The sequence below is a fragment of the Pantoea sp. GABEPS69 genome (assembly GCF_045780835.1).
Lineage (GTDB): Bacteria > Pseudomonadota > Gammaproteobacteria > Enterobacterales > Enterobacteriaceae > Pantoea > Pantoea septica.
The window spans coordinates 2718673-2830964 of record NZ_CP118618.1 but is presented as its reverse complement, the minus strand read 5'-3'; the positions used below and the strand labels follow the sequence as shown (position 1 = coordinate 2830964).

The following is a 112292-nucleotide window of genomic DNA, read 5'->3' as shown; positions in this document are numbered from 1 at the left end:
CCAAAGCGGCTGCCGAGGCGGCGCAAAAGGCGGAAGAACAGGCTAAGCAGGCCGCCGCCGACGCGAAGAAAAAGGCGGAAGAGCAGGCGAAAGCCGCCGCCGCGTCCGCCGCCAAAGAGAAAGCGGTAGCCGACGCGAAAGCGGCAGCCGATGCGAAGGCCAAAGCGGCGGCGGAGGCGAAAGCTAAAGCGGCGCAGGAGGCGAAAGCCAAAGCGGCCGAGGAAGCGAAAGAGAAAGCCGAAGCGGCTAAAGAGAAGGCGGCTCAGGAAGCGAAAGAGAAAGCCGAAGCGGCCAAAGAGAAAGCGGCGCAGGAAGCCAAAGAAAAAGCGGAAGCCGCGAAAGAGAAAGCGGCGGCCGAAGCGAAAGCGAAAGCCGATGCGGCCGCCAAAGCCAAAGCGGACGCCGCGGCGAAAGCCAAGGCCGCCGCCGACGCGAAGAAAAAAGCGGCGGCGGAAGCGGCGAAAAACAGCAGTGACGTCGACGATCTGCTTGGCGGCCTGACCTCTGGTAAGAATGCACCGAAAAGTGGCGCGGCCGGTGGCGGCGGCGCGGCAGGGCAGGGCAACCAGAAAAAAGCCGGCGCATCGGGCGCAGAGATTAACTCTTATCTGGGACAGGTTGTGGGCGCGATTCAGAGCCGCTTCTACGATGCTGATACTTATAAGGGGAAAGAGTGTAACCTGCGTATCAAGCTGGCGCCTGACGGTTTGCTGATTGACGTCAAATCTGAAGGCGGCGACCCGGCGTTATGCCAGGCGGCTATCGCTGCCGCGAAGCAGGCTCGCATTCCTAAGCCGCCATCGCAAGCAGTGTATGAAGTGTTTAAAAACGCGCCAATGCGTTTCAAACCGGAATAATGCAGTAACCCGCGGCAGGTTGGACTAAGGTTAGCTTGCCGTATTAGATGAATACTCGTGTTTTTCAGGAACTGTGCGAATTATCATGAACTCAGGTTCAGGTAAGGGAGAAAAGATGAAGCAGGCACTTCGTGTAACCTTAGGTTTTTTTGTTCTGCTGTGGGCTGCGATGCTCCACGCAGAAGTACGCATTGAAATTACGCAGGGCGTCAACACCGCGCGCCCAATTGGTGTGGTGCCGTTTAAATGGGCTGGCTCAGGCGCCGCGCCTGAAGATGTGGGCGGCATCGTCTCCGCTGACTTACGCAACAGCGGTAAATTCAATCCAATCGATCGTTCACGTCTGCCGCAGCAGCCGACCAGCGCGCAGGAAGTACAGCCTGCCGCCTGGAGCGCGCTGGGTATCGATGCGGTGGTTGTCGGTCAGGTCACCTCTAATCCAGATGGCAGCTATCAGGTTGCGTATCAGCTGGTGGACACCGGCGGCGCGCCGGGCACCGTTCTGGCGCAGAACTCTTACAAAGTCACCAAACAGTGGCTGCGCTATGCTGCGCACACCGCCAGTGACGAGGTGTTCGAGAAGCTGACGGGCGTTAAAGGCGCGTTCCGCACTCGTATCGCCTACGTGGTGCAGACCAACGGCGGCCAGTTCCCGTACGAACTGCGCGTGTCAGACTACGATGGCTTCAACCAGTTTGTCGTGCATCGCTCGCCGCAGCCGCTGATGTCTCCGGCCTGGTCGCCAGACGGCAGCAAAGTGGCCTACGTGACCTTTGAAAGCGGTAAATCGGCGCTGGTGGTACAGACGCTGTCAAACGGCGCGATTCGCCAGGTTGCCTCTTTCCCGCGTCACAACGGCGCGCCGGCCTTCTCGCCGGATGGGACTAAACTCGCTTTCGCCCTGTCGAAAACGGGCAGCCTGAACCTCTACGTGATGGATCTGGCTTCCGGCCAGACGCGTCAAATCACCGACGGTCGCTACAACAGCACTGAACCGAGCTGGTTCCCGGATAGCCAGACGCTGGCTTACACCTCGGATCAGGCTGGAGCGCCGCAAATTTATAAAATTGGTATCAACGGCGGTGCGCCACAGCGTATTACCTGGGAAGGTTCGCAAAACCAGGATGCGGACGTCTCTGCCGATGGTAAAACCATGGTGATGATTAGCAGCGCCGGTGGCGCTCAGCACGTCGCCAAACAGGATCTGGTAACGGGAGCCGTTCAAACGTTAACGAGCACGTTCCTGGATGAATCGCCAAGTCTGGCTCCAAACGGCACGATGGTAATCTATAGCTCTACTCAGGGGATGGGTTCCGTGTTGCAGTTGGTATCAACAGATGGGCGTTTCAAAGCGCGTCTTCCGGCAACTGATGGACAGGTAAAATCACCTGCCTGGTCGCCGTATCTGTAATGCATAGGTCCCCTGCGCAGCAGGGGGTTAAATGTATGATAAACAATATAACAGGATAACAAAATGCAACTGAACAAAGTGCTGAAAGGGTTGATGCTGGCTCTGCCGGTTCTGGCTGTAGCCGCTTGTAGCTCACACAAAAACAACAACAATGACCAGACTGGCATGGGCGCTGACGGCGCTTACGGCAACGGTGCTGGCATGAACGGCAGCGGCAACGGCAACATGTCTTCTGACGAGCAGGCGCGTCTGCAGATGCAGCAGCTGCAGCAGAACAACATCGTCTACTTCGGTCTGGACAAATATGACGTGCAGTCTGACTACGCTCAGATGCTGGACCAGCACGCAGCCTTCCTGCGCAGCAACCCGTCATACAAAGTGACCATCGAAGGTCACGCGGATGAGCGCGGCACGCCGGAATACAACATCGCACTGGGCGAGCGTCGTGCTAACGCCGTGAAGATGTACCTGCAGGGCAAAGGCGTATCGGCTGACCAGATGTCTATCGTTTCTTACGGTAAAGAGAAACCGGCTGTTCTGGGTCATGACGAAGCGGCTTACTCTAAAAACCGTCGTGCCGTTCTGGTCTACTAAGAGAATCACATGATTAGTAACTTCAGACTTCACCTGTTGGGTCTGTCGTTACTGGTTGGCGTAGCGGCCCCCTGGGCCGCTAATGCCCAGGCATCAATCAGTAACGTCGGCTCTGGCTCGGTCGAAGACCGCGTCACCACTCTTGAACGCATTTCCAACGCCCAGGCTCAGCTTCTGCAGCAACTGCAGCAGCAGATGAGCGACAACCAAAGCGATATCGATTCGCTGCGCGGGCAAATCCAGCAAAACAGCTACCAGCTTAATCAGGTCATCGAGCGGCAGAAGCAGCTCTATCAGCAGATCGACAGCCTGAGCAGCAGCGGCGCGAACAGTGCGGCACAAAGCGGCGCTGATGCGCCGGCGGCGAGCGCCGATACGGGCGCAGCGGCCAGCGCAGACGGCGCGGCGGCAGCCTCATCAGGCGCGCCGGTGCAGAGCGGCGACGCCAACAGCGACTATAACGCCGCGGTGGCGCTGATTCTGGAAAAAAAACAGTATGACCAGGCGATCGCTGCGCTGCAGGCGTGGGTCAAGCGCTATCCTGACTCAACCTACCAGCCGAACGCCAATTACTGGCTGGGGCAGTTGAACTACAACAAGGGTAAAAAAGACGACGCGGCCTATTATTATGCCACCGTGGTTAAAAATTACCCGAAGTCGCCGAAGGCTTCTGAAGCGTTGCTAAAGGTTGGCGTTATCATGCAGGAGAAAAAGGATACGGCGAAAGCCAAGGCCGTTTTCCAGCAGGTGATAAAACTTTACCCCAATACCGATTCAGCTAAGCAGGCGCAAAAACGCCTCGACGGGCTGTAATTTGTGCAGCCAGCACCGGATTTTGCCTGATTTCTGGTCTGGCAGCATGAAAGGTAAGCAGTTGACGCCGCTGGTGGAAAATAAGGGTTGCGCTACCTCGGTAAATCAGTAATATATGCCGCCGTTGCCGGGACAGATTGCAAATGTGTCTGGCAAGCCTGAAGATGGGTCGTTAGCTCAGTTGGTAGAGCAGTTGACTTTTAATCAATTGGTCGCAGGTTCGAATCCTGCACGACCCACCATCTTCTCAGCAAACAGGTTTTCTGCTCTGTTGCTGCGAAACTTCAGCATCGCTTCACAACCTAAAGATGGGTCGTTAGCTCAGTTGGTAGAGCAGTTGACTTTTAATCAATTGGTCGCAGGTTCGAATCCTGCACGACCCACCATCTTTTACGCAGGCTTCAGGTTTGCGGGTTGTAAGCCCCAAGCGGGTCGTTAGCTCAGTTGGTAGAGCAGTTGACTTTTAATCAATTGGTCGCAGGTTCGAATCCTGCACGACCCACCAATTCAGGAAAAAGCGCCCAATGGGCGCTTTTTTCGTTCAGGCACGCTGAGATGTCTGACGTGCAGGATGAGAACCTGCGCAGGTTCGACTGAATCGCCGGGAGCGATTCAGGCTGATGCAGCGCATCACCCGAAGGGCGAGGCCCCGGACGGGCCGAGGCAAATCCTGCACGACCCACCAATTCAGAAAGAAGCGCCCAATGGGCGCTTTTTTCGTTTCTGCGCTATGCGGCTATAATCAGCCGTTTCGTAAAGCTAAACCGCAGCCAGACTGGCGCAGGGGTGGCGAGCGCGAAGAGCAAAGCGTTCGAGCCAGGATGGCGAGGCCGACCCACAGGGATGTGGGATTCCTTTGCGATCGCGCTCGCTACCTCTGCGCCGCGCACTATACCTGCAGCTATGGCTATCCCGCGCCTCGTTAAGATTCTTTCTTCGCCTTTGCTACGGTGAGATTCTCCCAGATATGCATCACCGCGTAGCTGCGCCACGGACGCCACTGCTGCGAACGCGCCTCCGCCTCGGCGGGCTTCAGGCCGCCCAGATTATTACGAATGGCGATATCTTCCTTGGGGAACGCGTCCGGCCAGCGCAGGGCGCGCATCGCAATATAGTGCGCCGTCCAGGGGCCAATGCCCGGCAGCGCCACCAGCTGCTTCATCACCGTCTCCGGCGACTGCGTGGCGTTAAAGCGCAGCGAGCCGCCGGCACACGCCTGCGCAAAGGCGATAATGGCGCGCGAGCGCGCGCTCACGATGCCGAGCGGCGCAACGTCGTCCACCGTCAGGCTGGCGACGCGCTCCGGCAGCGCGGCGTAGCGCGTCAGATCGGGAAAAGGGGTCACGCAGGGCTCGCCAAAGGCGGCGGCAAAACGGCTGCTCACGGTGGTCGCGGCCTTCACCGTCACCTGCTGCCCGATAATGGCGCGCACGCCAAGCTCAAAGGCGTCAAATGCGCCCGGCACGCGCAAACCGGGATTGCGCGCCAGGCTCGGCGCCAGCAGCGCATCCTGCGCCAGCCGGTCAGCGATAAGCTGCGGCTGTGCGTTAAGGTCGAAAAGATCGCGCAGGCGGCGCAGCAGTAGCGGCAGCACCGGCGTCAGCGAGGTGGAAAAGGTCAGCTGCAGCGCGCACTTCTGCGGCAGATGCGACACGCTAACCCAGCCGCGACAGCGTCCCAGCGCCACGGTGCGCCGATACGCGCCATCCTGCACCGCCTCGACCTCTTTCATCAGGTGGGTCTGCAAAAAAGCCAGCATCGCCTCCCAGTCGTACGGCGGACGATAGACCATCAGCAGGGTGGTGCTGTCGCCCGGCTGCGCGCGCGTCGAAGCGCTGACGCCCTTGCGCAGCGCGCTCGGCGTCATGCGGTAGCGCGCCTGAAACACATCGTTAAAGCGGCGCAGGCTGCTAAAGCCGCTGGCATAGGCGACATCCGTCACCGGCAGCTGCGTCTCCGTCAGCAGCTGCTTCGCCAGCAGCATGCGCCGCGTCTGCTTCAGCTCCAGCGGCGACACGCCCAGCTCCTGCTGCACGATGCGGCGCAGCTGGCGCAGGCTGACGCCAAACTCGGCGGCGATCGCCTCCAGCCCTTCGCTCTCCTCCAGCATGCCCTCCTCGATGCGCTGAATCAGCCTGTCCGCCATGCGGTGAGGCTGATCGACCGGCGCGTTGCCCGGCGCAAGCTCGGGGCGACAGCGCAGGCAGGGGCGGAAATGGGCCTTCTCCGCCGCTTCGGCGCTGGCGAAAAACAGACAGTTCTTCTGCTGCGGCGCTTTAACCGGGCAGATGGGTCGACAGTAAATGCCGGTCGAGGTGACGCCAACGAAAAACACCCCGTCGAAACGGGTATCGCGCGAGGTGAGCGCCTGATAAGCAATCTCAGGATCGAACATAGTGACTCCTGCAAATAAACAGAGCCTATACCCGCTTTCTGATGCAGACTCGCTGTTTTCGGACAGCAAAGCAGTTTAGTCTGATGGCCGAAAACGGCCAGCGCGCAGTGGCTAAAATGCGACAATAGCGGATGTCTCAAACAGGGAGAACAGCATCATGTATCACTACAAACTTGTCTCCACGCCGGTGGGCGAACTGAAACTGGTGGCGAGCGATCGCGGACTTGCAGGCATACTCTGGAAAAACGACGACCCGCACGGCGCGCGCTTTCTGCCGCAAACGCGCGACGAGTCGCATCCAATCCTGATCGAGGCGGAGCGCCAGCTGCGAGAGTACTTTGCCGGCGAGCGCCGCTGCTTCACGCTGCCGCTCGACTTCGTCGGCACTGAGTTTCAGAAAAAAGTGTGGAACGCGCTGGTGGCGATCCCCTTCGGCGAAACGCGCAGCTACAGCGAAATCGCCCGCCAGATCGGCCATCCGCAGGCGGTGCGCGCGGTCGGCGCGGCGAACGGCAGAAATCCGATCTCTATCGTCGCGCCTTGCCATCGCGTCATCGGCGCCAACGGCAAGCTGACCGGTTTCGCTGGCGGTCTGGAGGTCAAAGCCTTCCTGCTGGATCTGGAAATGCCGCAAAAGGGGGCCGTGCTGCCGCTATTCACCGAGGAGCCTTCGCCGCCGCGCGTCTAAAAAAGAGCACGACACCGCCGCGCGTTTCCGCTATCGTGTTTAGCATATAAAACACGATGGCGGGATGAACGTCAGTTTTCGCCGTCTTAAGCGATTTTCGTTCATTTAATAAAACGAGAGCGGTGTAATGAGTGCTTTATTCGATACAGACAGCGCGGCCTGGCCCTTTCCCGCGAAACCTGCGCGCCTCAGCGGCGACGAAAAAGAATTTTATCTGAGTAAAATCAAACGCCTGCTAAAAGAGCGCGACGCGGTTATCGTGGCGCACTACTACACCGACCCGGAAATCCAGGCGCTGGCGGAAGAGACCGGCGGCTGCGTGGCGGACTCGCTGGAGATGGCGCGCTTCGGCAGCGCGCATCCGGCGTCGACGCTGCTGGTGGCGGGCGTGCGTTTTATGGGCGAAACCGCCAAAATCCTCAGCCCGGAGAAAACCGTGCTGATGCCGACGCTGCAGGCGGAGTGCTCGCTCGACCTCGGCTGCCCCATCGACGAATTCAACGCCTTCTGCGACGCCCATCCCGACCGCACCGTGGTGGTCTACGCCAACACCTCGGCGGCGGTCAAAGCGCGCGCCGACTGGGTGGTCACCTCCAGCATCGCGGTAGAGCTGATCGACCATCTCGACAGCCTGGGCGAAAAAATCATCTGGGCGCCGGATCGCCATCTCGGCCGCTACGTCACGCAGAAAACCGGCGCGGACGTGCTCTGCTGGCAGGGCGCCTGCATCGTGCATGACGAATTTAAAACCCAGGCGCTGCTGCGCATGAAGGCGCTCTATCCCGACGCGGCGGTGCTGGTGCATCCGGAATCGCCGCAGGCGGTGGTCGATCTTGCCGACGCGGTCGGCTCCACCAGCCAGCTGATCCAGGCGGCGCAGCAGCTGCCGCATCCGCAGATGATCGTGGCGACCGATCGCGGCATCTTCTACAAAATGCAGCAGGCGGTGCCGGAAAAAACGCTGCTGGAAGCGCCGACTGCAGGCGAAGGGGCGACCTGCCGCAGCTGCGCGCACTGCCCGTGGATGGCGATGAACGGCCTGAAAGCTATCGCCGAGGGGCTGGAGCAGGGCGGCGCGCAGCATGAAATAGAGGTTGATGCCGCGCTGCGCGAGGCGGCATTATTGCCGCTCAACCGCATGCTCTCTTTCGCTGCGGATCTCAAACTGAAGGTAAAAGGGAACGCCTGAGGAACCGATGATGGATTTTTTCAGCACAAGCAATATCCTGGTTCATATCCCGATCGGCGCGGGCGGCTACGATCTCTCGTGGATTGAAGCCATCGGCACGCTGGCGGGTCTGCTCTGCATCTGGCTCGCCAGCCTGGAAAAAGTGATCAACTATCCGTTCGGCCTGATTAACGTCACGCTGTTCGCCGCCATTTTCTTCCAGATCCAGCTCTACGCCAGCCTGCTGCTGCAGCTCTTCTTTTTCGTCGCCAACGTCTATGGCTGGTACGCCTGGAGCCGGCAGACCGACGATCGCCAGGCGGCGCTAAAAATCCGCTGGCTGTCGCTGCCGAAGGCGCTGGGATGGGGCGCGGTCTGCGTCGTCGCCATTGCGCTGATGACGCGCTATATCGATCCGGTCTTCGCCTTCCTGACGCAGATCGCCGTGTCGCTGATGAACGCGCTCGGCCTGCAAGTGGCGATGCCGACGCTGCAGCCTGATGCCTTTCCGTTCTGGGACGCCAGCATGATGGTGCTCTCCATCGTGGCGATGATCCTGATGACGCGCAAATATGTCGAGAACTGGCTGCTGTGGGTGGTAATCGACGTGATCAGCGTGATGATCTTCGCGCGCCAGGGCGTCTACGCCATGGCGCTGGAATATGTCATCCTGACGCTGATTGCCCTTAACGGCTCGCGCCTGTGGATAGCGAGCGCGCGGCAGCACGGCTCGCGCGCGCTGGCGCGTCAGTGATGGTGCGCCTCTTCACCGTGATGATGATGGTGATGCGCCGTCGCTGAGCCGCCGTCGAAGCCCAGCTCGCAGTCGGGCGTGGCGCACGGCTGATACTCCATCTGCACCGTGGCGTGTCCAATCTGATACTTCTGGTGCAGATAGCGGTGGATACGCTGCAGCAGCGCATCGTGGTCGTAAGGCGGGATCACATGCACATGCAGCGTCACCACCGGCTTCTCGCCGACCTGCCAGACGTGCACATGATGCACGTTGCGCACCTCCGGAATATTCAGCGTCAGGTCGCGCGTCAGCTTCTCTGCATCGATCACCGCCGGCGCGCCCTCCAGCAGCTCGTGCAGGCTCTCGCGCAGCAGCGCCCAGGCGCTGCGCAGCACCAGCAGCGACACCAGCAGCGACAGAATCGGGTCGATGGGCGTCCAGCCGGTATAGAGGATAATCAACGCCGCCACAATCGCGCCCACCGAGCCGAGCAGATCGCCCATAACGTGCAGCGCGGCGGCGCGCACGTTGAGATTCTTCTCTTCGCTGCCGTGATGCAGCAGCCAGAAAGAGAGCATATTGGCCAGCAGGCCCGCGACCGCGATGCCGAGCATCAAACCGCCGGTCACCGGCTGCGGCTGGTAAAAGCGACGCAATGCCTCCCAGACGATCAGCGCGGTAATCACCAGCAGGGCGATGGCGTTAACGAAGGCCGCCAGCGTGGTAAGACGCAGCAGCCCGAAGGTATGACGAGCGTTGGGCTTGCGCTGGGCGAACTGCACCGCCAGCAGCGCCATTAGCAGCGCGGCGGCGTCGGTAAGCATGTGTCCGGCATCGGCCAGCAGCGCCAGCGAGCCGGAAATCCAGCCGCCGACCGCCTCCGCCAGCATAAAGATTGCCGTAACGGCGAAAGCGGCCGCGAGGCGTTTGCGATTGCCCGCCGGCGCGCTGTGAGCGTGGTTATGAGCCATAAGAGTCCAGTTTTATCAGTAACCTGTTGGTGAGTAATAGTAGCAAATCCCATTCATCCGGCGCGTCCTGCTGCGCTTTAGCCCGATCCGCCAGCCGCTGGCTGAGTTCGGCGCCTTGCTCCAGACCGATAAGCAGCCAGCTTCCCTTCATGCGGTGCGCCGCTTCCGCCAGCTGCGGCCAGTCGCCCGCCGCGCGCGCCGCCGTGATGCGCGCCACGTCGTTGTTCAGCGCGTCGCGCAGCGTTCGGCTCAGCCGCGCCAGAAACTTCTCGCTCTGCTGCGCCAGCTGGCGCAGGTTGTCATCCAGCGCCGCCAGCGGATCCCGATCGAAATGCGCCAGCAGCGCGGCGAGATCGCCTAACTGCACCGGCTTAATCAGCACGCGCTCGTTCGCCTGCAGCGGCAGGCTGAGCAGCTGTGCGTCGGCGGAGCAGAGCACACGCATCGCCGCTCGCTGACGCTGACGATCGCGGCGGCGCAGCAGCCGCAGCAGCAGCTGGCCGTCCGGACGCGGCATCATCTGATCGATAAACAGCAGATCGTAGGGCCGTTCGGCATCCGCGCGGAGCAGGGCGCGCCCGTCGGCAAAGCAGTCCGCCTCGACGGCGAAGCGCGCCAGTTGCTGCTGCAGCACCATCAGGTTGGCCGGGTGATCGTCGACGATGGCGCAGCGCAGCGCGGCATAGCGCGGCAGCACGGCGTTCTCCTGCGGCGCGGCCTCGCAGCGCTCCAGCGGCAGCGTCACCCTGACCTCGGTGCCGTGGCCGGGCTGCGAGCGCAGCGCAATATCACCGCCCATGCGCTGCACGATCTCCCGGCAGATAAACAGGCCCAGGCCGCTGCCCTGCACCGATACCTTCTTGCCCGACGGCGCCTGATACCAGGGATCGAACAGCTTCGGCTGCTCTTCCGGCGGAATGCCGCTGCCGCTGTCGCGCAGGGTGAAGATCAGCCGTTCATCGGCGGCGAGCGTCAGGCGTATCTCGCCCTGAGCGGTAAACTTCAGGGCGTTGGTCATCAGGTTATTGATCACCTGCTGCAGCCGATCCGCGTCGATCAGCACGCGCTCCGGCAGCGGCGTCAGCGCCTCGACGATCAGCGTCGGGCCGCCGGCGCGCATCAGCGGATGATAAAAGCGCTGCTGCTGCGCCAGCCACGCCTCCAGCGCCAGCGGACGCGGCGCGAGGGTAAAACTGTTGCTCTCGATGCGCGCGTGATCCTGCAGATCGTTCAGCAGCGTCAGCAGCGAACGGGCGCTGCTGTAGACCAGCGACAGGTTAGCGGAGCGCGCTTTTTCCAGTTCCAGCAGACCGAGGATCGCCTGCATCGGCGTGCGCAGCTCATGGCTGACGGTGGCGAGGAACTGGCTTTTCATCGCGTTGGCGCGCTCGGCCTGCTGGCGCTGAAGACGTTCGCGCCGCTGCTGCCAGTAGCGGCGCGCCAGCAGCAGCAGCAGCACGACGATGGCCGCGCCCGCTGCGGCCAGCACCAGCTGGGGCAGCGCGCGCATCGTCATCGCATTGCCCGGCTGCGGCGGCGTCAGCCAGCCGTCGCGCATCTGCCGCTGCGTATCAACGGGAATCTGCTGCAGCGCGCGGTTGATCAGCGGACGCAGCAGCGGCTGGTCGGCGGCGACGCCCAGCGCCACCGGCCAGGCGATATCGCTGGCGGCGAAGGCGAGACGTAGTCGATCGCCGTAGCGCGCGGCAATGCGCCAGCGCGCCGACAGCACGTTATCCGCCAGCGCGTCGATCTGTCCGTTCGCCAGCGCGTCGTACAGGCTGGCGCGATCGGCAAACACCTGCGGCGTCACCTCGGGCGGCAGCAGCCGCGTCGCGACGTCGTCGCGCAGCATGCCGACCCGCTTGCCCGCCAGATCGTGCCAGCGGCTGAAGCTGGCGTCGCGCCGGCTGTAGATGCCCCACAGGGCGCGCCAGACCGGCAGCGTGGCGTTTTGCGCCGCGTCGCCGCTGAGCGGCAGCGTGAGCCGCAGCATCACCTGACGCTGCGCCAGCAGTTCGTCCGCCTGCTGCGGTCCGGCGACCCAGCGCGGCGCGAAGCGCACGCCGCTGCTCTGCGCGATGGCGTTGAGCAGATCGACGCTGTAGCCGCGCGCCGCGCCGCTGCCGTCACGGTAGCTCCAGGGGGCGTTGTCGCTCTCCGCGGCGTAGTAGATCACCGGATGGGCGCTGAGCCAGGCGCGCTCTGCCGCGCTCAGCATCAGGGTTTGCGTATCCTGATAGCGCGGCAGCGGGGCGCCCCAGCGCGACTGCAGGCTGGTCGCCAGCTCGGCGGGCAGCTGACGCAGACTCTGGTTGATCCAGTCGATCAGCGCGGCGTCGCGGGCGAAGGCGCGCAGCGTCAGTTGGCCGACATCCAGCTGCGAGGCGATCTGGTAGATTTCGCCCTGCTGCAGCTGACTGAGCAGAAAGCTGGCGCTGATCTCATCCGCCACCACATAGTCGTTCTGCTGATTAAGCAGCGTCGAAATCGCCTGCAGGTCGTTGCTGTAGGTGCGCCAGCGATGCTTTTGCGCCACCGTCGCCGGCAGCTGCGCCAGCGTGACCTGGCTGATGGCGAGCTGCGCATTCTCGCTGTTGAACATCACGGCACGCGCGTTGCGCTGGCTGCGATAGATGCGCAGCGGGCTGCTGAACCAGCTTTCGCTGTGCAGCACGCCCGCCGGCAGTGGGTTCGGCAGCGCGCCCAGCGCAAAATCGATCTGGCCGCTCTGCAGCGCCGCCATCAGCTGCGCGCGATCGGCGAACAGCCTGAGCGTAAACCGGGCGCCGGTAAGCTGATGCAGGGCGGCCAGCGCGTCGGCGTCCAGGCCGTAGAGCTCGTCGCCGACGCGCATCGTCCAGGGCGCGTTGCTCTCCTCCAGCAGGCCGACGCGCAGCGTCTTTCCCTGCATCGCGTCGGCGCCGCTGACCGGCATCATCATCGGCAGATCCAGGCTGCTGACCGGCCGCAGTTCGGCCCAGGTCAAAGTGGCCGAGAGAGAGAGCAACAGCAGCAGCAGGAATCGCCTCACTGCTGCGCTTTCCACAGGTCGGCCAGCTCCACCACCGAGCGCGCGCCGGTTTTTTCCAGAATATTCTTTTTATGGGTGCTGACGGTTTTATTGCTGATATGCAGCTGCTCGGCGATTTGTAGATTCGAGAGACCGCTTGCCAGCAGCGCCAGCACCTGCTGCTCTTTGCTGGTGAGCGGCAGGGCGGAAGCGGTCACCTCAGGCGGGAAGGCGAGCTGGCCGCCCAGCACCGCGAGGATCGCGCTCAGCAGCTGCTCCATACGCTGGCTTTTGACCACGTAGCCCGCCGCGCCCAGCGCCTGCGCGCTGCGCACATAGTGGCTGCCCTGCTGCGCCGAATAGATCAGCACGGGGATCTGCGGAAAATGGATCCTAAGGCGACGCAGGATTTCCAGCCCGTCGCCGTCCGGCAGGCCGATATCCAGCACGATAATGTCGGTGGGCTGCGTCAGCAGCTGGCGCGCCTGCTGTTCGCTGGCGGCGGAACGTAAAAGGATGGAGAAGGGGGCCCGATCGAGCGCGGCTTCCAGCGCCACTTCGACCAGCGGATGATCGTCTATTAACAACAGCGAGGCCATGAACGTTTCCTGACAGAATTCATTGCCCCAGCATAGCGGAAGTTAACGCAGAGAAAAATAATGGAGAGCCGAAGCTCTCCAGAAGATATTACTGCGAGGTGCCGTCAGTTTTGCGGTCGACTTTGCCGCCGCCCTCTTTGGTTTGCACTTTGCTGTTAATATCGGGGCATTTGCCGTCTTTACACTGGCTATTCTGGTCCATCTCATTGGCAGACATATTGCTGCCGCTGGTGCTGCCGCCGTTGGCCGCAGGATTGGTATTGGTGCCGGTGTTATTAATGTCGTTGTTATCGACATTATTCGGCGGCAGATTCTGTTTCGCGCCGCCCGCTGCCGCGCCTGCTTCAGCCGCCTGGTTAGCCGTGCCGTTATTGTCGGCCATCGCCGCGCCGCTGCCTAAAGTCATTGCTGCCGTCAGAAAGATAATTGCAAACTTATTCATCATTATGCTCCTGTAATCAATGATAGCTGCTGTTTTGAACCCGATGGTGCAGTTTGACGTAAAGAGGTTCCGGCGAAATTTAATTTCACCCAAAGGTCGTCCGGAAGGGATAAATAATGTAAGCGAAGCGTTCCTCAGTGCTTACATGTAAAAGCCTAGTTGAGAACCCTATAAATGCAAATCTCACGCATGCATTTAAGACGCGCCCTGAATTTACACTCCGGGCGCAACGGGATAAATTGGTCGGGTTGTGCCCGACCCGCGTTGGGCCAGGAATAAATGGAATGATTTATGAATTACCAGAATGATGATTTACGTATTCGGGATATTAAAGAGCTGCTGCCTCCCGTTGCGCTGCTGGAGAAGTTTCCCGCCACCGATAATGCCGCGCGCACCGTTGCCCGCGCGCGTGACGCTATCCATCAGATTTTGCAGGGCGAGGACGATCGCCTGCTGGTGGTAATCGGCCCCTGTTCGATTCACGACCCGCAGGCGGCGAAAGAGTACGCTTCGCGCCTGCTGAAGCTGCGCGACGAGCTGAAAGGCGAGCTGGAAGTGGTGATGCGCGTCTATTTTGAAAAACCGCGCACCACCGTCGGCTGGAAAGGGCTGATCAACGATCCCTATATGGACGGCAGCTTTCAGCTGAACGACGGCCTGCGCCTGGCGCGCCAGCTGCTGCTGGAGATCAACGACAGCGGCCTGCCGGCGGCGGGCGAGTTTCTCGATATGATCACGCCGCAGTACGTGGCGGACCTGATGAGCTGGGGCGCTATCGGCGCGCGCACCACCGAGTCGCAGGTGCATCGCGAGCTGGCGTCAGGGCTCTCCTGTCCGGTCGGCTTTAAGAACGGCACCGATGGCACCATCAAGGTGGCGATCGACGCCATCAACGCCGCGGGTTCGCCGCACTGTTTCCTGTCAGTGACCAAGTATGGTCATTCGGCGATTGTCGAAACCAGCGGCAACGCGGACTGCCATATTATTTTGCGCGGCGGCAAAGAGCCGAACTACAGCGCGCAGCACGTTAGCGCGGTGAAAACCGGGCTGGAGAAGGCGGGTCTGCCGCCGCAGGTGATGATCGACTTCAGCCACGCCAACAGCAGCAAGCAGTATCAGAAGCAGCTGGAAGTCGCGGATGACGTGGCGGCGCAGATTTCTGGCGGCGAGCGCGGCATTATCGGCGTGATGATCGAGAGCCATCTGGTCGAGGGCAACCAGAGCCTGGAGAGCGGCGAGCCGCTGGTCTACGGCAAGAGCATCACCGACGCCTGCATCGGCTGGAGCGACACCGATAAGGTGCTGCGTCAGCTGGCTGCTGCGGTGAAGCAGCGCCGCGGCTGATTAAAAGCGAAGGACAGCAAGGTGCTGACGTGGCAAGCATGGACCGATCGCAAAGTCGCTCAAGGCATCCATGCTCGCTCGGCCCGCGCCATCCCTGGCGCGGGACGCTTTGCTCTTCGGTCCATGCTTGCCGCGTTTTGAATGCCGTGCGCCTTTATAGTGTTCAACATTCAATTCGCAGCCATAAAAAAAGGCCAGACATTGTCTGGCCTTTTTACCTTTCAGCTCACGCTTACTTTGCTTTACCCTGGTTAGCGACGGCGGCGGCTTTCGCGGCAATCTCGTCGGCATCGCCCAGATAGTAGTGTTTGATCGGTTTGAAATTCTCGTCGAACTCATACACCAGCGGCACGCCGGTCGGGATGTTCAGCTCGAGGATCTCATCTTCGCTCATGTTGTCGAGGTATTTCACCAGCGCGCGCAGCGAGTTGCCGTGCGCCGCGATGATCACTTTCTCGCCGCTCTTGATGCGCGGCAGAATGCTCTCGTTCCAGTAAGGGATAACGCGATCGATGGTCAGCGCCAGGCTCTCGGTGGTCGGCAGCTGCTCAGCGCTCAGCTTCGCATAGCGCGGGTCGTGGCCAGGGAAACGCTCGTCGTTGCGATCCAGCTCCGGCGGCGTAACCGCAAAGCCGCGACGCCACTGTTTCACCTGATCGTCGCCATATTTGGCCGCGGTTTCCGCTTTATCCAGACCCTGCAGCGCACCGTAGTGACGCTCGTTCAGACGCCAGGATTTCTCTACCGGCAGCCAGGCCTGATCCAGCTCATCAAGAACATTCCACAGAGTGTGAATGGCGCGTTTCAGTACGGAGGTGTAAGCGAAATCAAAGACGAAACCTTCTTTTTTCAGCAGCTGACCGGCTGCTTTGGCTTCGGTGCGACCTTTATCAGAAAGATCCACGTCATACCATCCGGTGAAGCGGTTTTCCTGGTTCCACTGACTTTCGCCGTGGCGGACCAGAACCAGCTTAGTTACGGCCATAGTTAACTCCTTAACTCTTTGATGTTTCTACGATAATGGAAACCTTGCTGCAACCAACCCGACGCGCGCGCCCGGCGGCACATGGATAGCGCCATACCATAGCGGAAAACGGCGCAGGGTGTAAGCCTGTCGGCAACGCACTGCGCGTTTTTCAGGCGGTTCAGCGCGGCGTGAAGCGGTAGCGCGTCACCGACTCCCAGCGCTCGCCCGGCTGCAGCCAGCATGAGGGCTGGGGCCACTCGGGATGATTCGGCGAATCGGGTAAAAATTCGCTCTCCAGCGCAATGCCCTGGAAAGCAGTATAGCTTTCCTGTTCGCGCGCGCGCGTTCCCGCCAGATAGTTGCCGGTATAGAACTGCAGCGCGGGCGCGGCAGTGGTCACGGTCAGCTGCAGTTCGCCGTCGGCAGACCAGAGGTGCGCGGCTGGCTGGCTGGCGTCGCCGGCGCTGTCGAGCAGAAAGGCGTGATCGTAACCTTTTACCGCCTGCTGATCGGCGTCGGCGAGAAAATCCTGCGCCACAACCTTGCCCGCGCGAAAATCGAAGCTGGTGCCCGCCACCGCTTTCAGCGGCGCATTGGGAATACCGTCGCTGTCGACAGGCAGATACTGTTCGGCCAGCAGTTGTAAGCGATGCTGGCGCGCGTCGCCATGATGCGCATCAAGATTAAAGTAGGCGTGGTTGGTCAGGTTGACCGGGCAGGGCCGATCGACCTCTGCCTGATAGCTGATCGACAGGCAGTTGTCGTCGTCCAGCTCATAGCGCACCTGCGCCAGCAGATTGCCGGGATAGCCCTGGTCGCCGTCCGGCGAGTCCAGACGGTAAACCACGCTGTTCTCGCTCTGGCTGACGATCTGCCAGCGGCGCTTGTCAAAGCCCTGCGGCCCGCCGTGCAGCTGGTGCTCGCCCTGGTTCGCCGCCAGCTGAATAGCCTGCTGCGTCAGCGTCGCCTTGCTGATGCGGTTGGCGTAACGTCCGATGGTGGCGCCGAGATAGGCGTCCTGATGCAGATAATCGGACGGCGTGGCGCAGCCGAGCAGGGTTTCGCGCACGCTGCCGTCGCGCATCGGCACCCGAGCCGACAGCCAGGTGGCGCCCCAGTCCATAAAGGTCGCTACCATGCCGCTGGCGTTGCGCAGCACCGTAATGCGCCACGGCTGGCCGTCCGGGGCGTGTGAATTCACGTCGCTTAGCATTGACCCGCTCCTTCTGAGGCGGTGCAAACGTAAAAGGTCTCTTTGATGCCGGTTTTCGCTTCGTACTGTTCCGCCACCGCCGCTTTCACTCGATCCACCAGATCGAACGGCATCAGCGCCACCACGCAGCCGCCGAAGCCGCCGCCGGTCATGCGCACGCCGCCGCGATCGCCGATCTCCGCCTTAACGATCTCGACCAGCGCATCGATCGGCGGCACGGTGATTTCGAAGTCGTCGCGCATCGAGGCGTGCGATTCCGCCATCAGCTCGCCCATACGTTTCAGGTCTCCCTTGCTCAGCGCGTCGGCCGCCTCCAGGGTACGGGCGTTCTCCGTCAGCACGTGACGCACGCGTTTTGCCACCTGCGGATCCAGCTCATGCTCCACCGCTTTGAACTGATCGATATCCACGTCGCGCAGCGCTGGCTGAGCGAAGAAGCGCGCGCCGGTTTCGCACTGCTCGCGGCGCGTGTTGTATTCGCTGCCCACCAGATTGCGGCGGAAGTTAGAGTTGATGATCACCACCGCGACATCTTTCGGCATTGAAACCGGGCGGGTGCCGAGGGTGCGGCAGTCGAGCAGCATGGCGTGATCTTTTTTGCCCAGCGCGGAGATAAGCTGGTCCATGATGCCGCAGTTGCAGCCCACGAACTGGTTCTCCGCCTCCTGACCGTTGACGGCGATGGCCGCGCCGTCGAGCTTCAGGTGATAGAGCTGCTGAAATACGGTGCCGACCGCCACTTCCAGCGACGCCGACGAGCTGAGGCCCGCGCCCTGCGGCACGTCGCCGGCGATCACCATATCAACGCCGCCGAAGCTGGCGTCGCGCTGCTGCAGGTGTTTCACCACGCCGCGCACATAGTTGGCCCACATTGGCTCTTTCACGCTGAGGATCGGCGCGTCGAGCGAGAAGCTGTCCTGCTGATTATCGTAATCCACCGCCACGACGCGCACCTGACGATCGTCGCGCTTCGCGCAGGCGATAACGGTCTGATAATCGATAGCGCACGGCAGCACGAAGCCGTCGTTGTAGTCAGTATGTTCGCCAATCAGGTTCACGCGTCCCGGTGCCTGAATGGTGTGGGTCGGGGCATAGCCGAAAGTTTCGTTGAAAATCTGCTGCGTGGTGGTTTTTAACATTATTGTGCCTCGCGGAAATGAATATCGCTAACGGCGCGTAGACGTTCTGCCGCCTGTTCCGCCGTTAAATCGCGTTGGGTTTCAGCCAGCATTTCGTAGCCGACCATAAATTTGCGAACCGTAGCCGAGCGCAGCAGCGGCGGGTAAAAGTGCGCGTGCAGCTGCCAGTGATCGTTTTCTTCGCCGTTGAACGGCGCGCCGTGCCAGCCCATGGAGTAGGGGAAAGAGCACTGAAACAGGTTGTCGTAGCGGCTGGTCAGCTGCTTAAGCGCCTTCGCCAGATCTGCGCTCTGTTCCGGCGAGAGATCGTTGAGACGTTTGATATGGGCTTTCGGCAGCAGCAGGGTTTCGAACGGCCAGGCCGCCCACCAGGGCACCACTGCCAGCCAGTGTTCGGTTTCGACCACGGTGCGGCTGCCGTCGCTCAGTTCGCGCGCGGCGTAGTCCACCAGCATCGGCGAGCCGTGCGCAGCATAGTAGGCGCGCTGATGCGCATCTTCGCGCTGCGCTTCGTTAGGCAGAAAACTGTTGGCCCATATCTGGCCGTGCGGATGAGGGTTAGAGCAGCCCATCGCCGCGCCCTTGTTTTCAAAAACCTGCACCCAGGGATAGTGCTGGCCGAGATCGGCGGTCTGCGCCTGCCAGGTTTTAACCACCTCTTCCAGCGCGGGCAGCGACATCTCCGGCAGCGTCTTGCTGTGATCAGGCGAGAAGCAGATCACCCGGCTGGTGCCGCGCGCGCTTTCGCAGCGCATCAGTACGTCGCTGCTCTCCGGCGCTTCCGGCGTATCGGTCATCAGCGCGGCGAAATCGTTAGTGAAAACGTAAGTGCCTTTATAATCAGGGTTTTTGTCGCCGGTGACGCGCGTGTTGCCCGCGCAGAGGAAACAGTCGGGATCGTGCGTCGGCAGCTTCTCTTGCGAAGGGGTTTCCTGCGCGCCCTGCCAGGGACGTTTGGCACGGTGGGGCGAAACGAGGATCCACTGATCGATCAGCGGATTGTAACGGCGATGCGGATGATCGACCGGGTTAAATTTTTCCATGTTGAGTCCTGGTTAACGTCAAAAAGCCAGACAGGCAGGGTTAAAAAGTAGCACATCATCGCGCGGTAAAGCGTGATCAAGTCTGGATAAATGGAATCGTTTACACAAGCTGAAAATTCTTATTCAAAGCCTTTTGCTTGCGATTATAGGGGTGAAAAGGGCAAAGCAATGGTAGCGGTTACATAGATAGGGCCGGAGTAAGTAGGCGAACGCCGCAGAGCGGCGTCGCGGGAGTTATTACAGACTTTCTTGCTGATAAGCGTAGCCATCGGCGGCAGGTACAAAGCTGAGTCGATGGGTGATGCAGCGCGGCGCGTCTTCCGCGTGGTGAGAAACGAACAGCAGCTGGGTGCGGCCTTCGCCGATGAGAATATCGACGAAGCGGCGCACTAGCTGGCGATTGATGGGATCCAGCCCCTGCAGCGGTTCATCAAGGATCAGCAGCGTCGGATGCTTCACCAGCGCGCGGGCGATCAGCACCAGCCGCTGCTGGCCCCAGGAGAGGCTATGGAACGGCGCGTCGGCCAGCGCGTTATCCATGCCGAGCAGCGCCAGCCACTGCCGCGCCAGCGCCTTCTGCCGCTCCGACGCCGCCTGATAGAGGCCGATGGAGTCGAAGAAACCGGAGAGGATCACGGTGCGCACGTTGACGCTGACGCGATACTCCAGATGCAGGCTGCTGCTGACGTAGCCGATATGCTGTTTGATATCCCAGATGGTTTCGCCGCTGCCGCGTTTAATGCCGAACAGCCAGAGATCGTTGCTGTAGCCCTGAGGATGATCGCCGGTCACCAGGCTCAGCAGCGTCGATTTTCCGGCGCCGTTAGGCCCGACGATCTGCCAGTGTTCGCCGACGTTGACCTGCCAGTTCAGCCCGTTGATCACCGCTTTGTCGTTATAGCAGACCATGCCGTTGCGCAGGATGACGCGCGGCGTACCCTGCGCCAAGGGCGGCAGCTGGTCGGGCGCATCCGGCTCCGGCAGGGCCATGCCCTCCAGCCGTTCGCTGTGCGCCAGCTGCGCCACCAGCGCCTCCGCCAGGATCGCATCGCGCGCGCCGACGTGAGTCAGGGTGCACTCCGCCAGCACGCCGACCTGCTGAATAAAATCGGGGATGTCGTCAAAGCGATTGAGCACCAGCACCAGCGCGACGTCGGGCTGCTGCAGGTTCGCCAGCGTCTCCGTCAGGCTGGCGCGCGAGGCGACGTCAAGGCCGTCGAAAGGCTCGTCGAGGATCAGCAGATCGGGCTGTTTCATCAGCGCCTGGCAGAGCAGCACCTTGCGCGTCTCGCCGGTGGAGAGGTATTTAAAGCGCCGATCGAGCAGGTAGCCGATGGCGAACCGCTCCGCCAGCGCCTGCGCGCGCGCCGCCTCCTGTACCTCATCCTGGATAATCTCCAGCGCGGTGCGGCCGGTATCGGTTTCGCCTTCGCTCAGCAGATCGGTGTTGTTGCGTTCCCATTCGTCGGCAACCAGCTTTTGCAGCTGTTCCAGCGACAGGCGCGTCGGGCGCGCGAACCGGCTGGCGAACGTGCCTTTTTCCGGCGCCAGCTCGCCTGCCAGCGCGCGCGCCAGCGACGATTTGCCGCTGCCGTTGGCGCCGACGAAGGCCCAGCTCTGGCCGCCCGTCAGTCGCAGATCGTTCAGGTTCAGTAATCGCGTGTCGCTGAGACGAAACGTGCCTTGCGAAATTTGCAATAATGCCATGATATGTTCCATTTTATGCACTGTAATACCGGGTTGTACCCAGTGCCGCCAGGGAAGTCAAATCATGGCGCGCAGGTCAGAGTAGCGTAGCGATAATCGCGTGTTCGGCATTGAAACTTGCCGTGACGGCGTCGCCCGGCTGCAGATTCTGCTGCTGCACCTGCTGGTTAGAGAGCGTGGCGCAGAGCGATTCGCCGCTCGGCAGCGTCATCAGCACTTCGCTCATCTGCTCGCCGGGTTCAATCTGGCTTACCTGTGCGCTCAGCTGATTATCCGCCTGCGACGCCTCGCGGCTCACCTGGATCCATGGCGCTTTGATCAGCACCAGCACCTCTTTGCCCGCCTCGAGCTGCAGGCGCGCCACGCTGCGCTCGGTCAGCGCCACGTTAAGCAGGGTGGCGCCGTCGGCCAGCCGCACCTGAAGATGCTGCACCACATGCCGATCGTCATGGGCCACCACGGTGCCGAACAGCTGATTGCGCGCGCTGGTCTGCAGAGAAAAACGCGCGATGGTCGCCAGCAGGCTGTCGAGCGGCACCGTGTCGTTATGCAGCGCGTCGAACGCCTTTTGCTGAATCTGCTCCAGCAGCTGGAACAGCTGGATAAGCCGCTCGCCGTAGCGCGTCAGCTGCGCGCCGCCGCCGCCTTTGCCGCCGGTAACGCGCTCTACGAGGGTCTCGTCAGCCAGCTGATTCATCTCATTGATGGCGTCCCAGGCGCTTTTGTAGCTGATGCCCGCCAGCTTCGCGCCCTGGCTGATAGAGCCGGTTTCGCGGATGCGTTTCAGTAGCGCTATACGGCGCGGATCGGCGAACAGCTTCTGCTGCAGCCGGATAGAGAGGGAAAGTTCAGCCTGCATAGTGGCGTCTCCAGAACGTGTGAATGCAACGATCATAGCGGTGAGCGGCGTAAAAAGTAAAAGCACGAAAAGGGCAGTGCGTTTTTTTCCTCAGACGTTACAATCACTTTTTTGCTTTGCTGAGTGAGACTTCCATGCTGGAACTGTTAAAAAGCCTTGCTGTGGCGGTGATTATGGTGCCGGTGGTGATGGCGATTATGCTGGGCCTGATCTATGGTCTGGGCGAGGTGTTCAACGTCATCTCGAAATTCGGCCGCCGCGAGCACGCTTCACGCTCCACCCGCTGATTTTACGACGCCCGCTCAAGCGGGCGTTTTTATTTGCTTTCGCTCAACCTTCCTCTCTTTCTGCCGATAATTTTATCACGCTCCCCCAGGCGGGCGTTGTATCATCGACTATACAACGCAAAACAGGAGAACACCCATGTCATTACCATCAATCCGCTGGGGCATCGCCGCCGCGCTGAGCGTCACGCTGGCCGGTCAGGCGGCCGCCGCTGAGAAAGTTACCGTCTTCGCCGCCGCGTCGCTGACCAACGCGCTGCAGGAGATTGCGACGCAGTATAAAAAGAAAACTGACGTCGAAGTGGTGTCGTCGTTTGCTTCCTCTTCGACGCTGGCGCGTCAGATTGAGCAGGGCGCGCCCGCCGATCTTTTTATCTCAGCGGACCAGCAGTGGATGGATGACGCCGTAGCGAAAAAGAGCATGGAGGACGCCACGCGCGTGACCCTGCTCGGCAATGAACTGGTGCTGGTGGCGCCGCGCGGCGACAGCGCGAAGCCCGTTACGCTGAATCAACAGACCGACTGGAAAAGCCTGTTGAAAGGCGAGCGTCTGGCGGTCGGCGATCCCGATCATGTGCCTGCCGGCATCTATGCGCAGGAAGCGCTGCAAAAGCTGGGCGCCTGGGAGCAGGTTTCTCCGTCGCTGGCGCGCGCCAATAACGTGCGCGCCGCGCTGGCGCTGGTGGAGCGCAACGAAACGCCCTACGGCATCGTCTACGGGTCAGACGCGGTCGCCAGCAAGAAAGTGCAGGTTGTCGGCACTTTTCCGGCCGCCAGCCACAAGCCGGTGGAATATCCGATGGCGATAGTAAAAGCGCATAACAACGCTGCGGTGAAGGCGTTTTATGACTATCTGAAAGGGCCGGAAGCGGCCGCGGTGTTTAAACAGTACGGATTCTCCCCGAAAGCATGATACTCAGCGATCCCGAATGGCAGGCGGTGGTGCTTAGCCTGAAAGTCTCCAGCATCGCAGTGCTGTTCAGCCTGCCGTTTGGCATCCTTACGGCCTGGATTCTGGTGCGCTGCCAGTTTCCAGGCAAATCGCTGCTCGACAGCTTTATTCATCTGCCGCTGGTGTTGCCGCCGGTGGTGGTGGGCTATCTGCTGCTGATCGGCCTGGGCCGACGCGGCGTGATTGGCCAGTATCTCTACGACTGGTTCGGCTTTAGCTTCGCCTTTAGCTGGCGCGGCGCGGCGCTCGCCTCCGCGGTGATCGCCTTTCCGCTGATGGTGCGCGCCATCCGGCTGGCGCTGGAGGCGGTGGATATGCGGCTGGAGCAGGCGGCGCGCACGCTCGGCGCCGGGCGCTGGCGCGTCTTTTTCACCATCACGCTGCCGCTGACGCTGCCCGGCATTATCGTCGGCACCGTGCTGGCCTTTGCCCGCTCACTGGGCGAGTTCGGCGCCACCATTACTTTCGTTTCTAACATTCCGCAAGAGACGCGCACGCTGCCGCTGGCGATGTTTACCCTGATTGAAACGCCAGGCGCAGAGGGCGCGGCGGCGCGATTGTGCGCTATCGCCATCGCGCTGGCGCTGCTGTCGCTGCTCGTCTCCGAATGGCTGGCGCGCTGGGGCCGTAAAAGGATGGGCGCCTGATGCTGACGCTGAACTTTTCGCAGCGGCTGGGCGATCACCAGCTCGATATCGACGCACAGATCCCGGCGAAGGGGATTACCGCAGTATTCGGCGTCTCCGGCGCAGGCAAGACGTCGCTGATCAACGCCATTAGCGGGTTGACGCAGCCGCAGCGCGGTACGATTGCGCTTAACGGCCGTGTGCTGCTCGACGTTGAGAAGGGCGTGATGCTGCCGCCGGAAAAACGCCGCGTCGGCTATGTGTTTCAGGATGCGCGGCTGTTTCCCCACTATCGCGTGCGCGGCAATCTGCACTACGGCATGTCGCCTGCGATGAAAGGGCAGTTCGACGCGCTGGTGGCGCTGCTGGGGCTGGAAAGCCTGCTGGATCGCTTTCCGCTGTCGCTCTCCGGCGGTGAAAAGCAGCGCGTCGCCATTGGCCGCGCGCTGCTGAGCGCGCCCGATATTTTACTGATGGACGAGCCGCTCGCCTCGCTCGATCTGCCGCGCAAGCGCGAACTGATGCCCTATCTGCAGAAGCTGGCGAAACAGGTCGAGATCCCGGTGCTCTACGTCACCCACAGCCTCGATGAAATTTTGCAGCTGGCGGAAAACGTGCTGGTGCTCGATCGCGGCGGCGTCAGGGCGTTCGGACCGCTGGAGAAGGTCTGGAGCAGCAGCGCGATGCGGCCCTGGCTGCCGGTGAGCGAACTGACCAGCGTGCTGCGCGTGCAGGTGCTGGAGCATCATCCCGACTATCCAATGAGCGCGCTGTCGCTCGGCGACCAGCATATCTGGGTGAGCCGGGTTAACTATCCGGTGAAAACCCCGCTGCGCATCCGTATCGCCTCGGCGGACGTCTCGCTGGCGCTGCAGCCGCCGCAGCTCAGCTCGATACGCAATATCCTGCCGGCGCAGGTGGTGGAGCTGCTGGAAGTGGGCGATCAGGTCGAAGTGCGTTTGCGCATCGGCGTCAGCGAACTCTGGGCGCGCATTTCGCCCTGGGCACGGGATGAGCTGGGCATTCGGCCGGATCAGTGGCTCTATGCCCAGATTAAAAGCGTATCGGTCGCCGCCTGATTACAGCAGCTGCTGCGCGATCACCTCGGCGATGCCCGGCTCAAGGTTGGTGCCGATCACCTGCTTCGCGCGCGCCTTGATCGCCTCGTCGGCATTGCCCATCGCCACGCCCAGCCCGACGGCTTCCAGCATGCTGAGATCGTTATAGTTGTCGCCGAAGGCGATGACATCCTGCATAGAGAAGCCCAGCGAGGCGACCCACTCCGCCAGCCGCTTGCCTTTGCTGTTGCCGCGCTGCGCGATATCCACCTGATCGTGCCACGACCATTCGCACGCCAGTCCCAGCTCCGCTTCCACAAGCGTGGCGAACCGCTGCAGTTCGGCAGTGTTTTCATGGGAAAGCGCGAACTTCCAGATCGCCTGCGCGTCGCGCGCCGCCTGCGCCAGGTCCGGCACCTGAACAAACAGCGGACGCTGATGCGGCGGCAGCGATTCCGCCCATTTCAGGGTGCGTATTACGTGGCCGGTCGGCGTCTGATAGAGCATCGCATCGTCGACGTAGAGCAGACCGTGAATGTGGTGCTCATCCAGCATCTCAATCACGCGCAGCGCCTGGTCCTTATCCAGCGGGTCGGCAGCCAGCACCTTTTTTGCCTGATAATCATACAAATAGGTGCCGTTGCAGCAGATTGCGGGTGTATCGAGTTCCAGCCCCTGATAAAAAGGGTGGATGGCGCAGTGGTGACGGCCGGTGACGATAGCCACCTTGACGCCAGCCTGACGGGCGCGCTTCAGCGCCTCGATGGACTGAGGCAGAATGGTTTTCGCGGGCGTCAGCAGGGTGCCGTCAAGGTCGAGGGCGATTACGCGATAGCTCATGGCTTATTCCGAGTGAAAGGATTAAAGAGGCACCGAGTCTACACCCGGGCGCGGGCCTGAGACAAAAAGCAGGGCACAAATGATTCCGGCGCACCGTGGCAAAACAGGCTACAGTGAGCCACAGACACAAACTGACAGGCTGCGAACAAGGAGAATGCATGAAACAAGTCGTTTATACCGCCAGTCCCGAGAGCCAGCAGATCCACGCGTGGCGGTTAGATGAAGAGGGCGCACTTTCGCTGTTGCAGGTGACGGACGTCTCCGGCCAGGTTCAGCCGATGGTGGTCAGCCCGAAGAAAGATTTTCTCTACGTCGGCGTGCGCCCGAACTTCCGCGTGCTGGCGTTCCGCATTGCCGCCGACGGCACCCTGAGCGAAGCGGGCGAAGCGCCGCTGCCGGGCAGTCCGACCCATATTTCCACCGATCGCGCTGGCAACTTTCTGTTTTGCGGCTCCTATAACGACGCCTGCGTCAGCGTCAGCCCGATTGGCGATGACGGCCTGCCGCAGGCGCCGTCTCAGGTGATCCGCGAGCTGGACGGCTGCCACTCCGCCAATATCGACAATGCCAACCAGACGCTGTTCGTTCCGGCGCTGAAGCAGGATCGCATCTGCCTTTACTCCCTGAGCGCCGACGGCACGCTGGCGCCGCGCGAGCAGGCGCAGGTCACCACGGTAGAGGGCGCGGGTCCGCGTCATATGGCGTTTCATCCCAACGGCAGCTACGCCTACTGCGTTAACGAACTCGACAGCACCGTCGACGTCTGGGCGCTGAGCAATGCGCGCGGCGAAGTTGAGCGCGTGCAGTCGCTGGATATGATGCCGCCGGGCTTTAACGAAACGCGCTGGGCGGCGGATATCCATCTGACCCCCAACGGTCGCTTCCTTTACGCCTGCGATCGCACCAGCAGCACCATTACGGTGTTCAGCGTCAGCGAAGATGGTGGCTTGCTCTCTATCGAGGGCTATCAGCCGACGGAAACCCAGCCGCGCGGCTTCAATATCGATCACAGCGGTCGTTATCTGGTGGCGGCGGGTCAGAAATCGCACCATATCGAAGTGTACCGCATCAGCGAGCCGCAGGGATTGCTGACTCCGCTGGCGCGCTATGCGGTGGGCCAGGGACCGATGTGGGTGGTGATCCACCCGCTCGATTAAGAAGAGAACTCCGGCGCAGCGGCCACGCTGCGCCGCCTTCAGGCTCCGTTACGAATAGTTCACCGTAATGCTGGCGCTCGCCAGCGCATGAAAATGCACGTTAAAGCCGACCATCGCGCCGCTCGCCTCGGCGTCCACCTCGATCGTCTCGACATCCAGCGCATGCACGGTAAAAATATAGCGATGGCTTTCGCCCTGCGGCGGCGCCGCGCCGCCGTAGCCGGCTTTGCCGAAATCGGTGCGCGTCTGCAGCGCCCCTGGCGGCAGCATCGCCAGGCCGGAACCGGCGCCTTGCTCCAGCAGCTGGGTGCTGGCGGGAATATTCACCACCACCCAGTGCCACCAGCCGGAACCGGTCGGCGCATCGGGATCGTAACAGGTCACGACGAAGCTTTTGGTGCCTTCCGGCGCATCGTCCCACGCCAGGTGCGGGGAGATATTGTCGCCCTGATAGCCCATGCCGTTAAACACCTGGCGCTCCGGCATCTTGTCGCCGTCGTTAAAATCATTGCTGTAAACGCGCATCTTCTCTCCTCGGTTGGGATAAACCTTCAGTATCAACGTCTTCCATCTTAGCGAAAAAAGGAGGCGGTTCCAGCTGTTAGCGACGATCAGGCGTTAAAGTGCGCCTCACGCGTCAGCGCCTCGGCAATCGCCTCGGTCAGCTGGCGCAGCGCCTGCGGCGTAATGATATAGGGCGGCATCAGGTAGATCAGGCGGCCAAACGGGCGGATCCAGACGCCGCGCTCGACGAAAAAGCGCTGCAGCGCGGCCATATTCACCGGACGGCGCGTCTCAACCACGCCGATAGCGCCCAGCACGCGCACATCCGCCACCTGCGGCGCAGCGCGCAGCGGCATCAGCTCATCGCGCAGCTGCCGTTCAATGCGCGCCACCTGCTGCGGCCAGTGGCCTTCGTTAAGCAGAGAGAGACTCTCTGCGGCCACGGCGCACGCCAGCGGATTGCCCATAAAGGTCGGCCCGTGCATAAAACAGCCCGCCGGACTGTCGCTGATGCCGTCGGCGACGCGGCGCGTGGCGAGGGTCGCCGCCAGCGTCATCATGCCGCCGGTCAGCGCCTTGCCGACGCAGAGAATATCGGGCGTCACCTCTGCATGCTCGCAGGCGAAAAGCTTGCCGCTGCGGCCGAAACCGGTGGCGATCTCGTCGGCGATCAACAGCACATCATAGCGATCGCAGCACTCGCGCACCCGCTGCAGATAGCGCGGATGATAGAAGCGCATGCCGCCCGCGCCCTGGACGATCGGCTCAAGGATGACCGCGGCAAGTTGCGCATGGTGTTGCTCAATTAGACGGACAAAGTCATCCGCGTCGCGCTCGTCCCAGATATCGTCAAAGCGGCACTGCGGCGCGGCGGCGAAGTGGTGCTCCGGCAGATAGCCGCGCCATAGGCTGTGCATCGAGTTATCGGGATCGCATACCGACATCGCCGCAAAGGTGTCGCCGTGATAGCCGCGCTGTAGCGTAAGAAACTGCTGGCGCGTTTCGCCGCGCCCGAGCCAGTACTGCATCGCCATCTTCATCGCCACTTCCACCGCGACCGAGCCGGAATCGGCGAGGAACACGCACTCCAGCGCGGCGGGCGTCATCGCCACCAGCTGGCGGCAGAGCGCGACCGCCGCAGGATGCGTAATACCGCCGAACATCACATGCGACATCTGCGCCATCTGATCCTGCATCGCCCTGTTCAGCCGGGGATGGTTATAGCCGTGGATCGCCGCCCACCAGGAGGACATGCCGTCCACCAGTTCGCGGCCGTCCGCCAGCTGCAGTTGCGTACCCTGCGCCGCCACTATCGGGTAGCAGGGCAGCGGATCGCGCATCGAGGTATAGGGATGCCAGATATGCTGGCGGTCGAATTCAGCGTCCTGAGGGGTAAACATGGTAGTTGTAAACCAAAATAAAAAGATTTAGTTTACAAGTATAACCACGTTAACTGTCGGGATGACACCCTTTTTTTGGAGTAGGCAATGGCACAACACTGGACTCTGGCGCAGGCGCAGGCGCTGTTTGATAAACCTTTTCTTGAGCTGATGTTTGAGGCGCAGCAGGTTCACCGCCAGCATTTCGACCCGCGTCAGGTTCAGGTCAGCACGCTGCTGTCGATCAAAACCGGCGCCTGCCCGGAGGACTGCAAATACTGCCCGCAAAGCGCCCGCTATAAAACCGGCCTGGAATCCGAGCGGCTGATGGAGGTACAGGAGGTGCTGGCGTCGGCGCGCAAAGCGAAAGCGGCAGGCTCGAGCCGCTTCTGCATGGGCGCTGCGTGGAAAAACCCCAACGACCGCGATATGCCTTACCTTGAGCAGATGGTGCAGGGCGTGAAGGCGCTGGGAATGGAAACCTGCATGACGCTCGGCACGCTAAGCGATCGGCAGGCGCAGCGTCTGGCGGGCGCCGGGCTCGATTTTTACAACCACAACCTCGACACCTCGCCGGAATTTTACGGCAGCATCATCACCACGCGCTCCTATCAGGAGCGGCTGGATACGCTCGGCAAAGTGCGCGATGCCGGTATCAAAGTCTGCTCGGGCGGCATCGTCGGGCTGGGCGAAACCGTGAGCGATCGCGCCGGGCTGCTGGTGCAGCTGGCGAACCTGCCGACGCCGCCGGAGAGCGTGCCGATCAATATGCTGGTGAAGGTCAAGGGCACGCCGCTGGCGGACAACGACGACGTCGAGCCGTTCGACTTTATCCGCACTATCGCCGTGGCGCGCATCATGATGCCGACCTCGCACGTGCGTCTCTCGGCGGGCCGCGAGCAGATGAGCGAGCAGACCCAGGCGATGTGCTTTATGGCAGGCGCCAACTCGATTTTCTACGGCTGCAAGCTGCTCACTACGCCGAACCCGGAAGAGGATAAAGACCTGCTGCTGTTCCGCAAGCTGGGCCTTAATCCTGAACATACTCACACCGCGCACGGCGATAACGAACAGCAGCAGCAGCTGAGCGAACAGCTGTTCCACGCCGACACCGACCAGTTCTACAACGCGGCGCTGTAATGAGCTTCTCCACGCGTATGGCGCAGGCGCTGGAGACGCGCCGTACCGCTGACGGCTGGCGTCAGCGTCGGCTGGTGGCGCGCAACGATACCCGCACGCTGCAGGTCGAGGGAAAGCGGTACCGTCACTTCTCCAGCAACGACTATCTCGGCCTGAGCCAGCATCCGGCGGTGATCGCCGGCTGGCGTCAGGGCGCGCCGGGCGCCGGCGCGTCGGGACACGTCACGGGGTATAGCACCCGCCACGCCGAGCTGGAGGCGCAGCTCGCCGACTGGCTCGGCTATTCGCGCGCGCTGCTGTTTATCTCGGGCTTCGCCGCCAATCAGGCGATCGTGCATCTGCTGGCGCAAAAGCAGGATCGCATTATCGCCGATAAGCTGGCGCACGCCTCGCTGCTCGATGCGGCGGGCCATACGCCCGCCACGCTGCGCCGCTTTCACCATAACGATGTCGAGAGCCTGACGCAGCGACTGGCGTCGCCGTGCGATGGCGAAACCCTGGTGATCACCGAAGGGATCTTCAGCATGGACGGCGACAGCGCGCCGCTGGGGGCGCTCGCCGCCGCCGCTCGCCGCGCCGACGGCTGGCTGCTGGTGGATGACGCCCATGGCATCGGCGTGGTGGGCGAGCAGGGGCGCGGCAGTTGCTGGCGGCAGGGCGTGAAGCCGGAGCTGCTGGTGGTGACCTTCGGCAAAGCTTTTGGCGTCAGCGGCGCGGCGCTGCTGTGCGACGACGCGACCGCCGACTATTTCCTGCAGTTTTCTCGCCACCTCATCTACTCGACGGCGATGCCGCCCGCCCAGGCGAGCGCGCTGCTGGCGGCGCTGCATGAGATTCAGGGCGGGGACGCGCTGCGTCAGCGGCTCAGCGACAATATTCAGCGCTTTCGCCGCGGCGCGGCGGGCTTACCCTGGGCGCTGATGCCCTCAGAAAGCGCAATCCAGCCGCTGATCGTCGGCGAAAACGGCGCCGCGCTGGCGCTGTCGCAGCGGCTGATGCAGGCGGGCTGCTGGGTCAGCGCCATCCGGCCGCCGACGGTGCCGCCCGGCACCGCGCGGCTGCGCATCACCCTGACCGCCGCCCACCGGGCGGATGATATCGACGCACTGCTGGAGGCGCTGCATGACGCTGCGGGTTAACAAAGCGGCGGTGGCGCGCGCGTTCGGCCGTGCGGCGGGCCACTATGAACAGCACGCCGAGCTGCAGCGTCGCTGCGGCGACGCGCTGCTGGCGCTGGCGCCGCCTCTGGCCGATGGGGATCTGCTTGACGCAGGCTGTGGCACCGGCTGGTACAGCCGCCTCTGGCAACAGCGCGGGCAGCGTGTCGTGGCGCTCGATCTCTCGCCGCAAATGCTGCGGCAGGCGCGCGGCCTCGACGCGGCGAGCAGCTATCTGGCGGGCGACATTGACGCCTTGCCGCTGGCGAGCCAGAGCGTCGATTGCGTCTGGAGCAATCTGGCGGTGCAGTGGAGCAGCGACTTGCGCACCGCGCTGCACCAGTTCGCCCGCGTGCTGCGGCCCGATGGCGTCATGCTCTTCTCGACGCTGCTGGCCGGCTCGCTGCAGGAGGTGCACGACGCCTGGCGGCCGCTGGGCCTCGGCGAGCATGCCAATCGCTTTCTGACCGAGGAGCAGGTGCGCGCGGCGGGCGCCGGGCTCAACCTCCGCTTTATCCGTCAGACGCAGGTGATGCATTTTCCCAACGCCCTGAGCGCGATGCGATCGCTGAAGGGCATCGGCGCCACGCATCTGCACCAGGGCCGGGACGGCGCGCCGCTTACGCGGCAGCGGCTGGCGCAGCTCGAGGCGCTGTGGCCGCGCGATGCGCAGGGTTGCCGTCTGACTTATCAACTGCTTTTTGGAGTTACGCAACGATGAAATGGTTTATTACCGGCACCGACACTGAGGTGGGTAAAACCGTCGCCAGCGGCGCGCTGCTGCAGGCGGCGGGCGCGGCGGGCTATCACACCGCTGGCTACAAGCCGGTCGCGTCCGGCTGCGACGTCACGCCGGAGGGCGTACGCAACAGTGATGCGCTGGCGCTGCAGCGCTACAGCAGCCTGACGCTGCGCTACGAACAGGTTAATCCGCTGGCGTTTATCGAGCCGACGGCGCCGCATATCGTCAGCGCGGAAGAGGGCAGGCCAATCGCTTTCGAGGCGTTGTCGCAGGGGCTGCGCGCGCTGGAGGCGCAGGCGGAGTGGGTACTGGTGGAGGGCGCCGGCGGCTGGTACACGCCGCTGTCTGAGACGCAGACCTACGCCGACTGGGTAGCGCAGGAGCAGCTTCCGGTGATCCTGGTGGTCGGAGTCAAACTGGGCTGCATCAACCACGCCATGCTGACCGCCGATGCGGTGCAGGCGCGCGGCCTGCGGCTGGCGGGCTGGATAGCCAACGATATCGAGCCGCCGGGCAAGCGCCATCAGGCCTATATGGCGACGCTGAAACAGCGCATTCCCGCGCCGTTTCTCGGCGAAATCCCCTGGCTGCCCGATGCGGCGGCGCAGGCGGACTGCGGCCGCTTTATCACGCTGCCCAGCTAGCCTTCAGCTCACCGTCAGCCACTTACTGACGGTGAGATCGTCCAGCTGCGCCACGCGTCCCTGCGCGACGTTGCGTCCGCGGTGCAGCAGCAAAAAGTAGTCGGCGACGCGGCGGATCAGCGAGACGCGCTGTTCCAGCAGCAGCACGGTCAGGCCGTAATCGAGATTCAGTCGGCGGATCAGGTTGCCCATCTCCTCTTCCAGCCAGGGCGACATGCCGTCGGTCGGTTCGTCGAGGATCAGCAATCTGGGCCGCAGCACCAGCGCGCGCGCCAGCGCCAGCTGCTGCTGCTGGTCTATGGGCAGTTCGCCGCTGCGCTGTTGCCGCAGCGAATAGAGCGCCGGAAACAGGTCGAACACCATCTCGGGGATGACGTGCGGTTTGTCGCTTTGCCCGCTGCCCGCCAGCAGGGCAATCAGCAGGTTATCCTCTACGCTCATCTGCGAGAAGATATGGCGGCCCTGCGGCACATAGCCGATCCCCATGCGCGCACGCTGTTCAGCCGGCTGCAGCAGCAGATCGCGCGGCGGCGAGCCATCTTCCTGCCAGGTCATCGAGCCGCTGTTAATTGGCAGGCGACCCATAATGCAGTTCACCAGCGTGGTTTTGCCCATGCCCGGACGGCCCAGCACGCCGGTGCAGGTGCCGGGCGGCAGGTCGAGATCCACATCCCACAGGATATGGTTCTGTCCGTAAAACTGATTCACCGAACGTAAACTCAGCATCTGACTCTCCTCTTACAGATCTTGCCTGAATGCTTCCGCTCTTTGACGTCTGGCAAACAAGTCTTCAACGGTGGCGGTAGCGCGAATGTCGCCATGCCTTACTTTCCTCAACCCTCCCGCTAAACGCTGCAATTACCGGGCCAGAATCACTTTGCAGGTCGTGAAGCGCCAGCAGGGGGCAATTAGCCGGTAAAAGATGAAAAATGCTTAACAATTACTGCGGGTAATCAGGGTGCTGCACTTTCACGGTGCTGATGAGTTGACGTTTCTGGTGCAACGGGGCTGCGGCACGGCAGCTTGTTGAATTTTACTGGTCTTAAAGGCGGTCGCGGCTGGACGAAAATTCAGCGGCGGGCTGAAAAAGCATAGTTAACCGCCACGTTTCCGGCAGGAATTTAAGCGGAAATATTTTTTTTTTCACGCGGGCGGCTTAAGGACAAAAAATTATGCACAGCCGATGGCGAAAGGGCTGTCTTTAGTTATCCACCATTCCTGTGGATAACCTTGTGCATTAGACAGTGAAAACAGAGCGCAAGCGAGGAAATACGCGGCCTGGTTACATAATGCTGAGAAACTGGGCTTTTATCTTATTTATTTAAAAAACAGGTAGTTAGTAAAAAACAAGCCTGAGAATTTTCCGCTGCGTAACAGAGCTGAAATTTAATGACGGTCTCTTGACAAATGTTATAAATCCGCTCCGGCTGGGGATAACCTTGCGCAACAGCGAAAATGTTGTGGCGTTGTTACAGCCAGCGAGACGTTGTGCCGCGCCAGCGTTCCACTGTGCCGCGTTACTGGTGATTTATCCAGTATTATTTTCTGGCAAAATCGCCACGGCAGAGTAAAATGACTCGGCTAGCCGCCGCATTCTTCAGCAGGAACCGCATCTCATGAGTAAAGTCTTTAAACTAAATTCCGCCTTCCAGCCCTCCGGCGACCAGCCAGAGGCGATTCGTCGCCTCAAAGAGGGGCTGGAGGATGGTCTTGCCCATCAGACGCTGCTCGGCGTAACCGGCTCCGGCAAGACCTTTACCGTCGCCAACGTTATCGCCGATCTTAACCGGCCTGCGATGGTGCTGGCGCCGAACAAAACCCTGGCGGCGCAGCTCTACGGCGAGATGAAAGAGTTCTTCCCCGACAACGCGGTGGAGTTTTTCGTCTCCTATTACGACTACTACCAGCCCGAAGCCTATGTGCCGAGCTCCGACACCTTTATCGAAAAAGATGCCTCGGTAAACGAACATATCGAGCAGATGCGTCTGTCGGCCACCAAGGCGCTGCTGGAGCGTCGCGACGTTATCGTCGTGGCGTCGGTTTCCGCTATCTACGGCCTGGGCGATCCCGATCTCTATCTGAAAATGATGCTGCACCTGACGCGCGGCATGATTATCGACCAGCGCAGCATTCTGCGCCGTCTGGCGGAGCTGCAGTATGCGCGCAACGACCAGGCGTTCCAGCGCGGCACCTTCCGCGTGCGCGGCGAAGTGATCGATATTTTCCCGGCGGAGTCGGAAGATACCGCGCTGCGCGTCGAGTTGTTCGACGAAGAGGTCGAGCGGCTGTCGCTGTTCGATCCGCTTACCGGGCAGATCCTTTCTACCGTGCCGCGCTTTACTATCTATCCCAAAACGCACTACGTGACGCCGCGCGAACGTATCGTGCAGGCGATGGAAGATATCAAAGTCGAGCTGGCGGATCGTCGTCGGGTGCTGCTCGAGAACAACAAGCTGCTGGAAGAGCAGCGCCTGACGCAGCGCACCCAGTTCGATCTGGAGATGATGAACGAGCTGGGCTATTGCTCGGGCATCGAAAACTACTCGCGCTATCTCTCCGGGCGCGGGCCGGGCCAGCCGCCGCCGACGCTGTTCGACTACCTGCCCGCTGACGGTCTGCTGATTGTCGATGAATCGCACGTCACCATTCCGCAAATCGGCGGGATGTATAAGGGCGACCGCGCGCGTAAAGAGACGCTGGTGGAGTATGGCTTCCGCCTGCCTTCCGCGCTCGATAACCGTCCGATGAAATTCGAAGAGTTTGAGGCGCTGGCGCCGCAGACCATCTACGTTTCGGCAACGCCGGGCAACTACGAGCTGGAGAAATCGGGCGGCGAGGTGATCGATCAGGTGGTGCGTCCGACCGGTCTGCTCGATCCGCTGCTGGAGGTGCGTCCGGTGGCGACTCAGGTGGACGATCTGCTGTCGGAGATCCGCAAACGCGTCACCATCAACGAGCGCGTGCTGGTGACGACGCTGACCAAGCGTATGGCGGAAGATCTCACCGAATATCTCGAAGAGCACGGCGAGAAGGTGCGCTATCTGCACTCAGATATCGATACCGTCGAGCGTATGGAGATCATCCGCGATCTGCGTCTTGGCGAGTTCGACGTGCTGGTGGGGATCAACCTGCTGCGCGAAGGGCTGGATATGCCGGAAGTGTCGCTGGTGGCGATCCTCGATGCGGATAAAGAGGGCTTCCTGCGCTCCGAACGCTCGCTGATCCAGACCATCGGGCGTGCGGCGCGTAACGTTAACGGCAAGGCGATCCTCTACGCCGACAAGATCACCAACTCCATGGCGCGCGCCATCGAAGAGACCGAACGCCGTCGCGAGAAGCAGCAGAAGTACAACGAGGAAAGAGGCATTGTGCCGCAGGGGCTCAACAAGAAGATCACCGATATTCTTGAACTGGGTCAGAACGTCATCAAGACGCGCGGCAAGGCCAAAGCCAGCAGCCGCGGCGCTGCCGAGGCGGATGCCAGCTATCTGGCGCTGACGCCGCAAGCGCTGCAGAAAAAGATCCACGAGCTGGAGTCGCAGATGCAGCAGCACGCGCAGAACCTCGAGTTCGAAGAGGCGGCGAACGTGCGCGACAAGCTGCATCAGCTGCGCGAACTCTTTATCGCCGCCTCGTAGCGGCTTAGCTAAACCGCTGAATGGCGTGTTCCAGCGCCAGGCGCAGCAGCTGGCGGTCGTGACGATAGGGAATATCGGCGGCCTCCAGCGGCTCGCGCACGATCAGACGCTTCTCTACGCCGGCGGTATCAGCGGCCGGGCTGACCACTACCGCGTCAATCACCCGTTTGCCGATATATTTCTCCATCATTGCCAGCTTATCCGCCACCGTCAGGCTGGCGGCGGCTGGACTCAGCTCGCGTCCCAGATTGCCGATAAACACCATGGTGGCGGGCGTACGGCGTAGCGCGCGCGCCATCTCCTCCATCAGCAGGCTCGGCATCAGGCTGGTGTAAAAGCTGCCTGGTCCGATCAGAATCAGATCCGCTTCGGCAATCGCTTCCAGCGCCTCGCGGGTCGGCGCCACGTTCGGGTGCAGCATCAGCTCCTGCGGCGGCTGTGTCATGGCGTCGATATCGGTTTCGCCGTAAACCATATTGCCTTCGCTGTCTAACGCTACCAGATCGACCGGCTGCTCTGACATCGGGATCAGGAAGGCATCGACCTTGAGCAGGTTGCGAATGATATTGATCGCCTCCAGCGGCCTGACGCTGAGGTGGTCCAGCGCCTTAAGCATCAGGTTGCCCAGGTTGTGGCCGGAGAGCTCGCCGTTGCCGGCAAAGCGATATTCGAACATCGCCGACGCGACGCTCGGCTCGGTGATCAGCTGGTTGATGCAGTTGCGCATGTCGCCCCAGGCGATGCCGCCTTCGGAACGGCGTATGCGTCCGGTAGAGCCGCCGTTATCGGTGGTGGTGACAATGCCGGTCAGGCGCGAGCCCAGCGGCGACAGGGCGGACATCACGCGCCCCAGCCCGTGTCCGCCGCCCAGCGCCACCACGCGATCGAGGTCTGCCAAAGTTCGGTTCATATTTCCTCTTTACACCCGCTGCCGACTTACCGTACCGGCGTCTTTTTCAGCGGGCTATGTTAACCTTACTGCCGCGAAAATGCGGCGAAAAATCGTTATGTATCAATATATATAGCGCACGTAGTGGATGGCAGAGCGGCAAAATTCGCGCTACCATTTGCCAACCATGTCGTCCATGTGGGCGACATACACTCAAAGCCTGAACGCCTAAGTCAAACGATACGGGGTTCAGGCCGCAGCCGACGCGCTGCCAGGGTGCAGAAAGAAATGCCTGCATCTCCCGTACTTGGAAAAGGTGTTCTGGTGTCACAATTTACTGATGCATTTGCACGTCGGTTTTACTACCTGCGTCTCTCGGTGACGGATGTCTGTAACTTCCGCTGCACCTACTGCCTGCCCGACGGCTATAAGCCGCAGGGCGTGAGCAACAAAAGCTTTCTCTCGCTCGATGAAATTCGACGCGTCACGCGCGCCTTCGCCGCGGCCGGCACTGAAAAAGTGCGTCTGACCGGCGGTGAGCCGTCGCTGCGTCGCGATTTTACCGACATTATCGCCGCCGTGCGGGAAAACCGCGCCATTCGGCAGATCGCCGTCACCACTAACGGCTATCGGCTGGCGCGCGACGTCGCCGCCTGGCGCGCTGCCGGGCTCACCGCGCTGAACGTCAGCGTAGACAGTCTCGACGCGCGCCAGTTCCACGCCATTACCGGACAGGACAAGTTCCATCAGGTGATGGCGGGCATCGACGCCGCCTTCGACGCGGGCTTCCAGCAGGTCAAAGTCAACAGCGTGCTGATGCGCGACCTCAACAGCCGCAGCCTGCAAACCTTTCTGGACTGGATCCGCACGCGCCCGATTCAGCTACGATTTATCGAGCTGATGGAGACGGGTGAGGGTGGCGCGCTGTTCCGTGACCAGCACGTTTCAGGCGCGGTGATCCGCGACCAGCTGATCGCCCAGGGCTGGCAGCGCCGCGAGCGCGGCCGCAGCGACGGCCCGGCGCAGGTCTTTTACCATCCTGACTACGTCGGCGAGATCGGCCTGATTATGCCCTATTCGCGCGATTTCTGCGCCAGCTGCAACCGTCTGCGCGTCTCGGCGCATGGCAATCTGCATCTTTGCCTGTTTGGCGACAGCGGCGTGCCGCTGCGCGATCTGCTGGTTTCCGACGCGCAGCAGGCGGAGCTGCAGGCGCGCATCGCCCACAGCCTGGGCGCGAAGAAGCAGACGCACTTCCTGCACCAGGGCAATACCGGCATCACGCAGAACCTTTCCTTCATCGGCGGTTAATCTCAGGAGCGAGTTAATGGGCAAATCTACGGGTGAATTTATTCCGGTCAACCTGGCGGTGCTGACCGTTTCCGATCGACGCGACGCCAGCAGCGACACCTCCGGCGACTATCTGCGCGCTGCGGCGCACGAAGCCGGTCACGTGGTGGTGGATCACGCCATCGTCGGCGAAGATCGCTATCGCATTCGCGCCATCGTGTCGCGCTGGATCGCCAGCCTGGATGTCCAGGTGGTGGTGATCAACGGCGGCACGGGGTTCAACGCGAAAAACATCACGCCAGAGGCGATTGAACCGCTGTTCGATCGCAAAATAGAGGGCTTCGGCGAGCTGTTCCGCATGTTCTCCTGGGAGGATATCGGCGGCTCGACGCTGCAGTCGCGCGCCGTCGCCGGCATCGCCAACGGCACGCTGATCTTCGCGATGCCAGGCTCTACCAGCGCCTGCGAAAGCGCCTGGGAACGCATTATCGCCGACCAGATTGACGCCCGTACCGGCCCCTGTAATTTCGTTTCACACTTAAAGAAGCTGTAAGCCATGCAACTGACACACATTAACGCCGCGGGCGAAGCCCATATGGTCGACGTCTCCGCCAAGGCGGAAACGGTGCGCGAGGCGCGCGCGGAAGCGCTGGTGCTGATGGCCGCCGAGACGCTGCAGATGATTGTCGACGGTAGCCACCATAAAGGCGACGTCTTCGCCACGGCGCGCATCGCCGGCATTCAGGCCGCCAAACGCACCTGGGAGCTGATCCCGCTCTGCCATCCGCTGATGCTGAGCAAGGTTGAAGTCAACCTGATCGCCGAGCCGGAACATCAGCGCGTGCGCATCACCTCGCTGTGCCGCCTGAGCGGCAAAACCGGCGTCGAAATGGAAGCGCTGACCGCCGCGTCGGTGGCGGCCCTGACCATCTACGACATGTGTAAAGCGGTGCAGAAAGATATCGTTATCGACCAGCTGCGCCTGCTGAGCAAAAGCGGCGGCAAATCCGGCGATTTCCAGGCGGTGGCCCATGATTAAGGTGCTGTTTTTCGCGCAGGTGCGCGAGCTGGTGGGCACCAGCGCGCTGGAAATGCCTGCTGACTTTCCCGACGTGGCGACGCTGCGCGACGCGCTGGCGCAAAAAGACGATCGCTGGGCGCTGGCGCTCGACGCAGGCAAACTGCTGGCCGCCGTTAATCAGACGCTGGTGCCGATGTCGCATCCGCTGAAGGCGGGCGACGAAGTGGCCTTTTTTCCGCCGGTCACGGGAGGCTAAGATGGCAACGCAAATTCGCGTCGGCGCGGCGCCCTTCAGCATGGCCGACGAATATGCCTGGCTCTCAACCTCTGACGCCGACGGCGCGGTGGTGACCTTTACCGGCAAGGTACGCAATCACAACCTGGGCGACAGCGTCGCCGCGCTGACCCTTGAGCACTATCCGGGCATGACGGAAAAAGCGCTGCACGAGATTGTCGACGAGGCACGCAGCCGCTGGCCGCTCCAGCGCGTCAGCGTTATCCACCGCATCGGCGAGCTTTTTCCCGGCGATGAGATCGTGTTCGTCGGCGTCACCAGCGCGCACCGCGGCAGCGCCTTCGCCGCCGCGGAATTCATCATGGACTACCTGAAAACCCGCGCCCCGTTCTGGAAGCGCGAAGCCACCGAGCAGGGCGATCGCTGGGTCGACGCCCGCGACAGCGACCATCAGGCCGCGCAGCGCTGGGATTAAGGCTTGCTGAGCTGCTCCGCCGGACCGAAATGGGTATGGCCGTGAGCGTGCTCGCCGCCGCCGGAGACGCGTTTTAGCTGGATCACCTCGCCGCGCTGCCAGGCGTTAGCGCCCGGCACCACCGGCTGGGTGACGATATCGGCGCGCGACGCCCGCAGCTTGCGGCTGTCGATATCAAAACGTTTGTCGCGATCCGCCAGCAGGCGATTATCAAGCTGGCCGTCGGCGGTAAAGCCCATCATCAGCGCTGGAATGCCGATCGGCAGGGTTTTGTCGCGATCGGTATGCCAGGTGTGCCAGGTTTTGCCGTAGGTATTGGCGATGCGCGCCATCAGCGCGTGATCCGCCGCCTGTGGCAGGCCCGGCGCAATCAGCGTGCCCGATTTCACTTCATAGTCGTGGCTGTGCCACAGCTTTTTCTCTTCCGGCGGCAGGCTTTGATAGAGCCGCGCGCTGATAATGTACTCCACCCCCATCAGCCGCGCGTCTTTGGTATTGCCGTCGTAAATCACCGCCTGCATCACGTCGTCGTTCAGCACCGTCACGTAGTGGTGCGCCTCCATCTGGCCGTTCTGATCGCCGTTGTAGAAGTGAAAGCCGTCGAGATAGGTGTTGATCGCCTCGATAGGCGGACGCGACTGCAGCAGGTCTGCGCCGGTGGCGAGCGCTTTCATTTTTGCCGAGGTGGGTGCGCCGGGCGAGGCAACCTGCGCGGGCGTGTTATTTGCGCCGCAGCCGCTGAGCAGCAGGGCAATGGCGGCACCGAGCCAGAGTTTATGCATAACTATTTCCTTTTACGCGAGAAAACCTCAGCCTGGCTGAGAAACGCCGATACGCAAGCGCGACGGCAGCGCGGGAATTTACGCCTCGTCTGATGGTTTGTCCGCGCTTCGGTGCTAAGGTAAGGGTTTTGTTTTCCTGCAAGGACCGCTATGTCAGTTTCCGCATCGCTCAAACGTTTCTCACTGCTCGCCGCGCTAGTGCTGGCGGGCTGTAGCACCAAAAAAACGCCCGAGGCGCCGGTGCGTCAGCCGGCCGACGTCAAGGCGCAAATTCAGCGTCTGCTCCCCGCGCACGTTAGCGACAAACCGGGCTGGGCCACCGATATCTATACGTCGTTTCGCACCCAGCAGATCGACCCTAGCGTCAGCAATCTGTGCGCCGCCATCGCCGTCGCGGATCAGGAGTCGAACTTCAGCGCCGAGGCGGCGGTGCCCGGCCTGCCGAAAATCGCCTGGGGCGAGATCGACCGCCGCGCGGCAAAGGTGCACGTGCCGGCTTTCCTGGTGCGCACCGCGCTGATGATTAAATCCTCTAACGGCGAAAGTTATGCGGCGCGGCTCGACAAAGTACGCAGCGAAAAAGAGCTGAGCGCCATTTTCGACGATTTTATTGATATGGTGCCGATGGGTCAGACGCTGTTTGGCAACCTGAACCCGATTCATACCGGCGGCCCGATGCAGGTCAGCATCAGCTTCGCCGAGGCGCACGCCAAAGGCTATCCCTGGCCGATCGACGGCTCGATCCGCCGCGAGGTCTTTACCCGCCACGGCGGCATGTACTTCGGCATTATGCATCTGCTTGGCTATCCGGCGGACTACAGTAAGCCGATCTACCGCTTCGCCGACTTTAACGCCGGCTGGTACGCCAGCCGCAACGCCGCTTTTCAGGCGGCGGTGGCGCGCGCGACCGGCATGAAGCTGGCGCTGGACGGCGATCTGATCCTTTATGGCTCAGACAAAGCGGGCGCGACCGAGCTGGCGGTGCGCACCCTGGCGAAGCAGATCGACATGAGCGACAGCGCCATTCGTCGCGACCTGGAGAAAGGGGAGCAGGCGAGCTTCAGCGACAGCACGCTGTGGAAGCAGGTCTTCGCGCTGGCTGACAAGATGGCTGGCCGCCCGCTGCCGCGCGAGATGCTGCCGGGCATCAAGCTGGAGAGCCCGAAAATCACCCGCAATCTCACCACGGCCTGGTTCGCGCAGCGCGTCGACAGCCGCTATCAGCAATGTTTATCGCGCCGCTGAGGCGCGCATTGTGGGGCAGTTAAGCCATGCTGTGCCACAATTAGGCATATCCGTCGGCTTGCCGACGCCTTTTCACTCACATGAGGTGCATCATGGATCGATATCCACGCAATGATTCTCTGGTGCAGCCCGCGACGAGCGGGTTGCAGGCTTTTATGGCGCAGGTTTACGGCTGGATGACCTGCGGGCTGCTGCTCACCGCCTTCGTCTCCTGGTATGCGGCGGGCAACGAGCGCATCATGTTCTTTATCTTTTCCAACCGTATGACCTTCTTCGGTCTGATTATCGCCCAGCTGGCGGTGGTGTTCGTGCTTTCCGGCATGGTGCACCGCCTGAGCGGCGCGCTGGCGACCGGGCTGTTTATGCTCTATTCGGTGCTGACCGGCCTGACGATGGCCAGCATTTTCCTCGCCTACACCTACACCTCCATCGCCAGCACCTTCTTTGTGACGGCGGGGATGTTCGGCGCCATGAGCTTTTACGGCTACGCCACTAAACGCGACCTGAGCCGCTTCGGCAGCCTGCTGTTTATGGCGCTGATCGGGATTTTGCTGGCGTCGCTGGTGAACTTCTGGCTGAAGAGCCCGGCGCTGATGTGGGCGATTACCTATATCGGCGTGGTAGTGTTCGTGGGGCTGACTGCTTATGACACCCAGCAGCTGCGTCAGATGGGCGAGCAGATCGACGTGCGCGACCGCGAGTCGCTGCGCCGCTATTCGATTATGGGCGCCCTGAAGCTCTATCTCGACTTTATCAACCTGTTCCTGATGCTGCTGCGTATCTTCGGCAACCGTCGCTAAGGAACGATGCGCTCCATCCCGCCCGTCAGGCCGGGATGGAGCCATTGCGTACTACGCACTCTTCTGCAGTTTCTGTTCATTCTTCGCGCGCAGATGCTTCGCGCGACTCTCCAGCATCAGATAGAGCACCAGCGCCAGCAGCAGCGGCAGAATAAAATAGAGCACGCGATAGGCGAGCAGCGCCGCAATAATGGTGCCGTGCGACGCATGCTGCCCGCTCAGCAACGCCAGGAACACCGCCTCCAGCACGCCGATCCCGGCCGGAATATGAATAATCACCCCCGCGATGCTGCTGATCAGCAGCACGCCGAGCACGATGGGATAATCCACCTGCCGCGCCAGCAGCAGCCAGATAATCGCGCCCATCACCAGCCAGTTGGCGGAGGAGACTGCGAACTGAAACAGCGCCATGCGCAGCGACGGCAGCTGCAGCGTCTGACGGCGGATGGTCCACTTGCGGCGCTTTGAAAAGGCGCAGGCCCAGAGAAAGACCGCCACCACCGCCAGCAGCACCACGCCGATAATGCGCAGTGTGCTCTCGCCGATAAACCAGCCGCCGGGGATCGGCACCATGCCCGCGCTAAACACTATGCCCGCCAGCAGAATATAGCCGAGCCAGTTGGTGGCGATGCTGAGCGAGAAAATACGCGTGATGGTCGCGCTGTCCAGCCCCAGCCGCGAATAGAGCCGGTAGCGCATCGCCACGCCGCCGACCCAGGTGCTTAGCGTCAGGTTAAAGGCGTAGCAGATAAACGACACCAGCATCACCTGTCGCTTCGCCAGTTTATGGCCGCAGTAGGCGCGGCCGATCAGGTCATAGCAGCCGTAGGTGAGGTAGCTGACAATCACCAGCGCGACCGCGCTCAGCACCGCCAGGCGGTTATAATTGACGATAACGTTGTAGACATCTTCCCAGTTCACTTTGCGGGCGTAGACCACCAGCAGCACAATGACCGCGATGAAAAAGAGCCAGGTCAGCACCTTCTTCGCCAGCTTCCATTTAGGATGTTTTTCCGCCATCAGGATTTCGCCCCTTCATTGTCTGTTTCGACACGGTCCTGCGTTTCCATTTCCGGCTGAACCGGCGGATCGACCTGCGCAATCAGTGGCGTATGCGCGGGCAGCCAGCCGGCGATAGCCGGGAAATGGCGTAAGAAGTGAAACACCACCACGCTTTTGGTCAGCTGCCACCAGTTGCGCGGCGGCAGGCGATCTTCCTGCACGCGCTGGCAGTCTTTCGCCAGCAGCTGCTCCAGGTTATCGCGCAGCGTCTGGTTGAAATCGCGATCGTAGACGATCAGGTTAGCTTCGAGGTTGAGCGACAGGCTTAGCGGATCGAGGTTGCTGGAGCCGACGGTGGCCCACTGGCGATCCTGCACCGCCACCTTGCCGTGCAGCGGGCGGCGAATATATTCGTAGACCTCGACGCCGCCATCCACCAGGTAGTTATAGAGCAGCTCCGCGCCGACTTTGACGATTGGCATATCGGGCTCGCCCTGCACGATCAGCCTGACCCGCACGCCGCGCTGCGCCGCGCTGCGCATCTCGCGCAGCAGCCGATAGCCGGGGAAAAAGTAGGCGTTGGCGATAATCACATCCTCTTTCGCGGTGCGCAGCATATCGAGATAGTGCTTTTCGATATCGTCGCGGTGGTCGTCGTTGTCGCGATAGACGAACAGCACCTGCGCGTTGCCGGGCACGGCATTGACCGCAGGGCGATGCGAGCGGCCGCCCCACCAGCGGCGCGTCACCGCTTCGCTGCCCATCGCCTCGCGCACGTAGCGGGTGATATCCTCCACGATGGGGCCTTTGACCTCAACGGCATAGTCCTGCTTCGCCTCCGGGCCGTAGCTGGTGTTGTGCTCGGCGGAAAAGTTAATGCCGCCGACGAAAGAGATGACGTCGTCCACCACCACGATTTTCCGATGCAGGCGGCGGAAGACGTTGGTGCGCATCCCCATCACCAGCGGACGCGGATCGTAATAGATAAAGCGCACGCCTTCAGCCGTCAGGCTGTTGACGAATTTGTCGGAGAGATCCGGCGAGCCGTAGCCGTCCACCATCACCTCTATCTTCACGCCGCGCTGCGCGGCGGCCAGCAGCTCGCGATGCAGCGCGTTGCCGACCTCATCCTCAAACAGGATAAAGGTTTCCAGCATCACGCTGCGTTCGGCACGCTGAATCGCGCCGAACACGCGCGGGAAAAATTCTTCGCCGTTCTCCAGCAGACGCAGGCTGTTGCCTTCTCGCCATTCAAAATTCATAGGTGGATCTCCACGGCGAGCGGAGCGTGATCCGACAGGTGCGACCAGGGTTTGCGCGGCAGCGCCCAGGGATGACTGACCGTGGCGTTGCGGACATAGATACGATCGAGCCGCAGCAGCGGAAAGCGGGCAGGGAAGGTGCGCGCCGGGCGACCGTGTTTCATGCTAAATACCTCTTTTAATCCTGCGCCATGCTTCAGAATGTGATTGGCGCGCAGCTGCCAGTCGTTGAAATCGCCCGCGACGACCAGCGGCGCGTCGTGCGGCAGCGAGGCCACCATGTCGCACATCATTTTCATCTGCGCGTGGCGGTGCGCCTCTTTCAGACCCAGATGCACGCAGATCACGTGCAGGGTGCCGTGCGGCTCCGGCAGGCTGATTTTGCAGTGCAACATGCCGCGGTTTTCACTTCCTGCAACAGAAATATCGCGATTTTCGTACTCCTGAATGGGAAACCGTGACAAAATCGCGTTCCCGTGGTGTCCCTCCGGATAGACGGCGTTGCGGCCGTAGGCAAAGTCGTTCCACATGGTGTCGGCCAGAAACTCGTAGTGCGGCGTGCCCGGCCAGTTCTCGTGATGCAGCGGGTGTACGGCATGCGTGCCCATCACCTCCTGCAAAAAGACGATATCCGCTGAGGTGGCGCGTACCGCTTCGCGCAGTTCCGGCAGGATGAAGCGACGGTTAAAAGTAGTAAATCCCTTGTGGGTATTGATCGTCAGGACTTTAAGGGAAAATCCTTGCTTGGTTTGTGGCATACTCTCGACGCACTCCTTTTCATCAGCAACAAAAGTAAAGTGTAGTCTTTGTCACAAACGGGTGCGGATAAGGATGGAAATTTAGGGCGTTATCCGAAAATTGCTTTACATTGAGGAAACCGTTACCGGCCTGTGCCGGTTGCACTTGGGCGACCTGTTGGGTCTGCCAGGAGAAAAGAATGAAATGGTCTAATCGTGTTCAAATCATCACTGGACAAACCTGCGTGCATATCGCAATGCACGCGCTGGTGATCGCCGCGCTGATCTGGGGCTGGAAGCACAAAGCTCTGATCGAAGTGTGCAGCACGCTGGTAGCCGCCTATGCCGTGGTGTTTATCGCCATGCTGGTCCTGCAGCGTAGTGTTCGTTTGCGTCGCATCGGTGATTATCTTGAAGAAGCGACTACCACCTACTATTTTGGCGCGGCGATGATGACGCTGTTTATCGTCTCGCGCTACATCCATAACGCCCTGCTGATCGGCATGCTGGGCGTGGTGATGCTGGTAGGGCCGGCGCTGGTCTCGCTGCTGGCGAAAGAGCCGGCAGGGCGCATCCAGAAGAAGCGCAGCTAAGCTTCCGGGTTCGCTATCAGGGGCTGCCGCAAGGCGGCCCTTGTTGTTTCTGCCTTTCTCGCACCCCGCGACGAAAGCTGCTACACTGCCTGCCTTACGCATCGTAGTTTGTGCCCTTTTCACACGTTAGCCCTCGGCTGGCGTCACTTTCCCCCCTGAAAACTACACCGTGAATCGCGGTCAGGGCGGACCGGAGTAACACACTTAATGTCTTTTGACTCTCTCGGCCTGAGCGCCGATATTTTGCGTGCGGTCGCTGAACAGGGCTACCGTGAACCTACGCCTATCCAGCGCCAGGCGATCCCTGTGGTGCTCTCCGGGCGCGATCTGCTGGCCAGCGCGCAGACCGGTACCGGCAAAACCGCCGGTTTTACGCTGCCGCTGCTGCAAAAGCTTTCTACTCAGGCTGCCTCGGGACGCGGTCGTCGTCCGGTACGCGCCCTGATCCTGACCCCGACGCGCGAACTGGCCGCCCAGATCGGCGAAAACGTGCGCGACTACAGCAAATACCTGGAGCTGCGTTCGCTGGTGGTGTTCGGCGGCGTCAGCATTAACCCGCAGATGATGAAACTGCGCGGCGGCGTCGATATTCTGGTCGCCACGCCGGGCCGTCTGCTCGATCTGGAACACCAGAATGCGGTCGATCTGTCGCAGATCGAAGTGCTGGTGCTGGACGAAGCGGATCGCATGCTCGACATGGGCTTTATCCACGACATCCGTCGCGTGCTGGCCAAGCTGCCGGCTAAGCGTCAGAACCTGCTCTTCTCCGCAACCTTCTCCGACGACATCAAAACGCTGGCGGAAAAATTGCTGCACAACCCGGAGCAAGTCGAAGTGGCGCGCCGCAACACCGCCTCCGAGCAGGTATCGCAGCTGGTGCATTTCGTCGACAAGAAGCGCAAGCGGGAACTGCTTTCGCAGCTGATCGGCGAAGGCAACTGGCAGCAGGTGCTGGTATTTACCCGCACCAAGCACGGCGCCAACCACCTGGCGGAACAGCTGAATAAAGATGGCATCACCGCCGCGGCGATCCACGGCAATAAAAGCCAGGGCGCACGTACCCGCGCGCTGGCTGACTTTAAAACCGGCGCGATCCGCGTGCTGGTAGCGACCGACATCGCCGCGCGCGGTCTCGATATCGAAGAGCTGCCGCACGTGGTGAACTATGAACTGCCGAACGTGGCGGAAGATTATGTGCACCGCATCGGCCGTACCGGCCGCGCCGCCGCAACCGGCGCCGCGCTCTCTCTGGTCTGCGTGGATGAGCACAAGCTGCTGCGCGATATCGAGCGTCTGCTGAAGCGCGAGATCCCGCGTATGGCGGTGCCGGGCTACGAGCCGGATCCGAGCATCAAGGCGGAACCGATTCAGAACGGTCGCGGTCAGCAACAGCAGCCGCGCGGCCGCGGTCGTGGCCAGGGCGGCGCGCCGTCATCTGCACGTCCGCAGGGCGACAAACGCGCGCCGCAGCCGCGCCGTCAGAGCCAGTCTGAGCAGGGCGCTAAGCCTGCGCGTCCGTCGCGTCGTCCGGCTGCGAAGAAAACCGGAACCGCGTAACGCCATGCGGGTGTTGCTTGCCCCGATGGAGGGCGTGCTGGATTCGCTGGTGCGCGAGCTGCTGAGCGAGGTCAACGACTACGACCTCTGCGTCACCGAGTTTTTGCGCGTAGTGGATCAGCTGCTGCCGGTAAAATCGTTTTACCGGCTCTGTCCCGAGCTGCGCAATAACAGCCGCACGCCTTCGGGCACGCGGGTGCGTTTGCAGCTGCTCGGTCAGCATCCTGAATGGCTGGCGGAGAACGCGGCGCGCGCGGCCGAGCTGGGTTCCTGGGGCGTCGATCTTAACTGCGGCTGCCCCTCGAAGCTGGTGAACGGCAGCGGCGGCGGTGCTACGCTGCTGAAAGATCCCGAACTGATCTATCGCGGCGCGAAAGCGATGCGCGAGGCGGTGCCGTCGCATCTGCCGGTCACGGTGAAAGTGCGTCTCGGCTGGGATTCCGGCGAGCGGCGCTTTGAAATCGCCGACGCGGTGCAGCAGGCGGGCGCCAGCGAACTGGTGGTGCACGGCCGCACCAAAGAGGATGGCTACCGCGCCGAGGCGATCAACTGGCAGGCGATTGGCGAGATCCGTCAGCGGCTGCGCATCCCGGTGGTGGCGAACGGCGAGATTTGGGACTGGCAGAGCGCGCAGGCGTGTCTGAGCGCCACCGGCTGCGATGCGGTGATGATCGGTCGCGGCGCGCTCAACGTACCGAACCTCAGCCGGGTGGTGAAGTACAACGAGGCGCCGATGGCCTGGCCGGACGTGGTGGCGCTGCTGCAGAAATATACGCGGCTGGAGAAGCAGGGCGACACAGGCCTCTACCACGTCGCGCGTATCAAGCAGTGGCTCGGCTACCTGCGCAAAGCCTATCCGCAGGCCGACGGCCTGTTCACCGACATTCGCGCGCTAAAACACTCCGCCGCTATCGCCGAGGCGATCGACCGACAGGCCCTCTCGCTGGCCCTGTGACAAAAATTCAGGCGACCCGTTAGCAGGCTAAGCGTATAGTGAAAGCCATTTTTCACAACAAGCCAGCCTGCTATGTCTGATGTCGCGGTACTGACTAACGGTCAACTCAACAAACGCATTCTCTCGGTTCTGATCTTCACCTTCTTCTGCTATCTCTCCGTCGGGCTGCCGCTGGCGGTGCTGCCGGGCTTCGTGCATAACCAGCTCGGCTTCAGCTCGTTTGTGGCGGGTCTGATTATCAGCCTGCAATATTTCGCCACGCTGCTGAGCCGTCCTCAGTCAGGCCGGCTGGCGGATCGCCTGGGGCCGAAACGGGTGGTGATGCTCGGCACGCTGCTCTGCGGCATGAGCGGCGTGATGACCATTATCGCCGCGCTGTGCCGCGACTGGCCGCTGGTCAGCCTGCTGCTGCTGGCGGCTGGACGCCTGTTCCTCGGCGTCGGCGAGAGCTTCAGCAGCACCGGCTCCACGCTGTGGGGCATGAACATCGTCGGGCCGCTGCAGACGGCGCGCGTGATCTCCTGGAACGGCGTCGCCACCTATCTGGCGATGGCGATCGGCGCGCCGCTCGGCGTGATGCTGAACCAGGGGCTGGGCATCAGCGGCTTTGCCGGCCTGGTGGCGCTGATGGGCGTCGTGGGTTATCTGCTGGCGAGCCGCAAACCGGCAGTCGAGGTGAGTCAGGGGCAACGCATTCCGTTTCATCGCGTCTTTTCGCGCGTCTGGCTGTTCGGCCTGGCGCTCGGCTTCGGCACCATCGGCTTCGGCGTCATCTCCACCTTTATTACTCTCTACTTTGCCAGCCGCGACTGGAGCGGGGCCGCCTTCGCGCTGTCGCTGTTCAGCCTCGGCTTCGTGCTGTTTCGCCTGTTGTTCAGCCGCGCCATAACGCGCTTCGGCGGGCTGCGCGTCGCTATCGTCTCTCTGCTGCTGGAGTGCGCCGGGCTGCTGATTATCTGGCAGGCGGAGAGCAGCCTGCTGGTGGATCTCGGCGCGCTGCTCACCGGCTGCGGCTTTTCACTGATTTTCCCGGCGCTGGGCGTGGAGGCGGTGAAGCAGGTAGAGCGGCAGGATCAGGGCTCGGCACTCGGCGTCTACTCAGCGTTTCTCGATCTGGGACTTGGCCTGACCGGGCCGGTGGCGGGATTGCTGATTGGCTACTGGGGCATGCAGTCGGTCTACCTGGCGGCGGCGATGATGGTGCTGGGCGCCTTCGCCATTACGCTGCGCCTGATGCAGCGCTACAGCGGCGCGGCGTAACGCCGCGCCGACGGCCACTAGAACTGCGAGAAAAGGGCGTAGAGTCCGGCGGCCAGCAAAACAGAAACCGGCAGCGTCAGGATCCACGCCATCGCCAGATTGCGCAGCGTGGCGAGCTGCAGGCCGGAGCGGTTGGCCGCCATGCTGCCCGCCACGCCGGACGAGAGCACATGGGTGGTAGAGACGGGCAGGCCGAAGCTGTCCGCCGCGCCGATGGTCGCCATCGCCACCAGCTCCGCGCTGGCGCCCTGCGCGTAGTTAAGGTGGGTTTTGCCGATGCGCTCGCCCACGGTCACCACGATGCGACGCCAGCCGACCATGGTGCCAAGGCCCAGCGCAATCGCCACCACCACTTTCACCCACATCGGAATAAAGCGCGTGGCGCTGTCCAGCTCATGCTTGATCGCCGTCAGATTGCGCTGCGTCTCTTCCGGCATCGCCACTTTATTGGTCTGGATATGCTTGATCGATTCCGAGGTCAGGTACATCTGGTTACGGGTGTTCGACACCGCCTGCGCCGGAATATTCTCCATGGAGCCATAGCGGCGGATCTGCTCGCTGATATCGCCCAGCGTCAGCGCCAGCGCGGGCAGCACGTTGGGGTTCATCTGATTGGTGCGCACATAGTCGGTCAGCACGTCGCGCGCGACCGGCGGACGGGCGCTGGCGGGCTGTAGCTGCAGCAGCTGGTTTTCCGTCACCTGCGCCAGCGCCGCCACGCGCGGGATCTGATCCGGCGGCAGCGAACGGTTTAGCGCATAGGCGATCGGCATGGTGCCCACCAGAATCAGCATAATCAGCCCCATGCCTTTCTGCCCGTCGTTGGAGCCGTGGGCGAAGGAGACGCCGGTGCAGGTCAGGATCAGCAGGCCGCGGATCCAGGCCGGTGGCGGCTCGTTGCTTTTCGGCGCTTCATAGAGGTCGCGGTTGCGAATAAAGGCCTTCATCGCCAGCAGCAGCAGCGCGGCGCAGATAAAACCTACCAGCGGCGAGAGGATCAGCGAATAGCCGATTTTAATCGCCTGATCCCAGTCCACGCCGCTCATGCCGCTGCGACCGTGCAGCAGCGCATTGGCGGCGCCGACGCCGATAATCGAACCGATCAGCGTATGGGAAGAGGAGGAGGGCAGGCCGAGATACCAGGTGCCCAGATTCCAGATAATGGCGGAGAAGAGCAGCGCATAGACCATGGCGAAGCCGCCGCCGCTGCCCGCCTGCAAAATCAGCTCGACCGGCAGCAGCGAGATAATGCCGAACGCCACCACGCCGCTGGAGAGCAGCACGCCGAGAAAGTTGCACAGTCCTGACCAGACCACCGCGACGCCGGGCGTCAGCGAGTGGGTGTAGATCACCGTCGCCACCGCGTTGGCGGTATCGTGAAAGCCGTTAACGAACTCAAACCCCAGCGCGATCACCAGCGCCAGGCCCAGCAGAAAGAAGGGGACGTAGCTGGTGACCGGCGTGTCGGTCTCCTGTACGTCGCTGAACAAGTTGAACCCGGCAAAAGAGAGCCCGGCGATCAGCAGGATAAGAAACAGCGGTTTTGAAAAACGGTTGCGCTTGCCAGTAAGGTTGGGACGCCCGGCAACCGATGGGGATGACGATAAGCTGTTTTCGCTCATAAACACCTCGGTGGATAGTGACGGGCGCGCCCTGTCCGCACCCATTACTGGCAGGGATACGCGCTTTATATGACAGAACAATGATGTTGCGCGGCCGCTGTCATTATTCTGTCATCACTCTGCATCAGGCTGTGGATCTGGTCCGCTCTGATATTTAGTCCATCCATGGTTTCTGAGCTATTGCTGGCGCCTAATAAATCCGATTTCGACGACGAGGTCGCCGGTTTAATACACGGCTACCTGATGTCGCCCGACGCGCCGCCGCGTCGCCTGAACGCGCGCGAAGCGGTGCAAGCTGGAGAGAGCCCGCGCCGCGACGGCGAGTTTCTCTGGCTGCATATCAATCTTAATCACGCCCGCGCCCAGCACTGGGTTCAGCGCCATTTTCAGGTTGATGAAGATTTCTTCGAAGAGATCCATTCCGCCTCGTCGCGCACCCGGCTGGCGGAGCAGGGCGAGGCGCTGATGGCGATCCTTAACGACGTCACCTTTAGCCAGGAAGAGCACAGCGCGCAGAACGCCACCCTCTGGATCTGGTGCCGTCGCCAGCTGCTGGTCAGCGCGCGCTATCGCCAGGTCGATATGATCGAACGCATGCACCAGCGCCTGCAGTCGTGCGCCTTTCGCAACGCTGAAGAGATGCTGCTCAGCCTGCTGGGCGAGCAGGAGCGGCAGCTGGAGCAGGTGGTGCGGCGCACCAGCCTGGCGGTGGACGCGATCGAGGAGCGGCTGCTCAGCCCGGCGATCAAGGCGAACCGCAGCGAGCTGGGGCAGCTGCGCCGCATGCTGCTACGTATTCAGCGTCTGCTGGCGCCGGAGCCGGCCGCGCTGTTTCGCCTGCTGAATCGTCCGCCCGCCTGGCTGAACCGCGATACGCTGCGCGAGCTGCGCGCCTTTACCGAGGAGTTCAGCGTAGTGCTTAACGACCTTGCCAGCCTGATGGAGCGCATCCGGCTGCTGCAGGAGGAGATCGCCGCGCGCCTGATGGAGCAGAGCAACCGCACGCTGTTTCTGTTAACCGTGATTACCGTACTGGCGCTGCCGATCAATATCGTCGCCGGCTTCTTCGGCATGAACGTCGGCGGCATCCCGCTGGCGGGCAATGCGCACGGCTTTTTGATTCTGGTGCTGGTGGTGCTGGCGTTTACCGTTGTGGCAGGCTGGCTGGCGCTGAGAAGGCCGCGGAGGTGAAGGAAAGGCTATCGGGGCAGTGCGGTTGTGCGCGCTTCCGTGATGGGGGACAAGCAGAGGAAGCGTTGGTTGTTTGCTATAAGCGAAGAGCGGACGTTAGCACCGCTCTTAAAATGAATAAGCTCAGGACATTGTGATGCAATTTAGAGCAGATTAGAAGAGACTGCCCCAGGCAGTAAAATCGACAGACTTTATATACCCTTTGCAATTAAGACGTTACTTACGTTTTTGTAAGTCTGCCAGAGCATATTTTCCTCTTTCTGCTACTGAGGCTGATATATCGGATGCCAGCATTTTTGCCAGGCTGAAAGCTTCATCACCGATATTATCTAACTCTTTAATAAGCATTTCGCCAGCTATACGCCGAACCATTGGAGAGCGATCGATTGCCGCCGCCCTCAGATTTTCAAGGAAAGGGGTTGTTATCGATATTGTTCGTTCTTTTAAAGCAGGAATGCGCCGTCTTATGCCGTATGCTTTGTCGATCCACTGCCATTCTGTCCCCTCAGCCCAGACAAATTTTCCTTCAAACTGACAGCGATATGCTCTTGCTCGCAAAGAGGGTTGAACCGATGATTCTGCAATCTCAGCCACAAAATTGTCTAAGGCTGACGTTCGGCCTGTCTGCATAAATATAGTAGCAGCAGGTCCTGAGGTAGATAATATAAGTCGTTTTTTTAGACAGTGAGTTACTTTGTCCATTAAAATAATTTTCATCAGCGTCTCTTTTTCTTTTTCTCCCATTCTCCCCCATGAATCCCAGTAGGGCAGTGTTATAAACAAAACATCAACAATAATTTCCGGGTCAGAATCCTTAGCTATCAAAAGTAGGGCATCACGTGCTGCTTCTCTTACCTGAGGAACCCAGTCATTTAGTTTTCTGACGATCAAAGCGAATAAAAAACTATTAGGTGCACCACCTGCTAATATCCTTAAAGCTCTCTCCCTTCTGAAACCATTAGCGTTACATATATCAAGCCATCTGAGAGAGCCAACCAAACGGTCTTCGACCCTTGTACGTAACGAATTAAACCGCTGAAGAGACAAGGAAATCGTCTGTTGAATGAGGCGCTCCCATTCATCAAGGCTTTTTAAAGGCACTTTTGAAGTGGCAGCAATAAACGGTGATATATCTGGCCTTATTCTCTGATAGAAAATATTAAAGGTCAGTGATTTCTTTACAGACTCTATAACTTCCTGTTTAAGGTCATCCTGCAATGGCATAAGCCTGTATCTCCTGAGAAAAGTTACTGTGACTTGCATACTTCTATAAATATGCGTTAATCAAAAGTCAACGTGCGTTTGCCTGTGACTCCCTGGCAGCAGACAGATTCTCACCGAGCCAGAGGCTGAGAACTCTGGAAGGCAATTGTCTACAGGATAAAAAATATTGCATTCTGTACCGCTGTAGAGTTGTGGCAGCTAAGAGAGCGCCGCTTTTGCCACACAGCCGGTTTACGCGGACAAGAAGCAGGCCAGGTGCAAAGGTTTTTTCCCGCACATCTCCCCTTTGCCTGGCGGAAACGCGCCAGGAATCAGTGATTCAAACTACCCAGCCGCTTGGCTCTCAAGCGCCACCCGGATAGCCGCTTCCATTTTCTCCGGCGTGGTGATCGGCGCAAAACGCCTGAGCGGCTTACCGTCGCGTCCAACCAGGAACTTAGTGAAATTCCATTTGATGCGCCCGCCCAGCACGCCGGGCAGCTCATCTTTCAGATAGCGAAAAATCGGGTGCGTTAAGGCGCCGTTGACCGCCACTTTCTCGAACATCGGAAAGCTCACGCCATAGTTGATATGGCAGGTCTGCGCGATCTCCTCCGCGCCGCCTGGTTCCTGCTTTCCGAACTGGTTGCAGGGAAAACCCAGCACCACCAGCCCCTGCGCAGCGTATTTTTTGTAGAGCGACTCCAGGCCGGCGTATTGCGGCGTAAAACCACAGTGGCTGGCGGTGTTGACCACAAGCACCAGCTTGCCGGCGTAGTTGGCCATAGGGATAAGTTCGCCACGTAGGCTGGTGGCGGCAAGTTGATGAAAAGCGGTCATGTCGACATCCTCAGAATAAAAAAGCCCGCAGAAGCGGGCTTTTAGAACAGCGGTTAACCAACAACCCTTACGAAGGATTATTAGCCGGAGCCGGAGCTGGAGCAACAGGCTGCGCCTGCGGTGCCGCATTCGGGTCGACAACGTTCGCGCCCTGCGGCGTAACCGGCGTCATCGGCTGTTCTTGCGGCTGCGCGCCCGGCGCTTCCGGTACTTCGGTCGGCGCGGTCTGCACGCTGTCGGCAACGCCGTTCACTTTGGTCGGCATGCCGGTGCGGTTCTGAATCGCCGCGTTGACCTGATCCTGGCTGACGCTGGCGTCGGTGATCACTTTGGTCACCGCAGAGGTCAGGGTGATCGGCACTAATTCGCGCGAGTTGAACTGCTCTTCGGTAGTAGAGAGCGGATTATGCACCTCTACGTAGCGCGAACCATCCGGCTCTACCGTCGCTTTAACCGGCTGGTCGATGAACTGCACGCGCGTGCCGACCGGCACGTTATCGTACAGCCATTTGATGTCGTCGGCGCGCAGACGCACGCAGCCGTGGCTGACGCGCAGACCGATACCGAAGTTGGCGTTAGTGCCGTGGATGGCATACAGACGACCAATATAGAGCGCGTAAAGGCCCATCGGGTTGTCCGGACCGGCCGGGAACACTGCTGGCATGCTCTCGCCGCGGGCCGCGTACTCTGCATGCATCGCTTTGGTCGGCGTCCAGGTCGGACCCGCTTTCTTGCGCTGTACGGTCGTCGTCCAGTTGACCGGCGTATCTTTGCCTAACTCGCCGATACCGATCGGCAGAACCACAACGGTTTTGGTGCCTTTCGGATAGTAGTAGAGGCGCATCTCCGCGCTGTTGATCACGATGCCTTCGCGCGGGGCGTCAGGCAGAATCAGCTGCTGCGGAATAATCATTTTTTTGCCCGCCTGCGGCAGGTAGACGTCCATGCCCGGGTTGGCTTCCAGCATATTGCTGAGGCCCATCTGGTACTGCGCCGCAAAGGCTTCCAGCGGCAGTTTGTTGTCCGGAGGGACGGTAATCTCAATATTTTGCCCAACCAGACGGCTGTTGGCGGCTGGTAAGGGGTAAACCACAGCGAAGGCGGACTGACTGAATGCAGCCAGCGCCAGAGCCATTGAAGCGAACGCGCGAATCATTTTCATATTTTACAAGTCGTTATGGCCTGTTAGCAGGCTTGTCAGTTTATCGAACCCGTACCGGTCAGCGTGGCCGGCTGCACATTATATGGGCATTGTTTCGATGTTGTGAATCAGGATTTTAGCAGCCATCGCAGACTTTAGGTATCCAGCTGTGTTATCGGGCCTCCTTGCCGCGATAACGAAGCCGGTCAGGGCTGCCATAAGGTCACTTCGCCGCTCAGTTTACGGTTGAGAAAAAAGGCGGCGCTGATCAGGGCCAGATGGGTCAGCGCCTGCGGCATATTGCCCAGCGCGCGGCCGTGATTGTCAAACTCCTCGGCATACAAACCCAGCGGATTGGCGTAGCTCAGTAGCTTTTCAAATTCGAAATGCGCCTCGTGGATGCGGCCGGCGCGCGCCAGACACTCCACGTACCAGAAGGAGCAGGCGCCGAAAGAGCCTTCCGAACCGGTCAGACCGTCGGCAGGCGTCTCGTCGATATTGTAGCGGCGCACCATGCCGTCGCTCACCAGCTCGCGCTTGATGGCGTCGAGCGTCGACAGCCACTCGGGATCGGTCGCGCCGACGAAGCGCACCAGCGGCATCAGCAGCATCGAGGCGTCGAGATGGTCGCCGTGGCGCGTCGAGACGAAATGGCCGCGCTCGGCATTCCAGAAGTTTTGCCAGATATCGGCGCGGATCTCGCTGCGCGCGCTGTCCCAGCGGGCGTAGGGCATCGGCAGCGACCGCTTCATGCCGAGGCGCAGCGCGCGGTCCAGCGCCACCCAGCACATCAGGCGTGAATGAAGAAAATGCTCCGGCTCGCCGCGCATCTCCCAGATACCGGCGTCGGGCTGGTTCCAGCTTTCGCACACCATATCGATCATCTGCGCCACGTGCTGCCAGCCGCGTTCCGAAATCGCCTCGCCATACTTGTTCGCCAGATAGACCGCATCCATCAGCTCGCCGTAAATATCGAGCTGCGTCTGCTGCCAGGCGTCGTTGCCGATGCGCACCGGCCGCGAGTCGGCGTAGCCGGAGAGGTTAAGCAGCTCGATCTCATGCAGCTCGATGCCGCTGTCGAGGCGATACATCACCTGCAGACGCATCTCGTCATGGTGGCTGTTCTCGACGCAGCGGCCGACCCAGCGGGTAAAGTGTTTCGCTTCGTCGACGTAGCCCAGGCGCATCAGCGCATACATGCTGAACGAGGCGTCGCGGATCCAGGAGGCGCGATAGTCCCAGTTGCGCACGCCGCCCAGCTCTTCCGGCAGGCCGAAAGTGGCGGCGGCGGCGATAGAGCCGTGCTGGCTGGAGGTCAGCAGCTTCAGCGCCAGCGCCGAGCGCTGCACCATCTCCTGCCAGCGCCCGCTGTAGTTGCTTTTTTTACTCCAGCGCCGCCAGTAGTCGAGGGTCTCTTCAAAGCAGACTTCCGTGGCGACGTCGCCGATGCGCGCGTCCTCCTGGTTGCCGAACTCGAACTCGACGTGCTCGCCCGACTGGAGTTCAAAACGCGCCGTCGCGGCGTCCGCTTCGCAGGTCAGCGGCACGGTGGCGGCGAGCCGCAGCGTCGGCTGGTTCTGGGCGTAAAAGTCGATGCAGTCGCCAGCGGCCTGCGCGCGGGTTTCGGCGCGGGCGTAGTCGTGACGCGGCGCGCAGCGCATGTTAAACCAGGCGCTGCCGCGCACCATTTTAATCCGACGCACCAGGCGCGGCTGTTTTTTCGCGTCGTCGCAGATCGGCATATAGTCGGTGATCTCTGCGACGCCTTCTGCGCCCAGCCAGCGCGTCTGCAGAATATTGGTATCCGGCAGGTAGAGCTGCTGGCGCCGCACGTTTTCCCACTCCGGCGCCAGCGAAAAAAGCCCGGCGTCGTCGCTGTCGAGCAGCGCGGCGAACACCGAGGGGCTGTCGAGCGCCGGCCAGCAGAGATAGTCAATGGTGCCGTCGTTGGCCACCAGCGCGCAGGTGCGCAGATCGCCAATGATGCCGTGATCTTCGATCGGGCGTTTTATCGTGCTCATCCTCATCTCCATAGCGGGCAATCTGTTAACTATAGACAAAGCGGCAGAAGCGGCTGCGGCTGGACATTACCCGATTGCTTCTATACTTCAGCTTACCCGATACCCTGAGGAGGCAATCATGACCACACCACAGAACAAAGTCGCTGTCGTTACCGCATCTGATTCCGGCATTGGCCGCGCCAGCGCGCTGATGCTGGCGGAGCAAGGCTACGATCTCGGCATCACCTGGCGTTCCGATGAAGAGGGCGCGCAGGAGACGGCGCGCCTGGTGCGCGAAAAAGGCCGCCGTACGGAACTGATCCACCTCGACCTCGCCGATCCGCAGGAGGGCGGCCGTTCGCTTTCGGCGCTGATCGACAAGCTGGGCCGCATCGACGCGCTGGTCAACAACGCAGGGGCGAACGCTAAATCTGAATTCCTCGACACGCCGTTTGAGGAGTGGCGCAAGGTCTTCAGCGTCGATGTCGACGGCGCCTTTGTCTGCGGGCAGATCGCCGCGCGCAAAATGGTGGAGCAGGGCGACGGCGGACGCATTATCAATATCACCTCGGTGCATGAGCATACGCCGCTGCCCGACGCCGTCGCCTACACGGCGGCGAAGCACGCTATGGGCGGCCTGACCAAATCGATGGCCATCAGCCTGATTAAACACAATATTCTGGTGAACTCGGTGGCGCCAGGCGCCATCGCCACGCCGATGAACAATATGGGCGACGGCGACGCGCAGAAGATCAAGACGCCGGAGATTCCGATTGGACGGCCGGGCGACGTGCGTGAAATTGCCAGCCTGGTGGCCTGGCTCTGCTCAGAATGGGCCAGCTACACCACCGGACAATCTTTTATCGTCGACGGCGGCTTTATGCTGGCCAATCCGCAATTTTACGGCGGGAAGGATATTTAACCGGCGCGGCGGGTGTTCCAGCGACGGATCACCCAGCGCAGGGCAAAGGCGAAGACCACCGCCGCGACCAGCCACAGAATATGCTTCAGGTGCTGGTCGAGTTTGTGCAGCCACGGGGCGATAATGCCGCCGGCAAAGTAGCCAAGGGCGACGAAAATCGTCGCCCAGATCGCCGCGCCGATAATATTGAGCAACAGAAATTTCAGCGGCTTCAGATGGCTGGCGCCGATGATAATCGGGCCGATAATGCGAAAGCCGTACATAAAGCGCACGCCGATAACAAACAGGCTGGGATGGCGCTGGATGAGCCGGTTGGCCTTACGCACCTTGTCCTGATGTTTTTTCAGCTTGCGCAGAATTTTTGTGCCGTAGCGACGGCCGATCCAGTAGAGCAGCTCATCGCCGATAATGCCGCCAGCCATCGCCGCCAGCACCACGCCGACAAAGTTGAGCAACCCTTCATGAGCCGCCACGCCGCCCAGCAGCGTAAAGGTTTCCCCTTCGGCGATACAGCCGATCAGCAGCGCCAGATAGCCATATTGCGTAATTAATCCGTTGATATCGAAATGCAAAAGTAAACTCCCTGTTCGGTCAGCGATTCATACATTCTATACCGCTTCGGCCAATCCTTCAGGCAGCCGGCTCGTTCGATCACAATTTTTCGCCTGATCCCCTCGCGCTGGCTACAAAAGCAGCAATGCCGTTTATACTTCAGGGAATGCTGCCTGAGGGATCGGCGACGCGGGTTCTGGGCGGCCTTTCGCATCTGCGAGGTGATGATATGAATCATGTCTGGGGTCTTATGGCGCATCCCGATCGGGAAATGCGCGATATCAAGCAAGAGAATGAAAGCGTTTCGCACCATTACACCCACCACGTTCTGCTGATGGCGGCGATCCCGGTGATCTGCGCCTTTATCGGCACTACGCAGCTGGGCTGGAATCTGGGCGACGGGCAGTTTGTCCAGCTTAATCTGCTGACCGGCATTGCGCTCGGCGTGCTCTTTTATCTGATTATCTTAGGCGGCGTGGCGGTTATGGGCCGCGTCATTCACTGGATGGCGCGCGACTATCCGCAGCGGCCCAGCGTGCAGCGCTGTACGGTGTTCGCCGGCTATGTCGCCACGCCACTGTTTCTCAGCGGTATTGTGGCGCTCTATCCGCTGGTCTGGCTCTGCGTGCTGGCGGGCGCGCTGGCGCTGGTTTACACCGGCTATCTGCTCTACATCGGCATTCCGCTGTTTTTGAATATCGACCGTGACGAGAGCCTGCGTTTTTCCGGCTCGACGCTGGCGATCGGCGTGCTGGTATTTGAAGTGCTGCTGGCGCTGACCGTGGTGCTGTGGGGCTACGGGCCGCGGCTGTTTTAACCCCCTGGCCAACCGCGCCAGCGGCGGATAAAGCGCGCCGCCGTGCAAAGCGTCCTGCGACAGAGATGTCCAGGACGTTTTTTTTAACGCCCGGAAACATTCTCGCCAGGAAATTTCTTACGCTTCCGCGTATTATGCTGCTGCCAGCCTCCGCGTGGTCGGCTCTGCGGCGGGCGGCCTGTGTAAAACACGGCGTACTATCTTAATCGGTCTTTTTATAAGATGCCTGTAACCATTCGCTATTCACTGCTTTCGCTGGCGCTGCTGTTCGGCGGCCAGGCGGCTATCGCGCCCGCGCAGGCGGCTACGTCACTTTCTCAGCTCGCGCCGGTCGCCGAGCCGCAAATCGCCTCAGGCAGCGCGATGATCGTCGATCTCAACACCGGGAAAGTGCTGTTCTCCAGCCATCCCAACCGCGTACGGCCTATCGCCTCTATCACCAAGCTGATGACGGTGATGGTGGCGCTGGATGCGAAGCAGCCGCTCGATGAGCGAATTTCAGTGGATATCAGCCACACGCCAGAAATGCGCGGCGTCTTTTCGCGCGTCAAGCTCAACAGCGAAATCAGCCGCCGCAATATGATGCTGCTGGCGCTGATGTCGTCGGAGAACCGCGCGGCGGCCAGCCTGGCGCATCACTATCCCGGCGGCTACGACGCCTTTATCCGCGCCATGAACGCCAAAGCGCGCGCGCTGGGCATGACCCATACGCGCTACGTCGAGCCGACCGGTTTGTCGACTCAGAACGTTTCCAGCGCGGAAGACCTGGTTAAGCTGCTGCGCGCCACGCGCGACTATCCGCTGCTGGGCGAGCTGAGCACCACCAAAGAACAGACTGCGGTCTTCACCCATCCGAGCTATGCGCTGCCGTTCCGCAACACCAACCATCTGGTCTATAAAAACGACTGGCGCATTCAGCTCACCAAAACCGGCTATACCGACGAAGCGGGCCACTGCCTGGCGATGCGCACCACGATCAATAACCGGCCGGTAGCGCTGGTGGTGCTGGACGCCTTCGGCAAATATACCCACTTCGCCGATGCCAACCGTCTGCGCGACTGGCTGGAAACCGGCAAGGCTGCGCCGGTGCCGGCGGCGGCACTCGCCTATAAAAAGCAGAAGGCGGGGCTGGTGGTGAACAACGTCCACGGCGCGGCGGTAGTGGAATAACCCTTTACCGGCGTCCGCGCGCGCGGACGCCGCAACCTGTTCGACGACAACGGCCAGCATTCCTATAGTTTCCCGGTGCGCCTGGCCCTAAACTACGCGCCAACGCGATGGTCGATCGCCTGAATTTGTGCTGGAACCTCTATATGTTTACGTTACGTCTCTTTTTACCGCTGCTGATGCTGCTGACGGCGACGCTGTTCCCCGCCTGGAGCATGGCAGACGACGATGCGGCCGATGCCGCGCAGCAAGCTGACGCCGCGCCCAAAGTGAACGCGGCGGTTGAACTGCCGAAAATGCAGAAAGTCCTCGACAAGATCAAAGGTCAGGTGTCGGGGCAGACCAACGAAAACCAGCTGACGCAGCTTAACGAGCTGGCGCTGGAGCTGTCGGGCAACGCCGATACGCTCGCGCAGGCGCTGCAGCCGCAGCGTCAGCAGCTCGACGCGCAGCTGGCGGTGCTGGGCCCCGCGCCTAAAGCGGACAGCGGCGTGAAAGAGACGCCGGAAGTGACCCGCAAGCGCAGCTCGCTGGAGTCGCAGAAGAGCAAGCTGGACGATCAGATCAAGCAGGCGGACGGCATTAAAAACAGCGCCCTGATGCTCTCGTCGCAGATCACCAACCTGCGCCGCGATCTGATGAAAACCCAGCTGGCGCTTAACTCCGGCAGTATCCTCGGCCCGCGCTTCTGGGCGCCGCTGTTTGTGAAGCAGGATCTGGACAACGAGAAGATCGACGGCTTCCTGCAGGATTTGCAGGACACCGCCGCGCTGTCGTGGGAGCCGGGCTACCGTTTCGGCACCGTCGCCTGGCTGCTGGCGGCGATGCTGGTGATGACGCTGGGACGCCGCTACAGCGAAGAGTTCCTCGCCTGGATCAGCATTCACAAGATGCCGGAAGGGCGGCTGCGCCGCAGCTTCCTTGCCGCGGCGATCGCCCTGACCACGCTGGCGGCGGTGGTGCTGACCTTTAACTTTACCGCGCTGGCGTTCGCGCGCCGCGATGAGGTCTCCGGCGACGTGCAGGACTTCGTGGTCAGTCTGGTGAAGCTCAGTGTCTTCTGCGGCCTGATTGCCGGTCTGGGACGCGCTTTTCTCTCGACGCGGCGTCCGAGCTGGCGTCTGCCCGCCATCTCTAACGAAGTGGCGATGGCGCTGAAGCCGTTCCCGCCGATTACCGCCGCGCTGGTGTTTATTTTCCAGACGGTCGAGAACTTTAACTACACCGTTGGCACCAGCCTGAACACCACGATTTTCGCCAACGGCCTGACGGCGCTGCTGATCGGCAGCACCGCGCTGGCGATCAGCATGCGCACCAACCGCGTGCGTCGCCGCATGGCGCACGAGGGCAACGCGCCGGAAGTGCGCTCGACGCTGGTGGGGCTGATCCAGATGGCGCTGACGCTGACGGCGGTCGCCATTCTGCTGTCGCTGATTATCGGCTACGTTACCCTGGCGCGCTTCCTGAGCTACGAGGTGGTATGGTGCGGCATTCTGTTCGGTTCGTTCTACTTCCTCAGCCACCTGATTAACGACGGCTGCGAAAGCCTCTTTTCCGTCAACAGCCTGACCGGCCGACGGCTGCAAACCTCGCTTAACATCGACGAGCGCCATCTGCAGCAGGCGGCGACGCTGCTGGCCGCGCTGGGCAAAACCCTGCTGATCGGCTTTGTCGCGCTGGCGCTGCTTAACGGCACCTTCGCCTCGTCGACGCCGATCGAGCTGCTGCAAAAAGCGATTGAGTTCTGGGGCGGCAAAGGGCTGGAGTCGCTGAACATCGTGCCGGCGCACATGGTCAACGCGATTATCTGTCTGGTGGTGGGCATCTACGTGCTGCGCAGCGTGCGCCGCTGGCTCGACAACGATTTCCTGCCGAAAACCACCATGGACGCCGGCATGCGCGTATCGCTGATCACGCTGTTCAGCAATATCGGCTACGTGCTGGTGATCCTGCTGACGCTGTCGATTATGGGTCTGCAGTGGAACAAGCTGGCGTGGATCGTCAGCGCGCTGTCGGTGGGTATCGGTTTCGGCCTGCAGGAGATTGTGAAGAACTTTATCTCCGGCCTGATCCTGCTGACCGAGCGGCCGGTCAAGGTGGGCGATCTGGTAACCATCAGCGGCATTGAGGGCGATATCCGCCGTATCAACGTGCGCGCCACCGAGATCCAGCTGGGCGACAAGTCGACGGTTATCGTGCCGAACTCGCAGTTTATCTCGCAGAACGTGCGCAACGCCACCATGGGCAACGCGCAGGGCGTGGTGACCATTACGCTGACTTTCCCGCTCAATATCGATCCGGTGCGGGTGCGCGAGCTGCTGCTGGAGGTTTATAACGAGAATGAACGTATTCTCGAGACGCCGGAGCCGTCGGTCTCCTTTAAGGACCTGACGGCGCAGGGCATCATCTTGAGCGTGACCGGCAACGTCGCCAGCCAGCGGCAGATTTCCGGCGCGAAGAGCGACCTGCTGTTCGATATTCTGACGCGCCTGCGCAAAGAGGGCATTGTGCTGTCGACGCCGCAGACCATGATTATCGAGCGCCGCCAGCAGATGGCGGAGCAGGCGGCCGATCCGCTGCCTTAAGCCCGCATGGGGCGCCAACGTGGATGACAGGATTGATCGTTATCCGCGTTTTACGCCCCGAGCCGTCTGCAAAAATCCTTTCATCACAGTCCCCGCTTCCTCAGGGCTGCTTCACCGCCCAGCCTTTCTGCTTGCTGGTTTTGCCAATTCCCGGATTAAAGGTATTGGTGGGATCGAGCCGACGATAGAAGTCCGCCAGCTGCGGCTTCGCCCGATAGAGATGGCCAACGTTATGCTCCGCCGGATACTCTGCGCCGCGCGCCTCTAAAAGCGCCAGCATCTGCTCTTTCAGCGCGTGCGCGTCCACTCCTTTTTTCACAATGTAGTCCTGATGGAAAACGTGGCAGAAGAGGTGGCCGTAATAGAGGCGATGGCTCAGCGACTGGGTAATTTCCGGCGGCAGGGTTTCAAACCAGTCGCGATCGTTGCGGCGCAGCGCGATATCGAGCGCCAGAATATCTTCGACCTCGTCGGCGTGCACCGCGTGATAGCGCACCGCCGCGCCCGCCGCGGCGAAACGGTGCAGAAAGGCGTGCGCGCCCTCTTTGCCTTCGCACTCGAAAAACGCGCCGCCGCCTTCACGGAAATATTCTTTCAGGTAGTCGCGCGCCTCCTCGACGCCCGCGCCGGACATCTTCAGCAGCAGGTGATGCGCGTATTTATCGCGATACTGCTTCATGCGCTTCGGCAGATGCGCCGGGAAGAGGGCGCTGACGCGCTGCAGCAGGCGATCGGTCAGGTGCGGCTTAACGAAGCTCAGCTTTGCCAGCCAGGCGTCAACGCGGCCCTTCAGCGTGAAAAACAGCGGCATCTTATCGGTGCCCAGCTTGTCGATCATCACAAAGGTATCTTTGCCGTAGACTTCGGCGATGTCGTAAATATCGCGATGCATATATTCGCCCGCCACCGGCAGATGGGTGAAGTGGGCGAGAATATGGCGGCGAATATCGCTCAGCACCGCCGGATCGTTGGTGCCGATATAGAACACCTGCTGCTGCGGCTCGCAGGGGAAGGTATCCAGCCGCACCGCGAACACCGCCAGCTTGCCCGCGCAGCCGGAGGCTTCGAACAGCCGGCGCGCATCGGCGTTGAAGCGCGCCGGCGTATCGGCGTCAACGTGCCGCACGCGGTCGGCATAGTCGGGGTCGGAGGCGTGACGTCCGTCGTGCTGCACATCTTCCGCTCGCCAGCGCTCATCGTCCAGCCGGCCGAGGATCTCTTCCGGCGAGGCGCCGAGATCGATGCCGAGATGGTTCACCAGCTTCAGCTTGCCCTGCTCGTCCACCTGGGCGAACAGCGCCATCTCGCTGTAGGCCGGGCCGCGTTTGATCAGCGAACCGCCGGAGTTATTGCAGACGCCGCCCAGCACCGAGGCGCCAATGCAGGAGGAGCCGATCACCGAATGGGGCTCGCGGTTAAGCGGCTTCAGCGTTTTCTCCAGCTGATAAAGGGTGCTGCCGGGAAAGGCGAGCACCTGTTTGCCGTCGTCGATCAGCTGCAGCTTATCGAGACGTCGCGTGCTGATAATCACCACCGGCCGATCGTAGTCGTTGCCGCTGGGCGTCGAACCCTCCGTCAGACCGGTATTGGCCGCCTGCATCAGGATAATGGCGTCGGCGCTAACCAGGGTTTGCAGCACGCGCCACAGCTCCAGCAGGGTGCCGGGAAAGACCACCGCCAGCGCCTCGCCTTCGCCGGAGCGAAAGCCTTTGCGGTAGCGCGCGGTCTGCTCCTGGTCGGTAAGCAGGTGGGAGGCGCCAACGTGGCGGCGCAGATCGGAGAGTAAAGCGGAATGAGACGCTGGATGGATCATGTGCAACTCCCTTGTCATTACATGGCGCCATTACTGTAGCACGTCAGGGAAAAGCGCGGCGCAGTGTGACGCTGACAGCTACCTGCTATCCTCAACTTGTGGCACACTGCCGCCTGTTTATTCGATATTGCGCAGTTACTTAAGAGAACCCGACCTGATGAAATGGATTTACTCTGTTAGTCTCGCTGTCTCACTCGCTCTGCAACCCGCGCTGGCCGACGAGCTGACGGGACCGCATCCCATGAACGCGCAGGCGCGCGACGCTTTCGTTAATCAACTCCTGACCAAAATGACGCTGGACGAAAAAATCGGCCAGCTCAGGCTGATCAGCGTGGGGCCGGACACCCCGAAATCGGCGGTTCGCGACATGATAGAGAAAGGTCAGGTCGGCGCGATTTTCAATACCGTGACGCGTCAGGATATTCGCGCCATGCAGGATCAGGTTATGCAGCTCAACCGCCTGAAAATTCCGCTGTTTTTCGCCTATGACGTGGTGCATGGCCAGCGTACCATTTTTCCTATCCCTCTGGGGCTCGCCGCCAGCTGGGATCTCGACGCCGTCAGCGAGGTCGGACGCGTCTCGGCCTATGAAGCCGCCGACGACGGGCTGAACATGACCTGGGCGCCGATGGTAGACGTCAGCCGCGAACCGCGCTGGGGCCGCATCTCCGAAGGGTTTGGCGAAGACACCTGGCTCTCCTCGAAGATGGGCAGCACCATGGTGAAGGCGATGCAGGGCAAAAGCCCCGCCGATCGCTATGCGGTAATGACCAGCGTCAAACACTTCGCCGCCTATGGCGGTATCGAGGGCGGCCGCGACTACAACACCGTGGACATGAGCTCGCAGCGCCTGTTCCAGGACTATCTGCCGCCCTATAAAGCCTCGCTCGACGCCGGCAGCGGCGGCGTGATGGTGGCGCTTAACTCACTTAACGGCGTGCCCGCCACCGCCGACGGCTGGCTGCTGAAAACGGTGCTGCGCGACCAGTGGAAATTCAAAGGCATCACCATCAGCGACCACGGCGCGATTAAAGAGCTGCTCAAGCACGGCGTGGCGACCGATCCCGAGGATGCGGTGCGCGTCGCCCTGAAGTCGGGCATCGATATGAGCATGAGCGACGAGTACTACAGCAAATATCTGCCGGGCCTGGTGAAGCGCGGCGCGGTGAGCATGGCGGAGATCGACGACGCGGCGCGCCATGTGCTGAACGTCAAATATGATATGGGGCTGTTCAACGATCCTTATAGCCATCTTGGCCCGAAAGAGAGCGATCCGCAGGATACCAACGCCGAAAGCCGCCTGCACCGCGCCGAAGCGCGCGACGTGGCGCGTAAAAGCATCGTTCTGCTGAAAAACCGGCTGGAAACCCTGCCGCTGAAGCGCGCCGGCACCATTGCGCTGATTGGGCCGCTGGCGGATAGCCAGCGCGACATTATGGGCAGCTGGTCGGCAGCGGGCGTGGCGAAGCAGTCGGTGAGCCTGCTGCAGGGCATGCGTAACGCCACCGCAGGCAAAGCGACGCTGCTCTACGCGAAAGGCGCCAACATCAGCGACAACAAAGGCATTCAGGACTTCCTTAACCTCTACGAGCAGGCGGTGTCGGTGGACGCGCGCTCGCCGCAGGCGTTGATTGACGAGGCAGTGGAGAAGGCGAAGCAGGCGGACGTGGTGGTCGCGGCGGTCGGCGAAGCGCAGGGGATGGCGCATGAGGCCTCCAGCCGCAGCGAACTCACCATTCCAGCCAGCCAGCAGAAGCTGCTGGCGGCGCTGAAGGCCACCGGCAAGCCGCTGGTGATCGTGCTGATGAACGGCCGACCGCTGACGCTGGTCAATGAAGATCGCATGGCGGACGCGCTGCTGGAAACCTGGTTCAGCGGCACTGAAGGCGGCAACGCCATCGCCGACGTGCTGTTCGGCGACTACAACCCGTCCGGCAAGCTGCCGATCACCTTCCCGCGCTCGGTGGGGCAGATCCCGCTCTACTACAACCATCTGCCGACCGGCCGTCCTTACAACTTCGCCAAGCCGAACAAATACACCTCGCACTACTATGATTCAGTGAACGGCCCACTCTATCCGTTTGGCTACGGGCTGAGCTACACCCGCTTCAGCGTCTCGCCGGTGAAAATGTCGGCGGCCACGATGCCGCGCAACGGCACGGTCGAGGCGAGCGTGACGGTGACCAATACCGGCGACCGCGACGGCGCGACGGTGGTACAGATGTACCTGAACGATCCGGTCGCCTCGATCAGCCGTCCGGTACGCGAGCTGCGCGGCTTTAAGCGGGTTATGCTTAAAGCAGGCGAATCGCAGACCGTCAGCTTTAAGATCGACGTGGACGCGCTGAAGTTCTGGAACCAGCAGATGCAGCAGGTAGCGGAGCCAGGCAAGTTCAACGTGATGATCGGACTTGACTCGGTACGCACCCAGAACGCGCAGTTCGACTATCTCTGACGCTGCACGACACGCTGCTCCCGGCCTGGCGGCCGGGAGCAGCGGGCACACCAGGCCAACCGCAACCTTATGAACAGCATCCGCAACCGTATCCAGAACCAGGTTTTTCGCGTTAACGGCCTGGCGCTTAATGAGTTCGATATTTCGCAGCCGCCCGGCGATCCCGGCCTGTTCGGCCCCGATAGCGTTATCTGGCGCGTGCACGGCGACTTTCCCGCCATGCTGTGCGGCGGCATCAGCGCCTTGCTGTTACAGATGCTGCATCCTTCCGCGCTGGCGGGCGTCTGGGATCACTCCAACTTCCGCCAGGATATGATGGGCCGCCTGCGGCGCACCAGCCAGTTCATCGCCGTCACCACCTTCGGCAATCGTCACGACGCCAGCCTGCTGATTGAGCGCATTAAAAACATTCATCTGCGCGTCAGCGGCGTCGACAATTACGGGCAGCCCTACGCCGCCAGCGACCCGCGTCTTCTTACCTGGGTGCACGTCGCCGAAACCAGCGCCTTTCTCGCCGCGCATCTGCGCTTTAAAAATCCGCAGCTCAGCCTGGCGGAGCAGGATCGCTACTATCAGGAAGCGGCGCTGATCGCCGAAGCGCTGGGGGCCACCGGCGTGCCGAAAAGCGTCGAGGCGGTGGAGCGATACCTGCAGGATATGCGCGGCGAGCTGCGCTATGACGAGCGCACCGCCGAGGTGACGCGCCTGCTGCGCGAGGCGCCTGCGCCAGGCTGGCAGGCAAAGCCAGCGATGAAAGTGATGCTGAATTCCGGCATGGCGCTGCTGCCCGACTGGGCGCAGCAGATGTCCGGCTATCGCTTCAGCCCGCTGTCGCGCGCGCTGCTCGACGCCGAGATGCGGCTGCTGGCGAAAACCCTGCGCTGGTCAATTACGCGCGGCGCATACCATCGCGCCATGCTGCGCATGGGACGCCAGCCTTAACGCCTTCTTAACCTTCTCTGTACGCCAGCCTGTCGACGCTGTGCCGCCGCTTAACAGCGCGGCGGCAGGAAAGATAACCGAAGTTTAATGATGAAATTCGTCGTGCGGCCGCGTATAGCTGCGCGGCGCGCGCGTCTGCCGCTGCTGTGCCGTCCGGCGCTGCTGCAGGCGGTGCGCCAGCAGGCCCAGTCCGGCGCCGATGGCGGCCAGCGACAGCAGGCCGAAGGTGAGGTCGACAGGCAGCAGGATAAGCGCCGCCAGGCCGACCGCTATCAGCGTGACGGCAAGCGTAAGCGTGGTGTAGCGATAAAGAAGCCAGAGAAAAAGCGCGAGAAACGCCAGCTCACGCCAGGCAAAATCGGTAACGGGCTGCATCATGCGCCTCCGATAAAAAGGTGAGATCGACCTTAGCACGCCGCTGCGCCCCAGAAACGCGAATAGCGTTTCACCATCCGGGCTGCCCACTCTTTAGCGGCGTTGCGCCTTTCCGCGCCGCGCCGCGTTCTCCGCTTTACTTTTGCTTACCCTTGCGCAGGCGCATTGCGCCGACTTTGAGAGTTTTACCCTTGTCTCACGTGGCGGCAGTGGGGATCCTGCTCTAATCTCGGGGAAATGGATCCCTAAGCTTTGTCGAGGCGCTATGACTTACCAACCTCTGATTGCTGAGGTCCACAATCAGCAACATACACTGACGGCGATTGTCGAACAGGATGAGCGCACCGCTTACTTCTACATCTGGCCGACGGATCTGTTCCGCAGCCAGTATGCGGTGCGCGGCTGCTGGCTGCGCAATCTGCTGCCTGCGCCGGCGCAGGAAGATCGCGCGGCGATGGAGCAGGGCATCGCGCCGCTGCTCAGCGCCGAGTATTGCCGCACGCTGGAGGCGGAGCCGCCGCTCGATCCGGCGGGCCTGCAGGTGCTGTGGGAGCCGAGCGACGACGGCGCGGCGCTGTGGTATTACGGCCAGCTGCTGGCAGTGATCCCCGGCTGGAGCCTCTACCAGGATAAACAGGTCAGCTTCTCTGCCGGCTGCATCAAAAAAAACCGGCTGACCGCGCCGCTTGGCTCCGCCTCCACCAACGACTACTACGCGCGCGCGGAGCATCAGCGTCAGTTCTGGCGCGACTGGCACGACGGCAACGAGTGGGATCGGGTGCAGCAGGCGCTGCTGCAGCGCTATCAGGCGCAGTTCGGCGAGTCGGTGAAGTATTACGCCATCGATCAGGGCAGCTGGCCGCCGATGGCTATCTCCCAGCACTGGCATCAGGGCGTATGGTATTTCCTTACGCTCGGCATGAGCATTCGCCCGATGCCGCAGGTCGACTATCTGTTCGACGAACTGGCGCCGCAGTATCGCCGCGTCGAGCTGGCGATGGCGGTGGATGGCGAAGTGATGACCGAAGGCAATGCGGTGCAGATGGCGAGCGCGCTGGCGGAGTTCGCCCATCTGCCCTGGGCGCGTCTCACCTGGCTGGGCGAAGGGCATACGCTGGCGTCGGAAGTGGCGCCGGTCGGTTTTGAAAGCTTTCTGCTGGCCAACGCGCTGGCGGACGAGAGCGCGCAGTTTAACCTGCCGAAGCGTGACGGCGATCGGCCTAACCTGCTGTGGGCGACGCCGATCACCGAAGCGGAGCGTCAGTTCGCGCAGGCGGATGAGCTGGGCGGTCAGCAGCTGGTGGAGCTGCTGATGGCGGCGGGCAATAACCATATCTTCCGTCCGCGCCAGCAGGTAGTGGAGAGCGAAATCTGACGGCGGCGCGCTGCTTGCCCAGCGCGCCGCCGGTCGTTAGTGACTAAATAATCACCTGCCTCAACGAGTTGTTAAATTTGTGATCTCGCGCATCTCAAGTTAGCTGCTGCTGCGCCGTTAACCCTGATCAGGCAATCGCGCCGTTTCTGCCAGGGGAAAGCAGATGCTAAAAACAACTCAGTCCCGCTTTACCGCGGTTCTTGTACTCTTTTTTCTCGTTTTGATGCTCATCACCGTAGTAGTGATTAAACAGTTTATCTCGCCACAGCTGACCGCGAATCAGAGCCAGCTGGTGCGCTACCAGGTTGACGCGCTGGCGACCGGCATTGTGGAACAGATGAACCGCGTTCAGGCGCAGCAGCGCGCCATCACCGAAGCCGCGAGCGTGATGGAGAGTCCCGCCATCGATCAGATGCTGCCGGCGCTGGTGAACCAGTATCAGGACAGCAACGTCTTCGGCGGCGGCATCTGGCCGCTGCCTAACCGTCGCGATCCGGCGAAAGAGAAAGACAGCAGCTTCTTTGCGCGCAACGCCAGCAACCAGCTGCAGGTCAACACCTACTGGAACTCCGACGCCGCCGATAAATACTGGGAGCAACCCTGGTACAAGGACGGCATGGCCGCGCCGAAAGGGCAGTGCGCCTGGGCGAAAGCCTATCAGGACGCCGCTAGTCCGCAGCCGCGCACCAACTGCGCCATGGCGATCTACCGCGACGGCACCGTCTGGGGCGTCGCCACCATCGACGTCACCCTCGGCTTTTTCAACCATCTGGCGAAAGAGATGGGCGACGCCATTCAGGGACGCGTGCTGATTGTCGAGGCCGACGGCAAAGTGGTGGGCAACGCCGCGCTGGTGGACGGCACGCCGAAGCTGGAAAACCTGACCGATCTGCAACTGCCGATGGCGGCGCCGCTGAAGGGCCTGCTGAGCGGCGCAGGCTCGCAGCCGACCGAGACGACCTTTGACGGCGAGGATGGCGAACATACGCTGTTCCTGCAGACTATCCCGGGCAGCCCGTGGTATCTGGCCAGCGACGTGCCGACCAGCCTGCTCACCGCGCAGGCGCACAGCATGCTGACGCGTCTCGGCCTGGTGCAGATCCCGCTGGCGATCGTGCTGCTGCTGGTGCTGCTGGGCTTTATCCGCGCGATGATGCAGCGCCTTAACGTGCTGCACCGCAACATCGACGCGCTGGCGCAGGGCGGGGCCGATCTGACCCAGCGTTTGCCGACCAGCAACAGCCCGGAGTTCAACGCCGTGGCGCAGAGCTTCAACAACTTTATCGGCTATCTGCAGGGGCTGATGCGTCAGGTCGGCGACAGCGCGCTGGCGATCACCGCCGCGTCGCGCGAGATCGCCAGCGGCAACGCCAACCTCTCGTCACGTACCGAAGATCAGGCCAGCTCGATCGTCGAAACCGCCGCCTCTATGGAGCAGCTGACCGGCACGGTGCGCCAGAACGCCGACAACGCCACCCACGCCAATCAGCTGGCGGGCAATGCGTCGCAGGTGGCGGCGCGCGGTACGGAAGTGGTGCGTCAGGTGGTGAGCACCATGGGCGAAATCCATCATTCATCGCGCAAAGTGGTCGATATTATCAGCGTCATCGACAGCATCGCCTTCCAGACCAATATCCTGGCGCTCAACGCCGCGGTAGAAGCGGCGCGCGCAGGCGAGCAGGGCCGCGGCTTCGCGGTGGTCGCTTCTGAAGTGCGTAACCTGGCGCAGCGTTCGGCCAACTCGGCGCGCGAAATCAAAAAGCTGATCGAAGAGTCGGTGGCCAATATCGACGCCGGCAGTCAGCTGGTGGAGCAGGCGGGCGAGACCATGGACGAACTGATGCAGGGCGTCAGCAGCGTCACCACGCTGATGAGCGAAATCATGTCCGCCAGCCGCGAGCAGAGCATGGGCATCGAGCAGGTCAACGTGGCGATCACCCAGCTTGACGGCACGACGCAGCAGAATGCCGCGCTGGTGGAGCAGGTTTCCGCCGCTGCCCAGGCGATGGAAGAGCAGAGCGTGCAGCTGGAGCAGGTGGTGCAAAGCTTCCGCCTGTAAGCGTCCCCCGCGTCATCACAACGTAAGCTATCCCACGGGCTCGCACAGGCGAGCCCGTTTTTTTGCGCAAAACCGCACGAATTCACGCGGCATGAAACGGCAGGGATGTGCCAGAATAGTAAGAGTTATCTTAAGGAATCCTCATGTCTGCTATCGAAGTTATTCTCGTCGACCATCTCGATCGTCCCACCGGTAAAATGGAAAAGCTGGAAGTGCATGAGAAGGGGCTGCTGCACCGCGCGGTCACGGTCTACGTATTTAATTCGTCCGGCGAACTGCTGCTGCAGCGCCGCGCCAGCGGCAAATACCACTGCGGCGGGCTGTGGAGCAACACCACCTGCGGGCACCCCTGTCCGGCGGAGCCGACGCAGCAGGCGGCGGAACGTCGTTTATACGAGGAGATGGGGCTGGAGCTGTCGCTGACGCCGGTTTTCGAGCTGAGCTACAACCTGCCGCTCAGCAACGGCCTGATCGAGCATGAGTATGGTCATGTCTACTTCGCCGTCAGCGATGACCAGCCCACGCCCAATCCGCAGGAGGCGGATGACTGGCGCTATCTCTCGGTAAGCGACATCCAGCGCGCGATGCTTGAGGAGCCGCAGCAGTTCACGCCCTGGTTTCTCTACACCTTTCCGCGCATCCCCGCCTATTTAAATGCGCTGAGTATGCCGGCGTAAAGAGAATGGCCGCCCGTTCGGGCGGCCATTTCGTTAACGTCCGGCAAAATCCTCCGCGTCCACATCATAGCCCGACGGCTCCCAGCGGATCGCCAGCAGCGCCAGCAGACCCGCCAGCGGCGCCAGGAAAATCACCCAGAAAACCCCGGTGCCTAGCGCGGCGACCAGCACCGGAAACAGAAACAGCGAAACGGTCGAGCTGCCGCGCATCAGCGTCTGGTTAAAACCGACGCCGACGCCGCGCAGCGAAGTCGGATAGCTGAGCGACGCGAAAGTCATGGTATGCGAACCGGGACCAAAGCCCTGACCAAACAGAAACAGCGCCAGCATCGCGATGGCGATGCCCGCTTCCTGACCGCCTTCGGGACGCCCAATTAGCGCCAGCCCCAGCAGCGCCACGCACTGACAGGCGTAGCCCGCCACCGACATCTTCCACGCGCCCAGCCGTGGCACCAGCCGCACCGCCAGCACGCCGCCGACAAAGGCGAACAGCAAATTGAGCACCAGCGACACCAGAATCGTGGTCAGCATCGACTGGGCGAAAAAGCTGGTGATGATCACCGGCAGGCCGAAGGCCACCGCGTTATAGGCGAAGGAAGAGGCGACCGAGGTGATGGTCGCCAGCAGCGTGCGGCGCAGATAGACGCCGCGCAGCAGCGCGCCGTAGTTGCGCCAGCTGGCACGGCGTGCAGGCTGGACAGGCGCTGTGGACGCATCCTCGGCCACCTGCGCGTTGATATTCCAGCCGCTGCGCAAAATGGCGGCGGCGCCTTTCAGATCGCCCTGATTGGCCGCCCAGACCGGCGACTCGCTCATATAGCGACTGCGTATCGCGATAATAATCAGCGCCGGCACCGCGCCGAAGCCGAGGATCAGGCGCCACAGCCAGCCGGTGTGGCTCTCCGGCAGCACTGCATAGAGCAGCAGCACCAGCAGATAGGAGATGCTGATCGCCGCATACCAGGTGGGACACCACATCGCCACGCTGGCGGCCTTGTTGCCCTTGCCGCGCAGGCGGGAAAACTCGGCGAGAAACGCCATCGCCACCGGCAAATCAATGCCGACCCCCAGCCCCATCACAAAGCGCGCGCCGCCCAGCACATACTCATTGGGCGCGAAGGCGCAGGCGAGCGCTGCCACCACGAAAAAGAACATATCCGCCATAAAAACGCGATAGCGGCCGATCTTATCGGTGAGGTAGCCGCCGATCAGCGCGCCGACAATGGCGCCAAAGGTAATGGCGGAGGCGACCATGCCGGTGCCGGTCGGAGTGAGGTTAAACTCGCGCGCCACATCCTTGATGCCGAACGCCAGCGCGCCGAGATCGTAAGCATCGAGAAACACGCCGCCCAGCGCGATCGCCACCACGATGCGCGCGTTATTGCGCGCGCCGTCGCCGCTGTTGATCAGGCGCGATACGTCCGCCGCGCTGCGGATCCACTGCGTTTCCCCTTCGGGCCGGTTCCCTGTTAACGCCACGTGGGCAGAAGATGAAGTAAGGTCGGTCATAATGTTGTCTGTGATTATTGTGAGTGAATGGACAGCTTACCGTCCAGACGTCTGGACGTAAATTCTTTTCAGTTATAACCGAGCCGATAACAGTATGAAAAAGTTGAGGCGCGACACTTCACGCTTCAGGCAATGTGTTACGCGATGCCTGACGAAACGACTATTCTCTATAAGCACCTCACAAATAACCGAATTAAAGGAACACCTCATGGCAAGGTCTGGTTTTCTGGCATTGACGGCAGCCGCGCTGCTGCTGGCGACAGGCGCGGCGCAGGCCGCCGATCCCGTGCGCGTGGGTTCGAAAATCGATACGGAAGGTTCGCTGCTGGGCAACGTGATCCTGCAGGTGCTGGAAAAGCACGGCGTGAAAACGGTGAACAAAATCCAGCTCGGCACCACCCAGGTGGTGCGCGGCGCCATCACCGCTGGCGAACTGGACATCTATCCCGAATATACCGGCAACGGCGCTTTCTTCTTCAACGATGAAAAAGACGCCGCCTGGAAAAATGCGCGTCAGGGCTATGAGAAAGTGAAAAAGCTCGACGCTGACAAAAACCAGCTGGTGTGGCTGACGCCTGCGCCAGCGAACAACACCTGGACCATCGCGGTGCGCCAGGATGTCGCCCAGCAGAACAAGCTCAGCTCGCTTGACGATCTCAGCAGCTACCTGAAAAAAGGCGGCACCTTCAAGCTGGCGGCCTCGGCGGAATTTATCGAGCGCGGCGACGCCCTGCCAGCCTTTGAAAAAGCCTATGGCTTTAAGCTGACGCAGAGCCAGCTGCTCTCGCTGGCGGGCGGCGATACGGCGGTAACCATCAAGGCGGCGGCGCAGCAAACCTCCGGCGTCAATGCGGCGATGGCCTACGGCACCGACGGCCCGGTGGCGGCGCTGGGCCTGCAAACTCTGAGCGATCCCAAAGGCGTGCAGCCGATCTATGCGCCGACGCCGGTGATCCGCGCCGCGGTGCTGAAAGCCTATCCCGACATCGAAAGCTGGCTGAAGCCGGTCTTCAGCAAGCTGGATGAGAAAACCCTGCAGCAGCTTAATGCGAAGATTGCTGTCGAAGGCCAGGACGCCAGCAGCGTGGCGAGCGAATGGCTGCAGCAGCAGAAGCTGCTGTAAACCATGGCGCTATCGCGGGATGCGATGCTGGCGGCGCGGCGTCAGCCGGTCGCGCTGCTGCTGATGCTGTTGCTAAGTCTGGCGCTCTACTGGCTGCCGTTTCTCAGCTACGCGCCAAACCGGCTGGTCTCCGGCCAGCCGCTAATGCTAGGCCAGGTCAGCGACGCCGGCTGGCTGGCGCTGCCGCTGGCGGCGCTCTGGCTGCTGCTGTGGGCGCGCCCGACGCGTGCGGCGCTGGCGCTGATGCTGCTCGCCTGCGACGCGCTGCTGACCGGCATGGTCTGGCTGAGCGGGCACGAGGCGGCGCGGCTGGCGGCGCAGGGCAGCGCGCTGGCGCGCACCAGCTTCGGCGGCGGCCTGTGGCTGGCGTGCGGCGTCACGCTGCTGCTGGGCGCCGAGCTGGCGCGCACGCTGACGCGTAATAATCTCTGGCGACTGCTGCTCAATCTGCAGATCTGGCTGCTGCCGCTGCTGATGCTGTTCAGCGGCGAGCTGAACGCGCTGTCGCTGCTGAAGGAATACGCCAACCGCCACGCGGTGTTTGACGCGGCACTGGCGCGCCATCTGACGCTGCTCAGCGGCACGCTGCTGCCTGCGCTGCTCATCGGCCTGCCGCTCGGCATCTTGCTGCACCGGCGTCCGGCGTGGCAGAGCGGCGTTTTCAGCGTGCTGAACGTTATTCAGACCGTGCCGTCGGTGGCGCTGTTCGGCCTGCTGATCGCGCCGCTGGCCGGGCTGGCGAGCGCTTTTCCCTGGCTGAAAAGCTGGGGCGTCAGCGGCATCGGCATGGCGCCGGCGCTGATCGCGCTGACGCTTTATGCGCTGCTGCCACTGGTGCGCAGCGTGGTGGCCGGGCTGCAGCAGGTGCCGCGCGACGTGCGCGAAAGCGCGCGCGGCATGGGCATGGGCCAGCTGCAGCGCTTTTTCGCCGTCGACGTGCCGCTGGCGCTGCCGGTCTGGCTCGCCGGGCTGCGCGTGGTGGTGGTGCAGACGCTCGGCATGGCGGTGATCGCTGCGCTGATCGGCGCAGGCGGCTTCGGCGCCATTATTTTTCAGGGACTACTCAGCAGCGCGCTCGATTTGGTGCTGCTGGGGGTGATCCCGGTGATTGCGCTGGCGGTGGTGATTGACGCGCTGTTCCGCCTGCTGATTTCCCTGCTGGAGAGAACCCATGATTCACTTTAACGGCGTCAGTAAGCACTTCGCTGGCAAAGCGGCGGTGAAGGATTTGTCGCTGCAGATCGGCGAGGGCGAGTTTAGCGTGCTGCTTGGCACCTCGGGCTCCGGCAAATCGACCACGCTGAAGATGATCAATCGCCTGGTGGAGTTCGACGAGGGCGAGATCCTGTTCGCGGGGGAGTCGATCCGACGCCTTGACGCGCGCGATTTGCGCCGGCGCATGGGCTACGCCATTCAGTCCATCGGTCTGTTTCCCCACTGGACGGTGGAAAAAAATATCGCCACCGTGCCTGAACTGCTCGGCTGGCCCAAAGCCCGCATCCGCGCGCGAGTTGAGGAGCTGCTGGCGCTGCTTAGTCTGGATGCGCATCTGGCGCGGCGTCTGCCGCATCAGCTCTCCGGCGGCCAGCAGCAGCGCGTCGGCGTGGCGCGGGCGCTGGCGGCGGATCCTGAAGTGCTGCTGATGGATGAACCCTTCGGCGCGCTCGATCCGGTCACGCGCGGCGCGCTGCAGCAGGAGATGCTGCGCATTCACCGCCTCTCGGGCCGCACCATCGTGCTGGTTACGCATGACATCGACGAGGCGCTGACGCTGGCGGATAACATCGTGCTGATGGATCAGGGGGAAATTGTGCAGCAGGGCAAGCCCGCCGCGCTGCTGACGCAGCCGAAAAACGACTTTGTGCAGGACTTCTTCGGCAGAAGCGAGCTGGGCGTGCGTCTGCTGTCGCTGGGACAGGTCGGCAACGCGGCGCGGCGCGGCGAGTGGCTGGAAGGCGAGCCGCTGGCGGCCGCGCAGTCGCTGCGCGAAGCGCTGTCGCAGTTTATCGCCCGGCGCGCCGATAAGCTGCCGGTGGTGGATGAACGCCAGCAGCCGCTGGGCGTGCTCTACTTCAGCGATCTGCTGACGCTGCGCGAGGGTCAATGATGCGCTGGCTGAAGGATCCGCTGCTGTGGCTGATTATCCTGTTTGTGGCGCTGCTGCTCGGCCTGCCCTACAGCGGACCGCTTTTCGCCTGGTGGTTCCCCGAGCAGGCGCGTCCGCTCTACCAGCAGGAGAGCTTTCTCCAGCTGGCGCTGGCGCATCTTTTTCTGGTGGTGACCGCCAGCGCGCTGGCGCTGCTGGTCGGCGTCGGCGGCGGGGTGCTGGTTACCCGGCGCGCGGGACGGCGCTTTCGGCCGCTGGTAGAAACCATCGTGGCGGCCGGACAGACCGTTCCGCCGGTCGCAGTGCTGGCGATCGCCGTGCCGGTGATGGGGTTCGGCGCCTGGCCGGCGGTGGTGGCACTGCTGCTTTACGGCCTGCTGCCGATTTTACAGGGCACGCTGGCCGGACTCGATAGCGTGCCCGCCAGCAGTCGGGAAATCGCCGACGGCGTCGGCATGAGCGCATGGCAGCGTTTGTGGCAGGTAGAGCTGGCGCTGGCTGCGCCGGTGATACTGGCGGGCGTGCGCACCTCGGTGATCGTTAACATCGGCACGGCGGCCATTGCCTCGACCGTGGGCGCGGAGAGTCTCGGTTCGCCGGTAATCATCGGCCTGAGCGGCTTTAACACCGCCTATGTGATTCAGGGCGCGCTGCTGGTGGCGCTGCTGGCGATTGTCAGCGATCGCCTGTTTGAGCGCCTGCAGCGCTGGCTTAGCGTGAGTGGAGAATAAGGGTGTAGCCGACCAGCATCAGCCCACCGGTGCCGCCGACGGCCATAATGAAAAACAGCGTTGCGAAGAAGATTTTTTGCCAGTTCATGCGGAAACCTGAGTAGAGCCCGAAAGCCGGGGATAATAACGCGGGCAGGGCGAGGCGAAAAGGGCCCTGCGTGCGTTTTACTGAAAGCGCGTCTCGTGGGCGCGAATGGTATATCCCTGCTCTTGCCAGTGCGTCAGCTGTTCCTGCTGGCGACGCGTAAGCTTTTTGCCGGTCCAGACAAAAATAGTCTGACCGGGAAAAAGCTCGGGGCGCGGCAGGTCAAGCGGCTCCGCCAGCACGTCAAGCCGCCAGCCCTCCTGCGAGAGCCGCCAGGCTTCCAGCCAGATGCGGGTGCGGTCTTCTACCGCCCAGCCGAGGATCAGCGCGTCTTTACCCGCTTCTTTACGACTGGCGGCCAGACAGAAGGCGACGTAATCTATCAGCGCGCCGTCCAGCAGGCTGCTCATCACGCGTGCGGTATTCTGATCCAGACCGAGTTTCTGCCGAACCGGCATAATGACGTGATCGATAAGCGGATCAACTGGATTTTCACGCCCCAGCGCGGCGATTTTTGCGCGCAGCTTCGACGGTTTGACGTGACGCAGCACGCTCATCAGCTCTTCCTGGAGGTTCACCCAGCCGTCGTGCACGTTCACGCTTTCGCCTTCGAGCAGCGCTTTGACTTTGCCCACCGGCACGCCGCTTTCGATCCAGCGTTTAATTTCTTCGATGCGCTGCACATCCTCGTCATCAAACTGACGATGTCCACCCTCCGATCGCTGCGGCTTTAATAAGCCATAACGTCGTTGCCACGCACGCAGCGTGACTGGGTTTATTCCACAGCGTTCGGCGACGTCACCGATACTGTAAAAGGCCATAACTTCCCCAAACTTCCTGACTGCGATCCAATAACCTTAACCAACCCGATCAACTTGTACAAATGTTTTTTAAGTGTACAAGTTGACCGTGGCGCAAGTTTCACGCTTAATCTCACATATGAGATATTTTTTCCAAATATGAGACGAGAATAGTGCTGACTGAAGAGACTGAACAACGCCTTGCGGCTCGCCTGGCAGAACTCCGCGTTCAGCGCGGCTGGTCGCTGGATGAGCTTGCCACAGCGACCGGCATCAGCCGGGCGTCATTGTCGCGTATCGAGCGCGGCGAAACCAGCCCGACGGCTGCCTTATTGAATCGCCTGTGCGTCGCTTATGGTCTTACCATGTCGCGGCTGTTAAGTGAAGTGGAAGAGGCGGTTAATCTGCTGCTGACGCCGGAACAGCAGCCGGTATGGCGCGATGACGCCAGCGGCTTCGTGCGCCGCAACGTCTCGCCGCCAGCCGCCCACTTTCGCGCAGAGCTGGTGGAAGGGCAGCTGCGGCCGGGCGCGCGCATCGATTACGATGCGCCGCCTGTTCAGGGGCTGGAGCAGCATATCTGGCTGCAGCAGGGCGGCCTGACCATCACCATGGACGGGCAGAGCTGGACCTTACAGAGCGGCGACTGCCTGCGTTTTCATTTGACCGGCCGCTCGGCGTTCGAGGCACATCTTACCGACGGCGCACGCTATGTGCTGGTGGTGTGCAAACCATGACGACGTATGAATGGATTGACGCAGATCGGGCGCGCATCGAGCAGGGCTTTCTCAGCGATTTGCTGCAGGCGTGCGTGGCGGACGGCGCCAGTATCGGCTTTACCGATCCGCAGGACCGCGCGACGATAGCGCGTTTCTGGCAGCAACGCGCAGCCAGCCTCGCCGAGGGGGAGAACGAACTTATCGTGGCGCGCCAGCACGAGCGAGTGGTCGGCACGCTAACCCTGAGCGCCGCCGTGATGCCCAACGGCCGCCATCGCGCGGAGATCAACAAGCTGCTGGTGCATCCCGCCGCCCGCCGTCAGGGCATCGCGCGCCAGCTGATGCAGCTGGCCGAGCAGCGTGCGCAGGCGCTGGGCAAAACGCTGCTGGTGCTGGACACCCGCAGCGGCGACGCCGCCACGCAGCTCTATCTTTCGCTCGGCTGGCAGATCGCCGGCGCGATTCCAGGCTACGCCGAATCGATCGCGGGCGAGCTAGAGGCGACGACGGTGATGTTTAAGCTGCTGAAGCCCCAGCCATGATCCGGGTTATGCGTGAAGATGCGGATCATTCCGACGCTCGCTGGTTGCTGGATCAGCTTTCTGACACCTTGGCGCAGTTAACCGGCAGCAGCGGCCGCGCCCGTTTTGATGCGGCGGAAATGGCGATGCCGGGACGCTGTTTCGCCGTGGCCCGGAATGCGTAGCGGCAGCCTGTCGGATGCGGCGCCTTTCGCCCGTTGCAGCCCGACGTGGCTGAGCTTAAACGCATGTTCGCCTTGCCCGGAAGCCAGGGCGCTGGCGCGGCGCTGTTGCACTTCCTTGAGCAACAGGCGCGGCTGGAGGGATATCGGGAGCTGTGGCTGGAGACGCGGCGCGTCAATGCGCGCGCGCTGGCTTTTTACGCACGCCACGGCTTTCAGCCCATTGCCGCGTTCGGACCTTATGCCGCGATGCCGCATGCGCAATGTCTGGGCAAGCGGCTGGATGGTCAGGGCAGCGCATAGCTGACCGGCGTCACCGCCTGCCGGTCAATCTGCCGGCTTAGCGTGTGAACGGCGCTCTCCAGCGGGCAGAGGGTTCCCACCGGCGTCACGCGGCACCCCGCCTGCCGCCACTCTTCGCGCAGCAGCGGATGCGCGGCGTCGATCGGCTGCAGACGGCGCAGGTCATCCAGGCTTTGTGCCTGAAAATAGACGCGCAGGAAGCGCTGGCCGCTGGCGTTGTCGCGCCAGCGCTCGAAAACCAGGCTGCCGCCGGGCGGGATATTGCCGCGCGCGTAGCCGGGCAGCGTCCAGCTAAAGCCCATCAGGGTGCGCACCATCGCGATATTGGTGTCGTGCGCCACCAGCAGCAGCCAGCGCGCATTCGGCGCGGCATTGTGGCTTTCCGCTGCCTCCAGCATGGCGTTGAGCAGAATCGATCCGCGCCTTTGCGCGCTGTAGAGCACGTCGTTGCTGAGGTCGTAGTTCGCCGACAGCAGCGGCAGAATGGCGGTGATCTGCGCGGAGCGGGTGATATGGCCCCAGGCGATCTGGCTGAGCGGCAGGTTTTCGCTCCAGGCGAGGCGCAGCGTCTCCGCCATGCTCGCCATCACGCTCAGGCCGGCGATATAGGCGTGGCCGCTTTTGCTCTGGCGGATCTGCCAGGGCTGATCGAACAGCGCGCAGTGGGCGTCGGAGAGACATACCGCCTGCTTCAGCGCCTTGACGGCGGGCTGCAGCGCCCGCTGGCGCGCGGCCAGATCGCCCGCCTTCGCCTCGACCGCCGCCCGCTGCTGAGCGGGATCGGTCGCCGTCGCGGCGAAGGCGTCGGTCTGGAACAGCGGATCGGCTTCGCCCATAACGTGATGCACCGGCACGCCGCAGCCGGGAAAGGCACCGTCCACCAGCGCTTCGGCGGTGGCGCGGGTGCGCTGCAGCGGGCTGGCGCGCACGTATATATCCTGCGGCTGCGGGCAGCCGCCCGTCAGCAGGCCGAGCTGGCGATAATGTTCGCCCTCCCAGCGCCCTTTATTGACCACCGCCGCGTAGCCGTGGCCGGTCAGCTCGCCGTCGCGCGTGCTCCATACTGGCCAGGGGCGCTGGGTGGCGGCCTCAATCTCTTTACGGTTGCCCGGCGTGGGCGGACGCACGCCGTGGCGGCTCAGCTCCACCACCTGCTCCAGCTGATATGTCGGCGACTGTGCGGCGGCCTGCGTCGACCAGAGCAGCAGGGCGCAGAGAGCGGCAAAGGCGCGGCGGGGGAAAATCATCTCTTCTTCCTCAGGAGAACGGCGGTGATGCGACACCATAGCGCTGAAGCCCGGCCGCTGGCTACGGCAAGATTTTTCCGCTGCGCAATTCCTCGAGGCGGCGCGAAAAAATGCGCCCCGAAGCTGACGCTGGCGGATTACTGTGTAAAAATACAGGCCATTTTCACCCGGCGGTAAACGACTATGGCCCTGACAGCAGCAATAAAAAGCCAGATAGCGCAGTGGTATAAGGCGCTACAGCAGCAGGTGCCGGACTTTATTCCCCGCGCGCCGCAGCGCCAGATGATCGCTGAAGTGGCGAAGTGTCTGGCGGGCGACGACGCGCGCCATCTGGCGATTGAAGCGCCGACCGGCGTCGGCAAAACCCTCTCTTACCTGATCCCCGGCATCGCGGCGAGCCGCGCCGAAGAGAAGACCCTGATCGTCAGCACCGCCAACGTGGCGCTGCAGGATCAAATCTTTACCAAAGATCTGCCGCTGCTGAAAAAGATCATTCCCGATCTTACCTTTACCGCCGCCTTCGGGCGCGGGCGCTACGTCTGTCCGCGCAATCTGGCGGCGCTGGCCGCCAGCGATGACCAGCAGGGCGATCTGCTGCTCTATCTCGACGACGAGGCGGTAAGCAGCACTCAGGAGGAGCAAACGCAGTGCGGTCGCCTGGAGAAGTCGCTCGGCAGCTACGCGTGGGACGGACTGCGCGATCACAGCGAAGAGAATATCAGCGACAGCCTGTGGCAGCGCCTCTCGACCGACAAGGCGAGCTGCCTCGGCGCGCACTGCCGCTGGTATCGCGAATGCCCCTTTTTCGTCGCCCGCCGTGAAATCGAGCAGGTGGATGTGGTGGTGGCTAACCATGCGCTGGTGATGGCGGCGATGGAGAACGAGTCGGTGCTGCCGCCGCCGAAGCACCTGATGCTGGTGCTGGACGAAGGACACCATCTGCCGGAGGTGGCGCGCGACGCGCTGGAGATGAGCGCCGACATCACGCCCGGCTGGAGCAGCCTGCAGCTCGATCTCTTCGTGCGGCTGGTAGAGGGCATTATGACGCAGATGCGCCCGAAATCGCCGCCGCCGCTCAGCAATCCGGAGCGTCTCAAGGCGCACTGCGAGGAGCTGCGCGAGCTGCTGACGACGCTGAGCCAGGCGCTCAATCCGCTGCTGCCCGCCGACAACCAGCCGGGCGAGTTTCGCTTTGTGCTCGGCGAGCTGCCTGAAGAGCTGCTGGCCCTCTGCGCGCGCCTGTTCAAGCTGAGCGACGCGCTGCGCGGGCTGGCGGAAGGGCTGATCAATGCCCTCAGCGAGCAGACCGGCAGCGTCGATCTGATGCGTTTGCACCGCAATCTGCTGCAGCTTAACCGCCAGTTCGGCTGGTTCGAATCGGTCAGCAAGCTGTGGCGGCTGGCGGCGATGCCGAAAGCGTCGGGCGCGCCGGTGTCGAAGTGGATCACGCGCGAGCTGCGCGACGGCCAGGCGCATCTGCTGTTTCACTGCGCTGGCATTCGCGTCAGCGATCAGCTGGAGAAGCTGCTGTGGCGCAAAATCCCTCATGTGGTAATCACTTCCGCCACGCTGCGCTCGCTCAACAGCTTCGGCCGCCTGCAGGAGATGTCGGGCCTGAGCGAGAAGGCCGGCGACCGATTTGTGGCGCTCGATTCGCCGTTTAATCACGTCGAGCAGGGCAAGCTGGTGATCCCGCAGATGCGCTACGAGCCGCTGCTGGCTAACGAAGCGGAGCATATCGCCGAAATGGCGGCCTTTTTCCGGCAGCAGATGAAAGAGGAGAAGCACAAAGGAGTGCTGGTGCTGTTCGCCAGCGGCCGCGCGATGCAGCAGTTCGTCGCACAATTGCCGGAGCTGCGTCTGACCATGCTGGTGCAGGGCGATCAGCCGCGCTCGCGCCTGGTGGAGCTGCACCGTAAACGGGTGGCGAAGGGCGACACCAGCATTCTGGTGGGTCTGCAGTCGTTCGCCGAAGGACTGGATTTAAAAGGCGAGCTGCTGAGCCAGGTGCATATTCATAAAATCGCTTTTCCGCCGGTGGACAGTCCGGTAATTTTGACCGAAGGCGAATGGCTCAAGAGCCTGAATCGCTACCCGTTTGAGGTGCAGAGCCTGCCGAGCGCCTCCTTTACGCTGATCCAGCAGGTTGGCCGCCTGATCCGTAGTCATCAGTGCTACGGCGAAATCGTCATCTATGACCGTCGTCTGCTGAGCAAAACTTACGGCAGTCGCCTGCTGGCCGCGCTGCCGGTCTTTCCTATCGAGCAGCCGGAGGCGCCCGCCGCGCTGAAGGTGAAACGCGCGCCCACGCTGGCGGGTAACAAACGGCGCCCCACCCGGCGGCCGGCGGCGAAGCGTTAACCACTGACTAACTTTTGGCCGCCGCCTGGCGCGGCCCCTGACCGGAAGCGAAGAATGGAACTGAACAAAGTGATTAAAGAGATCGGACGCGGCAAAAATCACGCGCGCGATCTTGACCTCGCCACCGCGCAGGCGCTTTATACGGCGATGCTGGCGGGTGAAGTGCCGGAGCTGGAGCTGGGCGGCATTCTCATCGCGCTGCGCATCAAGGGCGAAGGCGAAGAGGAGATGCGCGGTTTCTATCAGGCGATGCAGGCGCGCATGATGTCGCTGCAGGCGCCCGCGCAGCGTCCGCAGCCGATAGTTATTCCCAGCTACAACGGCGCGCGGCGTCAGGGCAACCTGACGCCGCTGCTGGCGCTGTTGCTGAATCGTCTGGGCTTTCCGGTGCTGGTGCACGGCGTCAGCGATGATCCGACGCGCATCACCAGCGAGGCGGTGTTCGCCGCGCTCGGCATTGCGGCGGTGACCACGCAGCAGCAGGCGCAGGCGGCGCTGGACCAAAGCGGCCTCGCCTTTATCACCATCGATCATCTCTGCCCGCCGATGGCGAAGCAGCTTTCGCTGCGCTGGCGGATGGGAGTGCGCAGCAGCGCCCATACGCTGGTGAAGCTGGCGACGCCGTTCGGCGAACGCGCCGCGCTGCGTCTCTCCAGCGTATCGCATCCGGAATATGTGCCGCGCGTGGCGAAATTCTTTAGCGATATCGACGCGCCCGCCATTCTGCTGAACGGCACGGAAGGGGAAGTCTACGCCAGTCCGCTGCGCTGTCCGGCAATCAGCTTTATTCCCGGCGCGGGACGCGAAGCGGAAGTCTGGGTTGAGCGTCAGCCGGAAGCGGCGCCGGAGCTGCCAGCGGATAAATCGGCCGAGGCGACCGCGCGCTGGACGGAAAGGGTGCTGAAGGGCGAGATCCCGGTGCCGCAGGCGCTGCGTCTGCAAATCGCCTGCTGCCTGCGCGCCAGCGGAGAAAGCGCGTTGCTGGAGGCGGGCCTGGCACGCCTCAGCGACGCCGGGTTTTAAGTTAGCCTTGCGGCAGCGCCTGTTCGACCAGGCGCTGCCAGAACGTCACGCCCAGCGGGATTAGCGCGTCGTTAAAGTCATATTCGGCATTGTGCAGCGGTGCAGAAGGCGTCGCGCCATCGGCGCCCAGCCAGAAATAGGCGCCGGGACAGACATCAAGCATGCAGGCGAAATCTTCCGACGCCATAGAGGGATTCACCTGCCAGTGGACCTGCTCTTCGCCCAGCATCTGCTGCGCCGCCATGCGTACCTGCTCAGCGGGTTCGGCGTGGTTGGCGGTGACCGGATAGCCGGGAAACCAGTGCACAGCGCCGCTGACGCCGAACGGGCGCGGCAGAGTAGTGACAAATTCTTCGATCAGACCGCGTACCTTGTTGCGTACGTCGGTCTGCAAACATCGCACCGTACCGCGCAGCACCAGCGTTTCCGGAATGACGTTAATCGCTTCGCCGCCGTGGATCTGCGTGACGCTGACCACCGCCGAGGCGAGCGGCGAGAGGCGGCGCGAGGGAATGGTTTGCAGCGCCAGAATCAGTTCGGCGGCCACCACCATCGGATCGGCGCCGCTTTCCGGCATTGCCGCGTGGCAGCTTTTGCCGGTCAGGGTTATTTCAAACGAGTCGAGCGACGCCATCATCGCGCCGGGATTGACCGCCAGCGATCCCACCGGCATGCCCGGCCAGTTATGCAGCGCATAGATCGCATCCATAGGGAAGCGCTGAAACAGACCCTCTTCCACCATTTTGCGCGCGCCGCCCAGATTCTCCTCGGCGGGCTGAAAGATAAAGTGCACCGTGCCGCGAAAGCGACGCGTGGCCGCCAGCTGCAGCGCTGCCGCCAGCAATATCGAGGTATGGCCGTCGTGGCCGCAGGCGTGCATCACGCCCTGACGCGCAGAGCGCCATTGCGGGTTGCCTTTTTCGGTGATGGGCAGGGCGTCCATATCGGCGCGCAGTCCGATAACCGGGCCGTCGCCGTTGCGCAGCGTGCCGACCACGCCGGTGCCTGCCAGCCCGCGATGCACCTGTAGCCCCGCCATTTCCAGCTCCTGCGCGACCAGATCGCTGGTTTTATGCTCCTGATAACCGAGTTCCGGTTCGCGGTGCAGCTGATGACGCCAGTGTTGGGCTTTGTCGAGCAGGGCAGGGGATAGGGTCATGCGGAATCGCGCTCCTGTAGTGATGAGTCTCCACTTTAGTGGCAAGGCGCAGGCGCGTCTATCTTCCGGAGTGGGAATTTGGCTATAGGTCAGAACCAAAGGGAATAAGGGGCAGCGGACCGGCTGGGGCGGTGCGGGGTAGCGGCCCCGCTTGCCTTTTGCGCGCGGCGCGTGCGGCGCTAAAGCGATGAGGTTAGCTCGTGCTAAGGCGCGCAACAGGCCCGGCAGCCTGTTGCGCAGGTGACGCTGTGCGTGTTTCGTTCGCCTGACAGCGAGGGAGTTTCATTTCTCCCGCTGCGGGCGACCGAGCAGGGCCGGTAGGCGCCGGCCCTGCACCCGCGCCCCGGGCCAGCTCACCCGCCCGCTGCGCGGGTCCCTTCGCTTCGTCAGGATTTCTGACGGACCGCGCAGGACAGGCCGTCCTGGCCTGGCCCGCGCTTTCGGCGACGTCCTGTCGCCTCATCCTGAAATCCTTCCTTCGCTCAGCGGCTGCGATGGCCCCCACAACCCCCGCTGTACGTCCTGATTATTGAAGACGCAACTTCGCCGTTGAAAGCATGAGACATGCATTCAGATGATGCCGTAGTTAATGAAAAGCCAGGAAATCACAGGCGGGGGTTAGTAGAGGCATCCGACACGCTGAGGCGCGCATGGCGGCCAGGACGAGCCGACAGGACGTCGGCGAGAGCGCGGCATGAGACAGGACAAAAACGCCGGGAGCGTTTTTGCACCGCGCAAAGCGCTGGCCCCGAAGGGGTGAGCCCCAGGGATGGGGCGAATAGGTCGAATCCGCGCGGTCCGTGCGGCCGACGTAAGCAACGAAGGGACCGCGCGGAGCGCGGCGTGGAGGCTGCCGGAAGCCGGGATTGTTAAGGGGCTGGCGAGCCCCTTAACACGCACGCCAGCAGCGGAGCGGCTGAAACTCCCTGCCGCCTGGCAGGCGGAACCCGCTCAGAGCCGCCTGCGCAGCAGGCAACCCCGCCAGCGGGGGAACCCGCTCAGCGCCCGCCTGCGCAGCTGGCCAACTACCCAGCGGGCGGAACCCGCTCAGCGCCGCCTGCGCAGCAGGCAACCCCGTCAGGCGGGACGGAACCCGCCGCCGCCCGCGCCCGGCCCGGCGTCCCTCACTTCACCATCGGCAGATTAAGCCCGTGTTCGGCCGCGCAGGCCTGGGCGCGCTCATACCCGGCATCCGCATGGCGCATCACGCCCGTGGCGGGATCGTTCCACAGCACGCGGCTCAGACGCTGGTCGGCCTGCTCGCTGCCGTCGCAGACAATTACCACGCCCGCATGCTGCGAAAAGCCCATGCCGACGCCGCCGCCGTGGTGCAGGCTCACCCAGGTCGCGCCGCCCGCGGTATTCAGCAGGGCGTTAAGCAGCGGCCAGTCGGACACCGCGTCGGAACCATCCTTCATCGACTCGGTTTCGCGGTTCGGCGAGGCGACGGAACCGCAGTCGAGATGATCGCGGCCAATCACAATCGGCGCTTTCAGCTCGCCGTTGCGCACCATCTCGTTGAACGCCAGTCCGGCCAGATGGCGCTCGCCGAGCCCCAACCAGCAGATACGCGCCGGCAGGCCCTGAAAGGCGATGCGCTCCTGCGCCATATCGAGCCAGCGATGCAGGCTTTTATGCTGCGGAAACAGCTCCTTGAGCTTCGCATCCGTTTTGTAGATATCTTCCGGATCGCCCGACAGCGCTACCCAGCGGAACGGCCCTTTGCCCTCGCAGAACAGCGGACGAATATAGGCCGGCACGAAACCCGGGAAATCAAAGGCGTTCTCGACGCCCTCGTCCAGCGCCACCTGGCGAATATTATTGCCGTAGTCCACCGTGGGGATGCCCATATGGCAGAAGTCGAGCATTGCCTGCACGTGCACCGCCATTGAGGCGCGCGCCGCTTTTTCCACCGCTTTCGGCGCGCTGGCGCGTTCGGACTGCCAGCGCGCCACGTCCCAGCCGATCGGCAGATAGCCGTTTATCGGGTCGTGCGCGGAGGTCTGATCGGTCACGATATCGGGCTTCAGGCCGCCCGCGCGGGCGCGTTTCACCATCTCCGGCAGGATCTCGGCGGCGTTGCCCAGCAGGCCGACGGAGATCGCCTGTTTCGCCCGCGTCGCCTCTTCAATCAGCGTCAGCGCCTCGTCCAGCGTGTAGGCTTTGTGATCGACATAGCGGGTGCGCAGACGAAAATCGATGCGCGACTCCTGACACTCGATGGCCAGCACGCAGGCGCCCGCCAGCACGCCCGCCAGCGGCTGCGCGCCCCCCATGCCGCCCAGACCGGCGGTCAGGATCCAGCGTCCGGCCAGATCGCCGTTATAGTGCTGGCGGCCCGCTTCGACGAAGGTTTCATAGGTGCCCTGCACGATGCCCTGCGCGCCGATATAGATCCACGAACCGGCGGTCATCTGGCCGTACATCATCAGCCCGGCCTTATCCAGCTCGTGAAAATGATCCCAGTTGGCCCAGTGCGGTACCAGGTTGGAGTTCGCCAGCAGCACGCGCGGCGCGTCGGCGTGGGTGCGGAAGACGCCGACGGGCTTGCCCGACTGGATCAGCAGGGTTTCGTCGGGCTGCAGCAGCTCCAGCGAGCGCAGGATCTGTTCAAAGCATTCCCAGTTGCGCGCCGCTTTGCCGATGCCGCCGTAAACCACCAGATCTTCAGGCCGCTCGGCCACGTCGGGATCGAGGTTATTCTGGATCATGCGCCAGGCGGCTTCGATCAGCCAGTTGGCGCAGTGCAGCGTAGTGCCGTGCGGCGCACGCACTTCGCGCGCCACGGCCTGGGAGAGAGTTTCGCTCATAGCAGATTCCTTATTCACCAGAAGAGACGGTCTGCTGGCTGGGCAGCAGCGCCGTGAGAAAATCGGGCCAGTCGCTACGGCTGGCCCACAGACGCATGGCGTCGATATCGGGCGCCAGCAGGCGGTCTTCCTCAAGGAAGGCAACCTGCTGACGAATACGGCTAATCTCATGCTCAAGCAGGGCGGAGCTTTGCAGCGGACGATGGAACTCGATGCCCTGCGCCGCCGCCATCGCTTCGATACCGACCACTGCGGCGGTGTTAAAGCACATGCTGCCGAGGCGCCGCGCCGCATAGGTCGCCATCGAGACGTGATCTTCCTGATTGGCGGAGGTTGGCAGGCTGTCGACGCTGCCCGGATGCGCCAGCGATTTATTCTCTGAGGCCAGCGCGGCGGCGGTGACCTGCGCAATCATAAAGCCGGAGTTGACGCCGCCGTCGCGCACCAGAAAGGGCGGCAGGCCAGAAAGACCGGTGTCGAGCAGCAGCGCCATGCGGCGTTCGGAAATGGCGCCGATCTCCGCCACCGCCAGCGCGATAATGTCGGCGGCGAAGGCCACCGGCTCGGCGTGGAAATTGCCGCCGGAGATGACATCGCCGCTGTCGCTGAACACCAGCGGGTTATCGGAAGCGGCGTTGGATTCAATCTGCAGCACGCGCGCGGCGTGAGTAAGATTGTCGAGGCAGGCGCCCATTACCTGCGGTACGCAGCGCACCGAGTAGGGGTCCTGCACCCGGCCGCAGTTAGCGTGCGAACCAAGAATTTCGCTGCCGTTGATCAGCGTCTCGACGGCGGCGGCCACCGCGATTTGCCCGCGCTGGCCACGCGCCTGATGAATGCGCGCGTCGTAAGGTTTCAGCGAGCCTTTAATCGCCTCCAGCGACAGCGCGCCCGCTACCAGCCCGGCGGCCATCAGGTTTTCCGCCTCGAACAGGCCGCGCAGCGCCAGCGCGGTCGACACCTGGGTGCCGTTAAGCAGCGCCAGACCCTCTTTCGGGCCGAGCACGAAGGGTTCCAGCCCAACGGAGGCCAGGCCGTCGCGCGCGGGGATCAGCGCGCCCTCGACACGCACCTGGCCTTCGCCGAGCAGCATCAGGGAGAGATGGGCGAGCGGCGCCAGATCGCCGGACGCGCCGACCGAGCCTTTTTCCGGAATACAGGGCATCACGCCTGCGTTAAACAGCGTCAGCAGCGCGTCGATCAGTGCGATACGCACGCCGGAATGGCCGCGCGCCAGGCTGATGATTTTGGTCGCCATCACCAGGCGCGTTACGTTGTCGGGCAGCAGAGCGCCCAGGCCGACGCTGTGCGACAGCACCAGATTACGCTGCAGTTCCGCAAGGCGGGCGGCGGGGATTTGCGTCTGCGCCAGCTTGCCGAAGCCGGTATTGATGCCGTATACCACCTTGCCGGAAGCGACAATCTCATCCACGGTCTGCTGCGCGCGCAGGATAGCTTCCTGCGCCTGCTCATCGAGCGTGAGCGTCACGCCGCCCTGATATATCCTGCGCAGCGCGGCAAGATCCACTTTACCGGGAACCAGGCGCATCGCCTGAGCCGAACCTGACATAGTCTACTCCTGTCTATACAAGTAAGCGCGTTAAGCAAAAACCTGAACCGTTTTCACTCTGCGCAGCGAATGAAATCGAGTGAACCACAAGTGTCTATTCTTGTCTATACAACTGGCAAGCTATAAGCATTTGCTATGCCAGCGCGATCACAAATTAGCGTGCTCAGCTGGCGTGCGATAGCGAGACGGGCGGGGCTGAGGATGTATATACATTTACGCCGCAAGACAGTAAACTTCAGGCACTACCGTGATAAGGAAATGAATATGGTCGAGCATTCGGCAATAGCGCAGCTGGCGGCCGCGATGAGCGATGAGCCAGCCCCAATCTATCAGCGCGTCAAGCAGGCGATCGTTAGCCAGATCCGCGCGGGCAGCTGGAAGGCGAACCAGCGCGTGCCGTCTGAAAGCGAGCTGGTCAACGAGCTGGGCGTCAGCCGCATGACCATCAACCGCGCGCTGCGCGAACTGACCAGCGAAGGGTTTCTGGTGCGGATGCAGGGCGTCGGCACCTTCGTCGCCGAGATGAAAGGCTACACGGCGATGCTTGAAGTGCATAACATCGCGGACGAGATCGCCCAGCGCGGCCACCAGCATCGCTGCCAGATCCTCGCGATCGGCCAGAATAAAGCCGATCCCGAGCAGGCGGCGGTACTTGGCTTAAGCACCGGTCAAACCTTATTTCATTCGCTGATTGTGCACTATGAGGACGATCTGCCGGTACAGCTGGAGGATCGCCTGGTCAATCCGCTGGTGGCGCCCGATTACCTGAGCCAGGATTACCATCGGCTTACGCCCTATACCTATCTGATGCAGGTGGCGCCGCTCACCGCAGGCGAGCATATTGTCGAAGCGGTGCTGCCAGACGCGCGCCAGCGTAAATATCTGTCGCTGGATGAGCACGAGCCCTGCCTGCTGATTCGACGCCAGACCTGGAGCGACACCAAAATCGTCACCTACGCGCGCCTGCTCTATCCAGGATCGCGCTATAAGCTGCTCGGCCGCTTTAAGGGACACGGCTAAGACGCGTCAGCAGCAGCTGCGCACCTGGCGTGACCGGCGTCAGCCGCGTCTCCTCATCCAGCCACCAGACGCCTTGCGCGACGCCTAACCGTTCGCCGTTATCCAGCCGCCATTCGCCGGCGATCGTCCAGGCGACGCCGTGCAGGCTGGCCGCCGCCTGCGCGGTCACCGCTACCTCCGCCGCCCAGCTGTCGCGCCGCGTCATGATGTTAAAATCTTCGCTTTCCCCCTGCAGCGCGGCGTGGATGGCCCATTCGCCGGAAAAGCGCCACGGCTGAAGCGGCTTCAGCCGGTGGGTCGCGTCGGGCGCGCTGAGCCGCACCTCATCACCGCGCAGCAGCGTAATCACCCGATCGATGCCGGGAAAGCGCGAGAAATCGCCGTCGTGGGCGAGGGTGGCGATACTGGCGCGCCAGGCGAAATCCGCTTCGCCCGGCGGATAGCTGACGATTTCGCGCGTCTCGCCGCCGCCGTTGCGCCAGCGGCTGACCGGAAGGTCGGCATAACAGAAGCGCGTTCTCATCGCAGCGCCGCCATCGCCTGGCGAAACGCGGCCGCGCAGCGCTCTTCTGCGGCGTGGCGTCCCGCCTCGATCACCGCGCGACCCGCGACCCATACTTCGCGGATCTGTTCGCGCTGTCCGGCAAACAGCCAGCGGTTGAGCAGCGCCTCGTCGCCCACGCTGTCGAGCCATTCATCCTCCGCCAGCACCAGCCAGTCAGCGCGTTTACCCGGCGACAGTTCGCCGAGCGCAACGCCGCACGCCTGCGCGCCGCCGAGCGCCGCGCCGCGCCACAGCAGATCGCCTACCGAGGGCTGCTCCGCCGTGGTGATGCGGTTACGGCGGCGATCGCGTAGCCGCTGGCCATATTCGAGCCAGCGCAGCTCCTCCAGCGCGCTGAGGGAAACATGGCTGTCGGAGCCGATGCCCCAGCGTCCGCCCTGGGCGATAAACTCAGCCGCCGGGAAGATGCCGTCGCCGAGATTAGCTTCGGTGGTCGGGCAGAGACCGGCCACCGCGCGGCTGGCGGCGAGCTGCGCGATTTCGCGCGCGTCGAGATGCGTGGCGTGGATCAGGCACCAGCGCGCATCGACTTCAAAGCGGTTAAGCAGCCACTCCACCGGCCGCTCGCCGCTCCAGGCCAGGCAGTCGTTGACCTCTTTCTCCTGCTCGGCGATGTGGATATGCACCGGCAGCGCGGTATCGCTCGCGGCCAGCGCCTCGCGCATCTGCGTTTCGCTCACCGCGCGCAGCGAGTGAAAGCAGAGGCCGCGATTAAGCAGCGGCTTATCGCGCACGCTCGCCGCCAGCCGTTCCTGCTGACGCAGCCAGGCGTCGGTTTGCTGAATAAAACGTTTTTGTCCCGGCAGCGGCGGCTGCGCGCCGAAGCCGCTGTGGCTGTAGAGCACCGGCAGCAGCGTCTGGCCGATGCCGGCGATGTCGGCGGCCTGCATCAGCTGCTGCAGCATCTCGTCCTGCGCGTAGGGCGCGCCGCTGGGATCGTGATGGAGATAGTGAAACTCCGCCACCTGGGTATAGCCGCCTTTCAGCATGTCGATATAGAGATACGCGGCGATAGCGCCGACCTGCTCCGGCGTCAGGCGCTGCACCATGCGATACATCAGGTCGCGCCAGGTCCAGAAGCTATCCTGGGGATCGCCCGCGACCTCCGCCAGCCCGGCCATGGCGCGTTGAAAGGCGTGCGAGTGCAGGTTAGCGACAGAGGGAAGGGTTGCGCCGGGCAGGCGGATAGCGTCGTGTGCGTCGCTGTCGGGCGTGACGCGCTCAATGATGCCGGCGTCGTTAACGGTAATGCGCACCTGATGTCGCCAGCCGTCGGCCAGCAGCGCGCGTGGAGCAAAAAAGGTTGCCATAGTTGATCCTCACCGGCTGTAGTTGTATATACATATACATACTTTAAAAGGCGGAGTAAATCGTCCGCAACGGGAGAAAGCGCAATGGCGGAAAGCAAAGCGATCGACAGCCTGTGGCTGGGGGCCGATCTGGTCACCATGCGCGAAGGCAAATATCACATCATCGAGGATGGCGCGCTGGCGGTCACAGGCGACCGGCTGGTGTGGGTAGGGCCGCGCGCAGAGATGCCCGATTTTACGCCGCGTCAGCAGCACCGCTTCGACGGCGGCATCCTGACGCCAGGACTGATTGACTGCCATACCCACCTGGTGTTCGGCGGCGACCGCAGCGCAGAGTTTGAGCAGCGCCTCAACGGCGTCAGCTACGCCGAGATCGCCGCGCAGGGCGGCGGCATTCTCTCGACGGTGCGCGCCACGCGCGAAGCCAGCGAGGCGTCACTGGTGGCGTCGGCGCGCTGGCGGCTCGACCGATTGCTGGCGGAAGGGGTCACCACGGTAGAGATTAAATCGGGCTACGGGCTGGATGAGGCGAGCGAGCTGCGGATGCTGAGCGCTATCCGCCAGTTAGGCGAAAGCGCGCCCGTTGACGTGCTGGCGACCTGCCTGGCGGCGCACGCCTTTCCGCCGGAGTTTAAACAGGATCCCGACGGCTGGGTCGATCTGATTTGCCAGCGCATTCTGCCGCAGGTGAAAGCCAACGGGCTGGCGGACGCGGTGGACGCCTTCTGCGAGCATCTGGCCTTTTCTCCGGCGCAGGTAGCGCGCGTGTTCGATAAGGCCGTGGAGCTTGGCCTGCCGGTGAAACTGCATGCCGAGCAGCTCTCTTCGATGGGCGGCGCGCGGCTGGCGGCGGGCTACGGCGCGCTCTCCGCCGACCACCTGGAATATGCTACCGAAGAGGACGCGCGGGCGATGGGCGAGCGCGGCACGGTGGCGGTGCTGCTGCCCGGCGCCTTCTATCTGCTGCGCGAAACCCAACGGCCGCCGGTGGCGCTGTTTCGCCAGCACGGCGTGCCCATGGCGCTGGCCAGCGACGCCAATCCCGGCACCTCGCCTGCGCTGTCGCTGCGCCTGATGCTCAATATGGGCTGCACGCTGTTCGGCATGACGCCGGAAGAGGCGCTGGCGGGCGTCACGCTCTGGGGCGCGAAAGCGCTGGGGCTGCAGCAGACGCACGGCTCGCTGGAGGCGGGCAAAGTGGCGAACTTCGTCCACTGGCCGCTGGCGCGTCCGGCGGAACTGGTTTACTGGCTGGGCGGCGAGCTGCCCTGTACCGTTATCTATCGCGGAGAAGCGCAATGACACCTTTTGACTTTACGCCAGGCAGCCTGCCGCTGCTGGTCAGCATTCCTCACGCTGGCACGCAGCTTACGCCGGAGGTGGAAGCGGGGCTGAGCGAGGCGGCGCGTGGCCTGCCCGATACCGACTGGCATATTCCGCTGCTGTTCGATTTTGTGCGCGATCTGGGCGCCAGCGTGCTGATCGGCCGCTATTCGCGTTTCGTTATCGACCTGAATCGTCCGCCGGACAATCAGCCGCTCTACGCCACGGCCACTACCGGACTCTTTCCAGAAACCCTGTTCGACGGCTCGCCGACCTTCACGCCGGGCCAGACGCCCTCTGCGGCGCAGCGCGAAGGCTATCTCCGCGATATCTGGCAGCCCTATCATCAGCAGATCCAGCAGGAGCTGGCGCGTCTGAAGGCGGAACACGGCTACGCGCTGCTGTTTGACGCTCACTCCATCGCCAGCGTCATCCCACGACTCTTTGAGGGGCGTCTGCCGGATCTCAATATCGGCACCAACGATGGCAAAAGCTGCCGTCCTGAAGTCACGCAGGGGCTGGAAGCGGTCTGCGCGGCGCAGAGCGACTACAGTTGGGTGGTGAACGGACGCTTTAAGGGCGGCTACATTACGCGCGCCTATGGTCAGCCGGAGGAGCAGGTCGAGGCGGTGCAGCTGGAGCTGGCGCAGCGGAACTATATGGAGGAGACGCCGCCGTTCGCCTGGCGGCAGGAGCGGGCTTCAGCGCTGCAGAAGGTGCTGAAGCCGCTTATGCAAAGTTTTATCGCGCGCGGCAAAAGCCGGTAGCGGGCGGCGCGCCGCGCTTAGCCGCGGCGCGCGTCCGGCCGCATCAGGTCGAAGCGCTCGTTTTCGCTGATGCCGTAATAGGCGCTCGGCCCGCCGGCGCGCAGAATAGGCTGGGCGCGCGCCGTCTGGTAAATCCCCTCATCCAGCAGCGACTCGTCGATATGAATGGCGATCGCTTCGCCCAGCACCAGCCAGCTGTCGAGCGGGTTGCCCTGTGCATCCTGCAGCTGGATCAGCTGCGTCAGGCGACATTCGAAATTCACCGGGCTTTCCGCCACCAGGCTCGCCTTCACCTGCGAGGCGGCCAGCGGCGTGACGCCCGCCAGCGCGAACTCATCCTGCTCCGGCGGCACCGACGCCGAACTCTCGTTCATCGCTTCCGCCAGCGAGCGCGTCGCGAGGTTCCAGACGAACTCTTTGCTTTCGCTGATATTGCGCACGCTGTCTTTCCAGCCGCTGCTGGCGAAGCCGATGATCGGCGGATGGTAGTTAAAGCAGTTGAAGAAGCTGTAGGGCGCCAGGTTGCGCTGGCCCGCCGCGGAAATCGAACTGATCCAGCCGATGGGGCGCGGCCCGATAATGGCATTCAGCGGGTCGTGCGGCAGGCCGTGGCCAGCGCGCGGCTGGTAGGAGTAGCGTTTATGCGTCATCTTTTATCCCGTAGCGAAGTGTTAACAATATCTTAGCGCTACAGCATCGGCTGCATCGGGAAGAAATGTGTAAGCGGATTGTGCGGCTTTCTTTTCCCGGCGCTGCGGCGTATTGTACGCGCCTGCAAAACGGGAGACGCCATGAACAAGCCAGCCAGTAATTTATTCCACGCCCGCAACCGCCATCAGGGCGAATATGACTTTGCCGCCTTAACCGCCGCGCATCCGCCGCTGGCGGCCAAAGTTCGACCCAACGGCTACGGCGCGCAGTCGATCGATTTTGCCGACGCGGAGGCGGTAATGCTGCTCAACCAGGCGCTGCTGAAGCTTTTTTACGGCATCGAGTGGCAGCTGGCGCCCGGCGCGCTCTGTCCGCCGGTGCCGGGCCGCGCTGATTACCTGCACTATCTGGCCGATCTGCTGGCGCTGGACAATCGCGGCACGATCCCGCAGGCGGATATTCTGGATATCGGCTGCGGCGCAAACTGCATCTACCCGCTAATCGGCCAGGCGGAGTATGGCTGGCGCTTTACCGGCACCGATATCGACGAGGCGGCGCTGAAGGCGGCCAGCCGTATCGTGGCGGCCAATCCCGGATTACAGCGCGCGATTCGCCTGCGTCGGCAGAAAGATCCGCAGGCAGTGCTGGCGGGCGTAGTGAATAAAAATGAATTTTTTCACGCGGTGATCTGCAACCCGCCGTTCCACGCCTCGGCGGCGGAAGCGGCGGGCGCCTCGCAGCGTAAAACGCGTAATCTGAAGCTGGAGAGCGCCACGCCGCTCAACTTCGGCGGTCAGCATAACGAGCTGTGGTGCGAAGGCGGCGAAAAAGCGTTCGTCGGCAAGATGATTGCCGAGAGCGCGGCGCTGGCGCGCCAATGCGTCTGGTTCACTTCGCTGGTGTCGCGCCGCGAGAACCTGCCCGCGCTGGAAAAACAGCTGCAGGCGCTCGATGCGGCGGAGGTGCGGGTGGTGAATATGGCGCAGGGGCAGAAGCAGAGTCGTTTCCTCGCCTGGAGCTTTATACCAGCCGCGACGCGCGCGCAGCGGCTGGCGAAATAGCCTTACTCCGGTGCCGGCAGCGCGGGCAGGGCGGCCGCGCTCGCCACGCTGCTGCCGGTCTGCATCACCTCGACCGTCTGGCGCGGCGCTTTAATCCCGGCCGCGTCGAAATGTTTCTTCACCATGCTGTCCAGCGCGAAGCGCACCGTCCACTGCTTTAGCGGCTGGGTGGTAAAGGAGACGCGCACGGTAAAGGCCTGGTTAGTTAAGCCCACCAGACCGGCGAAGTTCGGTTCGCCAATCACCATGCCGCGAATATCCGTATTCTTCAGCAGCTCATCCACCGCCTCCTGTAGCACGCGATTCACCCGCTCGCTATCCTCGCCGCGCTCGACGTCATAATTCGCCACAAAAGAGCCGATGCCGCGCACGAAGTTGGCGAAGGTGGTGATCGAAGACCAGGGAATGATGTGATAGGCGCCGGTATCCTGACGCACGCCGACCGAGCGAATCGACATCCGCTCTACCGTGCCGGTGATGGCGCCAATAGTCACCAGATCGCCGGTATTCATGCCGTTCTCGAACTGGATAAAGATGCCGGTGATAATATCCTTCACCAGGGTTTGCGAACCGAATGAGACCGCCAGGCCGAGGGCGCCCGCGCCCGCCAGCAGCGGCGCAATATTGACGCCGATTTCCGACAGCAGAATCATGATGGTAATGGTGCTGATCACCACCGCCAGCGCGTTGCGGAACAGCGTCAGCAGCGTGCGGGTGCGGGCGCTCGGCATCGGGCGGCCGTGCGAGTCGGAGGCGAGCCGGCTCTCAATCAGGCTCGCCAGCACCGTCCAGCCTATCGCCGAGAACAGCAGGATCATCACGATGCGGATCAGCACATCCACCATCTTCTCTCCGGCACCCACCGTGAGCCAGTGCCAGAGATCGAACAGGTTCCAGGCGTTAAGCAGCAGCAGCAGCGTGGCGAACACCGTGACGACGCGCGCCAGCTTCAGCAGCGCCTTCACCCAGTCGTTGACGCGCTTTTGCAGCGCCGGATAGTTGCGGCGCAGGTCGGCCGACAGCGTAATGGTTTTGCCTATCCAGCGCGTCAGGATGCCGGAGACGAAGGCGGCAATGCCGATAATCGCCAGCGTGCGCACCGTGGCCGCCATCATAAATTTCAGGCTGTCGCCGGGATTGAAAATAGAAAGCAGGAACAGCGCGATAAAGTAGGCGCTTGCCAGCCAGTGCCACACCAGCGCGAAGGCGCGGATAAAAAAGGCGAAAAAGGCCATACTGCGATCCGACAACGCCTGCAGCGCGAAATGAATCGCGCGGCGGTTGGTAAAGATAAGAAACAGCGCCCAGCCGGTCATGATCCCCATAATCAATACGTTGACCACGGCCGCGACCTGCACGTTAACCTGATTGGAGACAATCGGCACGATCACCAGCAGCCCGTAGCCGATCAGCCCGGAGAGCCAGCTTAAGCGCGTACTCCAGTAGCGGGCGCGCCCGTCACTGAGATGAAAGAAGCGCAGGTCGGCGAAGCCGGGACAAAAAATCAGGCGCAGCACCGCTTTAAAAAACTCAATCAGCGCGAAGGCGTTGAGGAACAACCCTTGCTGATAGGCGATAGTGCGGCTGTCGCCGTGATAGTTGTCGCTGAGGATTTGACCGACAAACAGCGTCAGCGCCAGCATCAGCAGGTCGATCGCGAAGGCGCCGATAATCGCCGCCGGCAGCTGCAGCCAGTTATGCTGCTCGTGGTTCCTGGCGCGTCCCCAGCGGCCCATACGGCGATAGAGCGGCGACATCGCGCGGCGCAGCAGCCAGTAAAAGGCGAACAGCGCCGCCGCCAGCACCACGAAGTGGCGCAGCGCGTTGAAGAAGGTCTCCGGGTTGAACGCCTTATGCGGCGCGTCGACGATATTGTCATGCAGGCGGGCGAACTTTTGCGCTACGTTGCCGCCGAACTCGCGGGTGACGTCCGTCACGCCCTGCAGCACGGTTTTATCTTCTTCTTCGGTCGGCGGCGCCAGCGCAGGCGCGTTGTCTTTCGCCGCTGCGCTGGAGGCGCCGCGCAGCTGGTTAATCAGCTCTGCGCGCGACCGATCGTCTTCCAGAATATTCGCCAGCGCAGCGTAAGCGGCTTTTTTCTCGTCGAGCGTCGGCTCGTTTTGCGCGCCGCTGGCGCTGCCGGACGACTGCTGCGCCGCCACCGCCGCCTGCGGCAGCGTGACCGCCAGCGCGGCGGGCAGCGTAAAACAGTAAAGCAGCAACAGCGCGATCCCTTGCCGCACCAGGCGACAATAGTTGTGGGCTGACGACATGGCTTTCTCCTTAGCAACCTCTGGCTCACAGGTGGAGAAGTATAGTCAGGCGCCGGGCGTGAATGGTCAGAAAGGCATTAATCGTACGGTTCAGGAAAGGCGGGATAAAGCGACGGGCCGACAGATGTCGGCCCGGAAAATCAGGAAACGTGCTGCAGGAACTCGCGCAGGCGATCGCTCGGCGGCTGGGTAATCAGCGCATCGGGATCGCCATCTTCCGCGATAGTGCCTTTATCGATAAAGATCAGGCGCGACGCGACTTTCTGCGCGAAGCCGACTTCATGGGTGACGATCACCATGGTCATGCCTTCTTCCGCCAGATCCTGCATCACCTTCAGCACCTCGTGGCGCAGTTCGGGATCCAGCGCGGAGGTCGGCTCGTCGAACAGCATCAGCTTCGGCTTTACCGCCAGCGCGCGGGCGATGGCGACGCGCTGCTGCTGGCCGCCGGAAAGCTCGGAAGGAAAGTGGTGCGCGCGCTCGGCCAGGCCGACCTTCGCCAGCAGCTGGCGCGCCAGCGTATGCGCATCCTCTTTCTTCGCGCCGCGCACGCGAATCGGGCCAAAGGCTACGTTATCCAGCGCGCTCATCTGCGGGAACAGATGAAACTGCTGGAACACCATGCCCGCTTCCTGACGGATCAGACGCTCGTCTACTTTGGGATCGTTGACCTTCAGGCCGTCGACGATCAGATCGCCGCTGGTGATCTCTTCCAGCTTGTTGATGCAGCGCAGCAGCGTCGATTTGCCGGAGCCGGACGGCCCGATAATCACTACCACCTCGCCCTGATTAATCTTCAGGTTGATATCGTGCAGCACCTGGGTGGTGCCAAAGCTCTTTGAAACGTTTTTAAATTCAATCACAGGATTTTCATCCTTTTCTCGATGCGGCGCAGCACAAAGCTCAACACCAGCGTAATCACAAGGTAGATAATCGCCACAGCGCTCCAGATCTCCAGCGCGCGGAAGTTGCCGGCGATGATCTCCTGGCCCTGACGCGTCAGTTCCGCCATGCCGATAACGATAAACAGCGAGGTATCTTTGATGCTGACGATCCACTGGTTGCCGAGCGGCGGCAGCATGCGGCGCAGCGCCAGCGGCATAATCACGTAGCGCAGGGTTTCACGACGCGACAGCCCCAGCGCCAGGCCCGCTTCGCGGAAGCCTTTATTGATCGACAGCACCGCGCCGCGCGTGATCTCGGCGATATAGGCGCCAGAGTTGATCATGATGGTCACCACCGCAGCGGTGAAGGGATCGATGCGCAGATCGGGGAAGGCCATCGGCAGCGCGAAGTAGATAAACATTACCTGCACCACGATAGGGGTGCCGCGGATGATCTCAATAAAGACCAGCGCGAGGTTGTTGGCGATCCAGCCGCCGTAGGCGCGGGCGAAGCCGGCGACCAGGCCGATAATCAGCCCGCCGACCAGGCCGAGCACCGAGATCAGCAGGGTCATTTTCGCGCCTTCGATCAGCGCCGGCATCGCGGGCCAGATGACGCTCCAGTCAAACTCCATGGTGTGACTCCAGTTGTGTTGCGATGGAAAAAAGCAGGGCACGCGTCCCTGCTCAAAATAGAAACAAAAAATTATTATTTAGGTTCGCTGCCAAACCATTTTTTGTAGATCTGGTTGTAAGTGCCGTTCTCTTTCAGGGTCTTCAGCGCGCCGTTTACTTTCTCACGCAGCTCGTCGCTGCCTTTCGGGAACGCGACGCCGTACTGCTGCGCTTCGATAGAGTCGCCGACCGCTTTAAAGCGGCCTTTGCCTGCGGTGTTGATAAAGTAAAGGATGTTTGGCGTGTCGTGCAGCACCGCGTCGGCGCGGTTGGTGCCCAGCTCCATATAGGCGTTGTCGATATTCGGGAACTGACGCAGATCTTTGGTTTTGATATGCGCTTTAGCGTAATCGACCGAACCGGTGCCGCTCTTCACTGCAACCACTTTGCCATTCAGGTCGTCGATGCCTTTGATGTCGTTTTCATTGTTGCGAACCATCACCAGCAGACCGCTTTTGTAGTAGCCGTCAGAAAACTCGATCGCTTTTTTACGCTCGTCGGTAATGGTGATGCCCGCCAGCGCCAGGTCGATATTGCGCGTCTGCAGAGCAGGGATAATGCCGCTGAAGTCCATCGGCTTCAGGGTATAGTCCAGCTTCAGCTCTTTAGCGATGGCGTCCCACAGGTCGACGTCGAAGCCGACATACTTATCGCCCTGTTTGAATTCAAAAGGAACGAACGCGGTATCGGTGGCAACGATCAGTTTTTTTTCTGCTGCGGTGGAAGAGAGTGAGAAGGCCAGCGCCAGCGCGGCCACAGAGACTTTAAACAGTGACTTCATCATTTTTCCTTATTACTACCCGGCCTGAAGGCGGTGTTTACGGCTTACCATATGAAAAAATTATGCCAACTTTTCATTTTAACCACAATCAATGGGTTAAACCTGAAAGCTGACACGATTTTGCACAGGTAAAAACTTTTGCACCATAAACGATCACCAAAATGGTGCATAGGATTATTCTGGTGCAATGCACCTTTGCATGCGGCATTGGGCGAGGGAAGGAGAGGCGTTCAGAAATGTTATGGAGGTCAAAAAATAGTAATTTTGCTGTTAAGCGGGCATAAAAAAGGCGGGTTTCCCCGCCTGATGAGTGCATTCACACTTATTCGATGTTGGACTCGATAAACCACAGGAATTTATCCAGATCGCGCGATGCCGCAGTGAAGATATCTGCAGTGTCTTCGTCTTTCACTTCAGAGATCGCTTTACGGGTATCGTTCGCCACAATGGCGTAGCGATCGGCCAGCGCTTTCAGATGGTCCTGTACGCTGTGAATGTTCAGCGGATAGCTCTGCAGAGGCGTTCTGTCGTTAACGACCTGAGTGGTGCCCAGCGCCACGCCGCCTAACTGTACAACGCGTTCAGCAATGGTGTCCTGATGATCGGTAATGGTGGTACGGAAACCGTCCAGCATTTCATGCACGCCGATAAAGTTGGAGCCGCGCATATTCCAGTGCGCCTGCTTGGTGATCAGCGACAGATCGATAAATTCCACTACCAGACGGTTGAGCACCTCGATGGTGGCTTTTTTCTCGTCATCAGCCACATCGTTACGGGTGTAAAGCAGATCGGAAGCGTTCGTTTTAACCAGTTTTGCGGTACTCATCGTATGAATCCTCTCTTTGATGGGTTGTCCTAATCAAGCACGGGAATAAGTATAGCAGCGCTTTAGGCGTTTGCAGGATTGAGCTTATCAATGGCTGAAATAGATAGCATTTACGGATAAAGAGTGAACGGCAATAACGGCCAGCAGATAAGCCGGTTGTAGATGTTTTAAGGAAAAATAGTTAAATATTAAATGTTTAGAAATTTACCTGGGTTGATATCATACAGTATGTTTCAGAATGATAATAATAATGTTTACCATTGGTTAAAATAAAGCCGCCTGCTGCAGCTGAATATTATTCGCCTGCGTTAGACGCAGGCGGAATAAGTTATTGCGGCGGCGGCGGGGATATTTCGACTTCTTTAAGCGCCTTATTTCTGGGCTTGAGCGTCAGCGTCGCGCCGGCCGACGCCAGAATGATCGCCAGCAAACCCAGGCTCTGCGTCAGCGACAGCGTTTCACCCAGGAACAAAATGCCCGACAGCGCCGCTACCGCCGGTTCCAGGCTCATCAGCGTGCCGAAAATACGTGCTGGAAGGCGCGTCAGCGCCACCATTTCCAGTGCGTAGGGGATGGCGCTGGAGAGCAGGGCGACCAGCAGCGCGACGGGAATAACGCTCCAGTGCCAGATGCCGGGCTCGGCGAACGTCAGCCCCAGCGGCACGAAGATCGCGGAAGCGATTAAGGAGCCCATCGCCACGGTCGCCGGGCCGTGCTGCGCGCCGGCGCGCGGCCCCGCCAGAATATAGAGCGCCCAGCAGGCGCCCGCGCCCACCGCCAGCGCCGCGCCCAGCGGATCGATGGTTTTCATGCTGTCGCCGAACGGCAGCAGAAACCAGAGTCCGGCCACCGCCAGTACCACCCAGATGAAATCGAGCAGGCGGCGCGTGCCCAGCAGCGCCAGCGTCAGCGGCCCGGTAAACTCCAGCGCCACCGCGACGCCGAGCGGCACGGTGCGCAATGACAGGTAAAACAGAAAGTTCATACAGCCCAGCGCCAGCCCGTACAGCAGCAGCGGCAGACGCTGTTCGCGGGTAAAGCGCAGCCGCCAGGGTTTGAAGATCGCGCACAGCATCAGCGTACCGAGGCCGAGACGCAGCGCGGTAATGCCGGTGGCGCCTACCGTAGGGAAAAGCGATTTAGCCAGCGAGGCGCCGCCCTGGAGCGACAGCATCGCTATCAGCAGTACGGCGACCGAGACGGCCGGAGCAGAGGTTTTACCCGAGAGAGAAAGTGACATCCTGTAAACGCGTCCTGATGATCGGCGGAAAGGCTTTATAAGGCCCAGTTTAATCGAAGCAGCAGTAAAAGCAGAGGAGACAATCAGGAAAATCCGCAGACGACTGAGCAAAAATCAGGCAGTTTCAGGGCCAGTAGCGTAAAGAAATGTCAGGTTTTTTTAGGATTTAACTTAAAGGACAATTTTTATTGCGAGAAATTCATTGCAGTTTAATGACGAAAATCATAAGTAAAATGAATAGCATAGGATGCTTCATTAACTTTCTGTTACACCAAACATTCTGTTAGACAATAATTTGCGGGCAGAGTTTCTTGCTAAGTTTTGTTATATTTTCAGCGTTGTCAGGAGAGAAGTATTATCACATTTGAGGTGGTTATGAAAAAAATTGCATGTCTTTCAGCACTGGCTTGTGTTCTGGCAGTTTCTGCGGGTTCCGCAATGGCGCAGAGCACAGTCACCGGCGGTTACGCTCAGTCCGACTATCAGGGCGTGGCTAACAAAGCGAACGGTTTCAACCTGAAATACCGTTACGAAGACGGCTCTAACCCGCTGGGTTGGATCGGTTCTTTCACCTACACCGAAAAAGATCGCACTGATTCTGGCGTGTACAACAAAGGCCAGTACTACGGTTTCACCGCAGGTCCTGCTTACCGTCTGAACGACTGGGCGAGCATCTACGGCGTTGTAGGTATCGGCTACGGTAAATTCCAGCAGAACGAAACCACTTTCCGTTCTAACTCTGATTCCAGCGACGTGGGCTTCTCCTACGGTGCCGGTCTGCAGTTCAACCCGTACCAGCAGTTCGCTATTGACGTGGGTTACGAGCAGAGCCGTATCCGTAACGTCGACGTAGGCACCTGGATTGCTGGCGTAGGTTACAGCTTCTAAGTTTTGCTTAGACCAGTTGCAGAAAAAAACGGCCCTTTGCGGCCGTTTTTTTTATCCCTTTTTTAGCGCGTCTTATTATCGGATCGGCGCAATCGCTTCGCTAAAGAAGGGAAATGGCGCTAAAAGGAGTGAGAAGGGCGAACAGCAAAGCAGCCCAGGCGAAAAGCAGAGGCTGCATCAGAAAGGTTGCGCGTCAGCCGCGCCAGATAAGATTTGGGCAGTTGCGACTGCTGCGTTTTTCGCCCAGCAGTTTTTCAACCAGCATCAGACGGAGCGAAAACGGGGAGCGGCTCAGCAGGCAAAGCCAGGATTTCAGCGTTGCGGATGAAGCCGGTTTTTCAGTCTGGAAGCATTTGCCGCAGTCAAGACAGCATTTCAGGGTGCTCATATCGACCTCCCAATCAGTAACGTCGTAATAGCAGGCAAAGGCCGGCGATAAACAGGAGAAAAAGCAGTAATAACAGATAAGGATCCTGCACGATCGTCTCCTGATTGTCTGCGCGTTTGCCTACAATATCGACAAATATAGCACTGGCTATACCCTGTAGCCAATGCTATTTACGAAAAATTTGAGCTTCTTTGTGCCTGGTTTACAATGAGCGCAGCAAATCCGTCTCGCTGCGCGGGTGCGGAGAATAATAAAGAGGAAGCTGAATGAGTCGTCGTGCCAAAAGTGGGGCGTCCGCGTCGCCTGGACCCCTGAAAGATGTTGAAGAGCATGTCGAAGGATTTCGACAGGTTCGCGAAGCGCATCGTCGCGAACTGATCGATGACTACGTTGAGTTGATCTCAGATTTAATCGGTGAATTCGGCGAAGCGCGTCAGGTCGATATGGCAGCGCGCCTGGGCGTTTCGCAGCCTACCGTCGCCAAAATGTTGAAACGCCTCAGCAGCGCCGGGCTGGTGGAACAGGTTCCCTATCGCGGCGTCTTTCTGACCGGCGAGGGCGAGAAGCTGGCGGCGGAGAGTCGCGCCCGCCATCATATCGTCGAAACCTTTCTGCTTGCGCTGGGCATCAGCCCGGAAACTGCGCGTCGCGATTCCGAAGGCATCGAGCATCACGTCAGCGATGAAACGCTCGCTGTCTTCCAGAAGTTTTACGAAAGCCGCCACTAATCACCGGACTCGCTACCATGCTCACCGTGCTGCGCCCTTTTTTGCATGATCGTATTCTGCATTTGCTGTTAGCGCTCGGCGCGGTGTTGCTGCTGCTGGCGAATTTCCACTGGGCGGATCTGCCCGGCGCCGTCGACTGGCACACTATCGTCACGCTGACGGGGCTGCTGCTGTTAACCAAAGGGCTGGAGACCAGCGGCTACTTCGACGTGCTGGGCGCGCGCCTGATTGGCCGCTTCCGCCATGAACGCGCGCTGGCGCTGTTTATGGTGCTGGCCGCCGCGCTGCTCTCTACCTTTCTGACCAACGACGTGGCGCTATTTATTCTGGTGCCGCTGACCCTGACGCTGCGTAAATATTCGCGCCTGCCTCTGTCGCGACTGATCATCTTTGAAGCGCTGGCGGTCAATGCCGGATCGCTGCTGACGCCGGTGGGCAATCCGCAAAATATCCTGCTGTGGAGTCACGGTAAGCTCAGCGTGGCCGGGTTCATCGGGCAAATGACGCCGCTGGCGGTCTGGCTGCTGGTGACGCTGCTGGCGCTGACGTGGTTCAGTTTTAAGCCGCGCGATATTCAAAAGCAGGGCAGCGACGAGACGCGCGACTGGCAGAAACCGCTGTTCGCCGCCAGCGTGCTGCTCTATCTGCTGTTCGTCGCCGCGCTGGAGTGGCAGATGACCGGCTGGGCGCTGCTGCTGATTATGGGCTGCTATCTGGTCATGGCGCGGAAGGTGCTGCTCGCCATCGACTGGAGTCTGCTGGCGGTCTTTATCGCCATGTTTATCGACGTCTATCTGCTCACCCATCTGCCGATGGTGCAGCGTCACTTCGACGCCGTGTCGCACTTCAGCGACGGCGCAATTTACCTGCTGGCTATCGGCCTGTCGCAGGTTATCAGCAACGTGCCCGCCACCATTCTGCTGCTGCAGAAGATCCCGCCTTCCGACGTACTCGCCTGGGCGGTGAATATCGGCGGCTTCGGCCTGCTGCCCGGCTCGCTCGCCAACCTGATCGCGCTACGCATGGCGAAAGATCGCGCCGTCTGGTGGCAGTTCCATCTCTTCTCTATACCGATGCTCGCCTGGTCGATGCTGAGCGGCTGGCTGCTGCTACGCCTGCTGCACTAACTTCCGCTGCGCTTAAAAAAATGTTGCAGGTTGTGCCTCTTTTGTCGGGAAAGGTCAAGAAACGCTGGAAAATGTCAGTTTACCATCTACTGTTTATCTGACCTTTTATGCCCTGGAATTAGGGCGTTAGCTATGCGGAACTGACTATGAGCGAGAATGAAAAAGGCGAATCTCATCAGGATGATGCGAAGAAAAAGCAGGATCCATCCAGTGAGCAGTCTGACCAGAATAACGATGAGCCTGAACGTAAAAGACCCGGCAAAAAACCGCTGATCATTCTCGCCGTGGTGGTGGTGATCATGCTGATCGTCGGCTTCTGGTTCTGGTTCAGCACGCGCAATGAAGAGACCACCGACGATGCCTTTACCGAAGGCGACGCGGTCACCATCGCGCCCAAAGCCTCCGGCTACGTGGTAAAGCTGCTGGTTAAAGACAACCAGCGCGTAAGGAAAGGCGATCTGCTGGTGGAGATCGATCCGCGCGATACCCTGGCGCAGCGTGACCAGGCCAAAGCGCAGCTGGGTCTGGCGCAGGCGCAGCTCCATCAGGCGCAGGCGCAGCTGGCGCTGTCGAAGGTACAGTATCCGGCGCAGCGCGACCAGGCGCTGGCCGATCAGGCGAAAGCCCAGGCTAACCTGCTGAACGCCGAGGCGGACTATCGTCGTCAGCGCGGCGTCGATCCGCGCGCCACCAGCCAGCGCAATATCGATACCGCCGCCGCGCAGCTGCGTTCGGCCCAGGCGCAGCTGCAGAGCGCCAAAGCGCAGGTGGAAGTCGCCTCGCAGGTGGCGCTGCAAATTCGCCAGCAGGAAACCAACGTAGAAGCGCGACAACAGCAGGTCGCGCAGGCGCAGGCGCAGTTGAATACCGCTGAGCTGAATCTCTCCTATACCCAGGTGCGCGCGCCGTACGACGGCTTCGTCACCAAACGCAACGTGCAGCTCGGCACCCTGGTGCAGGCGGGCAGTTCGCTGTTTTCGCTGGTGTCGCCCGATATCTGGATCACCGCCAACTTTAAAGAGTCGCAGCTGGCGCGTATGAATCCAGGCGATAAAGTCGCGATTAGCGTCGACGCCTGGCCCGATATGGAGCTGGAAGGGCACGTCGACAGCATTCAGATGGGCTCGGGTTCGCGCTTCTCGACCTTCCCGGCAGAGAACGCTACCGGCAACTACGTGAAGATCGTCCAGCGCGTCCCGGTGAAAATCGTTATCGACAAAGGGCTGGATCCGAACCATCCGCTGCCGCTCGGCCTGTCGGTAGAACCTAAGGTCACCGTGGAATGAGTCAGGCGCAGAGCTGGCAACCTTCCAGCAACCCCTGGCTGGTGGCGGTGACCGTCACGCTGGCGGTGTTTATGGAGATCCTGGACACCACTATCGTTAACGTGGCGCTGCCTCATATTGCCGGTTCGCTCTCCTCCAGCTATGACGAATCTACCTGGGTGCTGACCTCTTATCTGGTGGCGAATGGCATCGTGCTGCCGATCTCCGCCTTTTTCAGCCGACTCTTCGGCCGTAAGCAGTTCTTCCTGATCTGCATCGTGATGTTCACCGTCTGCTCGTTCCTGTGCGGTATCGCCACCGAGCTATGGCAAATCATCCTGTTCCGCGTGCTGCAGGGCTTTTTTGGCGGCGGCCTGCAGCCGGTGCAGCAATCGGTGCTGCTCGACTACTTTAAGCCGGAAGATCGCGGTAAGGCGTTCGGCCTCTCTTCTATCGCCATTATTGTCGCGCCCGTTATCGGACCGACGCTGGGCGGCTGGATCACCGATAACTACAGCTGGCGCTGGGTCTTCTTTATCAATATCCCGGTCGGCATCCTGACGGTGCTGGCGATCTACCAGCTGCTGGAAGATCCTCCCTGGGAGCGCAAGTGGGCGAAAGGGCGGCTGAAGATCGACTATATCGGCATCGGGCTGATTACGCTGGGACTCGGCTGCTTGCAGGTCTTTCTCGATCGCGGCGAAGATGAAGACTGGTTTGCCTCGCACTTTATCGTGCTGTTCGCCACTCTGGCGCTGGTCGGCATCGTCGGCGCAGTCTACTGGCTGATGTATGCACGTAAGCCGGTGGTGGATATTCTGGTGATGAAAGACCGCAATTTCTGGGTCTCCGGGCTGCTGATGGCGGGCATGGCAATGATCCTCTACGGCAGCTCCGTAGTGCTGCCGCAGCTGGCGCAGCAGGATCTCGGCTACACCGCGACCTGGTCGGGACTAGTGCTGTCGCCGGGCGCGGTCTTAATTGTGCTCACCATCCCGCTGGTGCTCGCTCTGATGCCGCGCGTGCAGACGCGTTACATCATCGCCTTCGGCTTTACCTGCCTGGCGCTGGCGTTTATGTACTCCTCGACCCTGACGCCGGATGTCGATTTTAAAACGCTGGTGCTGATGCGCAGCGCGCAGTCTATCGGGCTGGGTTTTCTGTTTGTGCCGCTGACCACCATCGCGTTCATTACTATTCCGCAGCGCCTCAACGCCGACGCTTCGGCGCTGTTTACCATGTTCCGCAACGTGGCGGGCTCCATCGGCATCTCGCTCTCGACCGCGGCGATCACCGAGCGCGAGCAGGTGCGCTCGGCGCATATGGTGCACAACATGACGCCGCTGAACGAACAGTTCAACATCACCGTGCAGCACTGGGCGCAGGCGATCCGCGACTTTACCTCAGCGGTGGGCGATCCCGCCACGCTGGCGGCCGGTCAGCTCTATCAGGAGATGGTGGCGCAGTCGCGCATTCTGGCGTACATCGACGTCTTTACGGGCCTGAGTATCGTTGCCCTGATCTTGATTCCATTTTGTTGGCTGCTGTCGCCGATTAAGAGCGAAGGCAGCGCAGGAGCACACTGACATGAAGGTTATCTCTACACGCTCGCTGGCGAGACCGCTCAGCCTGTTGACGCTGGCGCTCTGGCTGGCGGGCTGCGCCGTCGGCCCCGATTACGAGGCGCCTAAGCCGCAGCTGCCCGGCGGTTACCACCTGATGGACGCGCAGCAGGCGTCGAAAACCGCGCCCGGCGCCGTTAATACGCGCTGGTGGCAAACCTTTAACGATCCGCAGCTCAATAGCCTTATCGACCGTGCCGTCGAGGGCAACCTGACGCTGCAGCAGGCGGTGCTGCGCATCGCGGGCGCGCGGCAGGAGCTGGCGCAGGCGCGCGGCGGTCTCTTTCCCAGCCTGAACGGCAGCGCGAAAGTCACGCGTCAGCAGCTGGGGCTGGAAGGCCTGCTGAAAGCGAACGGCGCCACCGACCAGCTGGACAGCGAGACCGCCAGCCAGCTCAGCAGCCTGGAGCAGCCGGTAACGCTCTATCAGGGCAGCTTTGACGCCAGCTGGGAGCTGGATCTCTGGGGTAAAGTGCGCCGTCAGGTCGAACTGGCCGATGCGCAAACCCAGGCAGCTATTGAACAGCGCAACGACGCGCTGGTCTCGCTGGAGGCCGAGGTGGCGCGCGCTTACCTGCAGCTGCGCGGCGCGCAGGCGACGGTCGCCACGCTGGAGCAGCAGATTGCGGTGGCGCAGCAGAGCTGGGAGCTGACGCAGAGCCAGCAGCGCAACGGACTGGCGCCGCTTACCGATGTAGAGAATGCGCGCGCGCAGCTTAGTTCACTGCA

Annotated in this window: 103 protein-coding genes, 3 tRNA genes, 1 other RNA gene and 1 riboswitch (2 of these 108 only partly in view); of the genes, 63 read left to right on the top strand and 44 right to left on the bottom strand. The window is 61.6% G+C overall.

Annotation, left to right across the window (positions count from 1 at the left end; all coding sequences use genetic code 11):
- The 8 genes from tolA to PVE98_RS13810 form a co-directional block, all read left to right on the top strand.
- On the top strand, positions 1–857 hold the 3' portion of the coding sequence (gene tolA, locus PVE98_RS13845; RefSeq protein WP_096072798.1) for a cell envelope integrity protein TolA. Its footprint begins 475 nt before the window's first position; the window shows 857 of its 1332 coding nt (coding positions 476–1332); its start codon lies beyond the left edge, outside the window; it ends in the stop codon at positions 855–857.
- A 115-nt stretch (positions 858–972) separates the two neighbouring features.
- Positions 973–2268 carry a Tol-Pal system beta propeller repeat protein TolB gene (gene tolB, locus PVE98_RS13840; protein WP_033751678.1) on the top strand — a complete coding sequence of 432 codons (1296 nt, stop codon included), beginning with the start codon at positions 973–975 and terminating at the stop codon, positions 2266–2268.
- Between the two features lie 63 nt (positions 2269–2331).
- Positions 2332–2862 carry a peptidoglycan-associated lipoprotein Pal gene (gene pal / locus PVE98_RS13835; RefSeq protein WP_033751676.1) on the top strand — a complete coding sequence of 177 codons (531 nt, stop codon included), beginning with the start codon at positions 2332–2334 and terminating at the stop codon, positions 2860–2862.
- A gap of 9 nt (positions 2863–2871) precedes the next feature.
- Positions 2872–3675 carry a cell division protein CpoB gene (cpoB, locus tag PVE98_RS13830; protein ID WP_096072799.1) on the top strand — a complete coding sequence of 268 codons (804 nt, stop codon included), beginning with the start codon at positions 2872–2874 and terminating at the stop codon, positions 3673–3675.
- 166 nt (positions 3676–3841) lie between these two features.
- A tRNA-Lys gene (locus PVE98_RS13825) sits at positions 3842–3917 on the top strand.
- A gap of 68 nt (positions 3918–3985) precedes the next feature.
- Positions 3986–4061 (top strand) — tRNA-Lys (locus PVE98_RS13820).
- A gap of 43 nt (positions 4062–4104) precedes the next feature.
- Positions 4105–4180: transfer RNA gene (locus tag PVE98_RS13815), tRNA-Lys, on the top strand.
- 45 nt (positions 4181–4225) lie between these two features.
- Positions 4226–4360, top strand: a non-coding RNA gene (locus PVE98_RS13810) — RtT sRNA.
- Positions 4361–4597: 237 nt separating this feature from the next.
- Here the strand turns inward: PVE98_RS13810 and PVE98_RS13805 are convergent.
- Positions 4598–6070, bottom strand: coding sequence for an AlkA N-terminal domain-containing protein (locus PVE98_RS13805; protein WP_096072800.1), 1473 nt, complete (start codon positions 6068–6070; stop codon positions 4598–4600).
- Between the two features lie 157 nt (positions 6071–6227).
- Here PVE98_RS13805 and PVE98_RS13800 point away from each other — a divergent pair, with 157 nt between their 5' ends.
- From PVE98_RS13800 to pnuC, 3 genes are all read left to right on the top strand, one after another.
- Positions 6228–6758, top strand: coding sequence for a methylated-DNA--[protein]-cysteine S-methyltransferase (locus tag PVE98_RS13800; RefSeq protein WP_096072801.1), 531 nt, complete (start codon positions 6228–6230; stop codon positions 6756–6758).
- A gap of 127 nt (positions 6759–6885) precedes the next feature.
- Entirely contained in the window at positions 6886–7947 is a 1062-nt protein-coding gene (gene nadA / locus PVE98_RS13795) for a quinolinate synthase NadA (protein WP_033751664.1), read from the top strand.
- A 10-nt stretch (positions 7948–7957) separates the two neighbouring features.
- On the top strand, positions 7958–8680 hold the full coding sequence (pnuC, locus tag PVE98_RS13790) for a nicotinamide riboside transporter PnuC (protein ID WP_096072802.1): 723 nt from the start codon (positions 7958–7960) through the stop codon (positions 8678–8680).
- Here pnuC and zitB read toward each other — a convergent pair.
- The 4 genes from zitB to PVE98_RS13770 form a co-directional block, all read right to left on the bottom strand.
- On the bottom strand, positions 8674–9633 hold the full coding sequence (zitB, locus tag PVE98_RS13785; RefSeq protein ID WP_096072803.1) for a CDF family zinc transporter ZitB: 960 nt from the start codon (positions 9631–9633) through the stop codon (positions 8674–8676). The genes pnuC and zitB overlap by 7 nt on opposite strands.
- On the bottom strand, positions 9623–12682 hold the full coding sequence (locus PVE98_RS13780) for an ATP-binding protein (RefSeq protein ID WP_096072804.1): 3060 nt from the start codon (positions 12680–12682) through the stop codon (positions 9623–9625). Before PVE98_RS13780 ends, zitB begins: the two co-directional genes overlap by 11 nt.
- A complete protein-coding gene (locus tag PVE98_RS13775; protein ID WP_096072805.1) occupies positions 12664–13245 on the bottom strand; it encodes a response regulator transcription factor in 582 nt (193 codons plus the stop codon). The genes PVE98_RS13780 and PVE98_RS13775 overlap by 19 nt, the downstream gene beginning before the upstream one ends.
- 88 nt (positions 13246–13333) lie before the next feature.
- Positions 13334–13690 (bottom strand): YbgS-like family protein, encoded by a 357-nt coding sequence (locus PVE98_RS13770; RefSeq protein ID WP_096072806.1) that lies wholly within the window; start codon positions 13688–13690, stop codon positions 13334–13336.
- Between the two features lie 288 nt (positions 13691–13978).
- On the opposite strand from PVE98_RS13770, the gene aroG reads away from it, so the two are divergent.
- A complete protein-coding gene (gene aroG / locus PVE98_RS13765) occupies positions 13979–15031 on the top strand; it encodes a 3-deoxy-7-phosphoheptulonate synthase AroG (protein ID WP_096072807.1) in 1053 nt (350 codons plus the stop codon).
- 232 nt (positions 15032–15263) lie between these two features.
- On the opposite strand, the gene gpmA is transcribed toward aroG, so the two are convergent.
- The 6 genes from gpmA to modE all read right to left on the bottom strand — a co-directional run bounded on the left by gpmA (position 15264) and on the right by modE (position 21959).
- Complete coding sequence (gene gpmA / locus PVE98_RS13760; RefSeq protein WP_033751646.1) at positions 15264–16016, bottom strand: 2,3-diphosphoglycerate-dependent phosphoglycerate mutase; 753 nt, start codon at positions 16014–16016, stop codon at positions 15264–15266.
- A 160-nt stretch (positions 16017–16176) separates the two neighbouring features.
- On the bottom strand, positions 16177–17211 hold the full coding sequence (gene galM, locus PVE98_RS13755) for a galactose-1-epimerase (protein WP_096072808.1): 1035 nt from the start codon (positions 17209–17211) through the stop codon (positions 16177–16179).
- Complete coding sequence (gene galK, locus PVE98_RS13750; protein WP_369826198.1) at positions 17205–18353, bottom strand: galactokinase; 1149 nt, start codon at positions 18351–18353, stop codon at positions 17205–17207. The genes galM and galK overlap by 7 nt, the downstream gene beginning before the upstream one ends.
- Positions 18350–19393: a galactose-1-phosphate uridylyltransferase gene (galT, locus tag PVE98_RS13745; RefSeq protein WP_096072809.1), complete on the bottom strand. Its 1044-nt coding sequence runs from the start codon at positions 19391–19393 to the stop codon at positions 18350–18352. Before galT ends, galK begins: the two co-directional genes overlap by 4 nt.
- Before the next feature lie 237 nt (positions 19394–19630).
- A complete protein-coding gene (modF, locus tag PVE98_RS13740; protein WP_096072810.1) occupies positions 19631–21100 on the bottom strand; it encodes a molybdate ABC transporter ATP-binding protein ModF in 1470 nt (489 codons plus the stop codon).
- Positions 21101–21176: 76 nt separating this feature from the next.
- Positions 21177–21959 (bottom strand): molybdenum-dependent transcriptional regulator, encoded by a 783-nt coding sequence (gene modE, locus PVE98_RS13735; protein WP_033751637.1) that lies wholly within the window; start codon positions 21957–21959, stop codon positions 21177–21179.
- A 134-nt stretch (positions 21960–22093) separates the two neighbouring features.
- Here modE and PVE98_RS13730 point away from each other — a divergent pair, with 134 nt between their 5' ends.
- From PVE98_RS13730 to modC, 4 genes are all read left to right on the top strand, one after another.
- Positions 22094–22246 (top strand): AcrZ family multidrug efflux pump-associated protein, encoded by a 153-nt coding sequence (locus tag PVE98_RS13730; RefSeq protein WP_033751635.1) that lies wholly within the window; start codon positions 22094–22096, stop codon positions 22244–22246.
- A 136-nt stretch (positions 22247–22382) separates the two neighbouring features.
- Positions 22383–23156 (top strand): molybdate ABC transporter substrate-binding protein, encoded by a 774-nt coding sequence (modA, locus tag PVE98_RS13725; RefSeq protein ID WP_033751631.1) that lies wholly within the window; start codon positions 22383–22385, stop codon positions 23154–23156.
- Complete coding sequence (modB, locus tag PVE98_RS13720; RefSeq protein WP_096072811.1) at positions 23153–23842, top strand: molybdate ABC transporter permease subunit; 690 nt, start codon at positions 23153–23155, stop codon at positions 23840–23842. Before modA ends, modB begins: the two co-directional genes overlap by 4 nt.
- Positions 23842–24900: a molybdenum ABC transporter ATP-binding protein ModC gene (modC, locus tag PVE98_RS13715; protein WP_033751626.1), complete on the top strand. Its 1059-nt coding sequence runs from the start codon at positions 23842–23844 to the stop codon at positions 24898–24900. Before modB ends, modC begins: the two co-directional genes overlap by 1 nt.
- On the opposite strand, the gene PVE98_RS13710 is transcribed toward modC, so the two are convergent.
- Positions 24901–25719 (bottom strand): pyridoxal phosphatase, encoded by an 819-nt coding sequence (locus PVE98_RS13710; protein ID WP_096072812.1) that lies wholly within the window; start codon positions 25717–25719, stop codon positions 24901–24903.
- Between the two features lie 158 nt (positions 25720–25877).
- Here PVE98_RS13710 and pgl point away from each other — a divergent pair, with 158 nt between their 5' ends.
- Entirely contained in the window at positions 25878–26876 is a 999-nt protein-coding gene (gene pgl / locus PVE98_RS13705) for a 6-phosphogluconolactonase (RefSeq protein WP_096072813.1), read from the top strand.
- Between the two features lie 48 nt (positions 26877–26924).
- On the opposite strand, the gene PVE98_RS13700 is transcribed toward pgl, so the two are convergent.
- Entirely contained in the window at positions 26925–27401 is a 477-nt protein-coding gene (locus PVE98_RS13700) for a kinase inhibitor (protein WP_033751616.1), read from the bottom strand.
- A gap of 86 nt (positions 27402–27487) precedes the next feature.
- The gene (gene bioA / locus PVE98_RS13695; protein ID WP_096072814.1) at positions 27488–28780 is read right to left on the bottom strand and encodes an adenosylmethionine--8-amino-7-oxononanoate transaminase; all 1293 of its coding nucleotides are present in this window, start codon (positions 28778–28780) and stop codon (positions 27488–27490) included.
- An 87-nt stretch (positions 28781–28867) separates the two neighbouring features.
- Here bioA and bioB point away from each other — a divergent pair, with 87 nt between their 5' ends.
- Genes bioB through bioD form a run of 4 tightly spaced genes read left to right on the top strand, consistent with a single transcriptional unit; the run spans position 28868 to position 32442 of the window.
- Positions 28868–29899, top strand: a complete 1032-nt coding sequence (gene bioB / locus PVE98_RS13690; RefSeq protein ID WP_033751611.1) for a biotin synthase BioB — start codon at positions 28868–28870, stop codon at positions 29897–29899.
- Positions 29899–31038 carry an 8-amino-7-oxononanoate synthase gene (gene bioF, locus PVE98_RS13685; protein ID WP_096072815.1) on the top strand — a complete coding sequence of 380 codons (1140 nt, stop codon included), beginning with the start codon at positions 29899–29901 and terminating at the stop codon, positions 31036–31038. The genes bioB and bioF overlap by 1 nt, the downstream gene beginning before the upstream one ends.
- A complete protein-coding gene (gene bioC, locus PVE98_RS13680) occupies positions 31022–31777 on the top strand; it encodes a malonyl-ACP O-methyltransferase BioC (protein WP_096072816.1) in 756 nt (251 codons plus the stop codon). Before bioF ends, bioC begins: the two co-directional genes overlap by 17 nt.
- Positions 31774–32442 (top strand): dethiobiotin synthase, encoded by a 669-nt coding sequence (gene bioD, locus PVE98_RS13675; protein WP_096072817.1) that lies wholly within the window; start codon positions 31774–31776, stop codon positions 32440–32442. The genes bioC and bioD overlap by 4 nt, the downstream gene beginning before the upstream one ends.
- A gap of 3 nt (positions 32443–32445) precedes the next feature.
- On the opposite strand, the gene PVE98_RS13670 is transcribed toward bioD, so the two are convergent.
- On the bottom strand, positions 32446–33168 hold the full coding sequence (locus tag PVE98_RS13670; protein ID WP_096072818.1) for an ABC transporter ATP-binding protein: 723 nt from the start codon (positions 33166–33168) through the stop codon (positions 32446–32448).
- Between the two features lie 890 nt (positions 33169–34058).
- Here PVE98_RS13670 and uvrB point away from each other — a divergent pair.
- Positions 34059–36080 carry an excinuclease ABC subunit UvrB gene (gene uvrB, locus PVE98_RS13665; RefSeq protein ID WP_033751598.1) on the top strand — a complete coding sequence of 674 codons (2022 nt, stop codon included), beginning with the start codon at positions 34059–34061 and terminating at the stop codon, positions 36078–36080.
- Between the two features lie 4 nt (positions 36081–36084).
- On the opposite strand, the gene yvcK is transcribed toward uvrB, so the two are convergent.
- Positions 36085–36990 (bottom strand): uridine diphosphate-N-acetylglucosamine-binding protein YvcK, encoded by a 906-nt coding sequence (yvcK, locus tag PVE98_RS13660; protein WP_033751595.1) that lies wholly within the window; start codon positions 36988–36990, stop codon positions 36085–36087.
- A 179-nt stretch (positions 36991–37169) separates the two neighbouring features.
- Positions 37170–37304: riboswitch (molybdenum cofactor riboswitch) on the top strand.
- On the opposite strand from yvcK, the gene moaA reads away from it, so the two are divergent.
- The 5 genes from moaA (at position 37294) to moaE (ending at position 39990) form a co-directional block, all read left to right on the top strand.
- Positions 37294–38280, top strand: coding sequence for a GTP 3',8-cyclase MoaA (moaA, locus tag PVE98_RS13655; RefSeq protein WP_096072819.1), 987 nt, complete (start codon positions 37294–37296; stop codon positions 38278–38280). (Overlaps the previous riboswitch by 11 nt.)
- A 16-nt stretch (positions 38281–38296) precedes the next feature.
- Positions 38297–38812: a molybdenum cofactor biosynthesis protein B gene (gene moaB, locus PVE98_RS13650; protein WP_033751590.1), complete on the top strand. Its 516-nt coding sequence runs from the start codon at positions 38297–38299 to the stop codon at positions 38810–38812.
- Positions 38813–38815: 3 nt separating this feature from the next.
- Positions 38816–39298: a cyclic pyranopterin monophosphate synthase MoaC gene (gene moaC, locus PVE98_RS13645; RefSeq protein WP_033751587.1), complete on the top strand. Its 483-nt coding sequence runs from the start codon at positions 38816–38818 to the stop codon at positions 39296–39298.
- Positions 39291–39536 (top strand): molybdopterin synthase sulfur carrier subunit, encoded by a 246-nt coding sequence (gene moaD / locus PVE98_RS13640; RefSeq protein WP_048781267.1) that lies wholly within the window; start codon positions 39291–39293, stop codon positions 39534–39536. The genes moaC and moaD overlap by 8 nt, the downstream gene beginning before the upstream one ends.
- Before the next feature lies 1 nt (position 39537).
- Positions 39538–39990: a molybdopterin synthase catalytic subunit MoaE gene (gene moaE, locus PVE98_RS13635; protein ID WP_096072820.1), complete on the top strand. Its 453-nt coding sequence runs from the start codon at positions 39538–39540 to the stop codon at positions 39988–39990.
- Here moaE and PVE98_RS13630 read toward each other — a convergent pair.
- Positions 39987–40772 carry an OBAP family protein gene (locus PVE98_RS13630; protein ID WP_096072821.1) on the bottom strand — a complete coding sequence of 262 codons (786 nt, stop codon included), beginning with the start codon at positions 40770–40772 and terminating at the stop codon, positions 39987–39989. The genes moaE and PVE98_RS13630 overlap by 4 nt on opposite strands.
- Positions 40773–40922: 150 nt before the next feature.
- Here PVE98_RS13630 and PVE98_RS13625 point away from each other — a divergent pair, with 150 nt between their 5' ends.
- Positions 40923–42017 (top strand): DUF1615 domain-containing protein, encoded by a 1095-nt coding sequence (locus tag PVE98_RS13625; protein ID WP_096072822.1) that lies wholly within the window; start codon positions 40923–40925, stop codon positions 42015–42017.
- 92 nt (positions 42018–42109) lie between these two features.
- The gene (locus PVE98_RS13620; RefSeq protein WP_333620598.1) at positions 42110–42817 is read left to right on the top strand and encodes a Bax inhibitor-1/YccA family protein; all 708 of its coding nucleotides are present in this window, start codon (positions 42110–42112) and stop codon (positions 42815–42817) included.
- A gap of 51 nt (positions 42818–42868) precedes the next feature.
- Here PVE98_RS13620 and PVE98_RS13615 read toward each other — a convergent pair whose 3' ends face one another.
- From PVE98_RS13615 to PVE98_RS13605, 3 genes are read right to left on the bottom strand one after another with little or no spacing between them, the layout of a single operon-like run.
- The gene (locus PVE98_RS13615; protein WP_096072823.1) at positions 42869–43837 is read right to left on the bottom strand and encodes a lysylphosphatidylglycerol synthase domain-containing protein; all 969 of its coding nucleotides are present in this window, start codon (positions 43835–43837) and stop codon (positions 42869–42871) included.
- A complete protein-coding gene (gene clsB / locus PVE98_RS13610) occupies positions 43837–45081 on the bottom strand; it encodes a cardiolipin synthase ClsB (RefSeq protein WP_096072824.1) in 1245 nt (414 codons plus the stop codon). Before clsB ends, PVE98_RS13615 begins: the two co-directional genes overlap by 1 nt.
- Positions 45078–45839: an endonuclease/exonuclease/phosphatase family protein gene (locus PVE98_RS13605; protein ID WP_033751565.1), complete on the bottom strand. Its 762-nt coding sequence runs from the start codon at positions 45837–45839 to the stop codon at positions 45078–45080. Before PVE98_RS13605 ends, clsB begins: the two co-directional genes overlap by 4 nt.
- Before the next feature lie 179 nt (positions 45840–46018).
- Between PVE98_RS13605 and PVE98_RS13600 the strand changes: the two genes are divergently transcribed.
- The 4 genes from PVE98_RS13600 to PVE98_RS13585 all read left to right on the top strand — a co-directional run bounded on the left by PVE98_RS13600 (position 46019) and on the right by PVE98_RS13585 (position 50183).
- On the top strand, positions 46019–46411 hold the full coding sequence (locus PVE98_RS13600) for a YbhQ family protein (protein ID WP_033751562.1): 393 nt from the start codon (positions 46019–46021) through the stop codon (positions 46409–46411).
- Between the two features lie 207 nt (positions 46412–46618).
- Complete coding sequence (gene rhlE / locus PVE98_RS13595) at positions 46619–47968, top strand: ATP-dependent RNA helicase RhlE (RefSeq protein WP_033751560.1); 1350 nt, start codon at positions 46619–46621, stop codon at positions 47966–47968.
- A 4-nt stretch (positions 47969–47972) separates the two neighbouring features.
- Positions 47973–48923 carry a tRNA dihydrouridine(16) synthase DusC gene (dusC, locus tag PVE98_RS13590; RefSeq protein WP_313619366.1) on the top strand — a complete coding sequence of 317 codons (951 nt, stop codon included), beginning with the start codon at positions 47973–47975 and terminating at the stop codon, positions 48921–48923.
- A 72-nt stretch (positions 48924–48995) separates the two neighbouring features.
- The gene (locus PVE98_RS13585) at positions 48996–50183 is read left to right on the top strand and encodes an MFS transporter (RefSeq protein WP_033751556.1); all 1188 of its coding nucleotides are present in this window, start codon (positions 48996–48998) and stop codon (positions 50181–50183) included.
- A gap of 17 nt (positions 50184–50200) precedes the next feature.
- Here PVE98_RS13585 and PVE98_RS13580 read toward each other — a convergent pair whose 3' ends face one another.
- Positions 50201–51805 carry an inorganic phosphate transporter gene (locus tag PVE98_RS13580; protein WP_096072827.1) on the bottom strand — a complete coding sequence of 535 codons (1605 nt, stop codon included), beginning with the start codon at positions 51803–51805 and terminating at the stop codon, positions 50201–50203.
- A 165-nt stretch (positions 51806–51970) separates the two neighbouring features.
- Between PVE98_RS13580 and PVE98_RS13575 the strand changes: the two genes are divergently transcribed.
- Positions 51971–52996 carry a transporter gene (locus PVE98_RS13575; RefSeq protein ID WP_096072828.1) on the top strand — a complete coding sequence of 342 codons (1026 nt, stop codon included), beginning with the start codon at positions 51971–51973 and terminating at the stop codon, positions 52994–52996.
- Between the two features lie 216 nt (positions 52997–53212).
- Here the strand turns inward: PVE98_RS13575 and PVE98_RS13570 are convergent, their stop codons facing one another.
- The 4 genes from PVE98_RS13570 to PVE98_RS13555 all read right to left on the bottom strand — a co-directional run bounded on the left by PVE98_RS13570 (position 53213) and on the right by PVE98_RS13555 (position 58201).
- Complete coding sequence (locus PVE98_RS13570) at positions 53213–54220, bottom strand: hypothetical protein (protein WP_313619365.1); 1008 nt, start codon at positions 54218–54220, stop codon at positions 53213–53215.
- 324 nt (positions 54221–54544) lie between these two features.
- Complete coding sequence (locus PVE98_RS13565) at positions 54545–55039, bottom strand: glutathione peroxidase (protein ID WP_096072830.1); 495 nt, start codon at positions 55037–55039, stop codon at positions 54545–54547.
- Between the two features lie 67 nt (positions 55040–55106).
- Positions 55107–56201 carry a L,D-transpeptidase family protein gene (locus tag PVE98_RS13560; RefSeq protein ID WP_407568513.1) on the bottom strand — a complete coding sequence of 365 codons (1095 nt, stop codon included), beginning with the start codon at positions 56199–56201 and terminating at the stop codon, positions 55107–55109.
- A gap of 185 nt (positions 56202–56386) precedes the next feature.
- Positions 56387–58201 (bottom strand): glycoside hydrolase family 15 protein, encoded by a 1815-nt coding sequence (locus PVE98_RS13555; RefSeq protein ID WP_096072832.1) that lies wholly within the window; start codon positions 58199–58201, stop codon positions 56387–56389.
- Positions 58202–58319: 118 nt separating this feature from the next.
- Here PVE98_RS13555 and PVE98_RS13550 point away from each other — a divergent pair, with 118 nt between their 5' ends.
- Complete coding sequence (locus tag PVE98_RS13550) at positions 58320–59102, top strand: SDR family oxidoreductase (protein WP_096072833.1); 783 nt, start codon at positions 58320–58322, stop codon at positions 59100–59102.
- Here the strand turns inward: PVE98_RS13550 and PVE98_RS13545 are convergent.
- Positions 59099–59674, bottom strand: a complete 576-nt coding sequence (locus PVE98_RS13545) for a DedA family protein (protein ID WP_033751534.1) — start codon at positions 59672–59674, stop codon at positions 59099–59101. The genes PVE98_RS13550 and PVE98_RS13545 overlap by 4 nt on opposite strands.
- Positions 59675–59883: 209 nt before the next feature.
- On the opposite strand from PVE98_RS13545, the gene PVE98_RS13540 reads away from it, so the two are divergent.
- From PVE98_RS13540 to PVE98_RS13530, 3 genes are all read left to right on the top strand, one after another.
- Positions 59884–60471 (top strand): Yip1 family protein, encoded by a 588-nt coding sequence (locus PVE98_RS13540; protein WP_033789155.1) that lies wholly within the window; start codon positions 59884–59886, stop codon positions 60469–60471.
- Between the two features lie 222 nt (positions 60472–60693).
- Positions 60694–61641 carry a D-alanyl-D-alanine endopeptidase gene (gene pbpG / locus PVE98_RS13535; RefSeq protein ID WP_033789124.1) on the top strand — a complete coding sequence of 316 codons (948 nt, stop codon included), beginning with the start codon at positions 60694–60696 and terminating at the stop codon, positions 61639–61641.
- A gap of 143 nt (positions 61642–61784) precedes the next feature.
- Positions 61785–64223, top strand: coding sequence for a DUF3772 domain-containing protein (locus PVE98_RS13530; RefSeq protein ID WP_096072834.1), 2439 nt, complete (start codon positions 61785–61787; stop codon positions 64221–64223).
- A 100-nt stretch (positions 64224–64323) separates the two neighbouring features.
- Here the strand turns inward: PVE98_RS13530 and dld are convergent, their stop codons facing one another.
- On the bottom strand, positions 64324–66036 hold the full coding sequence (dld, locus tag PVE98_RS13525) for a D-lactate dehydrogenase (protein WP_096072835.1): 1713 nt from the start codon (positions 66034–66036) through the stop codon (positions 64324–64326).
- 157 nt (positions 66037–66193) lie between these two features.
- On the opposite strand from dld, the gene bglX reads away from it, so the two are divergent.
- Both bglX and PVE98_RS13515 read left to right on the top strand, forming a co-directional pair.
- A complete protein-coding gene (bglX, locus tag PVE98_RS13520) occupies positions 66194–68491 on the top strand; it encodes a beta-glucosidase BglX (protein ID WP_096072836.1) in 2298 nt (765 codons plus the stop codon).
- A 69-nt stretch (positions 68492–68560) separates the two neighbouring features.
- Positions 68561–69433: an oxygenase MpaB family protein gene (locus tag PVE98_RS13515; RefSeq protein ID WP_096072837.1), complete on the top strand. Its 873-nt coding sequence runs from the start codon at positions 68561–68563 to the stop codon at positions 69431–69433.
- A gap of 84 nt (positions 69434–69517) precedes the next feature.
- On the opposite strand, the gene PVE98_RS13510 is transcribed toward PVE98_RS13515, so the two are convergent.
- Positions 69518–69811: a hypothetical protein gene (locus tag PVE98_RS13510; RefSeq protein WP_096072838.1), complete on the bottom strand. Its 294-nt coding sequence runs from the start codon at positions 69809–69811 to the stop codon at positions 69518–69520.
- Between the two features lie 262 nt (positions 69812–70073).
- Between PVE98_RS13510 and PVE98_RS13505 the strand changes: the two genes are divergently transcribed.
- From PVE98_RS13505 to idi, 3 genes are all read left to right on the top strand, one after another.
- Positions 70074–71183, top strand: coding sequence for a suppressor of fused domain protein (locus tag PVE98_RS13505; RefSeq protein ID WP_096072839.1), 1110 nt, complete (start codon positions 70074–70076; stop codon positions 71181–71183).
- A gap of 163 nt (positions 71184–71346) precedes the next feature.
- A complete protein-coding gene (locus PVE98_RS13500; protein WP_096072840.1) occupies positions 71347–73242 on the top strand; it encodes a methyl-accepting chemotaxis protein in 1896 nt (631 codons plus the stop codon).
- Between the two features lie 143 nt (positions 73243–73385).
- Positions 73386–73919 carry an isopentenyl-diphosphate Delta-isomerase gene (idi, locus tag PVE98_RS13495; protein ID WP_033751508.1) on the top strand — a complete coding sequence of 178 codons (534 nt, stop codon included), beginning with the start codon at positions 73386–73388 and terminating at the stop codon, positions 73917–73919.
- Between the two features lie 33 nt (positions 73920–73952).
- Here the strand turns inward: idi and PVE98_RS13490 are convergent, their stop codons facing one another.
- Positions 73953–75428 carry an MFS transporter gene (locus PVE98_RS13490; protein WP_333620599.1) on the bottom strand — a complete coding sequence of 492 codons (1476 nt, stop codon included), beginning with the start codon at positions 75426–75428 and terminating at the stop codon, positions 73953–73955.
- Positions 75429–75636: 208 nt separating this feature from the next.
- On the opposite strand from PVE98_RS13490, the gene PVE98_RS13485 reads away from it, so the two are divergent.
- Genes PVE98_RS13485 through PVE98_RS13470 form a run of 4 tightly spaced genes read left to right on the top strand, consistent with a single transcriptional unit; the run spans position 75637 to position 79389 of the window.
- On the top strand, positions 75637–76551 hold the full coding sequence (locus PVE98_RS13485; protein ID WP_033751506.1) for an ABC transporter substrate-binding protein: 915 nt from the start codon (positions 75637–75639) through the stop codon (positions 76549–76551).
- 3 nt (positions 76552–76554) lie between these two features.
- Positions 76555–77736, top strand: a complete 1182-nt coding sequence (locus tag PVE98_RS13480) for an ABC transporter permease (protein ID WP_096072842.1) — start codon at positions 76555–76557, stop codon at positions 77734–77736.
- Positions 77723–78658: an ABC transporter ATP-binding protein gene (locus PVE98_RS13475; RefSeq protein ID WP_033751502.1), complete on the top strand. Its 936-nt coding sequence runs from the start codon at positions 77723–77725 to the stop codon at positions 78656–78658. The genes PVE98_RS13480 and PVE98_RS13475 overlap by 14 nt, the downstream gene beginning before the upstream one ends.
- Complete coding sequence (locus tag PVE98_RS13470) at positions 78658–79389, top strand: ABC transporter permease (RefSeq protein WP_033751500.1); 732 nt, start codon at positions 78658–78660, stop codon at positions 79387–79389. Before PVE98_RS13475 ends, PVE98_RS13470 begins: the two co-directional genes overlap by 1 nt.
- A 165-nt stretch (positions 79390–79554) precedes the next feature.
- Here PVE98_RS13470 and PVE98_RS13465 read toward each other — a convergent pair whose 3' ends face one another.
- Entirely contained in the window at positions 79555–80295 is a 741-nt protein-coding gene (locus PVE98_RS13465) for a MerR family transcriptional regulator (RefSeq protein ID WP_333621446.1), read from the bottom strand.
- Positions 80296–80450: 155 nt separating this feature from the next.
- Between PVE98_RS13465 and PVE98_RS13460 the strand changes: the two genes are divergently transcribed.
- The 4 genes from PVE98_RS13460 to PVE98_RS13445 are packed head-to-tail and all read left to right on the top strand — an operon-like array spanning position 80451 to position 81999.
- Positions 80451–81011 (top strand): helix-turn-helix domain-containing protein, encoded by a 561-nt coding sequence (locus PVE98_RS13460; protein ID WP_369826199.1) that lies wholly within the window; start codon positions 80451–80453, stop codon positions 81009–81011.
- Positions 81008–81535: a GNAT family N-acetyltransferase gene (locus PVE98_RS13455; protein ID WP_096072844.1), complete on the top strand. Its 528-nt coding sequence runs from the start codon at positions 81008–81010 to the stop codon at positions 81533–81535. The genes PVE98_RS13460 and PVE98_RS13455 overlap by 4 nt, the downstream gene beginning before the upstream one ends.
- An 8-nt stretch (positions 81536–81543) precedes the next feature.
- Positions 81544–81699 (top strand): hypothetical protein, encoded by a 156-nt coding sequence (locus PVE98_RS13450; RefSeq protein WP_227741473.1) that lies wholly within the window; start codon positions 81544–81546, stop codon positions 81697–81699.
- A gap of 45 nt (positions 81700–81744) precedes the next feature.
- On the top strand, positions 81745–81999 hold the full coding sequence (locus PVE98_RS13445; protein ID WP_244951161.1) for a GNAT family N-acetyltransferase: 255 nt from the start codon (positions 81745–81747) through the stop codon (positions 81997–81999).
- Here PVE98_RS13445 and PVE98_RS13440 read toward each other — a convergent pair.
- Positions 81984–83246, bottom strand: a complete 1263-nt coding sequence (locus PVE98_RS13440; protein ID WP_096072845.1) for a histidine-type phosphatase — start codon at positions 83244–83246, stop codon at positions 81984–81986. The genes PVE98_RS13445 and PVE98_RS13440 overlap by 16 nt on opposite strands.
- Before the next feature lie 183 nt (positions 83247–83429).
- Between PVE98_RS13440 and dinG the strand changes: the two genes are divergently transcribed.
- Positions 83430–85607: an ATP-dependent DNA helicase DinG gene (gene dinG, locus PVE98_RS13435; protein WP_096072846.1), complete on the top strand. Its 2178-nt coding sequence runs from the start codon at positions 83430–83432 to the stop codon at positions 85605–85607.
- 54 nt (positions 85608–85661) lie between these two features.
- Positions 85662–86630 (top strand): DNA-binding protein YbiB, encoded by a 969-nt coding sequence (gene ybiB / locus PVE98_RS13430; protein ID WP_407568512.1) that lies wholly within the window; start codon positions 85662–85664, stop codon positions 86628–86630.
- A gap of 1 nt (position 86631) precedes the next feature.
- Here ybiB and PVE98_RS13425 read toward each other — a convergent pair whose 3' ends face one another.
- The 3 genes from PVE98_RS13425 to hutH all read right to left on the bottom strand — a co-directional run bounded on the left by PVE98_RS13425 (position 86632) and on the right by hutH (position 92169).
- Complete coding sequence (locus PVE98_RS13425) at positions 86632–87789, bottom strand: M20 aminoacylase family protein (RefSeq protein WP_096072847.1); 1158 nt, start codon at positions 87787–87789, stop codon at positions 86632–86634.
- A 1124-nt stretch (positions 87790–88913) separates the two neighbouring features.
- The gene (gene hutU / locus PVE98_RS13420; RefSeq protein WP_096072848.1) at positions 88914–90599 is read right to left on the bottom strand and encodes a urocanate hydratase; all 1686 of its coding nucleotides are present in this window, start codon (positions 90597–90599) and stop codon (positions 88914–88916) included.
- Between the two features lie 10 nt (positions 90600–90609).
- On the bottom strand, positions 90610–92169 hold the full coding sequence (gene hutH, locus PVE98_RS13415; RefSeq protein WP_096072849.1) for a histidine ammonia-lyase: 1560 nt from the start codon (positions 92167–92169) through the stop codon (positions 90610–90612).
- Between the two features lie 264 nt (positions 92170–92433).
- Here hutH and hutC point away from each other — a divergent pair, with 264 nt between their 5' ends.
- On the top strand, positions 92434–93189 hold the full coding sequence (hutC, locus tag PVE98_RS13410; RefSeq protein WP_033751474.1) for a histidine utilization repressor: 756 nt from the start codon (positions 92434–92436) through the stop codon (positions 93187–93189).
- Here the strand turns inward: hutC and PVE98_RS13405 are convergent.
- Complete coding sequence (locus PVE98_RS13405) at positions 93173–93712, bottom strand: HutD family protein (protein WP_096072850.1); 540 nt, start codon at positions 93710–93712, stop codon at positions 93173–93175. The two genes, hutC and PVE98_RS13405, sit on opposite strands and share 17 nt — an antisense overlap.
- The gene (locus PVE98_RS13400; protein WP_096072851.1) at positions 93709–95064 is read right to left on the bottom strand and encodes a formimidoylglutamate deiminase; all 1356 of its coding nucleotides are present in this window, start codon (positions 95062–95064) and stop codon (positions 93709–93711) included. Before PVE98_RS13400 ends, PVE98_RS13405 begins: the two co-directional genes overlap by 4 nt.
- A gap of 84 nt (positions 95065–95148) precedes the next feature.
- Here PVE98_RS13400 and hutI point away from each other — a divergent pair, with 84 nt between their 5' ends.
- Positions 95149–96366: an imidazolonepropionase gene (hutI, locus tag PVE98_RS13395; RefSeq protein WP_096072852.1), complete on the top strand. Its 1218-nt coding sequence runs from the start codon at positions 95149–95151 to the stop codon at positions 96364–96366.
- Positions 96363–97154 carry an N-formylglutamate deformylase gene (gene hutG, locus PVE98_RS13390; protein ID WP_096072853.1) on the top strand — a complete coding sequence of 264 codons (792 nt, stop codon included), beginning with the start codon at positions 96363–96365 and terminating at the stop codon, positions 97152–97154. Before hutI ends, hutG begins: the two co-directional genes overlap by 4 nt.
- A 17-nt stretch (positions 97155–97171) precedes the next feature.
- Here the strand turns inward: hutG and PVE98_RS13385 are convergent, their stop codons facing one another.
- On the bottom strand, positions 97172–97804 hold the full coding sequence (locus tag PVE98_RS13385) for a flavin reductase family protein (protein WP_033751462.1): 633 nt from the start codon (positions 97802–97804) through the stop codon (positions 97172–97174).
- Between the two features lie 141 nt (positions 97805–97945).
- Between PVE98_RS13385 and rlmF the strand changes: the two genes are divergently transcribed.
- A complete protein-coding gene (rlmF, locus tag PVE98_RS13380; protein ID WP_096072854.1) occupies positions 97946–98866 on the top strand; it encodes a 23S rRNA (adenine(1618)-N(6))-methyltransferase RlmF in 921 nt (306 codons plus the stop codon).
- Positions 98867–98868: 2 nt separating this feature from the next.
- Here the strand turns inward: rlmF and ybiO are convergent, their stop codons facing one another.
- The 6 genes from ybiO to rhtA all read right to left on the bottom strand — a co-directional run bounded on the left by ybiO (position 98869) and on the right by rhtA (position 105545).
- Entirely contained in the window at positions 98869–101139 is a 2271-nt protein-coding gene (gene ybiO / locus PVE98_RS13375; protein WP_096072855.1) for a mechanosensitive channel protein, read from the bottom strand.
- A gap of 140 nt (positions 101140–101279) precedes the next feature.
- A complete protein-coding gene (gene glnQ, locus PVE98_RS13370) occupies positions 101280–102002 on the bottom strand; it encodes a glutamine ABC transporter ATP-binding protein GlnQ (RefSeq protein ID WP_033751456.1) in 723 nt (240 codons plus the stop codon).
- Complete coding sequence (gene glnP, locus PVE98_RS13365; RefSeq protein ID WP_033751454.1) at positions 101999–102658, bottom strand: glutamine ABC transporter permease GlnP; 660 nt, start codon at positions 102656–102658, stop codon at positions 101999–102001. The genes glnQ and glnP overlap by 4 nt, the downstream gene beginning before the upstream one ends.
- Positions 102659–102732: 74 nt before the next feature.
- Entirely contained in the window at positions 102733–103479 is a 747-nt protein-coding gene (glnH, locus tag PVE98_RS13360) for a glutamine ABC transporter substrate-binding protein GlnH (RefSeq protein ID WP_033751452.1), read from the bottom strand.
- 322 nt (positions 103480–103801) lie between these two features.
- A complete protein-coding gene (gene dps / locus PVE98_RS13355; RefSeq protein ID WP_033751449.1) occupies positions 103802–104305 on the bottom strand; it encodes a DNA starvation/stationary phase protection protein Dps in 504 nt (167 codons plus the stop codon).
- Positions 104306–104633: 328 nt separating this feature from the next.
- A complete protein-coding gene (gene rhtA / locus PVE98_RS13350; RefSeq protein ID WP_096072856.1) occupies positions 104634–105545 on the bottom strand; it encodes a threonine/homoserine exporter RhtA in 912 nt (303 codons plus the stop codon).
- A gap of 375 nt (positions 105546–105920) precedes the next feature.
- Between rhtA and ompX the strand changes: the two genes are divergently transcribed.
- The gene (gene ompX / locus PVE98_RS13345; RefSeq protein ID WP_033751446.1) at positions 105921–106433 is read left to right on the top strand and encodes an outer membrane protein OmpX; all 513 of its coding nucleotides are present in this window, start codon (positions 105921–105923) and stop codon (positions 106431–106433) included.
- A gap of 193 nt (positions 106434–106626) precedes the next feature.
- Here ompX and PVE98_RS13340 read toward each other — a convergent pair whose 3' ends face one another.
- Positions 106627–106821: a hypothetical protein gene (locus PVE98_RS13340; RefSeq protein WP_033751444.1), complete on the bottom strand. Its 195-nt coding sequence runs from the start codon at positions 106819–106821 to the stop codon at positions 106627–106629.
- 266 nt (positions 106822–107087) lie between these two features.
- Between PVE98_RS13340 and mntR the strand changes: the two genes are divergently transcribed.
- From mntR to PVE98_RS13315, 5 genes are all read left to right on the top strand, one after another.
- Positions 107088–107549, top strand: a complete 462-nt coding sequence (mntR, locus tag PVE98_RS13335; protein ID WP_033789194.1) for a manganese-binding transcriptional regulator MntR — start codon at positions 107088–107090, stop codon at positions 107547–107549.
- 17 nt (positions 107550–107566) lie between these two features.
- Positions 107567–108676, top strand: a complete 1110-nt coding sequence (locus PVE98_RS13330) for an SLC13 family permease (protein WP_096072857.1) — start codon at positions 107567–107569, stop codon at positions 108674–108676.
- Positions 108677–108822: 146 nt separating this feature from the next.
- Positions 108823–109962 (top strand): HlyD family secretion protein, encoded by a 1140-nt coding sequence (locus tag PVE98_RS13325; protein ID WP_033751438.1) that lies wholly within the window; start codon positions 108823–108825, stop codon positions 109960–109962.
- The gene (locus tag PVE98_RS13320) at positions 109959–111527 is read left to right on the top strand and encodes a DHA2 family efflux MFS transporter permease subunit (RefSeq protein ID WP_033751435.1); all 1569 of its coding nucleotides are present in this window, start codon (positions 109959–109961) and stop codon (positions 111525–111527) included. The genes PVE98_RS13325 and PVE98_RS13320 overlap by 4 nt, the downstream gene beginning before the upstream one ends.
- A gap of 1 nt (position 111528) precedes the next feature.
- On the top strand, positions 111529–112292 hold the 5' portion of the coding sequence (locus PVE98_RS13315) for an efflux transporter outer membrane subunit (RefSeq protein WP_033751432.1). The gene runs 766 nt beyond the window's last position; only the first 764 of its 1530 coding nucleotides appear in the window; the start codon lies at positions 111529–111531; its stop codon lies beyond the right edge, outside the window.

Coding starts and splice junctions, on each gene's coding strand:
- tolB (WP_033751678.1), top strand. CDS start 973: ATGAAGCAGGCACTTCGTGTAACCTTAGGTTTTTTTGTTCTGCTGTGG.
- pal (WP_033751676.1), top strand. CDS start 2,332: ATGCAACTGAACAAAGTGCTGAAAGGGTTGATGCTGGCTCTGCCGGTT.
- cpoB (WP_096072799.1), top strand. CDS start 2,872: ATGATTAGTAACTTCAGACTTCACCTGTTGGGTCTGTCGTTACTGGTT.
- PVE98_RS13805 (WP_096072800.1), bottom strand. CDS start 6,070: ATGTTCGATCCTGAGATTGCTTATCAGGCGCTCACCTCGCGCGATACC.
- PVE98_RS13800 (WP_096072801.1), top strand. CDS start 6,228: ATGTATCACTACAAACTTGTCTCCACGCCGGTGGGCGAACTGAAACTG.
- nadA (WP_033751664.1), top strand. CDS start 6,886: ATGAGTGCTTTATTCGATACAGACAGCGCGGCCTGGCCCTTTCCCGCG.
- pnuC (WP_096072802.1), top strand. CDS start 7,958: ATGGATTTTTTCAGCACAAGCAATATCCTGGTTCATATCCCGATCGGC.
- zitB (WP_096072803.1), bottom strand. CDS start 9,633: ATGGCTCATAACCACGCTCACAGCGCGCCGGCGGGCAATCGCAAACGC.
- PVE98_RS13775 (WP_096072805.1), bottom strand. CDS start 13,245: ATGGCCTCGCTGTTGTTAATAGACGATCATCCGCTGGTCGAAGTGGCG.
- PVE98_RS13770 (WP_096072806.1), bottom strand. CDS start 13,690: ATGATGAATAAGTTTGCAATTATCTTTCTGACGGCAGCAATGACTTTA.
- aroG (WP_096072807.1), top strand. CDS start 13,979: ATGAATTACCAGAATGATGATTTACGTATTCGGGATATTAAAGAGCTG.
- gpmA (WP_033751646.1), bottom strand. CDS start 16,016: ATGGCCGTAACTAAGCTGGTTCTGGTCCGCCACGGCGAAAGTCAGTGG.
- galM (WP_096072808.1), bottom strand. CDS start 17,211: ATGCTAAGCGACGTGAATTCACACGCCCCGGACGGCCAGCCGTGGCGC.
- galT (WP_096072809.1), bottom strand. CDS start 19,393: ATGGAAAAATTTAACCCGGTCGATCATCCGCATCGCCGTTACAATCCG.
- modF (WP_096072810.1), bottom strand. CDS start 21,100: ATGGCATTATTGCAAATTTCGCAAGGCACGTTTCGTCTCAGCGACACG.
- modE (WP_033751637.1), bottom strand. CDS start 21,959: ATGCAGGCTGAACTTTCCCTCTCTATCCGGCTGCAGCAGAAGCTGTTC.
- PVE98_RS13730 (WP_033751635.1), top strand. CDS start 22,094: ATGCTGGAACTGTTAAAAAGCCTTGCTGTGGCGGTGATTATGGTGCCG.
- modA (WP_033751631.1), top strand. CDS start 22,383: ATGTCATTACCATCAATCCGCTGGGGCATCGCCGCCGCGCTGAGCGTC.
- modB (WP_096072811.1), top strand. CDS start 23,153: ATGATACTCAGCGATCCCGAATGGCAGGCGGTGGTGCTTAGCCTGAAA.
- modC (WP_033751626.1), top strand. CDS start 23,842: ATGCTGACGCTGAACTTTTCGCAGCGGCTGGGCGATCACCAGCTCGAT.
- PVE98_RS13710 (WP_096072812.1), bottom strand. CDS start 25,719: ATGAGCTATCGCGTAATCGCCCTCGACCTTGACGGCACCCTGCTGACG.
- pgl (WP_096072813.1), top strand. CDS start 25,878: ATGAAACAAGTCGTTTATACCGCCAGTCCCGAGAGCCAGCAGATCCAC.
- PVE98_RS13700 (WP_033751616.1), bottom strand. CDS start 27,401: ATGCGCGTTTACAGCAATGATTTTAACGACGGCGACAAGATGCCGGAG.
- bioA (WP_096072814.1), bottom strand. CDS start 28,780: ATGTTTACCCCTCAGGACGCTGAATTCGACCGCCAGCATATCTGGCAT.
- bioB (WP_033751611.1), top strand. CDS start 28,868: ATGGCACAACACTGGACTCTGGCGCAGGCGCAGGCGCTGTTTGATAAA.
- bioF (WP_096072815.1), top strand. CDS start 29,899: ATGAGCTTCTCCACGCGTATGGCGCAGGCGCTGGAGACGCGCCGTACC.
- bioC (WP_096072816.1), top strand. CDS start 31,022: ATGACGCTGCGGGTTAACAAAGCGGCGGTGGCGCGCGCGTTCGGCCGT.
- bioD (WP_096072817.1), top strand. CDS start 31,774: ATGAAATGGTTTATTACCGGCACCGACACTGAGGTGGGTAAAACCGTC.
- PVE98_RS13670 (WP_096072818.1), bottom strand. CDS start 33,168: ATGCTGAGTTTACGTTCGGTGAATCAGTTTTACGGACAGAACCATATC.
- uvrB (WP_033751598.1), top strand. CDS start 34,059: ATGAGTAAAGTCTTTAAACTAAATTCCGCCTTCCAGCCCTCCGGCGAC.
- yvcK (WP_033751595.1), bottom strand. CDS start 36,990: ATGAACCGAACTTTGGCAGACCTCGATCGCGTGGTGGCGCTGGGCGGC.
- moaB (WP_033751590.1), top strand. CDS start 38,297: ATGGGCAAATCTACGGGTGAATTTATTCCGGTCAACCTGGCGGTGCTG.
- moaC (WP_033751587.1), top strand. CDS start 38,816: ATGCAACTGACACACATTAACGCCGCGGGCGAAGCCCATATGGTCGAC.
- moaD (WP_048781267.1), top strand. CDS start 39,291: ATGATTAAGGTGCTGTTTTTCGCGCAGGTGCGCGAGCTGGTGGGCACC.
- moaE (WP_096072820.1), top strand. CDS start 39,538: ATGGCAACGCAAATTCGCGTCGGCGCGGCGCCCTTCAGCATGGCCGAC.
- PVE98_RS13630 (WP_096072821.1), bottom strand. CDS start 40,772: ATGCATAAACTCTGGCTCGGTGCCGCCATTGCCCTGCTGCTCAGCGGC.
- PVE98_RS13625 (WP_096072822.1), top strand. CDS start 40,923: ATGTCAGTTTCCGCATCGCTCAAACGTTTCTCACTGCTCGCCGCGCTA.
- PVE98_RS13620 (WP_333620598.1), top strand. CDS start 42,110: ATGGATCGATATCCACGCAATGATTCTCTGGTGCAGCCCGCGACGAGC.
- PVE98_RS13615 (WP_096072823.1), bottom strand. CDS start 43,837: ATGGCGGAAAAACATCCTAAATGGAAGCTGGCGAAGAAGGTGCTGACC.
- clsB (WP_096072824.1), bottom strand. CDS start 45,081: ATGAATTTTGAATGGCGAGAAGGCAACAGCCTGCGTCTGCTGGAGAAC.
- PVE98_RS13605 (WP_033751565.1), bottom strand. CDS start 45,839: ATGCCACAAACCAAGCAAGGATTTTCCCTTAAAGTCCTGACGATCAAT.
- PVE98_RS13600 (WP_033751562.1), top strand. CDS start 46,019: ATGAAATGGTCTAATCGTGTTCAAATCATCACTGGACAAACCTGCGTG.
- rhlE (WP_033751560.1), top strand. CDS start 46,619: ATGTCTTTTGACTCTCTCGGCCTGAGCGCCGATATTTTGCGTGCGGTC.
- dusC (WP_313619366.1), top strand. CDS start 47,973: ATGCGGGTGTTGCTTGCCCCGATGGAGGGCGTGCTGGATTCGCTGGTG.
- PVE98_RS13585 (WP_033751556.1), top strand. CDS start 48,996: ATGTCTGATGTCGCGGTACTGACTAACGGTCAACTCAACAAACGCATT.
- PVE98_RS13580 (WP_096072827.1), bottom strand. CDS start 51,805: ATGAGCGAAAACAGCTTATCGTCATCCCCATCGGTTGCCGGGCGTCCC.
- PVE98_RS13575 (WP_096072828.1), top strand. CDS start 51,971: ATGGTTTCTGAGCTATTGCTGGCGCCTAATAAATCCGATTTCGACGAC.
- PVE98_RS13570 (WP_313619365.1), bottom strand. CDS start 54,220: ATGCCATTGCAGGATGACCTTAAACAGGAAGTTATAGAGTCTGTAAAG.
- PVE98_RS13565 (WP_096072830.1), bottom strand. CDS start 55,039: ATGACCGCTTTTCATCAACTTGCCGCCACCAGCCTACGTGGCGAACTT.
- PVE98_RS13560 (WP_407568513.1), bottom strand. CDS start 56,201: ATGAAAATGATTCGCGCGTTCGCTTCAATGGCTCTGGCGCTGGCTGCA.
- PVE98_RS13555 (WP_096072832.1), bottom strand. CDS start 58,201: ATGAGCACGATAAAACGCCCGATCGAAGATCACGGCATCATTGGCGAT.
- PVE98_RS13550 (WP_096072833.1), top strand. CDS start 58,320: ATGACCACACCACAGAACAAAGTCGCTGTCGTTACCGCATCTGATTCC.
- PVE98_RS13540 (WP_033789155.1), top strand. CDS start 59,884: ATGAATCATGTCTGGGGTCTTATGGCGCATCCCGATCGGGAAATGCGC.
- pbpG (WP_033789124.1), top strand. CDS start 60,694: ATGCCTGTAACCATTCGCTATTCACTGCTTTCGCTGGCGCTGCTGTTC.
- PVE98_RS13530 (WP_096072834.1), top strand. CDS start 61,785: ATGTTTACGTTACGTCTCTTTTTACCGCTGCTGATGCTGCTGACGGCG.
- dld (WP_096072835.1), bottom strand. CDS start 66,036: ATGATCCATCCAGCGTCTCATTCCGCTTTACTCTCCGATCTGCGCCGC.
- bglX (WP_096072836.1), top strand. CDS start 66,194: ATGAAATGGATTTACTCTGTTAGTCTCGCTGTCTCACTCGCTCTGCAA.
- PVE98_RS13515 (WP_096072837.1), top strand. CDS start 68,561: ATGAACAGCATCCGCAACCGTATCCAGAACCAGGTTTTTCGCGTTAAC.
- PVE98_RS13510 (WP_096072838.1), bottom strand. CDS start 69,811: ATGATGCAGCCCGTTACCGATTTTGCCTGGCGTGAGCTGGCGTTTCTC.
- PVE98_RS13505 (WP_096072839.1), top strand. CDS start 70,074: ATGACTTACCAACCTCTGATTGCTGAGGTCCACAATCAGCAACATACA.
- PVE98_RS13500 (WP_096072840.1), top strand. CDS start 71,347: ATGCTAAAAACAACTCAGTCCCGCTTTACCGCGGTTCTTGTACTCTTT.
- idi (WP_033751508.1), top strand. CDS start 73,386: ATGTCTGCTATCGAAGTTATTCTCGTCGACCATCTCGATCGTCCCACC.
- PVE98_RS13490 (WP_333620599.1), bottom strand. CDS start 75,428: ATGACCGACCTTACTTCATCTTCTGCCCACGTGGCGTTAACAGGGAAC.
- PVE98_RS13485 (WP_033751506.1), top strand. CDS start 75,637: ATGGCAAGGTCTGGTTTTCTGGCATTGACGGCAGCCGCGCTGCTGCTG.
- PVE98_RS13480 (WP_096072842.1), top strand. CDS start 76,555: ATGGCGCTATCGCGGGATGCGATGCTGGCGGCGCGGCGTCAGCCGGTC.
- PVE98_RS13475 (WP_033751502.1), top strand. CDS start 77,723: ATGATTCACTTTAACGGCGTCAGTAAGCACTTCGCTGGCAAAGCGGCG.
- PVE98_RS13470 (WP_033751500.1), top strand. CDS start 78,658: ATGCGCTGGCTGAAGGATCCGCTGCTGTGGCTGATTATCCTGTTTGTG.
- PVE98_RS13465 (WP_333621446.1), bottom strand. CDS start 80,295: ATGGCCTTTTACAGTATCGGTGACGTCGCCGAACGCTGTGGAATAAAC.
- PVE98_RS13455 (WP_096072844.1), top strand. CDS start 81,008: ATGACGACGTATGAATGGATTGACGCAGATCGGGCGCGCATCGAGCAG.
- PVE98_RS13450 (WP_227741473.1), top strand. CDS start 81,544: ATGCGTGAAGATGCGGATCATTCCGACGCTCGCTGGTTGCTGGATCAG.
- PVE98_RS13440 (WP_096072845.1), bottom strand. CDS start 83,246: ATGATTTTCCCCCGCCGCGCCTTTGCCGCTCTCTGCGCCCTGCTGCTC.
- dinG (WP_096072846.1), top strand. CDS start 83,430: ATGGCCCTGACAGCAGCAATAAAAAGCCAGATAGCGCAGTGGTATAAG.
- ybiB (WP_407568512.1), top strand. CDS start 85,662: ATGGAACTGAACAAAGTGATTAAAGAGATCGGACGCGGCAAAAATCAC.
- PVE98_RS13425 (WP_096072847.1), bottom strand. CDS start 87,789: ATGACCCTATCCCCTGCCCTGCTCGACAAAGCCCAACACTGGCGTCAT.
- hutU (WP_096072848.1), bottom strand. CDS start 90,599: ATGAGCGAAACTCTCTCCCAGGCCGTGGCGCGCGAAGTGCGTGCGCCG.
- hutH (WP_096072849.1), bottom strand. CDS start 92,169: ATGTCAGGTTCGGCTCAGGCGATGCGCCTGGTTCCCGGTAAAGTGGAT.
- hutC (WP_033751474.1), top strand. CDS start 92,434: ATGGTCGAGCATTCGGCAATAGCGCAGCTGGCGGCCGCGATGAGCGAT.
- PVE98_RS13405 (WP_096072850.1), bottom strand. CDS start 93,712: ATGAGAACGCGCTTCTGTTATGCCGACCTTCCGGTCAGCCGCTGGCGC.
- PVE98_RS13400 (WP_096072851.1), bottom strand. CDS start 95,064: ATGGCAACCTTTTTTGCTCCACGCGCGCTGCTGGCCGACGGCTGGCGA.
- hutI (WP_096072852.1), top strand. CDS start 95,149: ATGGCGGAAAGCAAAGCGATCGACAGCCTGTGGCTGGGGGCCGATCTG.
- hutG (WP_096072853.1), top strand. CDS start 96,363: ATGACACCTTTTGACTTTACGCCAGGCAGCCTGCCGCTGCTGGTCAGC.
- PVE98_RS13385 (WP_033751462.1), bottom strand. CDS start 97,804: ATGACGCATAAACGCTACTCCTACCAGCCGCGCGCTGGCCACGGCCTG.
- rlmF (WP_096072854.1), top strand. CDS start 97,946: ATGAACAAGCCAGCCAGTAATTTATTCCACGCCCGCAACCGCCATCAG.
- ybiO (WP_096072855.1), bottom strand. CDS start 101,139: ATGTCGTCAGCCCACAACTATTGTCGCCTGGTGCGGCAAGGGATCGCG.
- glnP (WP_033751454.1), bottom strand. CDS start 102,658: ATGGAGTTTGACTGGAGCGTCATCTGGCCCGCGATGCCGGCGCTGATC.
- glnH (WP_033751452.1), bottom strand. CDS start 103,479: ATGAAGTCACTGTTTAAAGTCTCTGTGGCCGCGCTGGCGCTGGCCTTC.
- dps (WP_033751449.1), bottom strand. CDS start 104,305: ATGAGTACCGCAAAACTGGTTAAAACGAACGCTTCCGATCTGCTTTAC.
- rhtA (WP_096072856.1), bottom strand. CDS start 105,545: ATGTCACTTTCTCTCTCGGGTAAAACCTCTGCTCCGGCCGTCTCGGTC.
- ompX (WP_033751446.1), top strand. CDS start 105,921: ATGAAAAAAATTGCATGTCTTTCAGCACTGGCTTGTGTTCTGGCAGTT.
- PVE98_RS13340 (WP_033751444.1), bottom strand. CDS start 106,821: ATGAGCACCCTGAAATGCTGTCTTGACTGCGGCAAATGCTTCCAGACT.
- mntR (WP_033789194.1), top strand. CDS start 107,088: ATGAGTCGTCGTGCCAAAAGTGGGGCGTCCGCGTCGCCTGGACCCCTG.
- PVE98_RS13330 (WP_096072857.1), top strand. CDS start 107,567: ATGCTCACCGTGCTGCGCCCTTTTTTGCATGATCGTATTCTGCATTTG.
- PVE98_RS13325 (WP_033751438.1), top strand. CDS start 108,823: ATGAGCGAGAATGAAAAAGGCGAATCTCATCAGGATGATGCGAAGAAA.
- PVE98_RS13320 (WP_033751435.1), top strand. CDS start 109,959: ATGAGTCAGGCGCAGAGCTGGCAACCTTCCAGCAACCCCTGGCTGGTG.